100 protein-coding genes and 1 pseudogene (2 of these 101 cut by a window edge) are annotated in these 113232 nt (G+C 64.7%); 52 read left to right on the top strand and 49 right to left on the bottom strand.

Annotated features, from left to right (window positions below; genetic code table 11):
- From ACSHT2_RS11160 to ACSHT2_RS11130, 7 genes are all read right to left on the bottom strand, one after another.
- Positions 1-164 carry the start of a capsular polysaccharide export protein, LipB/KpsS family gene (locus tag ACSHT2_RS11160; protein ID WP_440641609.1) on the bottom strand. It extends 1240 nt beyond the left edge of the window, so the window shows 164 of its 1404 coding nt (coding positions 1-164); it begins with the start codon at positions 162-164; its stop codon lies off the left edge, out of view.
- A gap of 4 nt (positions 165-168) precedes the next feature.
- Positions 169-1557 (bottom strand): surface carbohydrate biosynthesis protein, encoded by a 1389-nt coding sequence (locus tag ACSHT2_RS11155; RefSeq protein WP_440641608.1) that lies wholly within the window; start codon positions 1555-1557, stop codon positions 169-171.
- 69 nt (positions 1558-1626) lie between these two features.
- Positions 1627-3141, bottom strand: coding sequence for a hypothetical protein (locus ACSHT2_RS11150; protein ID WP_440641607.1), 1515 nt, complete (start codon positions 3139-3141; stop codon positions 1627-1629).
- Positions 3142-3151: 10 nt separating this feature from the next.
- Entirely contained in the window at positions 3152-3973 is an 822-nt protein-coding gene (locus ACSHT2_RS11145) for an SDR family oxidoreductase (protein WP_440641606.1), read from the bottom strand.
- Positions 3974-3986: 13 nt separating this feature from the next.
- Complete coding sequence (locus ACSHT2_RS11140) at positions 3987-4688, bottom strand: acylneuraminate cytidylyltransferase family protein (RefSeq protein WP_440641605.1); 702 nt, start codon at positions 4686-4688, stop codon at positions 3987-3989.
- Positions 4685-5593, bottom strand: a complete 909-nt coding sequence (locus tag ACSHT2_RS11135; RefSeq protein ID WP_440641604.1) for a Gfo/Idh/MocA family protein — start codon at positions 5591-5593, stop codon at positions 4685-4687. Before ACSHT2_RS11135 ends, ACSHT2_RS11140 begins: the two co-directional genes overlap by 4 nt.
- Positions 5590-6639: a nucleotidyltransferase family protein gene (locus ACSHT2_RS11130; protein WP_440641603.1), complete on the bottom strand. Its 1050-nt coding sequence runs from the start codon at positions 6637-6639 to the stop codon at positions 5590-5592. The genes ACSHT2_RS11135 and ACSHT2_RS11130 overlap by 4 nt, the downstream gene beginning before the upstream one ends.
- A 197-nt stretch (positions 6640-6836) precedes the next feature.
- On the opposite strand from ACSHT2_RS11130, the gene ACSHT2_RS11125 reads away from it, so the two are divergent.
- A complete protein-coding gene (locus ACSHT2_RS11125; protein ID WP_440641602.1) occupies positions 6837-7448 on the top strand; it encodes an acetyltransferase in 612 nt (203 codons plus the stop codon).
- Here the strand turns inward: ACSHT2_RS11125 and neuB are convergent.
- The 5 genes from neuB to ACSHT2_RS11100 all read right to left on the bottom strand — a co-directional run bounded on the left by neuB (position 7445) and on the right by ACSHT2_RS11100 (position 13240).
- A complete protein-coding gene (gene neuB / locus ACSHT2_RS11120; RefSeq protein ID WP_440641601.1) occupies positions 7445-8515 on the bottom strand; it encodes an N-acetylneuraminate synthase in 1071 nt (356 codons plus the stop codon). The two genes, ACSHT2_RS11125 and neuB, sit on opposite strands and share 4 nt — an antisense overlap.
- Positions 8512-9618: a UDP-N-acetylglucosamine 2-epimerase gene (neuC, locus tag ACSHT2_RS11115; protein WP_440642815.1), complete on the bottom strand. Its 1107-nt coding sequence runs from the start codon at positions 9616-9618 to the stop codon at positions 8512-8514. The genes neuB and neuC overlap by 4 nt, the downstream gene beginning before the upstream one ends.
- A gap of 64 nt (positions 9619-9682) precedes the next feature.
- Complete coding sequence (locus tag ACSHT2_RS11110) at positions 9683-10891, bottom strand: LegC family aminotransferase (RefSeq protein WP_440641600.1); 1209 nt, start codon at positions 10889-10891, stop codon at positions 9683-9685.
- The gene (locus ACSHT2_RS11105) at positions 10884-11903 is read right to left on the bottom strand and encodes an NAD-dependent 4,6-dehydratase LegB (RefSeq protein WP_440641599.1); all 1020 of its coding nucleotides are present in this window, start codon (positions 11901-11903) and stop codon (positions 10884-10886) included. The genes ACSHT2_RS11110 and ACSHT2_RS11105 overlap by 8 nt, the downstream gene beginning before the upstream one ends.
- A 134-nt stretch (positions 11904-12037) precedes the next feature.
- Entirely contained in the window at positions 12038-13240 is a 1203-nt protein-coding gene (locus ACSHT2_RS11100) for an HAD-IIIA family hydrolase (protein ID WP_440641598.1), read from the bottom strand.
- Between the two features lie 543 nt (positions 13241-13783).
- On the opposite strand from ACSHT2_RS11100, the gene ACSHT2_RS11095 reads away from it, so the two are divergent.
- Together ACSHT2_RS11095 and ACSHT2_RS11090 are read left to right on the top strand one after the other, a co-directional pair.
- Positions 13784-14548 carry a hypothetical protein gene (locus ACSHT2_RS11095; RefSeq protein ID WP_440641597.1) on the top strand — a complete coding sequence of 255 codons (765 nt, stop codon included), beginning with the start codon at positions 13784-13786 and terminating at the stop codon, positions 14546-14548.
- A gap of 10 nt (positions 14549-14558) precedes the next feature.
- Positions 14559-15968 carry a DUF6418 domain-containing protein gene (locus tag ACSHT2_RS11090; RefSeq protein ID WP_440641596.1) on the top strand — a complete coding sequence of 470 codons (1410 nt, stop codon included), beginning with the start codon at positions 14559-14561 and terminating at the stop codon, positions 15966-15968.
- Positions 15969-16031: 63 nt separating this feature from the next.
- On the opposite strand, the gene ACSHT2_RS11085 is transcribed toward ACSHT2_RS11090, so the two are convergent.
- Entirely contained in the window at positions 16032-16916 is an 885-nt protein-coding gene (locus ACSHT2_RS11085; protein ID WP_440641595.1) for a class I SAM-dependent methyltransferase, read from the bottom strand.
- 456 nt (positions 16917-17372) lie between these two features.
- On the opposite strand from ACSHT2_RS11085, the gene ACSHT2_RS11080 reads away from it, so the two are divergent.
- Positions 17373-18113 carry a hypothetical protein gene (locus ACSHT2_RS11080; protein WP_440641594.1) on the top strand — a complete coding sequence of 247 codons (741 nt, stop codon included), beginning with the start codon at positions 17373-17375 and terminating at the stop codon, positions 18111-18113.
- A gap of 10 nt (positions 18114-18123) precedes the next feature.
- Positions 18124-19047, top strand: a complete 924-nt coding sequence (locus ACSHT2_RS11075; RefSeq protein ID WP_440641593.1) for a hypothetical protein — start codon at positions 18124-18126, stop codon at positions 19045-19047.
- A 692-nt stretch (positions 19048-19739) separates the two neighbouring features.
- Here ACSHT2_RS11075 and ACSHT2_RS11070 read toward each other — a convergent pair.
- The 8 genes from ACSHT2_RS11070 to ACSHT2_RS11035 all read right to left on the bottom strand — a co-directional run bounded on the left by ACSHT2_RS11070 (position 19740) and on the right by ACSHT2_RS11035 (position 28579).
- Positions 19740-20579: an SDR family oxidoreductase gene (locus tag ACSHT2_RS11070; protein ID WP_440641592.1), complete on the bottom strand. Its 840-nt coding sequence runs from the start codon at positions 20577-20579 to the stop codon at positions 19740-19742.
- Positions 20580-20593: 14 nt separating this feature from the next.
- Entirely contained in the window at positions 20594-21355 is a 762-nt protein-coding gene (locus ACSHT2_RS11065; RefSeq protein ID WP_440641591.1) for an SDR family NAD(P)-dependent oxidoreductase, read from the bottom strand.
- Positions 21352-22200 carry a sugar phosphate isomerase/epimerase family protein gene (locus ACSHT2_RS11060; protein WP_440641590.1) on the bottom strand — a complete coding sequence of 283 codons (849 nt, stop codon included), beginning with the start codon at positions 22198-22200 and terminating at the stop codon, positions 21352-21354. The genes ACSHT2_RS11065 and ACSHT2_RS11060 overlap by 4 nt, the downstream gene beginning before the upstream one ends.
- Entirely contained in the window at positions 22197-22961 is a 765-nt protein-coding gene (locus ACSHT2_RS11055; protein WP_440641589.1) for an SDR family oxidoreductase, read from the bottom strand. The genes ACSHT2_RS11060 and ACSHT2_RS11055 overlap by 4 nt, the downstream gene beginning before the upstream one ends.
- On the bottom strand, positions 22954-23643 hold the full coding sequence (locus tag ACSHT2_RS11050; RefSeq protein WP_440641588.1) for an acylneuraminate cytidylyltransferase family protein: 690 nt from the start codon (positions 23641-23643) through the stop codon (positions 22954-22956). The genes ACSHT2_RS11055 and ACSHT2_RS11050 overlap by 8 nt, the downstream gene beginning before the upstream one ends.
- The gene (locus tag ACSHT2_RS11045) at positions 23643-25562 is read right to left on the bottom strand and encodes an N-acetylneuraminate synthase family protein (RefSeq protein ID WP_440641587.1); all 1920 of its coding nucleotides are present in this window, start codon (positions 25560-25562) and stop codon (positions 23643-23645) included. Before ACSHT2_RS11045 ends, ACSHT2_RS11050 begins: the two co-directional genes overlap by 1 nt.
- Before the next feature lie 22 nt (positions 25563-25584).
- Positions 25585-26961, bottom strand: a complete 1377-nt coding sequence (locus ACSHT2_RS11040; protein WP_440641586.1) for a GHMP family kinase ATP-binding protein — start codon at positions 26959-26961, stop codon at positions 25585-25587.
- 394 nt (positions 26962-27355) lie between these two features.
- Positions 27356-28579: a phenylacetate--CoA ligase family protein gene (locus ACSHT2_RS11035; protein WP_440641585.1), complete on the bottom strand. Its 1224-nt coding sequence runs from the start codon at positions 28577-28579 to the stop codon at positions 27356-27358.
- Positions 28580-28665: 86 nt separating this feature from the next.
- Between ACSHT2_RS11035 and ACSHT2_RS11030 the strand changes: the two genes are divergently transcribed.
- Positions 28666-29820 (top strand): AGE family epimerase/isomerase, encoded by a 1155-nt coding sequence (locus ACSHT2_RS11030; RefSeq protein ID WP_440641584.1) that lies wholly within the window; start codon positions 28666-28668, stop codon positions 29818-29820.
- Between the two features lie 60 nt (positions 29821-29880).
- Here ACSHT2_RS11030 and ACSHT2_RS11025 read toward each other — a convergent pair whose 3' ends face one another.
- The 6 genes from ACSHT2_RS11025 to ACSHT2_RS11000 all read right to left on the bottom strand — a co-directional run bounded on the left by ACSHT2_RS11025 (position 29881) and on the right by ACSHT2_RS11000 (position 37024).
- Positions 29881-30720: an ABC transporter ATP-binding protein gene (locus ACSHT2_RS11025; protein ID WP_440641583.1), complete on the bottom strand. Its 840-nt coding sequence runs from the start codon at positions 30718-30720 to the stop codon at positions 29881-29883.
- Positions 30721-30846: 126 nt separating this feature from the next.
- Positions 30847-32130, bottom strand: coding sequence for an ABC transporter substrate-binding protein (locus ACSHT2_RS11020; protein WP_440641582.1), 1284 nt, complete (start codon positions 32128-32130; stop codon positions 30847-30849).
- 43 nt (positions 32131-32173) lie between these two features.
- Positions 32174-33247, bottom strand: a complete 1074-nt coding sequence (locus ACSHT2_RS11015; protein WP_440641581.1) for a branched-chain amino acid ABC transporter permease — start codon at positions 33245-33247, stop codon at positions 32174-32176.
- A gap of 3 nt (positions 33248-33250) precedes the next feature.
- Positions 33251-34144 carry a branched-chain amino acid ABC transporter permease gene (locus ACSHT2_RS11010; RefSeq protein WP_035674394.1) on the bottom strand — a complete coding sequence of 298 codons (894 nt, stop codon included), beginning with the start codon at positions 34142-34144 and terminating at the stop codon, positions 33251-33253.
- 130 nt (positions 34145-34274) lie between these two features.
- Complete coding sequence (locus ACSHT2_RS11005; protein WP_440641580.1) at positions 34275-36206, bottom strand: long-chain fatty acid--CoA ligase; 1932 nt, start codon at positions 36204-36206, stop codon at positions 34275-34277.
- Positions 36203-37024 carry an ABC transporter ATP-binding protein gene (locus ACSHT2_RS11000; RefSeq protein ID WP_440641579.1) on the bottom strand — a complete coding sequence of 274 codons (822 nt, stop codon included), beginning with the start codon at positions 37022-37024 and terminating at the stop codon, positions 36203-36205. Before ACSHT2_RS11000 ends, ACSHT2_RS11005 begins: the two co-directional genes overlap by 4 nt.
- Before the next feature lie 335 nt (positions 37025-37359).
- Between ACSHT2_RS11000 and ACSHT2_RS10995 the strand changes: the two genes are divergently transcribed.
- Positions 37360-38034 carry a Crp/Fnr family transcriptional regulator gene (locus ACSHT2_RS10995; RefSeq protein ID WP_440641578.1) on the top strand — a complete coding sequence of 225 codons (675 nt, stop codon included), beginning with the start codon at positions 37360-37362 and terminating at the stop codon, positions 38032-38034.
- A 12-nt stretch (positions 38035-38046) separates the two neighbouring features.
- Here the strand turns inward: ACSHT2_RS10995 and ACSHT2_RS10990 are convergent, their stop codons facing one another.
- Positions 38047-39309: an MFS transporter gene (locus ACSHT2_RS10990; protein ID WP_440641577.1), complete on the bottom strand. Its 1263-nt coding sequence runs from the start codon at positions 39307-39309 to the stop codon at positions 38047-38049.
- A 124-nt stretch (positions 39310-39433) separates the two neighbouring features.
- Positions 39434-40276 (bottom strand): uroporphyrinogen-III synthase, encoded by an 843-nt coding sequence (locus ACSHT2_RS10985; protein ID WP_440641576.1) that lies wholly within the window; start codon positions 40274-40276, stop codon positions 39434-39436.
- 136 nt (positions 40277-40412) lie between these two features.
- Between ACSHT2_RS10985 and purU the strand changes: the two genes are divergently transcribed.
- A complete protein-coding gene (gene purU / locus ACSHT2_RS10980; protein WP_440641575.1) occupies positions 40413-41276 on the top strand; it encodes a formyltetrahydrofolate deformylase in 864 nt (287 codons plus the stop codon).
- A 70-nt stretch (positions 41277-41346) separates the two neighbouring features.
- Here purU and ACSHT2_RS10975 read toward each other — a convergent pair whose 3' ends face one another.
- Positions 41347-41631: a hypothetical protein gene (locus ACSHT2_RS10975; RefSeq protein WP_440641574.1), complete on the bottom strand. Its 285-nt coding sequence runs from the start codon at positions 41629-41631 to the stop codon at positions 41347-41349.
- Between the two features lie 516 nt (positions 41632-42147).
- Between ACSHT2_RS10975 and ACSHT2_RS10970 the strand changes: the two genes are divergently transcribed.
- The 6 genes from ACSHT2_RS10970 to ACSHT2_RS10945 all read left to right on the top strand — a co-directional run bounded on the left by ACSHT2_RS10970 (position 42148) and on the right by ACSHT2_RS10945 (position 48032).
- The gene (locus ACSHT2_RS10970; protein ID WP_440641573.1) at positions 42148-43338 is read left to right on the top strand and encodes an ABC transporter substrate-binding protein; all 1191 of its coding nucleotides are present in this window, start codon (positions 42148-42150) and stop codon (positions 43336-43338) included.
- Positions 43339-43472: 134 nt separating this feature from the next.
- Positions 43473-44342 carry a branched-chain amino acid ABC transporter permease gene (locus ACSHT2_RS10965; RefSeq protein ID WP_028180555.1) on the top strand — a complete coding sequence of 290 codons (870 nt, stop codon included), beginning with the start codon at positions 43473-43475 and terminating at the stop codon, positions 44340-44342.
- Between the two features lie 8 nt (positions 44343-44350).
- The gene (locus ACSHT2_RS10960) at positions 44351-45379 is read left to right on the top strand and encodes a branched-chain amino acid ABC transporter permease (protein WP_440641572.1); all 1029 of its coding nucleotides are present in this window, start codon (positions 44351-44353) and stop codon (positions 45377-45379) included.
- Entirely contained in the window at positions 45376-46131 is a 756-nt protein-coding gene (locus ACSHT2_RS10955; protein ID WP_440641571.1) for an ABC transporter ATP-binding protein, read from the top strand. Before ACSHT2_RS10960 ends, ACSHT2_RS10955 begins: the two co-directional genes overlap by 4 nt.
- A complete protein-coding gene (locus tag ACSHT2_RS10950; RefSeq protein ID WP_440641570.1) occupies positions 46124-46840 on the top strand; it encodes an ABC transporter ATP-binding protein in 717 nt (238 codons plus the stop codon). Before ACSHT2_RS10955 ends, ACSHT2_RS10950 begins: the two co-directional genes overlap by 8 nt.
- A 73-nt stretch (positions 46841-46913) precedes the next feature.
- Positions 46914-48032 carry a cobalamin-independent methionine synthase II family protein gene (locus ACSHT2_RS10945; protein WP_440641569.1) on the top strand — a complete coding sequence of 373 codons (1119 nt, stop codon included), beginning with the start codon at positions 46914-46916 and terminating at the stop codon, positions 48030-48032.
- Between the two features lie 202 nt (positions 48033-48234).
- Here ACSHT2_RS10945 and ACSHT2_RS10940 read toward each other — a convergent pair.
- Positions 48235-48450, bottom strand: a pseudogene (locus ACSHT2_RS10940) (caspase family protein); the annotation flags it as partial.
- 117 nt (positions 48451-48567) lie between these two features.
- Between ACSHT2_RS10940 and ACSHT2_RS10935 the strand changes: the two are divergent.
- The 4 genes from ACSHT2_RS10935 to ACSHT2_RS10920 all read left to right on the top strand — a co-directional run bounded on the left by ACSHT2_RS10935 (position 48568) and on the right by ACSHT2_RS10920 (position 54296).
- Complete coding sequence (locus ACSHT2_RS10935; RefSeq protein ID WP_440641568.1) at positions 48568-49923, top strand: hypothetical protein; 1356 nt, start codon at positions 48568-48570, stop codon at positions 49921-49923.
- 60 nt (positions 49924-49983) lie between these two features.
- Positions 49984-51180: a methionine adenosyltransferase gene (gene metK, locus ACSHT2_RS10930; RefSeq protein ID WP_319329902.1), complete on the top strand. Its 1197-nt coding sequence runs from the start codon at positions 49984-49986 to the stop codon at positions 51178-51180.
- Positions 51181-51254: 74 nt separating this feature from the next.
- Positions 51255-52676 (top strand): adenosylhomocysteinase, encoded by a 1422-nt coding sequence (ahcY, locus tag ACSHT2_RS10925; protein WP_061878853.1) that lies wholly within the window; start codon positions 51255-51257, stop codon positions 52674-52676.
- 159 nt (positions 52677-52835) lie between these two features.
- Positions 52836-54296 carry a flavin-containing monooxygenase gene (locus ACSHT2_RS10920; RefSeq protein ID WP_440641567.1) on the top strand — a complete coding sequence of 487 codons (1461 nt, stop codon included), beginning with the start codon at positions 52836-52838 and terminating at the stop codon, positions 54294-54296.
- An 18-nt stretch (positions 54297-54314) separates the two neighbouring features.
- Here the strand turns inward: ACSHT2_RS10920 and ACSHT2_RS10915 are convergent, their stop codons facing one another.
- The 3 genes from ACSHT2_RS10915 to ACSHT2_RS10905 are packed head-to-tail and all read right to left on the bottom strand — an operon-like array spanning position 54315 to position 56536.
- On the bottom strand, positions 54315-55544 hold the full coding sequence (locus ACSHT2_RS10915) for a YbfB/YjiJ family MFS transporter (protein WP_440641566.1): 1230 nt from the start codon (positions 55542-55544) through the stop codon (positions 54315-54317).
- Positions 55545-55572: 28 nt separating this feature from the next.
- On the bottom strand, positions 55573-55809 hold the full coding sequence (locus tag ACSHT2_RS10910) for a tautomerase family protein (RefSeq protein WP_370121785.1): 237 nt from the start codon (positions 55807-55809) through the stop codon (positions 55573-55575).
- Positions 55810-55825: 16 nt separating this feature from the next.
- Positions 55826-56536: an SDR family NAD(P)-dependent oxidoreductase gene (locus tag ACSHT2_RS10905; protein ID WP_440641565.1), complete on the bottom strand. Its 711-nt coding sequence runs from the start codon at positions 56534-56536 to the stop codon at positions 55826-55828.
- A 214-nt stretch (positions 56537-56750) separates the two neighbouring features.
- Between ACSHT2_RS10905 and ACSHT2_RS10900 the strand changes: the two genes are divergently transcribed.
- The 4 genes from ACSHT2_RS10900 (at position 56751) to ACSHT2_RS10885 (ending at position 59521) form a co-directional block, all read left to right on the top strand.
- The gene (locus ACSHT2_RS10900) at positions 56751-57674 is read left to right on the top strand and encodes a LysR family transcriptional regulator (RefSeq protein ID WP_440641564.1); all 924 of its coding nucleotides are present in this window, start codon (positions 56751-56753) and stop codon (positions 57672-57674) included.
- Between the two features lie 146 nt (positions 57675-57820).
- The gene (locus tag ACSHT2_RS10895; protein WP_014493894.1) at positions 57821-57976 is read left to right on the top strand and encodes a hypothetical protein; all 156 of its coding nucleotides are present in this window, start codon (positions 57821-57823) and stop codon (positions 57974-57976) included.
- Positions 57977-58120: 144 nt separating this feature from the next.
- Entirely contained in the window at positions 58121-59050 is a 930-nt protein-coding gene (locus tag ACSHT2_RS10890) for an aspartyl/asparaginyl beta-hydroxylase domain-containing protein (protein ID WP_440641563.1), read from the top strand.
- 12 nt (positions 59051-59062) lie between these two features.
- Positions 59063-59521 carry a YybH family protein gene (locus ACSHT2_RS10885; protein WP_440641562.1) on the top strand — a complete coding sequence of 153 codons (459 nt, stop codon included), beginning with the start codon at positions 59063-59065 and terminating at the stop codon, positions 59519-59521.
- 52 nt (positions 59522-59573) lie between these two features.
- Here the strand turns inward: ACSHT2_RS10885 and ACSHT2_RS10880 are convergent, their stop codons facing one another.
- The 3 genes from ACSHT2_RS10880 to galE form a co-directional block, all read right to left on the bottom strand.
- Entirely contained in the window at positions 59574-60275 is a 702-nt protein-coding gene (locus ACSHT2_RS10880) for a fumarylacetoacetate hydrolase family protein (RefSeq protein WP_440641561.1), read from the bottom strand.
- A 35-nt stretch (positions 60276-60310) separates the two neighbouring features.
- The gene (locus ACSHT2_RS10875) at positions 60311-62119 is read right to left on the bottom strand and encodes an ABC transporter ATP-binding protein (protein ID WP_440641560.1); all 1809 of its coding nucleotides are present in this window, start codon (positions 62117-62119) and stop codon (positions 60311-60313) included.
- Positions 62120-62237: 118 nt separating this feature from the next.
- Complete coding sequence (gene galE / locus ACSHT2_RS10870; protein WP_370140619.1) at positions 62238-63251, bottom strand: UDP-glucose 4-epimerase GalE; 1014 nt, start codon at positions 63249-63251, stop codon at positions 62238-62240.
- Between the two features lie 126 nt (positions 63252-63377).
- Between galE and ACSHT2_RS10865 the strand changes: the two genes are divergently transcribed.
- The gene (locus ACSHT2_RS10865; RefSeq protein WP_440641559.1) at positions 63378-64415 is read left to right on the top strand and encodes a glycosyltransferase family 4 protein; all 1038 of its coding nucleotides are present in this window, start codon (positions 63378-63380) and stop codon (positions 64413-64415) included.
- A gap of 178 nt (positions 64416-64593) precedes the next feature.
- Here ACSHT2_RS10865 and waaF read toward each other — a convergent pair whose 3' ends face one another.
- Positions 64594-65664, bottom strand: coding sequence for a lipopolysaccharide heptosyltransferase II (gene waaF / locus ACSHT2_RS10860; RefSeq protein ID WP_440641558.1), 1071 nt, complete (start codon positions 65662-65664; stop codon positions 64594-64596).
- 160 nt (positions 65665-65824) lie between these two features.
- On the opposite strand from waaF, the gene rfaD reads away from it, so the two are divergent.
- The 5 genes from rfaD to ACSHT2_RS10835 all read left to right on the top strand — a co-directional run bounded on the left by rfaD (position 65825) and on the right by ACSHT2_RS10835 (position 72615).
- Entirely contained in the window at positions 65825-66805 is a 981-nt protein-coding gene (rfaD, locus tag ACSHT2_RS10855; RefSeq protein ID WP_440641557.1) for an ADP-glyceromanno-heptose 6-epimerase, read from the top strand.
- An 11-nt stretch (positions 66806-66816) separates the two neighbouring features.
- Positions 66817-68301 (top strand): D-glycero-beta-D-manno-heptose-7-phosphate kinase, encoded by a 1485-nt coding sequence (gene rfaE1, locus ACSHT2_RS10850; RefSeq protein WP_440641556.1) that lies wholly within the window; start codon positions 66817-66819, stop codon positions 68299-68301.
- Entirely contained in the window at positions 68298-69584 is a 1287-nt protein-coding gene (locus ACSHT2_RS10845) for an O-antigen ligase family protein (protein ID WP_440641555.1), read from the top strand. Before rfaE1 ends, ACSHT2_RS10845 begins: the two co-directional genes overlap by 4 nt.
- Positions 69585-69668: 84 nt before the next feature.
- The gene (locus ACSHT2_RS10840) at positions 69669-71582 is read left to right on the top strand and encodes an SDR family NAD(P)-dependent oxidoreductase (protein WP_440641554.1); all 1914 of its coding nucleotides are present in this window, start codon (positions 69669-69671) and stop codon (positions 71580-71582) included.
- 85 nt (positions 71583-71667) lie between these two features.
- Complete coding sequence (locus ACSHT2_RS10835; RefSeq protein ID WP_440641553.1) at positions 71668-72615, top strand: NAD-dependent epimerase/dehydratase family protein; 948 nt, start codon at positions 71668-71670, stop codon at positions 72613-72615.
- Here ACSHT2_RS10835 and ACSHT2_RS10830 read toward each other — a convergent pair.
- Both ACSHT2_RS10830 and ACSHT2_RS10825 read right to left on the bottom strand, forming a co-directional pair.
- Positions 72603-73622, bottom strand: a complete 1020-nt coding sequence (locus tag ACSHT2_RS10830) for an MraY family glycosyltransferase (RefSeq protein WP_440641552.1) — start codon at positions 73620-73622, stop codon at positions 72603-72605. The two genes, ACSHT2_RS10835 and ACSHT2_RS10830, sit on opposite strands and share 13 nt — an antisense overlap.
- Positions 73619-74578 (bottom strand): lysylphosphatidylglycerol synthase transmembrane domain-containing protein, encoded by a 960-nt coding sequence (locus ACSHT2_RS10825; protein ID WP_319329866.1) that lies wholly within the window; start codon positions 74576-74578, stop codon positions 73619-73621. Before ACSHT2_RS10825 ends, ACSHT2_RS10830 begins: the two co-directional genes overlap by 4 nt.
- Before the next feature lie 196 nt (positions 74579-74774).
- On the opposite strand from ACSHT2_RS10825, the gene ACSHT2_RS10820 reads away from it, so the two are divergent.
- From ACSHT2_RS10820 to ACSHT2_RS10785, 8 genes are all read left to right on the top strand, one after another.
- The gene (locus ACSHT2_RS10820; protein WP_440641551.1) at positions 74775-75764 is read left to right on the top strand and encodes an SDR family NAD(P)-dependent oxidoreductase; all 990 of its coding nucleotides are present in this window, start codon (positions 74775-74777) and stop codon (positions 75762-75764) included.
- Positions 75765-75771: 7 nt separating this feature from the next.
- Complete coding sequence (locus ACSHT2_RS10815; RefSeq protein ID WP_440641550.1) at positions 75772-77184, top strand: mannose-1-phosphate guanylyltransferase/mannose-6-phosphate isomerase; 1413 nt, start codon at positions 75772-75774, stop codon at positions 77182-77184.
- 184 nt (positions 77185-77368) lie between these two features.
- Entirely contained in the window at positions 77369-78373 is a 1005-nt protein-coding gene (locus ACSHT2_RS10810; protein ID WP_440641549.1) for a Gfo/Idh/MocA family oxidoreductase, read from the top strand.
- A gap of 39 nt (positions 78374-78412) precedes the next feature.
- Complete coding sequence (locus ACSHT2_RS10805) at positions 78413-79564, top strand: DegT/DnrJ/EryC1/StrS family aminotransferase (protein ID WP_440641548.1); 1152 nt, start codon at positions 78413-78415, stop codon at positions 79562-79564.
- A gap of 222 nt (positions 79565-79786) precedes the next feature.
- Complete coding sequence (gene murJ, locus ACSHT2_RS10800; RefSeq protein WP_440641547.1) at positions 79787-81316, top strand: murein biosynthesis integral membrane protein MurJ; 1530 nt, start codon at positions 79787-79789, stop codon at positions 81314-81316.
- A gap of 81 nt (positions 81317-81397) precedes the next feature.
- Positions 81398-83707, top strand: a complete 2310-nt coding sequence (locus ACSHT2_RS10795) for a xanthine dehydrogenase family protein molybdopterin-binding subunit (protein ID WP_440641546.1) — start codon at positions 81398-81400, stop codon at positions 83705-83707.
- 160 nt (positions 83708-83867) lie between these two features.
- On the top strand, positions 83868-84314 hold the full coding sequence (locus ACSHT2_RS10790) for a c-type cytochrome (RefSeq protein ID WP_440641545.1): 447 nt from the start codon (positions 83868-83870) through the stop codon (positions 84312-84314).
- A gap of 208 nt (positions 84315-84522) precedes the next feature.
- Positions 84523-85806, top strand: coding sequence for a cystathionine gamma-synthase family protein (locus ACSHT2_RS10785; protein ID WP_440641544.1), 1284 nt, complete (start codon positions 84523-84525; stop codon positions 85804-85806).
- 71 nt (positions 85807-85877) lie between these two features.
- On the opposite strand, the gene ACSHT2_RS10780 is transcribed toward ACSHT2_RS10785, so the two are convergent.
- Positions 85878-86294, bottom strand: coding sequence for a CHRD domain-containing protein (locus ACSHT2_RS10780; protein ID WP_440641543.1), 417 nt, complete (start codon positions 86292-86294; stop codon positions 85878-85880).
- Positions 86295-86449: 155 nt separating this feature from the next.
- Between ACSHT2_RS10780 and ACSHT2_RS10775 the strand changes: the two genes are divergently transcribed.
- On the top strand, positions 86450-87376 hold the full coding sequence (locus ACSHT2_RS10775) for a c-type cytochrome (RefSeq protein ID WP_440641542.1): 927 nt from the start codon (positions 86450-86452) through the stop codon (positions 87374-87376).
- Between the two features lie 98 nt (positions 87377-87474).
- On the opposite strand, the gene ACSHT2_RS10770 is transcribed toward ACSHT2_RS10775, so the two are convergent.
- Complete coding sequence (locus ACSHT2_RS10770) at positions 87475-87720, bottom strand: Lrp/AsnC ligand binding domain-containing protein (RefSeq protein ID WP_018642903.1); 246 nt, start codon at positions 87718-87720, stop codon at positions 87475-87477.
- Positions 87721-87848: 128 nt separating this feature from the next.
- On the opposite strand from ACSHT2_RS10770, the gene thiD reads away from it, so the two are divergent.
- From thiD to ACSHT2_RS10750, 4 genes are all read left to right on the top strand, one after another.
- Complete coding sequence (thiD, locus tag ACSHT2_RS10765) at positions 87849-88649, top strand: bifunctional hydroxymethylpyrimidine kinase/phosphomethylpyrimidine kinase (RefSeq protein ID WP_440641541.1); 801 nt, start codon at positions 87849-87851, stop codon at positions 88647-88649.
- 345 nt (positions 88650-88994) lie between these two features.
- Positions 88995-89807, top strand: a complete 813-nt coding sequence (locus ACSHT2_RS10760; RefSeq protein ID WP_440641540.1) for a UDP-2,3-diacylglucosamine diphosphatase — start codon at positions 88995-88997, stop codon at positions 89805-89807.
- A gap of 13 nt (positions 89808-89820) precedes the next feature.
- Positions 89821-90855 (top strand): glycosyltransferase family 4 protein, encoded by a 1035-nt coding sequence (locus ACSHT2_RS10755; protein ID WP_440642814.1) that lies wholly within the window; start codon positions 89821-89823, stop codon positions 90853-90855.
- Between the two features lie 63 nt (positions 90856-90918).
- The gene (locus ACSHT2_RS10750) at positions 90919-91902 is read left to right on the top strand and encodes a threonine/serine dehydratase (protein WP_319329839.1); all 984 of its coding nucleotides are present in this window, start codon (positions 90919-90921) and stop codon (positions 91900-91902) included.
- A gap of 513 nt (positions 91903-92415) precedes the next feature.
- Here ACSHT2_RS10750 and ACSHT2_RS10745 read toward each other — a convergent pair.
- Entirely contained in the window at positions 92416-94146 is a 1731-nt protein-coding gene (locus tag ACSHT2_RS10745; RefSeq protein WP_440641539.1) for a caspase family protein, read from the bottom strand.
- A 165-nt stretch (positions 94147-94311) separates the two neighbouring features.
- On the opposite strand from ACSHT2_RS10745, the gene ACSHT2_RS10740 reads away from it, so the two are divergent.
- Complete coding sequence (locus ACSHT2_RS10740; protein WP_440641538.1) at positions 94312-94755, top strand: RbsD/FucU family protein; 444 nt, start codon at positions 94312-94314, stop codon at positions 94753-94755.
- A 138-nt stretch (positions 94756-94893) separates the two neighbouring features.
- Positions 94894-95253 carry a hypothetical protein gene (locus ACSHT2_RS10735; protein ID WP_440641537.1) on the top strand — a complete coding sequence of 120 codons (360 nt, stop codon included), beginning with the start codon at positions 94894-94896 and terminating at the stop codon, positions 95251-95253.
- A gap of 18 nt (positions 95254-95271) precedes the next feature.
- Here ACSHT2_RS10735 and ACSHT2_RS10730 read toward each other — a convergent pair whose 3' ends face one another.
- Positions 95272-95625, bottom strand: a complete 354-nt coding sequence (locus ACSHT2_RS10730; RefSeq protein WP_440641536.1) for an ADP-ribosylation/crystallin J1 — start codon at positions 95623-95625, stop codon at positions 95272-95274.
- Between the two features lie 237 nt (positions 95626-95862).
- Entirely contained in the window at positions 95863-97221 is a 1359-nt protein-coding gene (locus ACSHT2_RS10725) for a hypothetical protein (RefSeq protein WP_440641535.1), read from the bottom strand.
- Between the two features lie 75 nt (positions 97222-97296).
- Between ACSHT2_RS10725 and ACSHT2_RS10720 the strand changes: the two genes are divergently transcribed.
- Complete coding sequence (locus ACSHT2_RS10720; protein WP_440641534.1) at positions 97297-98493, top strand: MFS transporter; 1197 nt, start codon at positions 97297-97299, stop codon at positions 98491-98493.
- Here ACSHT2_RS10720 and dgcA read toward each other — a convergent pair.
- Positions 98463-99458, bottom strand: a complete 996-nt coding sequence (dgcA, locus tag ACSHT2_RS10715; RefSeq protein WP_440641533.1) for an N-acetyl-D-Glu racemase DgcA — start codon at positions 99456-99458, stop codon at positions 98463-98465. The genes ACSHT2_RS10720 and dgcA overlap by 31 nt on opposite strands.
- A 134-nt stretch (positions 99459-99592) precedes the next feature.
- On the opposite strand from dgcA, the gene ACSHT2_RS10710 reads away from it, so the two are divergent.
- From ACSHT2_RS10710 to ACSHT2_RS10700, 3 genes are read left to right on the top strand one after another with little or no spacing between them, the layout of a single operon-like run.
- Positions 99593-100726, top strand: a complete 1134-nt coding sequence (locus ACSHT2_RS10710; protein ID WP_440641532.1) for an MlaE family ABC transporter permease — start codon at positions 99593-99595, stop codon at positions 100724-100726.
- A 2-nt stretch (positions 100727-100728) separates the two neighbouring features.
- Positions 100729-101499: an ABC transporter ATP-binding protein gene (locus ACSHT2_RS10705; RefSeq protein WP_028177433.1), complete on the top strand. Its 771-nt coding sequence runs from the start codon at positions 100729-100731 to the stop codon at positions 101497-101499.
- 29 nt (positions 101500-101528) lie between these two features.
- The gene (locus tag ACSHT2_RS10700) at positions 101529-102395 is read left to right on the top strand and encodes an MlaD family protein (RefSeq protein WP_440641531.1); all 867 of its coding nucleotides are present in this window, start codon (positions 101529-101531) and stop codon (positions 102393-102395) included.
- A gap of 303 nt (positions 102396-102698) precedes the next feature.
- Here the strand turns inward: ACSHT2_RS10700 and ACSHT2_RS10695 are convergent, their stop codons facing one another.
- The gene (locus ACSHT2_RS10695; RefSeq protein WP_440641530.1) at positions 102699-108470 is read right to left on the bottom strand and encodes a negative regulator of septation ring formation; all 5772 of its coding nucleotides are present in this window, start codon (positions 108468-108470) and stop codon (positions 102699-102701) included.
- Positions 108471-108895: 425 nt separating this feature from the next.
- Between ACSHT2_RS10695 and ACSHT2_RS10690 the strand changes: the two genes are divergently transcribed.
- Both ACSHT2_RS10690 and ACSHT2_RS10685 read left to right on the top strand, forming a co-directional pair.
- Positions 108896-109240, top strand: coding sequence for an Hpt domain-containing protein (locus ACSHT2_RS10690; RefSeq protein ID WP_440641529.1), 345 nt, complete (start codon positions 108896-108898; stop codon positions 109238-109240).
- Positions 109241-109406: 166 nt separating this feature from the next.
- Complete coding sequence (locus ACSHT2_RS10685) at positions 109407-109727, top strand: 2Fe-2S iron-sulfur cluster-binding protein (protein WP_008143731.1); 321 nt, start codon at positions 109407-109409, stop codon at positions 109725-109727.
- Between the two features lie 15 nt (positions 109728-109742).
- On the opposite strand, the gene ACSHT2_RS10680 is transcribed toward ACSHT2_RS10685, so the two are convergent.
- Positions 109743-110210 carry an acyl-CoA thioesterase gene (locus tag ACSHT2_RS10680; RefSeq protein ID WP_440641528.1) on the bottom strand — a complete coding sequence of 156 codons (468 nt, stop codon included), beginning with the start codon at positions 110208-110210 and terminating at the stop codon, positions 109743-109745.
- A gap of 182 nt (positions 110211-110392) precedes the next feature.
- Between ACSHT2_RS10680 and ACSHT2_RS10675 the strand changes: the two genes are divergently transcribed.
- The 3 genes from ACSHT2_RS10675 (at position 110393) to ACSHT2_RS10665 (ending at position 112819) form a co-directional block, all read left to right on the top strand.
- Positions 110393-111421: an NAD(P)/FAD-dependent oxidoreductase gene (locus ACSHT2_RS10675; RefSeq protein ID WP_028177428.1), complete on the top strand. Its 1029-nt coding sequence runs from the start codon at positions 110393-110395 to the stop codon at positions 111419-111421.
- Positions 111422-111526: 105 nt separating this feature from the next.
- A complete protein-coding gene (locus ACSHT2_RS10670; protein WP_440641527.1) occupies positions 111527-112117 on the top strand; it encodes a DUF2147 domain-containing protein in 591 nt (196 codons plus the stop codon).
- 345 nt (positions 112118-112462) lie between these two features.
- On the top strand, positions 112463-112819 hold the full coding sequence (locus ACSHT2_RS10665) for a hypothetical protein (protein ID WP_440641526.1): 357 nt from the start codon (positions 112463-112465) through the stop codon (positions 112817-112819).
- Between the two features lie 242 nt (positions 112820-113061).
- On the opposite strand, the gene ACSHT2_RS10660 is transcribed toward ACSHT2_RS10665, so the two are convergent.
- Positions 113062-113232, bottom strand: the 3' portion of a protein-coding gene (locus tag ACSHT2_RS10660; protein WP_440641525.1) for a hypothetical protein. Its footprint extends 99 nt past the window's final position; only the last 171 of its 270 coding nucleotides appear in the window; the start codon falls outside the window, past its right edge — the gene reads right to left on this strand; the stop codon is at positions 113062-113064.

The following is a 113232-nucleotide window of genomic DNA, read 5'->3' as shown; positions in this document are numbered from 1 at the left end:
ACCGGCACGCCTTCTGCCGCCGACATCTCGGCGCTGCGATCGTCAAAGGCGAGCAACTCGACATCGTTGCCTGCCGCACGCAGCCGCTGCGCGACCGGAATCCAGAACCGGGTCTGGTATTCGGCGAGCGTGGTGATGAGAATGGTCTTCGCGGATGTGGTCATGAGTCTATCGGGCGGGTTCGATGGCGATGCTCGCGAGCGGCAAGCCTGTCGTCGCGCAGTGCGCGCGTCTTGCGGTGAATTGCGCCGGGCTCGCACGGTCATGAGTTGCGATACGCTGCAGCAGAGCCTTGACGAAGACCGGCCCGATCTGCTTGTCGCGCCGGGCCGGGTTGAACCGGCTGCGCAGTCGTTCCGTCACGGCCGATCCGAGCGCGGCGCTGGCAGCACCTTTGACGATCTGGCCGACGCTCGGCTTGTCGCGCGTGCCCTTCACGGTCGCCAGCAACGACACGTAAGGCCGGCGCGCAGCCGCAGCGCGCGTCAGGACATCAGCGACGCGTTCGGCGGCTTGCCCGTCGTTGAGATGGAAGAAGGCCTCGATATCGGCGGCATGAACCCGGGCGAAATCGAATGTCTCGGTCTCGCGCTCGATGCGGTCGATCGCGCCAAGCAGCTCCTCGAAGGAGGCGACCGGCCGGCTCACGCGCGCGGGCAGCGCTGCATGTCCGGCGGTGATCGGCGTGTTCAGATATTCGAGCTGGAGCGGAAGCTTTCCGAGCAGGACCGATTCGACGGCCGTGCCGCAGTTGAGATGAACGACCGCGGCCGCGTTGCGGATGCGGTCGAGTACGCTGCCGCTGCCCTCGATCAGGACGTTGGCGTGGCGCGCGAGCGCGTTGCGATAGACCTCCTCGCTCTCGAAGGGATGCGGACGCACCAGAATGGTGCGGTCAGGCCGCGCTGCGGCGAGCCGGTCGATCTCGGCGAGATAGTTGGCGAAGACCTGCTTCAGGTCCGCGATGAAGCGATCGACATAGGCTCCATCCCAGCCGGCCCGCACCATCGCTTCGCGCTCGCCGCCCGGCTTGCCGGTGAAGCGTGAATTGACCAACGGGAAGTTGGCGTTGACGAGCAGGTAGTCACGCGGTTCGCCATCGAGCAGCGCTCGCCAGCGCGGCGCCGCAAAGTCGAAGCGCGGGCATCCGGTGAGGTGAAGCTGCTCCGGCTTCATGGTTCCGGCCGCGAGGAAGGCCTCGTGCAGCCGGCTGCCCCAGAAGAAATAGCCCGCCAGGATGTCGGCGTAGCCGCTGTCCTTGATGTGGGCCGCCATTGCCCGCGGCGAGTTGCCTCCCTTTTCCGCGAGCACGCCGCCTTCGGTATCGAGCACGTATAATGCGAGCCCGGCCCGCGCAAAGCTGCGCATCAGATCGAGATTGACGGGACGCGCGTAGTTGACGACGAGCGCGTCGAGCCCGAGCCTCGGAACGTCGACAGCTTGCTCGTACATCGGCACCAGCACGACGGAGACGCCGCGCCGCGCCAATTGATAGCCGAGCATGACTGCCCCCGGCAGGTCACGCTTGGGGTGATCGACCACCAGGCCTATGCGCACCGTTCACGTCTCCTCGTGTCGACCAAGACCGTCATAGATCTCCCGAACATGCTGGTGCAAGATAGCAAGCTAGGTCGACGCCCAGCCGAAGCGATGGCCAAGTTCCCTGAGGATCGCCTGCTGGCGGTCTTCCAGAACGAGAAAATACTGTACCACCCAGCTCACCACGCAAAACGAGGCGATCGCCAGCCCAAGCGCCCCAAGTCCGTTGATTGCCAGGTGGTCGGCAAGCGCGAGAAGCAGCAGGCCCAAGACCAGGAGAATGGCGGCTTGGGCGAGAAGTGCTCTAAGGAGCCGGTAGGAGTCAAGCTGCAACCCGCGACTCACGGCGCCGATCTGCAAGGGTAGAATTACGGCGTTGCCCACCACTTGGCCGAGGATCAGCGCTCGCTCGTCGAACAAGTGTAGCGTCGCGATCGCCACCACCGCCCACACCGCGAGTTGATAGATCATGAGCCGGTTCAGGCGCGACTGCACATCCGTGCGGGTCAGGAACATGACGTTGCCGAAGGCGAGGTATTGAGCGCAGATCGGGACCACGAAGCTCAGGCCCATCCAGAAGGCGTAGGGGGCCATCTGTGGCCCAATCCACACCTGCATGATCTCGCGCGACAGCACGGCGGCCGCCATCAGCGGCGGCACCGTGAACATCGGCAGGATGATCAGGCCGAATTCGCCGAGGCGCTGGAACGCAGCAGCGTTGCCGCGCTCGTCCAGGCGGCTTGCCACAGGCAGCAGGGCCGAGGTCAGGAGACCAACGACGATCTTGGACACCCGCGGCAGCCTGACCACGGTGTCATACACCCCGACACCCTTCGGCCCGAACAGGAGTCCGACTAGGAAAGGCTGAATCGGCAGCGCCAAGCCGCCCGTCAGCTTCCCCTGCGCGAACAAGGCGCAGCGGTGGAACAGCTCGCGTCGGATCGGTACGTCCCACATTGCCAGCCTGACCTTGCGTACGACGGCGACGAAGGCGGCGGCGAACACCAGACATGCGCGCATCAAGGTGCTGGCGAGATAGATATAGGCCACCAGCTCGAACGAGGCCGCGGTGCTGGCGGCCCAGATCGTGCAGGCCACATAGGCGATCGTGGCGCTCACTTCCGCCAGCCGCAGGACATTATAGCGCTCAAAGCCCTTGACAATGCCTTCCCAAACCAGCGCCGGTATCAGCACCAGGTTGGCGAGCGCAGTGTAGCGCAAGATTTGCGAAAACCTGTCGGCGTGAGCAGCATCGACGCGGAGCGCGATGGTCAGGTAGGGCGCGCTGACCCAGATCGCGACCGCGAGCAGTCCTGCGAGCCCGACGGCCATTACGGTGAGAAGCGCAAGCTGCTGGCCAGCAATGCGCCAATTGCGATGCTCCCGCGCCCGCGCGACTGCTTGCGTCGTAACCTCGGAGAGGCCGAGATCGAGCAGTCCCATCATGCCGTTAGGAAGCAGGATGCGGGCCAGAACGATGAGGCCGAACTCGGTCACGCCCCAAGTGCGGATGATGACGGGGATAACGACGAGGCCTAGCACCGCCGCAATCCCGAAGGCCGCGCCGGATATCAACGTGTTGCGGATCAACTGTTTGAGCATGCTCCGCCGCTCACCACGCGCTCAGTCCGCCATCGACGGCGATGTTCTGGCCGGTGACGTAGGAGGCCGCATCGGACACCAGAAACAGCATCGTGCCAACCATCTCGTCGGCGCGGGCCATCCGGCCCAGCGGAACGCGGGCGCCGTAACGCTGCTTGAAGGTCTCATTCTGTCCGCTCTCGACGCCGCCCGGGGTGAGCGTGTTGACGCGAACGCCCTTCGCCGCCCAGTAGGTCGCCAGGTGCTTGGTCAGGCCGATAACGCCTGCTTTGGACGCCGTGTAGACCGCGGGCGTGTTGATGGCGCGGCCGAGATATTCGGAGCCTTCGTAGATGCGCTGGTCGGGGGCCATCAGGCCGTAGATCGATGCGGTTTGCACGATGGCGCCGTAGCCGCGCTCGGCCATTCGTCCGCCAAACACCTGCGCGACGGTGAACATGCCGTCGAGATTGACAGCCATGATCTCGCGCCAGGTCTCCTGCGAGAATTTCTCGACCGGCGCGAAGAAGGCGTCCACGTCGCGGGTCTTGCTGGCCGCGTTGTTGAGCAGAATCGAGACCGGTCCGAGGTCGGCCTCGATCGCATCGGCCGTGTTGCGCACCGCATCAGGGTTGGTGATGTCGCAGCCGTAGCCCCTGGCGCGCACGGCATGGCGTGACGCGACGTCGGCTGCCGCGGCATCGGTTGCGGCCTGATCGAGATCGACGATCGCAACGTTGGCGCCGAACTCGGCAAGGCCATCGGCAAAGCGGCGCCCTAGGATGCCGCACCCGCCGGTGACGACGGCAGTGCGCCCGGTCAGATCGAACAGAGCCTTGAAGCTCGTGGTCATCGCTTGAGCCTCCTCAGGCCGGCAGTCGTTGGCGCAGTAACAGTTCCACCAGCGCAAAATCGAGATCGGAATCGATGTCGATCGAGCGCTCTTCCGGCATTTCGAACAGACGCGTGTCAGGGTAGAACACTGCGGGCTGCTCCAGAAAGGGCGCGACGCGCCAGACATAGATCGACGCGTTCATGTCGAAGCAGCGAGGCGCATCCTGCCGTCGCGTGACCGGAGGATTGGCGGATTTGGAGAGGCCGACGCTGCCGTCAGCGCGCTGTTCGACAAGGTTGAAATAGGGCGAGCGCCGCGCCGGCGCCCCGGTAATGACATTGCGGGCGCCGCTCTCGCGCAGCAGTGCCACTGCACCGGTGATGTCGGAGGGCAGCCTGAGCGGCGACGTGACGTCGAGATCGACGAAGATCTCCGGCGTCGTGCCCATTTGCGCGATCGCCTGCTCGAGACAATGGCGGATCGCCGGCAGCTTTGGCGCGGTATCGGTCGCCATCTCGTCGGGACGCCTGACCGCGATGTCGGCTCCGGCCTTCAGCGCTGCGTCGAGCAGGGCGTCCGAATCGCTGCTGAAGGCGATCGCATCGAACAGGCCGGTCTCGCGCGCCTGCGCGATGCTCCACGCGAGCACGGGCCTGCCCAGGAGGTCTCGCGCGTTCTTGCCGACGACGCCTTTCGAGCCGCCGCGCGCGCAGATGGTGCAGACGAGACTCATGGCGATACCCAGGTCTTGGTGCGCAGCGCGCGCTCGCTGGCGTCGATCAGATGCACGACACCGAGCGCCTCGGGCAGCGAGCAGACCGGGCTCGCGCCACGCATCGCCGCGACATGCATGTCGCGATAGCTCTGGTCGCGCTCGCTGGGAATCTCTGTTGCCTTGCCGTTGACCGTGAGACGGCTGCCGACGAGATCGGCCTCGATGGTGTCGTCGTCGACATTGACGCGAATGCGGCGGATGCCCTGGCGATCGAGATAGTCCATGTGGACGTGCACCGATGGCGCCCGCTGCATATCCAGCAACAGGTCGAGGTGGTCGTCGACGTCGACGTCGCGAACTCCGGAGGCCCCGCCGAGCGCTGCGACGCGATGCCATGGCCCGAACAGCCACAAGAGATAGTCCAGTTCGTGGCTGAGATCCCGCAGCACGCCGCCCCCGGAATCAGCCGTGGCGGATGCGGTCGCACGGTGATCGCGGCCCGGCCGCCAGTCCCTGATGTCCTGGCCGACATAGGCGCCGACCGTGATCACGTCGCGCCCGCGCAGCCTTTCGGCCAGCGCCGTCATCACGGGGTGAAAGCGCAGATTGTATCCGACGCTGACGTGGGCGAAGGGATATTTCGGGGGCGGTGCCGGTCTTGCGAATAGCGGCTTTTCGACGAGGACTTTGCCATGGAATCCGGTCTGCGCGAGCTCTTGCAGATTGTCCGCATGGCGCGCGGTTTCGGTGGCGATCACCACGTAGTCCGGATGCGCCGCCGCGACGGCCTGCGCGATCGATCCGTAGTCGCCGCCTTCGCGCCGGCTGACTGTCGCGACCCGAAGGCCGAGCTCGTGCAGGACCCGCGCATGCCTAGCGCCAATCGAGCCGAGGCCAACCACGACGGCGGTTGTCGAGGTCACGGAAAGACCTCGTGAAACTCTGCATGCGCCTGCTCGAAATCCTCCAGGCGGCCGATATCGAGCCAGTACTCGCGAATGGGAAAGACGGCGACGCGTCCCTTATCGGCGATCACGCGCTCCAACACGGTCGGCATATCGATGCTGACCCCTGGGGCGACATGGCGGAAGACGGAGCTTCCAATCACATATATGCCGGCACTGACGAACCAGCTCTCGGTCGGCTTCTCGCGAATGGTCTGGAGAAAGCCCTCCGACGTGGAAACCACGCCATAGGGGACGTGCACCTTGTGCTCACGAACGGCCATCGTCGCTTCCGCCGGCGTTCCGTTGTGGAAGTCGAGAAGCGCTCCGTAGTTGATCGTGGTGAGGATGTCGCCGTTGGTGACGATCATCGGCAGATCCGGCGGTGTCGAAAAGAGACCGAGCGCACCGGCGGTACCGAGTCGTTCGGTCTCGTGCACGTATTGGATGTTGGCACCGAAGGCGGCGCCATCGGCAAAGTAGTCTTTGATCGTCTCGGCCTTGTAGTTGACCGAAATGAAGATGTTTCCAAAACCCTGCTGCACCACGTTACGGACGATCGTCTCGAGCAGTGGTCGGCCGCCGACATTGAGCATCGGCTTCGGCACGTCGCGCGTCAGCGCGCCCAGACGCTCACCGAGGCCGCCGGCCATGATCAACACAGGGTTCGGATAATGACGCGGTTCGAGCAGCTCATCGAGCGTCTCGACCACGACCAGATGGCCGCCCCCGTCGACAAGCGGGAGCTGCTTGATCGACCTCTGCCGCATCAGCTGCAGGCGATCCTCGCGCGGCAACGTCGCAGGGGCCGACACCGGTGCCCGGTTCATGATCTCGGTCGCAAGTCCGGTGAGGGGGATGCCGCGCAGCAGCCCGCGCCTGACGTCGCCGTCGGTGACCACGCCGAGCAGACGGTTCTGGTCGTCGAGCACCAGCGCAATCTGGATGCTTCCGCTCTCGATCGCGGCGATGGCCTCGCCCACGGTCGCCTGGGTACCGACGACGGCTTTGCGCCAGGATTTCATGGCAATCTGCCTCGTATACGCAAGATATTGGGGGCGGCCCACGGCTGAGCCTGCTATATCGCGGCTGCGAGAGGCGGCGTCAACCCCGCCAGGGGCCTCGGCGCTGACCTTGTTAATCCCCGTGTTTTCTGGTCAGGCCGGGCGGTTTGAAGTGTCGCAGCCCGGTCGCTAAGGTTGGTCGGTGCAGGGGAATCGCGATGGACGATCTGATCATCATCGGCGGCGGCGAGCATGCCTTCATGGTCTATGAGGCCGCTCTCCTGTCGGGCCAGTTCAACGTCATGGGTTTTCTCGATCGGCAGCCGGGAACACTGGGCGATGCGCGCTATCTCGGAACCGACGACGTTGCGTCGAACTATCCGGATGCTGCCTTCGTGGTCGGAATCGGAACGATGCAGGCGGGGCCTGCGCGCCGGCAGATGGTCGGCCGTCTGCAGCTCAAGCGCTGGGCGTCGGTGATTCATCCGCGCGCGTTCGTCTCGCCGTCGGCAACGATCGGCGCGGGCAGCGTCATCATGCCGGGTGCGATCGTCAATGCACGCAGCATGATCGGCAATCACTGCATCATCAATTCCGGCGCGGTCGTCGAGCACGACGTGCGAGTTGGGCACTGCACGCATCTGTCTCCCGGAACCGTAATCGGCGGCGGTGCAGAGATCGGCGACAACAGCTTTGTGGGGCTCGGCAGCCGTGTCCGCGATCACATTTCCCTCGGCAATGATACGCTGGTGGCGATGGGTTCTGTCGTCACGGCTTCATGGCCGCCCGGCTCCGCACTGCGCGGGGTTCCTGCGAAGCCTCGTCGTTAAACCGGATCGTCCGGTTCGAGCGCCCGCGGCGCCGCTGTTCCGATCAAGGACCAATAATCGATCGGCGGCCGTCCGGTGCCCGGCCGCTTGGCCGTGATGTCGGCCGGTCCGATGATCTCGCCGGCCCTCAGCGCGCGCGCCGCCACGATGCTCTTGCGCGCCACCGGGACGTTCCTGATCTCGGATTCCTTCGGCGTCTTCACGCCGTCGCCGAGCGCGGCCTCGACATTGCGGATGGCGCTGACCATGCGCTTGAAATCGTCCGGCTCGAGTGAGGCTGCGTGGTCCGGGCCGGGCGCATCGCGATCCAGCGTCAGGTGCTTCTCGACGATGGCCGCGCCGAGCGCCACCGCGGCGACCGAAATCTCGAACCCATCGGTGTGATCGGAATAGCCGACCGGAAGCTGAAACGCCGATCGCATCGTCGCCATCGCGGCGAGGTTCACATCGGCGATGGGGCAGGGATATTCGGTCGTGCAATGGAGCAGGCTGACGTGCCGCGCCAGCGCGGCGCGTGCCGCCGGATCGCGCCATGCTGCGCGGAATGAGGCGACGCCTGCGGAATCCTTGCGCTGCGCGTAGCCATGGGCCAATACACCCAGCGCTTCCTCAACCTCACCGAGCGTTGCCATGCCGGTCGACAGGATCAGCACGGCGCCGGCCCTCGCCGCTGCATGGAGCAGCGGCGCATTGGTGAGATCGCCCGAACCAATCTTGATGCGCGTCAATTTCAGAGACAAAAGGAAGTCGAGCGAAGCATCATCGAACGGCGTCGACAGGAATTCGATGCCGCGCTCCTTGGCGCGCGCGATCAGCGTATCATGCGCAGCCTGCGGCAGCTCGAGACGCTCCAGCATGGCTAGCTGGCTCTCTCCGGCATCGGTGGTGCGCTGCTGATAATCGGCCTTCTTCGCCGCGCCGCCCGCCAATGCCTTGGCATTGAAGGTCTGGAACTTGACGATGTCGGCACCGGCATCGGCTGCCGCATCCACCAGAGCCAGCGCCTTTTCCAGGCTGCCGTCGTGATTGACGCCGGCTTCCGCGATGATCAGCGTGTGCGTCGTCATGGCCGCGCTCCGCTTGCGGGAAGTTCGTAAAAGCCCTTGGCCAGAAGCCGCCTGAAATCCGGGATACCGGCGACAATGTTGGCAAATCGCCGGCTGGATTCGCCGTTGCCGTAGGGGTTGACGGTGTCTTCGCGGCCGCGCTGGAGTCCTGCCGCGATGGCGGCGGCAATTGCGCCACGTTCGGGCGCGGCGTGAAACACCGAGGCCGCGCGCTCACGCCCCTTCTGACGGTCGCCGATATCCACCGTGGGAACGCCGAAGGAGGGTGCTTCGAGCACGCCACTCGAGGAGTTGCCGATCACCACGTCTACCTGGCTCATCAGGCTGAGGTAGCGGAGCTGTCCGAGCGAGGCGACCGCAATCGTGTTCGGCCGGCCCGCCGCGAAGGCCTTGGTTCTTTCGTTTAGCGCGCGGCCTTCGGCATCGGCATTGGCGAGCGTGAAGATAAGACGGAAAGCGGGATCGAGTGTCGACAACGCAGCAAACAACTCGTCCAGCTCGGCCACCGACCGCCCGGCTTCGACCGTGACTGGGTGAAACGTGATGAGTGCATTGCGTTCGCCGAGCGGCATTCCGACCGCGTCGCCTATGTCGTCGCGGTTCATCAGATCAAGATGCTTGATGGCGTCGATGCCGACCGAGCCGATGGTATGGATACGGGACGGGTGCTCGCCAAGTTGCATCAACCGCCGGGTCGAGCCCTGATTGCTGGTGAAATGGAGGTGTGACATCTTGCTGATGGCGTGGCGCGTGGATTCGTCGACCGCGCCTTCGGTGACGTCTCCGCCGAACAGATGCGCCATCGGCAGTCGCATGAACATTGCGGCCTGCGCGGCGGCGAACATCTCGAACCGGTCGCCGAGCACGACGACGAGATCTGGTTGCAACCGCGTGAATGCGTCGGCAAAGCCGATCACGCCGAGTCCGACCGATTTGGCGACTCCGGCGCCGGTATCGCTGCTCAGCAGCGTCTCGACGCGCTCGTCGACCTCAAAACCTTCCGCGCGGATGGCGTTGAAGGTGTAGCCGAACTCTGGCGCGAGATGCATGCCGGTGGCGATGAGCTGAAGCGTTAGGCTTGGCGTCTGACGGATTGCGCGCATCGGCCAGACCAGCAGCCCGAAATCGGCCCGGCTACCGGTGACGAAGCAGATTTTTCGTGCGCCACTATTCATCGCGGGGCCTGATGCTGGCGCTGCTGGGCAGGTTGATCAACCGGCGTTCGATGGATTCCGCGACGGAAAGATCGCCGCGGGGGCTTTGCGCGAACATCGGCAGCCTGTGCATCAGGGTCCAGGCCGGGCGCGCGCCGAAGCCCGCTTCGTTCAGCGCCGTGAGAACGTCGTCGCGTCGCTCGGCATGCGCCTCGTCGAGCAGGATCGCATTCAGCCAGTAGTTGCTCGTGGTGTCCTTCGGCTCCCGCGAGAAGCGTACCCCCGGGACATGCGCGAACGCACGTTCATAGGTGGCCGCCAGCCGGCGCTTGCTCGCCAGGAAGCCGTCGAGCTGCTCGAGCTGCGCGCAGCCGAGCGCGGCGTTCAGATTGGGCAGGCGGTAGTTGAAGCCGATCTCGTCGTGCACGAAGGCCCATTTGTGCGGCAGCTTCGCGGTCGTGGTGAGATGTTTGGCGCGGCGTCCCAGTTCCTCGTCATTGGTGAGGATGGCGCCGCCGCCGCCGGTGGTGACGATCTTGTTGCCGTTGAAGCTCAGCGCCGCGAGCCGCGCCTGCGATCCGACGGCGTGACCCTTGTAAGTCGAGCCGAGCGATTCCGCGGCATCCTCCACCAGCGCAATGCCCCAGTCGTGCGCGATGGCTGCGATCTCGTCGAGTGCAACGGGATGCCCGAACGTGTGCATCGGCGAGATCGCCGCGATGCGGCGTCCGGTCTCGCGATTGATCGTGCCTCTTGCAGTCCGCTCCGCAATCGCCCCGAGGCGCACCGCGAGGGCGTCGGGATCCATGCCGAGCGTGGCAAGCGAGCTGTCGACGAAATGCGGCGTTGCGCCGCAATAAGCGATCGCGTTCGTCGTCGCGATGAAGGTCAGCGCTGGCGAGATGACCTCGTCACCGGGCTCGACGCCAGCGAGCCTGAAGCAGGCATGCAACGCGGCCGTGCCGTTGACGACAGCGACCGCGCGTTTGGCGCCGGTGAGCTCCTCCAGCATGCGCTCGAACCGATCGACAAAGGGGCCGACCGAGGAAACGAAGGTGCTCTTGATGCACTCTTCGAGGTAGGCAATCTCGTTTCCGGCGAACACCGGTTCGTGCAGGCCGAGGACGCCGTTCGGCGTTCCTACTGCGTGCCGCACGGCGTCGACGATCGTCTCTGGCTTGAAGCCTGAGCTGGTCACGATACTGTCCATCGCCTCAGACATTGTAGACGTCGGCCTTGTAGCGGTTGAGGTTTGCGGGATTGGTGAACCAGTTGACGGTCCTCACCATGCCGCGGCGCATGCCCTCGACACCGCCGAATTCAGGGCTCCAACCGAGCTGCTGGCGTGCCTTGGAATTGTCGGCCCAGAGCCGCTCTACTTCGCTGTTGGCGGGACGCAGGCGCGCCTCGTCGGTCTCGATTTCGATCGTGGTCCCCATGACATCGGCGATCATCTCGACGGTCGCACCGACCGAGATCTCGAAGCCGCTGCCAAGATTGATGGTCTGGCCGACGCATTGCTCGGCCGGCGCGGTGAGGCCTGCGATGAGGCCGCGCGCAGTGTCGGTGACGAAGGAGAAGTCCCGCGTCGGACTGACGGCGCCGAGACGGATCTTGCGCTTGCCGGTCGCGATCTGGCTGATGATGGTAGGGATCACCGCGCGCGCCGACTGCCGGGGGCCGAAGGTGTTGAACGGGCGGATCACAACGACCGGCATGTCGAACGAGGCGTGGAACGACAGCGCCATCTGATCGGACGCGATCTTCGAGGCCGAGTAGGGCGATTGGCCCGCCAGCGGATGGCTCTCCTTGATCGGGACGATCTGCGCCGTGCCGTAGACCTCGCTGGTCGAGGTCTGCACGAAGCGCCGCACGCCAGCCATGCGCGCCGCCTGGAGCACGTTCACGGTGCCCTTCACGTTGGTGTCGACATAGGAGTCGGGCGCGACGTAGGAGAAGGGGATCGCGATCAGCGCCGCCAAGTGTAGCACGTCGGTGCAGCCGCTGGCGGTTGCGATCATGAAATGCGGATCGCGGATATCGCCGGCGACCACCTCCACCGATTTCATGATGTCGGCGGGAACCGTGTCCAGCCAGCCCCAGGAATTGAAGGAGTTGTAGTAGACGATCGCCTTGACGCGGGCCCCGGCCTTCACCAGCTCCTCGACGACATGCGAACCGATGAAGCCGTCGCTGCCGGTAACGAGGACGCGGGCGCCACTTAGATCTGCCATGCCGGACCCCAGAAGGCGATTAAGCCTGTGTTCACAAGAAGATGGCGCTATAGCACACTGGCGGTTGCGCGCAACAGAGCAGCACCGGAAAGCTGCCAAATGCCCGGGGATGCAGCAGTTTTCGTGACGCGCGCCTAGGCTTGGCCGGCCGGGATGAGGCGCTGTCTCACGAAGGTCTCCAGATTGCCGCCCTCGAACAAGTGGCCGGCGAGGCCGGCCGCACGAGCGGCTTCGATGTCGCTCGGCTTGTCGCCGATCACCATGCTGCGCGTCATGTCGATCCGAAAGCGCTGCGCGAGATCGGTGATCATGCCCGGCGCCGGCTTGCGCCGGTCGCTCGTGCGGCAATAGCGCGCGACGGTTCCTTCGGGGTGATCGGGGCAATACTCGAACGCATCGACATGCGCGCCGATCAGCGCCATCTGGTCCGCCATCCAGCGATGCAGCGCGACCACGTGATGCTCCTCGTAATAGCCGCGTGCGACTCCGGATTGATTGGTGATGACGAAGGCAAAATAGCCGGCGTCGTTGACGGCCTTCACGGCCTCGCGTGCGCCCTCGATCCATTCGAGCTTGTGCGCCTCGAAAGTGTATCCTGAATCATGGTTGAGCACGCCGTCGCGATCGAAAAAAACGGCCGGCCGCCGCAGCTTGTCCCGCAATTCGCGGTCGGCGCGCGCAAAATCGTCGGGAATGCCGATGTCGATAAAGTAACCGCGATAGGCGGTGCCGCGCAGCGCGCCGGAATTGGCTAGGCCAGGGAATACGTCCTGCTCGAGCGAGGCGGGAAGCTTTGTGATGTCGGCAAGAACGGACTTGTCGATGATGTAGATGCCGGCATTGACCGGTCCCGTGGCACCCACACCCGGGGCGATGAAGTCACGCACTACGTCACCGTCGAGGACGACGCGCCCATAGCGGTCGCCGACGACGCCGTCGCGCAACGCCATGTGAACGTGCCCCCCTTGGGCGCGCACGATCAGGTCGAGCAGGTTGAAATCGAACAGCGAATCGCCGTTGAGCAGCAGGAAGCGGTCATGCAGCAGATCTCGCGCGTGCACGAGCGCGCCGCCGGTGCCGAGCGGCTCGGTCTCGCGCGACACGATGATTCGCGTCGATCCCCTGGCGGCCGCGGCGTAGTGCGTCTCGACGATCTCCGCCTTGTGGCCCGCAAGCAGGAGAATTTCATCGAACACGCCATAGCGTACGAGTTCGTCGATCAGCGTGTCGAGAAACGGCCGCCCGCCAATGTCGAGCATCGGCTTCGGCACGGTTTTGGTGCGTTCGCCGAGGCGGGTGCCGAGTCCCCCGACGAGGACGACGGCCTGTCTCAGCATGACGGCTCTCCCCCTCGGCACCTCCGTCGAAGGTGAGCAACAAATGTCTGTCTCAAGGTTCTGGCTCTCGTTGGATTGAGCTGTGGTGGCCGGATCTTCTCACAACGTCGGTCGATCGTTGATAAATAGCCTGGTGGACGCGACACTGAGTGACAAAGACCCCGCACCAACGCTTGTCAATGGCGCGCTGCTCGCTGCGACAGGAACTGTTGTGTTCTCTGTTTACGCGTAGCGACGCCCGGAGGCAACGAGCAAGGGAGAAGTCGTGGACTCTCTTGTTGAACGAACCGGCGGCGCGGAGCGCAGGCGGGCGATCATACCAGGATCGTTCATCGAGAGCCCTTTGCCATGGGCCGATTGATCAACCAGAGATAGCTCAGTATGATAGTGATTGGGTTCCCCATCCGTGTTGTGGGGGTTGCCGGGGACAAGAGTCACATGCCTATGGCCGAGCGTACGCCGCGAGCTCCAGCGTTTCAGCAGCTCGCGAGATGGTTCCATGGTGCTGTCCGAGTAGTGCGGATACATTGGGTCCTTTCGCTCATGATCGGGGCAATCCTGTTGGCTGCTCTTGGCTCCCTTGCCGTCGGGCGGAAGGTGGAATCCTGGACCGCGACCTCGACGATCGCGATTGGTACAATGCCCACTCTCGAAAGTATTCTCGGGCTCGCTGGGGCCGCGGTTGAACCCGTGGAGAGTGCTCGCGATCTGGTGACACGAATCGGAGCGGTCCAATTTCAACGCACTGTTCTGGCCGATGCTCGCAAGGCGCTTCCCGACTCGCGGGGGGCGTTCGGTGGAGCCTCATTGCGCGGGATCGTTATTGGCGATTCGTCGATCCGCCTGGAGGCGAGTTCCGCCTCGAAAGAGGGGGCGGCGACCATGCTTCAACAAGCTGTTCTTGCGATCCAGGCCGCACATCAGAGATTGTTCGAGCCGAGGATCGAGTTGTTGCGTTCGGTGCGCGCGCGCCTGCAAGATGCGAGGGCGCTGCTCAACGATGCATTGAGGAAGGGCAGGATGGACTTCACGCCGGCTCGGCCGGACGGGATTTCCACCGGGGCTGTTTTCGTGGAGAGTCCAGGGGCTTCGGTCGACCGGATGCTCAACATCGATACGCGCATTGCTCTACTGGCTTATATCGAACGCACCGTGAGGATGACGGGGCCGCAGGATGGCTTGTCTCCCGCGACGGAAGGGCCGAGGGAAGTCAATCTCGTACAAAGAGCCATCCTGGCGGGCTTGGGCATTCTGCTTTTCGTCGGTCTTTTGAGCTTCTTTCTGAGGCGGCCGGCGCGTCTCGGCTAGGACTTCGGCAATGACCCTTCTGGCTGGAGCCTCCATACTACTCTTCATCGTCTGGTTGGGACTGTTCAGGTCGGCGATCCTCATTTGCCTTGCCTTCCTTTTGTTTACCTTCGCATGGCGGACGATCTCGTCGCTCTATATCGATCTCACGGGGCCCGTGTTCTCGTCCCAGCTTCAGATGTTCATTGGACCCGGCGTCATGACGGTGTTCCAGTCGATCGCGTATTTTCTGACGCTTCTTCCCTTCCTCTGGGTCTTCAATTCGAGGGCGCTCGATGAATGGGCACGGGCGGCTCCAACTCCCGGGCTGCCTGCGTCCCAATCCCGGCTGACCCTTTCGGACGTCACGTTCTACGCGTCCATCCTCTTCTTGATCTTGCTTTTCGGTGCCCTGATTCAGGGAGGTGTCATTCCGCTGTTTGCCAAGATCGAGCGTTGGACCTTCAACGAACAGGCCAATTTTCTCCATCGCCTGGTGATCGAGCGAGGCGACATGCTCTGCTTCTGGTGGGGGACCATGTTTGCGGCCGAGCGACTGCGACGCCAGCGATACGATTACCGCTTCGTGGGTTTGCTGGCCGTCCTCACCTTCTACATGTTTCTCGCAGGCGGGCGCTTCTCGCCGTTCTACCGATATTGTGCGTTCTTTGTCATACCGTTTTCCGCGGTGCTGATCGTTCAGGCGCGAGATCTCGGGAGCGCAAGTTTGTTCAGCTTGCTGCCCCGGATTACCGACCGCCGCATCGTGCTGGCCGGTACCGGCGTCATTGTGCTGACGGCCATGATGATTGCATTCGCGCTCTATTGGAATCTGACCAGGGTCCGAGGGTTCGAAGGTCAGGCGGCGCTGGATGCTTTTGTCGAGCGCGTTCTGGTGCAGCCCTCGGAGATCGGATGGGCGTCCTATCAACGCGTTCTGGTCAACGGAGATTGGGACGCGCGCCACGTCTTCGATTTTCTGTTCGACCGCCCCATCGTTGCGGGACGGAACACGACCCCGCAGCTTCTGATGTCCGAAACCATTGGTGAGCCGCGGACGACGGAACACATCACAGGCGGTTTTCAGTTCGCGGGCGGGTTTCCCGAAATTTTCTTCGAGCTGTTTGGTCCTTATTTCGGCTGGATCTTCCTGCTGGGGGCCGGTTGGCTCACTGCGCTCCTCTCAGCTGTCATGATCCGGTCAATCATCGTCGAACGATATCTGACGGCGACTCTATCTTTCTACGTGCTGTACGGCATCTACGTGATGTATATCGGCGGCATGCTGAATTTTGTCGCGACGCCGACATATTGGGTGAAGATTGCTGCGCTGTTTGCGGCAATCATTATCGAGGAGCGGGCGCCCATTCTTCCGTGGGTGCTGGCCGATAGGACTCGATTGTTTCGCCGCCTTGTGGTGCGACGTCCGCAATCGCTCTGACACAGCCCGCAATTCTGCCAAGCAACGAGCAAACGGCGATCTTCAATTTCGGTTCGATGGTCTTCAATTTCGGTTCGATGGATCGGCCGGACGGCCGATGATCAGGGAGCCAAGCGTGAACAGATCCTCTTCGGAGAAGCCTCTGAAGCATGGGGCCAATCGTTCCAGAATATGCCGCTCCGGCGGCCGGCGATCGGGCTGATCGCTGAGTAGCTCAAACCCGGTCTCTCTAAATAGTTTCAGATACTCGCTGTGGCGCAAACGATTGACGTACTGGAAACGCGACTGGAAGGGCGCCCAATCCTCCCCGGAATAGGTCAGAAAGTTGAACGAGCTGATGGACGGATCGAAGCCTTTGAAGTGGTCGCCATAGTCGATCTGCATGAGGACCAGTCCGTCAGGACGCATGATGCGTCGCAACTCCTTCAAGATCGCCGCGATGTCATCCTTGGGAATGTGTTCGAGCGTTTCGACGGAGACCGCGCAGTCGATCGAACCGGCCGGCAGGCCTGTCGTCCGGGCATCGGCTGGCGCGCGATAGTAGATCCTCCACGAACGTTCGAGGTCGTCTAGGGAATTGATATCGGGGTGGCTGGTGCCGCTGAGTCTGGAAATGGCGGCGGCATTGGAGCGGATCAGCTCCAGCTTGGCCAAGCGCGCGATGTCGACTGTGATGAAGCGCTGCGCTCCGTGCGCGCTGAAGGCGAGCGGAATGATCGGATCGCGCCCGGCGCCGAACTCGAAGCAAGTCGAATCCCGTAGCGGCTGCAGACTGTACGCTTCGTGAACGCCCAGCAGCCGCCGCGCGAGCGTGTAGACGGATCTGACCTGCTTCTCGGGCCGCGGCAGCCGTCGAGTGACGTAACGCTGCAGAGCGTAGTGAATGTCTTCGCCAAAAGGGATGTTCGACAGCACCGAGAACGCTCGCGCCTTTGTCTGCCAGCGCACGTCAGTGATTCCTCGGCCGAATTGACGTCGTGATTGAGTGGTGCTGACGAAAGATCGTGGAAGCACGGTGGAGGTCCTGGAAAAGCCGGTGATGCGGCTGTGCAGGCAGGTACCAAGTCACATAGCCAGCTTCGGTCATACAGGAGCCGCAATGCTAGGTTTTCTGGCGTGGGCGGAATCGCACTCGACCGAGGTCGAGTGTCATCTTTTCCGGCAGCCTCGCGGCCAGAGACAGGTTGCCATCTGGGCTGCTGGCGTGCTCGTGGCAAGCCGTGTTTTCCGAACCGCTCGGTGCGGCTCCATTTCCGATTGATTCCACTGTCGGCTGAGCGTAAACAGACGCTCAAATTGCGTCGGTGTTTTAGCATACGGGCCGGAACATCGCGTATGATTTGTACAAAGCCGCCGGTCGGTTTGGTCTGTGCCGGTCCATTGCTCTCCCGTTGAGGCTTGTCGATGTCCGGTGAACTGCAGATCGGAGAGGCTGTCGCGAGCGGCTATCCGCCCGCCGTTCTTTATCTGCGCAACGACGAGACCGTCACGACGGAAGTCTGCGCATTCAACTACTTCTCGGTCTTCCTCAAGGATCATCCGGAAGTGGATGCTCATGTCTGGCTCTTCGACGGAGCAGGCAAGCCGGCCGGGTACTTCCATAGGGAGCTTGGCGTCAACGGACAATTGCAGTTGCAGACTTCGGAGCTGTGTCCGCGGGTTTCCGGAACGGTGGCGATGGCGCTGGTCCCGAAACACGAGACCAAGCTTCGCCCCGGACGGAAGGTGACCACCGGCTACTACGCACAATATTTCTCGCAGCACGGCGCGGTGACGTTGTCGCATGAGCGCGAACCCGTCGCGGCAGTGCCGTTTCCAACCTCAGCCTGGATGCAGTCCTATCTCACGCGATTCTTGAAGGAGTCCGGCGTGGTGCTCGTGAATTCCTGCATGGCGTCCGAAGGCGTCTCGGTTGGGACCGCCAGGCTTATGGCCCTGGACGGCACTGCATTGGGCCAATGCGCGCTGCCGGAGATCGCGCCGATGGGAGCCGTCCGCATCAGCACGCTTGATCTTTTCCCAGAGGCTGAATCGCTGATCGGCGTGGCCGAAGGTTTCGCCCTGGAGTTCAAGGGCACCAACATCGCCAGTCCGTTCAGCTATTATGAATTTGCCAACGGCAAGTTCAGCTTGCATCATTTTTAGGGGCACGTCCGTGACCCGTTTCTCGTCCAGTCCCTGGAAGCCCTACGAGCCCAGATTCATGTTCCCGACTTTTGCGGGCGTCGAGTCGCGTATGGGTTTCTCGATTCCTGCCTGGTATCGTCCGGTTGACATCAGGTATCTCCGCAGTCTAGTTGCCGGCAGCCTGCGCAAGAATTTTCGCGAAGCGGTCAAGGATCTCGTTCCCGAGCTCGCCAGCCTAGTCGCCTCGGGCTTCAGCAAGAAGCTGAGATTCAAGCTGCACATTCTATCCCGCGACGGCGAGTACCGGGCGACCTACGAGTTTCCGGACAAATATACGCCGGGTGCCTCCGTCGAGATCGAACTGTCGCATCTTTTCGACTCGCTTGAGCTGCCACAGGATGATTATTTGGTCATCGCCGTCATGTCGCGCGGGCGCATGGACGGCTTCCGGTCCTCGCCTGCGAGCTATTCGATGACCTATGTCGATCAGGATAACGTCGCGATCTATCGCACTGGGGCCTTTGCCCGGCCCTTGAACGAGGGCAGACTCAAGGCGCATGTCGGGTTCACCGGGATCAATCCGAAGATCATTGCGACCAGCGATATCGTCAGCAGTCTGATGTTGATCAATCACTCCTCCGATCCCGAATATGCTCATGCGGCGCGGCCGACATCGAAGCTGATCCGCGAGGATGGCGCGCAGATCGACGCCGAGTTCGGCGAGATTCCGCCGCTCGGGGCGCGCGAGATGTCGGTCGTCGACATGTTCGGCAGTCGGGTGTTCGATTTCCTAAAGCCGTTCGGCGGCCGCGGGACCACGGTTACCACTTGCGCCGGGATGACGCTCGCGAGCCTGCACCTGCAACGCACGAACGACAATCGGCGGACGTTGCTGGGCATCGAGCACTCGCGGCCTGCGCACATGAACCTCGCGGGCATTCTGCAGCATTGATCTAGCGGTCTTCATCGCCTGCTGAAGTTTGACGAGCACATGAAGACTCCACCCTCGGCCTGGTGCTCGGCTTCTGGGTCGTCTCGAACGTTCTGGTCGTCGCCTGGTGGTGGATAGAAGTATCCGATAGATATCTCCCGGGCGTGCTGCGATACGGTTGGAATAGGCTTTTGCGTCATCGTCAGCCTCCGTTCCGGCAGCGTTGTTCTTCAGGGGCAGAAAGATCTTCTTGTATCCAGTCGCACTTGTATTGCCCGTGAGCGGCTGCTTCACCTTTCATCAAGGCGCACGAAGCCAACCTGATGCAGGACCAAACGCGATTTAGCCCGGACCGTGAATCGGAGGCCGCATCCGGCCGCCGATCACTAAGATCACTTACGCGCGGCTCATCATGCTTGCGCTCGCCGGGCTTGCCTTCGCGGCCAGACTAGCCCAAGCAGACCCTCAAACGACGTCGATGTGTTAGCAGGAGCGGAGCCGGCTCTCGCGCCTCCAAGCGGAGGGCAGTCAGAGATTGATGTCCTCTTCGGCAATAGTGAGAGCGTCCGGCCTGAATCCGACAAACCCGTCAGAGGTCGGCCGTGATCAATGTCCGGCGGACGTGTATCTCAGAAATGGTGATCGTGGATCGAGAATTCGCATGAGAGGACGCCCTCGGGCTGGGGAGCCGTCGCGCGTAGGCGCTTGCGCCGCTACCACACGCTTCTCCCGCCGTCGATCACCAGGTTCTGCCCGGTCATGTAGCTCGAGGCGTCGGAGCAGAGGAACTGCACCGCGGCGCGGTACTCGTCGACCTCGGCCATGCGCCCCATGGGGATCAGGCGCGTCAGTCGTTCGACGAAGGCGGGATCCTGGTTGTTGAAGACGCCGCCGGGAGAGATCGCGTTGACGCGGACGCCGCGGTCGGCCCAATAGGTCGCCAGATATTTCGTCAGCCCGATCAGGCCGTGCTTGATCACCGAGTAAGTCACCGGCTTCACCGGCTGCTCCTCCTCTCGTGTCACCTGTGGCTGGCGGTAGATTCGCTGGTCCGGCGCGATCACGCCGAGATCGGAGGCGATGTTGAGGATCACGCCGCGACCACGTTGGGCCATCGCGCCGCCGAACACCTGCGCGCACAGCATCGCGCCGGTCAGGCCCACGGCGATCTCGGTCTGCCATTGCGGCACCGGAAACGCCTCGAAGCGGGAAGAATGCATCACGCCGGGTGAAGAAGTCACCTTGGGGTCGATGGCCGCGTTGTTGACGAGGATGTCGATGGAGACGCCGCGGCCGGAAAGTTGCTCGTTTGCAGCCCGCACCGAATCAAGTGAGGTCACGTCGATCGCAAGCGCGATCAGGTCGGCGGAGGGCGCTTTCTGCATGAGCGCGGCGACGGCCGCTTCGGCTTGCGCAAGCCCGACGTCGGTGACGACGACGCGAGCACCCGCTTCCGAAAGCGCGGCGACATGCTGCCGGCCCAGCAGGCCGCCTGCGCCGGTCACGAGAGCGGTGCGGCCGGTCAGGTCATAGCGTGAGGACGGGCTTGCCATCGGGAGGCTCCTGTTCAGCTACGCAACTGGCCGCCGTCGGCGACCATCACGCTGCCGGTGATGAATGCCGCGCGGGGCGAGACGAGAAAGGCGACGAGGTCGGCGACCTCCTCTGGCTTCCCCAAGCGGCGCAGCGCGACCTCGCGCACAAGCATCTCCTCGACCGCAGCACGATTTTCCGCAAGCTTATGTGCCCAGGTGCCGTCGGCGGCCAGGATGTTGCCCGGTGCAACCGCGTTGATGCGTATGCCTTCGAGCGCCAGGGGGCGGGCCAAGCCACGCACGGTCGCATTCAGCGCGGCTTTCGCGGCATAGTAGGTAACGGGCGCGCCAAGCGCCGCCATGCCTGCGATCGAAGAGATGCAGGCGATGGCCCGGTCGCCGCTGCCGCGCGCCATCAGCGGCCGGGCGGCCTCGATGACGTTGGTCGTGGCGAAGAGATTGAGGTCCATCACCCGCGACCACTCCGCGGCGGTTTCCTTCCCAGGAGGTACGGAAGCGCCGCTGCCGACGTTACAGACGAGAATGTCGAGGCGGCCCCACTGCCGTTCGATCTCCTGCACCAACGTCGCAGCGGCAGCCGGATCGGTGACATCGGCCACGTGTCCCGACGTGCTGCCGCGGACCGCGGCCCGTGCGGCATCGAGCGCATCGGCACGGCGTGCGGCGAGCGCGACCTTGGCACCTTCCGCGGCGAGCGTCGTCGCGATCGCAAGCCCGATGCCGCGGCTGGCGCCTGTGACGAGCGCGACGCGATCATTCAGCTCGAGTTTCATCGCGCGGCATCCTCGATCCAGCGAACCGTCATGTCGCGATATTTCGCCAGCGCGCCGGCGTGATCGCCGTCGCTGGCTCGCGCGGTTTGCAGGATGTACTGCCCCTTGTAGCCGGAGCGTTCGATCAGACGGATCGTCTTCGCCAAGTCGGCATTGCCCGTGCCAAGCGGCACGGTGGTGCCGCCCCGAATGCGGTCCTTCACATGGACATTGAGAATGCGCGGCGCGTAGGCGTCTATCTCCTCGCCGCTGTCATAGCCGAGCGAAGCGCTGTTGCCGCTGTCGTAGTTGATGCCGAAGACGTCCGCCGGAAACGCCTCCATGAACCGGGCGAGCTCATGCGGTGGCAGATCGGATTCGAAGACGATCCTGACGTTCCGTCTTGCGAGCTGCTCGGAGCGCGCGAGAAGCACGCGCTTCAACGTATCGGTCTCGCTCTGGCGCTCGATCTTGCCGTTGTCGACCAGCGGGATCACCACGAATTCGATGCCGATGCGGCTACAGGCGGCGATGAGGAGGTCGAGTTCGGCGACGAGCGCGTCGCGTACCACGGCGTCGACCTTCCAGAACGGTGCCTGCATGAAGCAATCGCCGGTCAGGCTCGGGATGCGCACGCCGTTCTCGCGCGACAGCGCCAGAATCTCCTGTTGTCCCGGCTCGGTCGTCAGCGGGTTCTCGCGCAGCCGCTCCTGATCGATGGTCCATTCCATTCGCGTCAGGCCGAGCGCCTTGGCGCGGGGAAATTCCTCGCGCCATTCATTCCACGGGAACGCCTGGATCTTGCCGTCGACCAGTGCCGACAGGCGTCCCTGCATGAAGCCGATGCGTTGCAGTGTTGCGGTCACGATGTGCTATCCGAGCTGATGGCGAGACCCTTGGTGGTCCAGCCGCCATCGACGAAGATTTCCTGGCCGGTCATATAGGCGGAGGCGTCCGAGGCCAGGAAGATAGCGGCGCCGATCATATCGGCGGGCTGCCCCCAGCGGCCGAGCATGGTGTGGCGGCGCCTCGCCTCGTGCATGACCGGATCGGCAAAGCTCTTCGCAGTCATCTCGGTTGCGACATAGCCCGGTGCAAGCGCGTTGACGCGGATGCCGTCGGATGCGTAGTCGGCGGCGAGTGCCCGCGTCAGCCCGGCAAGGCCCGCCTTCGCCGCCACGTAGCCGGGATTGCCGGGAAAGCCTCGGATCGAGTTGATGCTGGTGACGTTGACGATTGTGGCCGAGCCGGCGTTCTTCAGGAGCGGATAGGCGGCGAGGATGGTGGCGTAGACGCCGGTGAGGTCGGTTGCGACCGTGGCGCGGAAGCGCGCGAGCTCGCTTTCGGCGCTCTGGGCCGGAAGACTGATGCCGGCGGCATTCACGAGCGCGTCGATGCGTTCGGTTTTTGCCGCAATGGCGCGGAACGCGCTGTCGATCGCTCGGTCGTCGGAGAGATCGCAGGCAATGGCAGTGACGCCCTGCGGCGCGGTCCCGGACCGGCTGAGGCCGAACACCGTGGCATCCGCACCCTGCAGGCCGCTTGCAATCGCTGCGCCAATACCCCGCGAGGCGCCGGTGACCACCGCGATCTTGCCTGCGAGAGAGAAGGCGCTGAGATCAGGCATAGCCGTAACTGCGCATGATGGCGGCGCAAAGCTTGACGTCCTCGGGACGATCGATCTGGAACATCTTGTGACGCTCCATCACGTGGAAGCCGATCTTGCCGCCGAGACGGTTGCTCTGCTCGCGCAGGAGGGATGGGATCAGGACGTAGAACGAGCCGTTCTCGAGGTAGCGCTTCTCGATCTGCTGCCGCATGCGGCGGTTGCGATAGTCGTAATTGATCGGCTCTGGTCCGCTCGTGCCGATCCGCCAGTTGAAGTAATCCTCGACCTCGCAGACCGAGAGCAGGCTGTCGAGACGGTCGCGATCGAAGGTTGCAAGCGCGTTCTCGATGTCGCCGGGCTCGCGGATCGGCGATGTGGCCTGAAGTGCGACGATGCGCTCGAACCGTCCCATCCCCGCCTCGGCTGCATCGAGGGCATGCAGCCAGGCGGATTCGGAGGAGGCGAGGTCACCCGAAATGTCATCCGGACGCCGCACGCCGACGGCGCCCGCGGCCTCGGCCGCGGCCAGGATATTGTCGCTGTCCGACGAGACCGCCACCACGTCGACGCCGCGTGCGGCGCGCGCCTGCTCGACCGTCCAGGCGATCAGCGGCTTGCCGCAGAGATCGAGCAGGTTCTTGTGCGGGATGCCCTTGGAGCCGCCGCGCGCGGCGATCACGGCCAGCGTCTTGCGCGCCATCAGATGTGTCCCTCGAGACGCTCGAGCGCGGTCCAGAAGCCTTCGCCCATGTTCTTGTGGCCCTGCCATATCTCGGGAATGAACGACGCCGTCGGCGCATGCTTGCGCAGCACCTGTCCGATCTCGTCGAAATCGATCTCACCTTCGCCGATCTGGAGTCCTTCGCCGTCGAGCCCCTTGGCGTCGCCGAAATGCAGATGTGCAGTGTGCGGCCCGAGCTGGGCGAGGCCTTGGGCAAAGTCGAAGCCGAAATGATTGGCGGCGAGCTTGGTGTGGGAGATGTCGACGCACATGCGCAGATCATGCCTGGCGCAGAATGCGGCCGACTCCTCCGGGAAGATGAAGATGTTTTGATGACGCTGGCCGCCGAAATGCCAGGGGAACGGTGCCATGGTCTGCGGCGTCAGCTCGACGCCGTCCATGTCGAGCTCGGTCAAGCTCTGCGCAAAGATGCGGTAGCGCTCGGCCTTCTCCTCCGGCGGCAGCGGCTCGTCCATGGTGAAGCCGCCGATGTTGGCGACGATGGGCGGGCGCTTGGTCTTGGGGAAGAACTTCTTCAGGCCGCGGGTGATGTCGATCACCGCTTGCGTCTGCTCCAGCGAATATCGCCGCAGCGCCTCGTCGGGGGTTGCTAGGTCCATCAGCTTGGATCCGGCAAACAGCTCCGGCGCATGCACGACGAAGCCGAGATCATAGGTGCCGGAGAGATAGGCCGCGGGATCGCGCTCCATGTCGCTGTAGCTGAGATGGAATTCGATGATGTCGGGCTCGCAGATCTCCAGGAAGCGCGCGGTATCGTGATAACGCACCGGCACCCCCCAAGGCCGGTCAAAACGGTAGCGCCGTGCCTTTGCGACGCCTTCGTCGAGGTCGCTCTGGAAGAAATAGTCGTCCGCTGCCATCGTCCGCCTCAGCCTGCGGCCGAGCAGCGCCGGCATCTTCAGCGGCGACAGGCCCTGTCCCGGGCTTTTCACGGCAATGTCGCTCTCGGAGATCATCGTACCGGCCGGAAGGTCGCGCGCGGCGACCAGGCTCTTGGCGAGATTTTCGCGGTTGATCAGCTCGCCCTGGCTCAGCGCACGTTCCGCGAGCTTCTCGCCGCGCGCCGCCTCGACCTCGCGGATGCCGGAGACGAGTGCCTTGAATTCCTCCGGCTCCAGGCTCGCGGCATGGTCCGGACCTTCCATCTCGCGGTCGAGCGTGATGTGGCGTTCGATGATCACCGCGCCGAGCGCGACAGCGGCCGTCGAAACGGCGATGCCGCGCTCATGTCCGGAATAGCCGACGACCGGATGAATTTCGCGCAGCGTCTCCATGAAACGCAGATGGATGTTGTGGAGCGCTGCCGGATAGGTGCTCTGGCAATGCAGGAGCGCATAGCTAGCGTTGCGGTCGTCGAGGAACTTCGCCGCGGCCTTGATCTCGTCCGTCGTGCTCATGCCGGTCGAGACGATCAGCGTCTTGCCGGTGGCGGTGAGGCGACCGAGCAGCGGCAGGTTGGTGAGGTCGGCCGAGGCGACCTTGTAGGCCTGCACGCCGAAGCCTTCGAGCACGGCGACGCTCTTCGCGTCCCAGGGCGTGCAGAGGTATTCGATACCTTTGGCTACGCAATACTCGGCGATCTTCTTTTGCTGCGCGGTCGGCAGCTCGAAGCGGCGCAGGAGATCGAGCGTATATTCGACCGCGAGGTCGTCGTCCTTCCCGGACAGGCTTGAGGCGCGATAGACCTCGTCGAGTTTGCGCATCTGGAATTTGGCGCAATCGGCGCCGGCCGCGACCGCGGCATCGACCAGCGCAATGGCGCGGTCGAAGTCGCCATTGTGGTTGTTGCCGATTTCGGCGATGACGTAGCAGGGTTCGCCATCGCCCAGAAGACGGTTGCCGATGCGGACCGGAGCAGACTGTTTGGGCGATGTCATCAACATTCTCGTCTCATATGCGTCAGGCGAGCCGCGCGGGAACGCGCGACTTCCACGTCCGCAGCCCGTTCTCTTCGAACATGATGCGCGAACAGCGATGCCCCTGCTGTTCCAGCGCCGCGATGAGCTGGTAACGCTCGAACGGACGTACGAAGAACAGGAAGTAACCGCCGCCGCCGGCGCCCAGGAGCTTTCCGCCGACCGCACCGTGCTGCTTGGCGAAATCGTAGATCGCGTCGATCGCCTCCGACGAGATCTTCGAGCTCAGCTTCCGTTTGGCGTGCCAGGCCTCGTCGATCAGCCGGCCGCATTCCAGGAGCTGGCCGCGCAGCAGGTGCCGCCTTATGTCGCGCGTCACTTCCTTCTGCTTGGCAGCCGCGGCGACGGCGTCGCTGGTCTCGTGCTGAGCCTTCTGGTCGCGGTGAATGGCGCCGGAATCGCGGCCGGAGCCGGCGTAGCAGAGCACCAGGCTCTCCTCGAGCTCGGCGATGATGTTGGGATCGAGACGAAGCGGCACGATGGTGTTCTGGTCGGAGAAGAACTCCATGTGATTGAAGCCGCCGAACACGGTGGCGTACTGATCCTGCCAGCCGCCGGGAATGTTGAGCATCAGCCGCTCGGCCTGGAACGCCATTTCCGCGATCTCGTGGCGGTCCCACTGATCCCCGCGGAATTCGTTGAAGCAACCGATGATCGCGGACGAGACCACCGCGGAGCCGCCGAGGCCGGAACCAACCGGGAAATCGGCGGATACCTCGAGCTCGAATCCATAAGTCGGCTTGATCAGGCGCACGACCGACTTGATCAGCGCGAGATCTCCGCCCGTTCCGAGTTCTGCGAGATTGTCGGCCTCGACCGTGCGGCGGAAATCGTGCGAGTAGATCCGGATGCTGGGATCGCTCCGGCGCCGCAGCGTCGCGTGAGCGTACATCTTGATCGTGGCACTGATAACCGCGCCGCCGTCATTCGCCACGAAGTAATGCGTCAGGTCGGTGCCGCCGCCGGAGAAGCTGATCCGCACCGGCGAGCGGGCACGCGCGAACACCTCGCTCTCTTCCGACAGGTTGAACAGCTCGCGGCTGAATACGTCGACCAGCCGTCCCTCACCGTCGAGGATCGGCACCACATGCACGCGCTGGTCGAGCAGCTTGAGGATCTGCTCGCGCGGGCCGCCGGTCGGCGCCCAGACGAAGTTGCGATTGATGCAGGACGCAACCCGGTCCTGGATCGTGATGCCGGTCAGCATGCGCCTGCGGATGTCACCGTCCGTCACGGCGCCGACGATTCGTCCGCTCGCATCCTGCGCGAACAGGATGCCGAGCATGTTCGCATTCAGGCGCCGGAAGGCTTCCTCAATGGTCTCTGTCTCGGCGATGGTGACGAGGGTCGGTTCAAGCACGTTTTGGATCCGGGAGGGGCCAATTCCAGGCCATATTGCAGCAGGGTTGGTAATACGGGAGCCGCAGGGACGATGCAAGGTTCCTGCGCCCCCGGGGCATTGCACGCAAACGGCACTGTCAAGCGCTTCGGCCACGCAATGCCCGTTTACAGCGGCCGCGGCTCTTAAAGAAGGCGCACGTAACGGTCCACACGAAATGAATCTTGGAATCAGCTCTGGATCAAATGCGGAAAATACGACGCCGCGCGATGCCGCTGCGCGCCGGCGAGTTGATCGCAGTCGCGGAATGAATGCGCTTCGCATATCCGGGGTGTCCACGCGGACACCAATCCGCTTAACTCTTGCCTGTTCGTTGCATTGGCGATAGCGATCTTGCCGTCGACGTCAGTCGACGTTACCGCTCGTCCGCGATCACCTTGCCGTCATTCGGCAGCGTGCCGGGACTGACCAACTCGACGCTTCCGCCGAGTTTCGTCACCGCGCGCAAGCTGGCGGCGATCTCTTCACGCAGGGCGTCGTTCGCGGCCGCCGTTTCCGCTCTCAGCGTCATCGCGTCGGCTTCGCCCTGGCGCGTGACGACGAGGCGCAGTCTTCCGATTGCGGAATGGCGCTTGCCGATCTCGGCGATCTGCTCGGGCCGGACGAACATGCCCTTGACCTTGGTGGTCTGGTCGGCGCGGCCCATCCAGCCTTTGATTCGCATATTCGTGCGCCCGCAAGGACTCGTGCCGGGCAAGGCCGCGGTGAGGTCGCCGAGTGCGAGCCGGATCCAGGGGTGGTGCGGATCGAGCGAGGTCACGACGATCTCGCCGACGTCGCCCGGCGCTACCGGATCTCCGGTGCCGGGATTGACGATCTCCAGGATCAGGTCTTCGTTCACGACCATGCCCTCGCGCGCCTCGGTCTCGAACGCGATGAGGCCGAGATCGGCGGTGCCGAAAGCCTGGTAGGCGTCGATGCCGCGCGCCTTGATCTCAGCCTGAAGCGAGGGCGGGAACGCGGCGCCGGAAACCAGCGCGCGCTTGATCGAGGAGATATCGCGGCCCGAACTGGCAGCGGCATCGAGCAGAATCTTCAGAAAGTCCGGCGTGCCGCTGTAGCCGACTGGGCTGTATGCCTCGATCAACTCGAATTGCTGTTCGGTATTGCCGGGACCGGCCGGGATGACGGCGCAGCCGAGGGCGCGCGCCGACGCGTCGAAGATGAAGCCGCCGGGGGTAAGATGATAACTGAAGGTGTTGAGGACGATGTCATCGGGGCGGAACCCGGCCGCGAACAGCGCCCTTGCACCGCGCCAGGGATCGGCCTGCCGCCCCTCCGGTTCGAAGATCGGCCCAGGCGACGTGAACAGGCGGGCGAACGAGCCCGGGGCCGCCGCCACGAAGCCGCCGAAAGGCGTAGAGGCCTTGTGCAGGGCGGGCAGTTCCGACTTGCGCAGCACCGGCAGGCCCGCCAGCGCCGCCCTGGTGGTCACAGTGGCGGAATCAAGGCCTTTGAGTCGCTCGGCATAGGCCGGGGCGGCCATCGCGGCTCGCAGCACGTCAGGCAGGCGGGAGAACAGATCTGCCTCACGGGCGGCTTGCTCGCGCGTCTCGCGGGCGTCGTAATGGGCGGTCATGGCTGTTGTTTCCGTGTTGGCATCCGTTGCGCGCCGCCACCGGCATGGGTATCAGACCGCCATTGGCGAGGCTTGAAGGGGATCCGATGGCGGACATAGGACTCATTGCGGCGGACGAGGCGACGGATGTCGTCGCGCGCCTGAAGCGCCGCATGATCGAGGACGCATTGCCGCTGTGGTCGACGACCGGCTGGGACGATGCCGCGGGCGGCTTCATCGACCGGCTGCACCACGACGGCACGGCGGACCCGGCCGCGCCGCGGCGTGTGTTCGTGCAAGCGCGGCAGATCTATTGCTACGCCAAGGCTGCGCAGATGGGCTGGTATCCTGAGGGGCGCAACATCGCGCTGAAGGGGCTGGAGCATCTGCTGGCCAGAGCGAAGGCGCCCGACGGCCGGCCCGGCTATGTGCACCGGCTGACGCCGGAAGGATCGGTGCTGGATGCCCGGCGCGATGCCTATGACCACGCCTTCATCCTCTTTGCGCTCGCAGCCGTCTACGCCCTTGACCAGGATGCGCAGGTCCGCGCCGAGATCGATGCGCTGCTCGCCTTCCTCGACGGCGATCTGCGCTCGCCGCATGGTGGCGTTCACGAAGGTCTTCCGGTCTCGCTGCCGCGCCGGCAGAATCCGCACATGCATCTGTTCGAGGCGATGATCGCGTGCTTCGAGGCGACCCACGATCTGTCGTTCCAGAACCGTGCCGGAGAATTCTTCGCACTGTTCCTGGCCAATCTCTACGACAAGCAGAAGCGCATCCTGACGGAGTACTTCGAGGAGGACTGGTCGAAGATCGAGCCGGTCAGCGTCGAGCCGGGTCACCAGGCAGAATGGGTTTGGCTGCTGAAGGGTTTCGAGCGCATCACGGGCTGCCCGACAGGGCAGCGGCGTGCCGAACTGCTGTCGACCGCGCTGCGCTATCGCGACAAGGCCACGGGCTGCCTGATCGACGAGGGGGACGACGTCGGCAACATCCGTCGCAGCACGCGCCGGCTGTGGCCGCAGACCGAGATCGCGAAGGCGTGGATCGCGCAAGCCGAGTCCGGCGAGGCGGGCGCGGCGGATGAGGCGCGCGCGGCGCTGGTGCGGCTCGAACGGCACTATCTCAGCCATCCCGTGAAGGGTGGCTGGTACGACCAGTTCGATCGCGACGGCAAATCGCTGATCGACACCATTCCTGCGTCGTCGTTCTATCATGTTCTCTGCGCAGTCACGGAAGCGGAGCAGGTGCTTGAAAATTGAAGCTCTCTTGTATTGACGCGTTTTCTTCACGCGAACCGGTTCCCACTTCGCTTGAAAACGCTACAGCCAGCGCTTGCGCCGCTTGAAGCTCTTGAGGTTCTTGAAGCTCTTGCGCTGGTCGCCGGCGCCGCCGAGATAGAATTCCTTGACGTCCTCGTTGTCGCGCAATTCGTCCGCGCTGCCGTCGAGCACGACCTTGCCCTGTTCCATGATGTAGCCGTGGCCCGCGACCGAGAGCGCAGCGCGCGCGTTCTGCTCGACCAGCAGGATGGTGACGCCGAGGTCGCGGTTGATCTTCTGGATGATCGAGAACACTTCCTTCACCAGCAGCGGCGATAGGCCCATCGAAGGCTCGTCCATCAAGATCATCTTCGGGCGCGCCATCAGAGCCCGGCCGATCGCGAGCATCTGCTGCTCACCGCCGGATAGATAGCCGGCAAGGCCAGTGCGCTCCTTCAGGCGCGGAAAGTAGTTGAAGACCATGTCGAGGTCGGAATCGACCTCGCGGTCCCTGCGGGTGAAGGCGCCGAGCTTGAGGTTCTCCAGCGACGTCATGTCGGCGACGATGCGCCGGCCCTCCATCACCTGGAAGATGCCGCGGCGCACGATCTTATCGGGGTCGATGCCGTTGATCCGCTCACCTTCGAACAGGATCTCGCCGCGCGTAACCTCGCCGTCTTCGGTCTTGAGCAACCCGGAGATCGCCTTCAGTGTCGTCGACTTGCCGGCCCCGTTGGCGCCCAGGAGCGCCACGATCGCACCTTTCGGCACGTCGAGGCTGAGGCCGCGCAGCACCAGGATGACGTCGTCGTAGACGACCTCGATGTTGCGCACGGCGAGGAGCGGCGGGGCGGGGACGATGCTGGGGGAGGACCGTGTCGCTTCTATGATTTCGGTCATTGATTATGCCGCCAATCTGCTGCTCTCGTCATGCCCGGGCTTGTCCCGGGCATCCACGTTCTTCATGCTGGTCGTTCAGACGTGGATGGCCGGGACACGCCCGGCCATGACGTCGGAGATTGGCGCTCACCACCCCAGCAGTTCCGGCTTGCGCGGCAGCTCGACGGTCTTGACCTTCTCGAGCTTGATCGTGCCCTTGGCCATGACGTCGTTGAGGTCGCCGTCGGTCGCGCCTGAGACCTTGGTGCGATAGAGGTCGACCTTGAGCGTGCCGCGATGGTCCTTCTCGGTCCAGGTCGAGGCATTGCAGACGCCTTCCATCCCGGCCGGCACCCAGTCTTTCTTCTGGTGGAAGCCCTTGGCGACGTTCTCGCCGGTGGCGCCGCCGTTCTTGGCGGCCCAGTCGATCGCCTCCTTCATGTACATCGCCGAGCAGACGGCCGCGACGTAGTGCACGGGACGATAGACCTTGCCGGTGGGGTCGGACATCTTCGAGATCTCCATCAACGTCTTCATGCCGGGCGCATCGCCGCCCCAACTCACCGCGGTGCGCAGCGGGAAGATCACGCCGTTGGCCGCATCGCCCGCGGTCTTGGCCGCATTCTCGTCCATGCCCCAGACGTTGCCGAGGAACTGGATCTCGACGCCGGCGGTCTTGCAGGCCTTCATCACCGAGATGTTGGAGGCGGCGGTGTTGCCGAGATAGGCGTAGTTGGCGCCCGAGGATTTCAGGCTCAGGCACTGTGCGCTGTAGTCACCCGGCGTGAGGGCGAACACCAGCGGCGGCAGAACCTCGAAGCCGAGCTCCTGCGCCATGGCTTCACCGGCGGCCTTCGGCGCGTTCGGATAAGGATGGTTGGCGCCCATGTGCACGAATTTCGGCTTGCCGGGCTTGCCCTTGGCCTTCCAGTCCTCGGCCGCCCACATCAGCATCGCGCGCAGTGCGTCCGAATAGCTCGGGCCATAGAAGAAATTGTAAGGAGCGGGCTTCGCCTTGCCGCTGACGCCTTCGGGATCGGTGAGGGCGGCGGCATAGGAGCCGGACATGTCGGGGATCTTGTCCTGGGCAAGGAAGCCGGTCAGCGCTTCGGTGTCGGCGGTGCCCCAGCCCATGATCGCGGCGACCTTGGAGTCGGGCGCCGACCACTTCTTGTAGAGCGCGATCGCGCGCGGCACCTGGTAGCCATAGTCGTTGGTATCGACATTGAGCTGCTTGCCGCCGACGCCGCCGTTCTTGTTGACCCAGGCGAAGGTGTCGGCGACGGCCTGGCCATAGGGCGTGCCGACGTCCGAGGTGCCGCCGGAATAATCGGCGAGATGTCCGATCGCGATCTGCGCCTGCGCGCTCGCCGAGAATGCGGCGATCGCAAGCACGAGCGATGCGGTGCTCAAAAGGGACTTTGTCGTCATGGGTCGGTTCCTCCTGTTTATTGTTTAAGTGAAGTTGCCCGCCTCAATGCGAGAACGGGTAGAGTTTCCAATACGCCTTGATCTGCCGCCAGCGATGCGCGAGCCCGTCAGGCTCGAACATCAGGAATGCGATGATGATCACCCCGATCGCGATCTCGCGCAGGAAGGTGATGTTGTTGTTGAGCGAGAGCGCCTGGTCGATCGCGCCGCCCTTCAGTTGATGGCTCAGCCACTCCATCGATTCCGGCAGCAGCACCACGAAGGCGGTACCCATCAGCGTGCCCATGATCGAGCCGGTGCCGCCGATGATGATCATAGCGAGGAACAGGATCGAACGCTCGATACCGAAGCCCTCCTGCGACACCACGAGCTGGTAATGCGCATAGAGCGCGCCGGCGATGCCGGCGAAGAAGGCGGCTAGCCCGAACGACAGCGTCCGGTACTTGGTGAGGTTGATGCCCATGATCTCGGCGGAGAGATAATGGTCGCGGATCGCCACCAGCGCGCGGCCGTCACGGGTGCGCATCAGATTGGTGACGAGGACGTAGCTCACGAGCACATAGGCCAGCACGACGTAGAAGTACTGCCGGTCGCCGCGCAGCGTATAGCCGAAGATCGAGAAGGGCGCGGCGCTCGCCGGCACCGAGCCGCCGGAGAACCATTCGGCGCGCGAGAAGAAGTCGAGCAGGATGTATTGCGCGGCCAGCGTCGCAATGACGAGGTAGAGACCTTTCAGCCGCGCCGCCGGAATGCCGAAGATCAGCCCGACCAGCGCAGTGACGATGCCAGCGAGCGGAATTGCGAAGAACACCGGGATCGGCGCGTTGTTGGAAATGTAGGCGGAGGTAAATGCGCCGAGCAGGAAGAAGGCGGCGTGCCCGATCGAGATCTGGCCGGTGAAGCCGACCAGGATGTTGAGGCCGAGCGCCGCGATCGAGAAGATGCCGATCTGGATCAGGACGCTGAGCCAGTAGCCGCTGAAGAATTGCGGCGCGAGGCACAGCAGCGCAACGCCTGCGATTGCGAAGTTGCGGCTGGTGGTCGTCGGGAAGATCGTGGTGTCGGCCGCGTAGGAGGTGCGGTAATCACCAGCGGGGATGAGGGCAGGGCCGGCCATAGGTCAGATCCGCTCGATGTCGTGGGTGCCGAACAGGCCGTAGGGCTTGATCATCAGCACGATGATGAGGACGTAGAACGGTGCGATCTCGTAGAGATTGCCCCAGTGCAGATACTCGCTGTCGACATATTGCGCGACGTTCTCGAGCAGGCCGATGATGATGCCGCCGAGCACCGCGCCGCCGACGGAATCGAGGCCGCCGAGGATCGCCGCCGGGAACACCTTGATGCCGTAGGCGGCAAGGCCCGAGGACACGCCATTCACGACGGCAACGACGACGCCGGCGACGGCCGATACCGTCGCCGAGATCGCCCAGGCCATCGCGAACACGCTCTTGACGGAGATGCCGAGCGACTGCGCGACCTGCTGGTTGAACGCGGTGGCGCGCATCGCAAGGCCGTATTTGGAGGCGCGGAAGAACCAGGCCATGCCGATCATCATGGCGACCGAGACGACGAGGCTCATGACATAGACGGTCTGGATCTGGAGCCCGAACAGGCTGACCGACTGGCTCTCGAAAATGCGCGGGAACGGCTGTGGATTGACGCCGAACATCCACTTCAGCGTCGCCTGCAGCACGGTGGAGAGGCCGATCGTCACCATGATCACCGAGATGATGGGCTCGCCGATCATCGGACGCAGGATCAGCACCTGGATCGCGATGCCGAACGCGAACATGAACACCAGCGTGATCGGCATGCCGATCCAGAACGGCACCTGGTATTTTGCCAGCAGTGCCCAGCACACCCAGGCGCCGACCAGCAGCAATTCTCCTTGCGCGAAATTGACGACCTGCGTCGCCTTGTAGATCAGCACGAACGACATCGCGACCACGCCGTAGAGCGTGCCGACCACGAGGCCATTGACCAGGAGCTGAATGAGGAAGGCCGTGTTCATGTGATCTGCTGTCCTTCGCCTCTCCCCGCCTGCGGGGAGAGTCCGGCGCGCGGAACGCGCGGCGGGTGAGGGGGAGTCTCCGCATGCGAGGTGCTGAGGCGAAGAGCTGGGGCGTGCCGTTCTGCCTGGCTCATTCCGCCGCCTCCGCCATGTGCCCATGGCCGCCGAGGTCCACCACACGCAACGTGGTGCGCACCCGCTGCGTGGTGCCGTCCTGGAAGCGGATCACGGTGTCGACGGGAATATCCGCGACGCCGCGGTAGATGGCGTCGATAATCCCTTCATACTTCTCGTTGATGACGCTGCGGCGGACCTTTCTGGTCCGCGTAAGCTCGCCATCGTCGGCATCCAGCTCCTTGTAGAGCAGCAGAAAGCGCGAGATGCGCTGGGCCGGCGGCAGCGTGGCGTTGACGGTCTCGACCTCCTTCTGCAGCAGGGCGTAAACCTCGGGCCGCGAGGCGAGGTCGCTGTAGGTGGTGAAGGAGAGCCGGTTCTTTTCCGCCCATTTCGAGATGATGGAGTAGCGGATACAGATCATCGCCGCGAGCGCGTCGCGGCCGGCGCCCAGCACCACGGCCTCCGCAATATAGGGCGAGAATTTCAGCTTGTTCTCGATGAATTGCGGCGAGAAGCGCTCGCCGCGCGAAGTCTCGGCGAGATCCTTGATGCGGTCGATGACGACGAGCTGCTGGTCGGCGTTGAAATAGCCGGCGTCGCCGGAGCACATCCAGCCGTCCTTGATGTCGGCGACGCTGGCCTCGGGATTCTTGTAATAGCCGAGGAACATGTTGGGGTGCCGCACCACGATCTCACCGACGCCGTGGACGTCGGCATTGTCGATGCGGATCTCGATGCTGTCGGCCATCGGCACGCCGGTTGTGTCCGGGTCGACCTTGCTCTCGGGATGCAGCGTATAGGCCCCCAACAGCTCGGTCTGGCCGTAGAGCGTGCGCAGCGGGACGCCCATGGCCTGAAAGAATTTGAATGTTTCGGGGCCGAGCGCTGCGCCGCCGGTGGCGGCCGACCGCAGGCGGGTGAAGCCGAGGCGGTCGCGTAGCGCACGGAACAGGATGGCGTCGGCAAAGCCCGAGCGCTTGCCCTGTTCGAGCGCGGCAAGACCCGACTTCATGCCGATGTCGAACAGGCGCTGCTTGAAGGGCGTTGCGTCCATCACCTTGGCGCGGACGTCGGCCGCGATTGATTCCCAAACCCGTGGGGCAAAGAGCACGAAGGTCGGCGCGATCTCGCGCAGATCGTTCATCATCGTGTCGGGCTCTTCGACGAAGTTGATCTTCATCCGGCACAACAGGCCTTTGCCGAGCACGTAGACCTGCTCCATGATCCAGGGCAGCGGCAGCACCGAAACGTATTCGTCATCGGGTCCCTTCGGATCGAAGGCGAGATACGTCGCGCAATGGCCGAGCACGCGCCCGGCCGCGAGCATCGCGAGTTTCGGATGCGAGGTGGTGCCTGACGTCGTGCAGAGGATCGCGACGTCCTCTCCCTTGGTCGCATCGACCAGCCTGTCGTAGAGCTCCGGCTCCCGCGCAGCACGTTCCCGGCCGAGCTCGGCAAACTTCTCGGCCGACATCAGCCGGGGGTCGTCATATTTCCGCATCCCGCGCGGATCGGAATAGATGATGTGCTTGAGCTTGGGCACACGCTCGGCAAGGGTGAGCAGCTTGTCGACCTGCTCCTCGTCCTCGGCGAAGACCAGCTGCGCCTCGCCATAGTTGAGGAGATAGGAGGCCTCCTCGTCCAGCACGTCTCGATAAAGTCCGAGGCTGAGACCGCCGATGGCGTGGGTGGCGACTTCCGCCGCGACCCAGTCCGGCCGGTTGTCGCCGATGATGCCGACGACATCACCGCGGCCAAGGCCGAGCTCGACCAGGCCGAGCGCGAAATCGCGCACCCGTGTCTGGTAGTCGTTCCAGGTGAAAATGCGCCAGAGCCCGAGATCCTTCTCGCGCAATGCGATCTCGTTGCCGTGCTCCTTCGCGTTGAGCCGGAGTATTTTCGGATAGGTGTCGGCCTGCGCGACGCGGCCTGCGTAATCCATCATGCCGCGCTCTCCTGCGCCGGCGGAGCATCGTCGGGATCGACCAGCACCTCGTCCTCCTCGCCGAGATAGGCGCGCCTGACGTGGGGATCGGCGAGCACGGTGGCCGGATCGCCTTCGGCGATCTTCTTGCCGAAATCCAGCACCATGACGCGATGGGAGATGTCCATCACCACGCCCATGTCGTGCTCGATCATCACCACCGTCATCCCGAACTCCTCGTTGAGATCGACGATGTAGCGGGCCATGTCCTCCTTCTCCTCGAAGTTCATGCCGGCCATGGGCTCGTCGAGGAGAATGAGACGCGGCTCCAGCGCCATGGCGCGGGCGAGCTCGACGCGCTTGCGCAGGCCGTAGGAGAGAGTGCCCGCGGTCGCCTTGCGCACCGACTGCAGGTCGAGGAAGTCGATGATCTCCTCGACCTTGCGGCGGTGCTCGAGCTCTTCCTTGCGCGCGCCGGTGAGCCAGTACAGCGAGCCCGTCAGGAAATTGTTCTTCAGGAGGTGATGGCGGCCGACCATGATGTTGTCGAGCACGCTCATATGGTGGAATAGCGCCAGGTTCTGGAAGGTGCGGCCGATGCCAAGCGAGGCGCGGGCGTTCGGCGTCAAACCGGTGATGTCGCGGCCACGGTAGAAGAGCTGGCCTTCGGTCGGCTTGTAGCGACCGGAAATACAGTTCACGATCGAGGTCTTGCCGGCGCCGTTGGGGCCGATGATCGAGAACAGCTCGCCCTCCCTAATGGCGAAGCCGACGTCGGTCAGCGCTCGAACACCGCCGAATCGCAAGGACACGCCGCGCACTTCAAGACTGGTAGCCACCAAACGTATCCCTCCCGGTCATGGCGCATTTTAGCGGCGCTCTTCGTCCGTTCTGTCGAGCGATCCTAGTACGGCGGTGACGGTGAGGCCATGCATCAGATGGTCTCGACCGGAGCCGCGCACTCTCGTTCCCGTTTGGGATCGAAAGCCGTATCGCCCGAGGTGGTTCTCAATAGGGGAAAGCGCTATTTTGAAATGTCTCCCGGCTGACAATTCTGCGACAAAGTTTGCAGGGCGGCAGCGGCGTTCATCTTTGGTCGAATGGCGGTCGAAACCATCATGTTGCAATGCAGCAGAAGGCGGAGTGTCGAAACGGTGCGGCTGGCCGCGAGATCATGATTTCAGAAGATCATCTTAAGCGCGTCGCCGCCTGGTCGCGCGAGCTCACGCAAGCGGAGATCGAGGTCGCGCGTGCCGGAATCACGGAGCGGTCCTTCGGCACCGGCGAGACCGTGTTCATGCGCGGTGACGTTTTTGGCTATTGGGCCGGCATGGTGAGCGGCCTGGCCCGCATGGGCGGGGTCTCGCGCGACGGCAAGGAGACCAGCCTTGCCGGGCTGACGGCGGGGGCCTGGTTTGGCGAGGGCAGCGTGCTCAAGAACGAGCCGCGCCGCTATGACGTGGTCGCACTGCGCGACAGCCGCGTCGCGCTGATGGAGCGCAGTGCCTTCATGTGGCTGTTCGAGAACAGCGTCGGCTTCAACCGCTTTCTGGTGCGCCAGCTCAATGAGCGGCTCGGCCAGTTCATCGGCATGCTCGAGGTCAACCGCACGCTGGATGCCACCGCTCGCCTCGCCCGCAGCATTGCTTCGCTGTTCAACCCGATCCTCTATCCCGAATCGACCACCCATCTGGAGATCACCCAGGAGGAGATCGGGGCGCTCTCCGGCATGTCCAGGCAGAACGCCAACCGCGCGCTGAACCGACTGGAGAAAGAGGGGCTGCTGCGGCTGGAGTATGGCGGCGTCACCATCCTCGATATCGAGCGGCTGCGCGGGTACGGGGACTAGGGCGGATATTCGTCACCGCGCATTGGCGGGGGCATGGACCGGCCAGAGGTCGGCGCGCCAACGCACCGCGATCGCCAGCATCGCGAAGAAGCCCGCGGCGGCATAGAGCGAGCCCGTCGCGGAATAGCCGATGATGTCGATAAGGCTGCCGGCCGCGAGCAGTCCGATCGGCAAGCCATAGATCACCATCATGCGCACGCCCATGACGCGGCCTCGCAGATGTGCGCTCGCGGTGCGCATCAGAATGACGGCGGCCGAGATCATCGACATGCTCTGGGCGATGCCGGCGAGAACGAGGCAGGCCATCGCCACCGGCATGGTCCTGACCTCGACGAATACCAGCAGCATGGCGTACCAGACCAGCGTCGCGCCGATCAGAAGCCGGGCAATGCGCACTCCACTGACCAGGCTGAGCGTGATGGAGCCGATCAGCGAGCCGACGGCGAAGCTCGCCGAGAGATAGCCGAGGCCGGTCTGGTCGGTATGAAAGATCTCCCGCGCGATGTAGGGCAACAATCCGCCCGTGAAGGGAAATGCGGTGAGATTGGCCAGGAAGGCGACGCACAGCGCCGCGCGCATTCCCGGGCCATTCCAAGCGTAGACGATGCCTTCCTTGAGGTCGCCCAGCAATCTCGAAATGGCGTGGCTGTTCGCCGGGAGATTGCTCGTGGTGACGGACTTTTCCGGGCGGGTCAGACAGAGCATCAGAAGAGCGGCCATGAGGTAGAGTCCGGCAATCGCTACATACACGAGGCCAATTCCAAGGACGGCGAACAGCCCGGCGCCCGTCAATGCTCCCGCGATGCGCGCACTGTCCTGGGTCGTGCGCGCAACGCTGATGGCGCCGACCAGTTGCTCGGCCGGCATGATCTCGGCAAGCAGTGCGCCCCGGACGCCGAGATCCGAAGGGCGGATCAGCCCCATGATCGCGACGATGATCATGACGCTCAGCGGCGACAGGTGACCGGTCAGCGCCAGGACCATGATGGTCGACGACAGCGCCGTATAGGCAAGACGCATCACGACCAGGAGATCGCGATGGCCCATGCGGTCGCCGATCATGCCGAACACGGGCGCGACCAATGTTCCGACGAACTGGAGTGAAGCAAGCACGGTGAGCAGCAGCACCGAGCCGGTCTCGACCAGGATGTACCAGCCGAGCACCAGCGTCTCGACCTCGAAGGCCCAGGAGGTGAGCAGGTCGGACGGCCACTGGAAGCGATAGTTGCGGATGCGGAATGGCGCGAGCGCCGAAGGTCGTGCGGTGGCGCTCACGACGCGATGACGCGTGTCATGGCGATTCCCTTGCCCTTGTTGTTTCTTCTTGCGGTCGCGCAACCTAGCGCCGGCGATGCTTGTGTCAATCGCAGCCGCCGCAGGCCGCCCCCACGCTTGGCTCTTAGCTCGCCGCGGCTCTCGGCTTCCGCTCCGCCAGCGCCGCGGCCATCGCCGAGATCAACGGACGCATGAAATACGCTTCATCCGCCGGCGAGACGTCCGTGCGCAGACCGTGCGCGGCGAGTTCACCGGAGACCGCCGGCCCCACCGAGGCGATCAACGTACGTTCGAGGCCTGCACGCAGTTTCGCTTCTGCGCCATGCGCTTTCGCGGCCTCGATCAGGCGGCGGACTTGGCCGAGATTGGTCAGCGCGACGGAATCGATCCGCCCCTCGGCCATGGCGTCGATGGCGGCGACGATGTTGGCATCCGCCGCCTTGGAATCGTAGACATAGGGCAGCACGGTATCGACGGCGGCGCCCTGCGCGGCCAGCGCGCCGGTCAGCGCGCCGTGGTCCTTGTCTGGATAGAGCTGGAGACCGAGGCGTCGTCCTTTCAGGTCGAGCCTGGCCAGCATCTCGATCACGCCCTCGGTGGTCGGCTTCTCTGTGGTCTGCTGTGCTTCGAGACCGATCTCGCGCAGCGCCTTGCCGGGCTTCGGGCCGCGGGTGAATTTTCGCGCTTTGGCGAGTGCCGCGACAAGGGCGGTGTCGAGCCCGCGGGCACCGGCGAGCTTCATGATCCGGCGCAGGCCTTCGCCCGTCATCAGCACGAGATCGTCGAAGGGCTTGTCGATGGCGCGGCGAATCCAGGCCTCCACTGGAGCCGGGTCCGGCGCATCATGGATGGTAAACATCGGGCATTGCACGACATCGGCGCCTTGCTCGACCAGAAGCTTCGAAAACTGCGCCTCCTCCCGCGTTTCCAGAATTAGTATGCGGTAGCCGTTCAAGCGGTCGGCCATGGGTATGCTCCGGTCATGAATTGCAATCGTCCGTTCATCCTGACTCTGCGCCCGGGATTGGCGCAAGGGCGGGGTCGGTGCTAGAGCAGGGCGCAAATCGCGGATAGTTCCGCTGCACAAACCTTCATCAAGAGCCATGCCCGACCATCAATATGTCCTGACCCTGTCCTGTCCGGATCGCCCCGGCATCGTCTCGGCGGTGTCGACGTTCCTTGCCCACAACGGACAGAACATCCTCGACGCCCAGCAGTTCGACGACGTCGAGACCGAGAAGTTCTTCATGCGGGTGGTGTTCACAGCGGCCGATCTTGCCGTGGAACTGTCGGCGCTCCAGACCGGCTTTGCCGCGATCGCCGAGCGTTTCGGCATGGAGTGGCAGATGCGCGACCGCGCTGCGCATCGCAAGGTGATGCTGCTGGTGTCGAAATCCGACCATTGCTTGGTCGACATCCTCTATCGCTGGCGCACCGGCGAATTGCCGATGATCCCGACCGCGATCGTCTCCAACCATCCGCGCGAAGTCTATGCCGGGCTCGATTTCGGCGGCATCCCGTTCCACCATCTGCCCGTGACCAAGGAGACCAAGCGCGAGCAGGAGGGCCAGATCATGGACCTCGTCGGCAAGACGAAGACCGATCTGGTGGTGCTCGCCCGCTACATGCAGATCCTGTCGGACGATCTCTCGGCAAAGCTGTCGGGGCGCTGCATCAACATCCACCACTCGTTCCTGCCGGGCTTCAAGGGCGCAAAGCCCTATCACCAGGCGCATGAGCGCGGTGTCAAGCTGATCGGTGCTACCGCGCACTACGTCACGCGCGATCTCGACGAGGGCCCGATCATCGATCAGGACGTCGAGCGCATCAGCCATCGCGACACGCCGGAAGATCTGGTCCGGAAGGGCCGGGACATCGAGCGCCGCGTGCTGGCACGGGCCATCCGTTACCATCTCGACGATCGCGTCATCCCCAACGGCCGCAAGACGGTGGTGTTCGTGGATTAGCGAATGGGGAGTGGCGAGTAGCGAATGGAAGAGGGGTATATTCGCCACTCCCTATTCGCCATTCGCTCCGTTAGCGCACCGGGCTCCCCGATGTCGTCCCCGCTGTACCCTTCTGGGCCTGCTCTTCCTTCTCGCGATCCGCGGCCGGCAGCAGGCGCTTGCGCTCGCGTTCCTTCATGTAGGCCTCGTATTGCGGCGTGCCCGGTCGCGGCGGTGCATCGGCGGGCAGGCCGCCGGCCCATTGCGGGACGTAGTCGCCCATGCCGGCGGATAGTTTTTCGTTGACCGTCCCGCAGCCGGACAGCCCCGCGGCAAGTGCAACGAGGACGAGGGCGGAACGAAGAGTCTTGGGCATGGTGTACGCGTTCGGTCATTGGACGCCAGCTCGGGCCGGCGCGAATAGGAGTAGCCTTCAACAAGGTAAAATAGACTTATTCGAGGTAGGTAATTTGTTACCGAGTTGCGGCTCGCTGAGGCGTGTGGATGTACAGATTCTGCAAAAGAAAGGCGAAATCCTCCATGCACGCGATCCATCGCATTTCTAGACTTGGTGCGAGGCTCGCGACAACATGGCTTGTCCGCGGCAGGGGTTTTCGTTGACAAGTCCATTTTGTTTGTACATTCGTACAAATGAAGGCGGTTAGGAGCGGGTTGCTCAAGCTGCTCCGACGCAACCGTAGCACCGCGTCCGGTCGATCGGTCTTCGGAACACTCGGGTTGCGCCGAAGGGCCGCCGAACGTCCGATTGACAAGCAGGGCGCGAAAGACGCCCATGTGGCGCCCCGCACTCGCGCGCGGTCTAAAGGTCAAGGCAAGGGCCGGGCACTCGGTCCAGGGCACAAGAGTCAGGAATGAAGGGGAGGGACATCTGATGTTCGAACGCAAACAACTGTCGCATAGGGCGACTTGGGCCGCTGCCGTTGCCGCCATTGCAGGCCTTGCCGGCCTCGCGTCCGCCAAGGCCGCGGACAGCGTCAAGGTCGGCCTGATCCTGCCGATGACGGGCGGCCAGGCCTCGACCGGCAAGCAGATCGAGAACGCGATCAAGCTCTACATGCAGCAGAAGGGCGACACCGTCGCCGGCAAGAAGATCGAGATCATCGTCAAGGACGATGCTGCGATCCCGGACAAGACCAAGACCGCCGCGCAGGAGTTGATCGTCAACGACAAGGTCAATTTCATCGCCGGCTTCGGCGTGACGCCGGCCGCGCTTGCTGCCGCGCCGCTCGCCACGCAGGCCAAGATTCCGGAAATCGTGATGGCAGCCGGCACTTCCATCATCACCGAGCGCTCGCCCTATATCGTGCGCACCAGCTTCACGCTGGCGCAGTCCTCGACAATCATCGGCGATTGGGCGGCGAAGAATGGCATCAAGAAGGTCGCGACCCTGACTTCGGACTACGCGCCGGGCAATGACGCGCTCAATTTCTTCAAGCAGCATTTCACGGCTGGCGGCGGCGAGGTGGTCGAAGAGGTCAAGGTGCCGCTGCAAAACCCGGACTTCGCGCCGTTCCTCCAGCGCATGAAGGACGCCAAGCCCGACGCCATTTTCGTGTTCGTGCCGGCGGGCCAGGGCGGCAACTTCATGAAGCAGTATGCCGAGCGGGGCCTCGACAAGGCCGGCATCAAGGTGATCGGGCCCGGCGACGTCACCGATGACGACCTTCTCAACAACATGGGCGACGCCGTGCTCGGCACCGTCACCGCGCACCTTTATTCCGCGGCGCATCCCTCGCAGATGAACAAGGACTTCGTCGCAGCCTACAAGAAGGCCTTCGGCAACCGTCCGGGCTTCATGGCCGTGGGCGGCTATGACGGCATTCATCTGATCTACGAGGCGCTGAAGAAGACGGGCGGCGACACGGACGGCACCAAGCTTGTCGAGGCCATGAAGGGGATGAAGTGGGAAAGCCCGCGCGGCCCGATCTCGATCGATCCGGAGACGCGCGACATCGTGCAGAACATCTACATCCGCAAGGTCGAGAAGGTCGACGGCGAACTCTACAACGTCGAGTTCGCGACCTTCGAAGCCGTCAAGGACCTCGGCAAGACCAAGAAGTGACGCGCGAAAGCGCGTCATCCCGGAGCGCGCTTGGCGCGCATCCGGGATCTCGAGATTGTTGAAACGAGATTCCGGGTTCAGCGCTCCGCGCTGCCCCGGAATGACGAGCGATTACCAAGGTTCAGCCGCCCCCGATGACCGCAATCCTCACCAACCTGTTCGATGGCGTTGCCTACGGCATGCTGCTGTTCGTGCTCGCCTGCGGGCTCGCGGTCACGCTCGGCCTGATGAACTTCGTCAATCTCGCCCACGGCGCCTTCGCCATGGCCGGCGGTTATGTCTGCATGGTGCTGGTCAACCGGATGGGCTGGCCGTTCTTCGCCGCGCTGCCACTCGCTTTCGTCTCCGCAGCCGCAATCGGCATCGTGCTCGAGCGCACGCTGTACCGCCACCTCTATGCGCGCAGCCATCTCGACCAGGTGCTGTTCACGATCGGCCTGACCTTCATGTCGGTGGCAGCCGTGGACTACATCCAGGGCTCTTCGCGCGTCTTCATCAATTTGCCGGCCGCGCTCCAGGGCCAGTTCGACCTGTTCGGCGTCGGCATCGGCCGTTACCGGCTGATGATCATCGTGATCTGCGGCCTGCTCACCATCGCGCTTCAGATGGTGCTGGCCAAAACGCGTTTCGGCAGCCGCCTGCGCGCCGCGGTCGACGATCCGCGCGCTGCGAGCGGCCTCGGCATCAATGTGCCGCAGGTGTTCGCCTTCACGTTCGCCTTCGGATGCGGGCTCGCCGGCCTCGGCGGCGCGCTCAGCGCCGAGATCCTCGGCCTCGACCCATATTTTCCGCTGAAATTCATGATCTACTTCCTGATCGTGGTCACCGTGGGCGGCTCCTCTTCGATCACCGGCCCGTTCCTGGCATCGCTCCTGCTCGGCATCGGCGACGTCGCCGGCAAGTATTACGTGCCGAAGATGGGACCGTTCGTGATCTACACCATGATGATCGTGATCCTGATCTGGCGCCCGAACGGCTTGTTCGGCCGCACGGCCGCGCGTTGAGTTCGCCGATGAGCGCTTCTTCCGACGTCGGTTATCACGCCCAGCGCCAGGCGCGGTGGCACTATGGCGAAATCGCCTTCTGGCTGATCGTGCTGGCTTGCGGTTTCGCATTTCCGACGCGCTATCTGATCATGACCGATATCCTGCGGCTGGCGCTTTTCGCGATGTCGCTCGATCTCATCCTCGGCTACGCCGGCATCGTCTCGCTCGGTCACGCCGCCTTCTTCGGGGTCGGCGCCTATGCCGCGGGACTGCTTGCCTTGCACGGCATCGTCAACGAGCCCGTGCTGGCGCTGATCGTCGCCGGTCTTGCCGCGATGGTGCTCGGCTTTGCCACCAGCTTCCTGGTGATCCGCGGCGTCGACCTGACGCGCCTGATGGTCACGCTCGGTATCGCGCTGCTGCTGGAAGCGCTCGCCGAGCGCTTCTCCAACATCACGGGCGGCACCGACGGCCTGCAGGGCATCGAGATGCAGCCGATCTTCGGCGAAATCCCGTTCGACATGTTCGGCAAGACCGGCTTCTTCTATTCGCTGGCCGTTCTGTTCCTGCTGTTCCTGTTCGCCCGCCGCGTCGTGAATTCGCCGTTCGGCCTGTCGCTGCGCGCGATCAAGAACAATCCGCTCCGGGCCGCCGCCATCGGCATTCCGGTCAACCGCCGCCTGATCGCGATCTACACGCTTGCTGCGTTCTATGCCGGCATCGCGGGCGCGCTGTTCACCCAGACCACCGCGATCGCCTCGCTCGATGTGTTCGCCTTCGAGCGATCCGCCGACTTGATGCTGGTGCTCGTCATCGGTGGCACCGGCTATCTCTATGGCGGGCTGATCGGCGCGGTGGTGTTCCGCCTGCTCCAGGAGTTGTTCTCGACCATCACCCCGCAATACTGGCAGTTCTGGATCGGCCTCGTGCTGGTCGTGATCGTGCTGGTCGGTCGCCAGCGGCTGCATCGCTGGGTGCTGTATGTGCCGAATCTGGTGATCAAGCAGGTCGCCGGGCGCAAGGCCGTGGTCGCCGTGCCGGAGAGCGACGCATGACCATCGCGCTCGAAACGAAGAACCTCGAAAAGCAGTTCGGCGGCCTTCGCGTCACCCGCGATCTGTCCTTGAGGATCGAGCAGGGCGCCCGCCACGCGTTGATCGGCCCGAACGGCGCCGGCAAGACCACCGTCATCAACCAGCTCACCGGGGTGCTCAAGCCGAATTCAGGCCGCATCCTGCTCGAAGGCCAGGACATCACCGACCTGCCCGTGCACAAGCGCGTGCTGCGCGGCCTGTCGCGCACCTTCCAGATCAATCAGCTCTATCCCGACCTGACCCCGCTCGAGACCATCGGCCTTGCCGTTTCCGAGCGTCTCGGCCATGGCGGCGACTGGTGGCGGCGGATGGGCACGCGCAGCGACGTCAATGACGAGATCGCCGAACTCCTGACACGCTTCCACCTGCTCGACGTCATGAACGAGCAGACCGTGACGCTGCCCTACGGCAAGCAGCGCCTGCTCGAGATTGCGGTCGCCATTGCGGCCAAGCCGCGCGTGCTGCTGCTCGACGAGCCCGCCGCCGGCGTGCCCGAAAGCGAGCGCCATGACATTCTCGCCGTCGTCGGTGCGCTGCCGCGCGACGTCACCGTGCTCTTGATCGAGCACGACATGGACCTCGTATTCTCCTTTGCCGACCGCATCTCCGTGCTGGTCTCCGGTGCGCTGCTGACGGAGGGGGCACCCGAGCAGGTCGCGCACGATCCGCAGGTGAAGGCCGTCTATCTCGGCGAGGAGGCGGTCAATGTCTGACCTGCTCGCGATCGATTCCCTGCGCGCCGGCTACGGCGAGGCCGTGGTGCTGCCGAAGATGAGCTTGCGCCTCGCCGAGGGCCAGGTGTTGGCGCTGCTCGGGCGCAACGGCACCGGCAAGACCACGCTGATCAATTCCATTGTTGGCGTCACGCGCCGCTTCGCAGGCAGCATCGCGCTCGCCGGCACCGATATCACCTTGCTTCGACCCGACCAGCGGGCGCGCGCCGGCATCGGCTGGGTGCCGCAGGAGCGCAATATCTTTCGCTCGCTCACGGTGGAAGAGAACATGACCGCGGTGGCGCAGCCCGGTCCCTGGACGGTCGAGAAGGTCTACGAGATGTTCCCGCGACTGAAGGAGCGGCGCAGCAACTTTGGCAACCAGCTCTCCGGTGGCGAGCAGCAGATGCTGGCGATCGGCCGCGCACTCACCCTCAACCCGAAAGTCCTGCTGCTGGACGAGCCGACCGAGGGTCTTGCCCCCATCATCGTCGAGGAACTGCTGAAGGCGATCGGGACCATCACCCGGGCGGGCGGCATCTGCTCGATCATCGTCGAGCAGAATGCTCAAAAGATTCTGGGGCTGGCCGACCGCGTTGTGATATTGGAGCGCGGAACGATCGTCCACGACGCCCCGAGTGCCGCGCTGAAGGCCGACCCTTCGGTCCTGGAACGCCACCTCGGCGTCGCAGGGGCGGCGGCCCACTAATTCTTCGCTTCTCCCCGCTTGCGGGGAGAAGGAGTACAACGAGCGCCGACTGAAAATTCGGGAGAAACAAGAAATGCAGCGAACCAGAGCCCCCTTCCGCGCCGACGAGGTCGGCAGTCTCTTGCGTCCGGCCAAGATCAAGGAGGCGCGCGCCAGGCTCGAGAAGGGCGAGATCTCGGCCGACGATCTGCGCAAGATCGAAGATTTGGAGATCGAGAAGGTCGTGCACAAGCAGGCCTCGATTGGCCTGAAGCTCGCGACCGACGGCGAATTCCGCCGCTCCTGGTGGCATTTCGACTTCCTGGCCAAGCTCACCGGCTGCGAGCTGTTCCACCCCGAGAGCGGCATCCAGTTCGCGGGCGTGCAGACCCGTCACGATGCGGTCCGCGTCATCGGCAAGCTCGACTTCCCCGACAACCATCCGATGCTGGATCACTTTCGCTTTCTGAAGAAGTACGCCGACCAGGCCCACGTCACCGCCAAGATGACGATCCCGTCGCCGGCGGTGCTGCACTTCCGCGGCGGCCGCAAGTCGATCTCCAAGGACGTCTATCCCGATCTCGACGCCTTCTACGAGGACCTGGGCAAGACGTACCGCAAGGCGGTGAAGGCGTTCTACGATGCCGGCTGCCGCTATCTCCAGTTCGACGATACCGTCTGGGCCTATCTCTGTTCGCAGGACGAATTGCAGAAGGCGCGTGAGCGCGGCGACAATCCCGACGGTCTCCAGCAGATCTATGCGCGCATCATCAACTACGCGCTGGCCGAGAAGCCCGCCGACATGGTGGTGACGACGCATGTCTGCCGCGGCAATTTCCGCTCCACCTGGATCTCCTCTGGCGGCTACGAGCCGGTCGCCGAGACCATGCTCGCCGGCACCAATTACGACGGCTACTTCCTCGAATACGACAGCGACCGCGCCGGCGGCTTCGAGCCGCTGCGCTTCCTGCCCAAGGGCAACAAGGTCGTCGTGGTCGGCGTCATCACCTCGAAGTTCGGTGAGCTCGAGAAGAAGGACGACATCAAGCGCCGCCTGGAAGAAGCCGCCAAGTTTGCCCCGCTGGAGCAACTCGCACTCTCGCCGCAATGCGGCTTTGCCTCGACGGAAGAGGGCAACGTCCTCTCCGAGGAGGAGCAGTGGGCCAAGCTCAGCCTTGCGGTCGAGATCGCGAAGGAAGTGTGGGGCAATTGACGCGCACGCGCTCCGGCGCACGAGTATGGCGAAACCTCACCACATACTGTCGTTCCCCGCGAAAGCGGGGAATCCAGTAGGCCGCGGCTTCCCGGCTCAATCAATGACGCCACAGATTACTGGATCGCCCGGTCCAAACGTCAGGCCGGACGATGACAACTGAGGGTGGGGCGAGAGCTGCGAGTCGTAGCAAACCCCTCCGTCACTTCTCGGCCAGATCGATCTCCCCCTGCAGCGGCGAGTTCGACCACGGCACCTGATTGCTCCTCGTGGCCGACACCAACCTCAGCCCGCACCCGCGTCAGCATTCTCCTGTACCTCCACGCCCGGCGTGCCGACATGGCGCGAGAGCGGCGGAGCACCGCGAGCTCGCGCCTTCGCCGTCGGCTGGGACCTCGCCCGGCGCGGTCGCGTATCCCATCAGCGGCGGCTTGCCGCAGACGGATCGGGGCGCCGGACGTATGCGCTATTCCCCGAGTGGGCAGAATTTGCTAAGATACGGAACCCAACCCACCTGCCCACTGTGTCCCACCCCATGAAGAACGACGAAATCCTGAGCCAGATCACGGAGTTCTGCCGCAAGGCGGACATGGCGGAATCGACGTTCGGCCGACGCGCGGTGAATGATGGGAAGCTGGTGCATCGCCTGCGCGAGGGAAAGCGCATCACCATCGACACGCTGGAGCGGATCCAGGCCTATATGGCCGCATCGATGGCCGGCGGCATGCCGCCGCCGCGGGGACTTCAGGTCCCGCCCGAAAAGCGCGATCCACGCGGCAATTTCCGGTTCTTCGAGAACCGCCAGAAATACCTGCTGTTCGTCCACACCTGCAGCGAAAAGCGAGTGGTCGCAGACAGGGTCGCGCTGGAACTGGCCTCCATCCATCCGCGCCCGCCGGCCTTGCGCCTGTTCGACGCCGGCGTCGGCGACGGCACGGTGCTGGCGCGGGTGCTGCGCGCAACGCACCAGCGCTTTCCACACATGCCGTTTTATGTCGCCGGCAAGGAGCTCAGTCTGGAGGACCTGCGCCTGACGCTGGAGAAGGTGCCGGATCGCATTTTCGAGCATCCGGCGTCGGTATTCGTCTTCACCAACATGTTTTACGCGGAAGCGCCCTGGCTCACGCCGGCATCGCCTGCTGCGGCGGCCGCCACCGTCTGGCACGAGGTGCCGCTCCGCGGTGCTTCGTCGGGCGAGTTCGAGCAGCAGATCGCGGAGCTGAGGCCGTTCCTGGAGCAGAACTGGCGCGCCGCGATCAGCCCCCGCACCGCCATGCCGCTCTACGAGCGGCCTGTCGTCCTCGTGCTCTATCGCGAGGACCACAGATTCCTTTTGGATTCGACCATTCCGCGGCCGGGCCAGGCCGAGGCCAATTTCGACCTCGTCATCGCTTCCCAGCCTTACCGGGCCCTCTCCTCGGTCAATTTCCGGGCCAAACGCATCATTGCACCCCTGGCGCGAGCGCTTCGGCCAGGGGGGCGGCTGATCGGAATCCACTCCCATGGGCAGGATCCCGGCATGGAAATGATCCAGGCGATCTGGCCGGGAGAAAATCCTTTCTCAGTGAGCCGTCATGAGCTATTGCGCGCAGTTAAATATGAACTTGGATCGGTGGGCCGCGACTTAAACTTTAATGCATACGCGGACAACCGTTCGATCTTCAGGTATGATATGGAAGCGCTGCCCAACGAGGTCACCGGGACTATCGGAACCTCGACGGCCTTTGCAGCGTGGAATGCGGCGGTGTATGTCGCTCAGATTGAGGACGACCGGTTGACGGAAATGACTCAAAACGGCCGCACCCTGGATGCCGCCAGGGACGTGCTGCGAAAGTATAATGGGCTCTGGTTTCTCGACGAATCCTACGTCATCTCGCGCCGGCGTGATTGACATCATCAAAGGTAAACATCGCAAACGCCCGCCAGCTAGCGGCGGAACAAGGGGTTACTGATGCGCGCGTCCTATCTCTTCACCAGCGAGTCCGTGTCCGAGGGCCACCCGGACAAGGTCTGTGACCGGATCTCCGATGAGATCGTCGACCTGTTCTATCGTGAAGGGCCGAAGGCGGGCATCGATCCGTGGGCCATCCGCGCCGCCTGCGAGACGCTCGCGACCACCAACAAGGTGGTGATCGCCGGCGAGACCCGCGGTCCGAAGTCGGTGACCAACGAGCAGATCGAGGGTGTCGTCCGCGGCGCGATCAAGGACATCGGCTACGAGCAGGAAGGCTTTCACTGGAAGACCTGCGACATCGAAATCCTCCTGCATCCGCAGTCGGCCGACATCGCCCAGGGCGTGGACGCGCTTCAGCCGGGCGAGGTCAAGGAAGAAGGCGCGGGCGACCAGGGCATCATGTTCGGTTACGCCACCAACGAGACGCCCGATCTGATGCCGGCGCCGATCTTCTACGCCCACAAGATCCTGCGCCTGATCTCCGAAGCCCGTCACTCCGGCAAGGAGAAGGTGCTGGGCCCGGATTCCAAGAGCCAGGTCACCGTGCAGTACGAGAACGGCAAGCCGGTCGGCGTGCGCGAGATTGTGGTGTCGCACCAGCATCTGGTCGAGGATATCTCGTCCAAGCAGATCCGCGACATCGTCGAGCCCTATGTGCGCGAGGCGCTGCCGAACGACTGGATCACGCCAAAGACGATCTGGCACATCAACCCGACCGGCAAGTTCTTCATCGGCGGTCCTGATGGTGACACCGGTCTCACCGGCCGCAAGATCATCGTCGACACCTATGGTGGCGCGGCCCCGCATGGCGGCGGCGCGTTCTCCGGCAAGGATCCGACCAAGGTCGACCGTTCGGCTGCGTATGCGGCGCGCTACGTCGCCAAGAACATCGTCGCCGCCGGTCTCGCCGACCGGTGCACGCTCCAGCTCGCCTACGCCATCGGCGTGGCGCGTCCGCTGTCGATCTACATCGACACCCACGGCACCGGTAAGGTGTCGGAGGACCAGCTCGAGAAGGCGGCGGCGCAGGCGATGGATCTCACGCCGCGCGGCATCCGCAGCCATCTCGACCTCAACCGTCCGATTTACGCGCGCACCTCGGCCTACGGTCATTTCGGCCGCACGCCCGACAACGAGGGCGGCTTCTCCTGGGAGAAGACCGACCTCGTCGAGCAGCTCAAGCGCGCCCTCTAGTTCTCTTGCGTCATTCCGGGTTCGCTCGTTTCGCGAGCGCCCCGGAATGACCAGCCAACAAACAGGAACCCCCTATGAACGCGAAGCCCGGCTTCACCGATTACATCGTCAAGGACATTTCGCTCGCCGATTTCGGCCGCAAGGAGATCTCGCTCGCCGAGACCGAGATGCCCGGCCTGATGGCCACCCGCGAGGAGTACGGGCCGAAGCAGCCGCTGAAGGGCGCGCGCATCGCCGGCTCGCTGCACATGACGATCCAGACCGCGGTGCTGATCGAAACGCTGGCAGCGCTCGGCGCAGACATCCGCTGGGTCTCCTGCAACATCTATTCGACGCAGGACCACGCCGCGGCCGCGATCGCCGCCGCCGGCATTCCCGTGTTCGCCGTCAAGGGCGAGACGCTGACCGAATACTGGGACTACACCGCAAAGCTGTTCGACTGGCATGGTGGCGGCACGCCGAACATGATCCTCGATGATGGCGGCGATGCCACCATGCTGGTGCATGCCGGCGTCCGCGCCGAGAAGGGCGACACCGCTTTCCTCGACAAGCCGGGTTCGGAGGAAGAGGAGATCTTCTACGCGCTGGTCAAGCGCCTGCTGAAAGAGAAGCCGAAGGGCTATTTCGGCGAGATCGCCAAGAACATCAAGGGCGTCTCCGAAGAGACCACCACGGGCGTGCATCGCCTCTACGAGATGGCCAACAAGGGTACGCTCCTGTTCCCCGCCATCAACGTCAACGACAGCGTCACCAAGTCCAAGTTCGACAACCTCTATGGCTGCCGTGAGTCGCTGGTCGACGGCATCCGCCGCGGCACCGACGTCATGCTGTCGGGCAAGGTGGCGATGGTCGCCGGCTTCGGCGACGTTGGCAAGGGTTCGGCGGCCTCGCTGCGCCAGGCCGGCTGCCGCGTCATGGTCTCGGAAGTCGATCCAATCTGCGCGCTGCAGGCCGCGATGGAGGGCTATGAGGTCGTGACGATGGAAGACGCCGCGCCCCGCGCCGACATCTTCGTCACCGCCACGGGCAACAAGGACATCATCACCATCGAGCACATGCGCGCGATGAAGGATCGCGCCATCGTCTGCAACATCGGTCACTTCGACAACGAGATCCAGATCGCGGCGCTCCGCAATCTGAAGTGGACCAACATCAAGCCGCAGGTCGACGAGATCGAGTTCCCCGACAAGCACCGCATCATCATGCTGTCGGAAGGCCGCCTCGTGAACCTCGGCAATGCCATGGGCCATCCGTCCTTCGTGATGTCGGCGTCCTTCACCAACCAGACGCTGGCTCAGATCGAGCTGTTCGCCAACAACAAGGACGGCAAGTACGAGAAGAAGGTCTACGTTCTGCCGAAGACGCTCGACGAGAAGGTCGCGCGCCTGCATCTCGCCAAGATCGGCGTCAAGCTCACCGAGCTGCGCAAGGACCAGGCCGACTACATCGGCGTCAAGCAGGAAGGCCCGTACAAGTCGGACCACTACCGGTACTGATCTGCTGGTTCGATCGATCTCGACGCGAAGCCCCGGAGCGATCCGGGGCTTCGTTGTTTCGGCGCATGGAATTCGGCTCGCTTTTGAGTTGCTGCACGGCTGATTGCCGATTGACGGCCAGCAGCGGCGGGCGGACACTCGCCGGCGGCGGAGGAAACCATGCAACCAGAACATGTCGACGTGCTGATCGTCGGTGCCGGGCTGTCCGGCATCGGCGCGGGCTATCATTTGCAGACCAAGTGTCCGACCAAGAGCTACGTCATCCTCGAGGGGCGCGACTGCATCGGCGGCACCTGGGACCTGTTCCGCTATCCCGGCATCCGCTCCGACAGCGACATGTTCACGCTCGGCTACTCCTTCAAGCCGTGGACCGATGCAAAGGCGATCGCCGACGGGCCGCAGATCCTGAACTATGTGCGCGAGACCGCAGCCGAGAACGGCATCGACAAGCACATCCGCTATCATCATCGCGTCAAGCGCGCGGAGTGGTCGACACCGGACGCACGCTGGACCGTGGAAGCCGAGCGCATCTCGGGCGAGGGCGCGACCGAGCTCATGCGGTTCACCTGCAGTTTCCTGTTGATGTGCTCGGGTTATTACAAATACGAGGCGGGCTACACGCCGGAGTTCAAGGGCACCGCGGAATTCGCCGGCCGCATCGTGCATCCGCAGAAATGGACCGAGGACATCGACTACGCGGGCAAGCGCGTCGTCGTGATCGGCTCGGGCGCCACGGCGGTGACGCTGGTGCCGGAGCTCGCCAAGAAAGCGGCGCAGGTCACCATGCTCCAGCGTTCGCCGACCTATGTGGTGTCGCGCCCTGCGCAGGATCCCCTCGCCAACAAACTGCGCCGCAATTTGCCGGCGCAGCTCGCCTATCACCTGATCCGCTGGCGCAACGTGATGTGGGGGATGTTCTTCTTCCAGCTCAGCCGGCGCCGTCCGGCCAAGGTGAAGGACCTCATCCTCAAAGGCGTGCAGATGGCGCTCGGCCCCGGCTATGACGTCGCCACGCATTTCACGCCCCGCTACAATCCCTGGGACCAGCGGCTATGCCTCGTTCCCGACGGCGATCTGTTCAAGGCGATCCGCGAACAGCGCGCCGCCGTCGTCACCAGCGAGATCGAGACGTTCACGCGCGACGGCATCCGCCTGAAGGACGGCCGCGAGCTTGCGGCCGACATCATCGTGACGGCGACCGGGCTGGTGCTCCAGGTCGTCGGCGGTCTCGAGGTCAGTGTCGACGGCCGCATCGTCGATTTCGCCAATACGCTGACCTACAAGGGCATGATGTATGCCGACGTGCCCAACATGGCTTCGGCGTTCGGCTATACCAATGCATCCTGGACGCTGAAATGCGATCTCACCTGCGAATATGTCTGCCGGCTCATCAACTACATGGACCGGCACAATTTCCGCCAGTGCATGCCTCACAATGACGACCGCGAGATTGCCGCGCAGCCCTCGCTCGATTTCACCTCGGGCTACGTGCAGCGCTCGGTCGCAAATCTGCCGAAGCAGGGTTCCAAGCGGCCGTGGCGGCTGCACCAGAACTACGCGCTCGATATCGTCTCCCTGCGCTTCGGCCGGATCGACGACGGCGTGATGCAATATTCCTGATCGCGCCGCCGCTCGCCTCTATGCCTTGCGTGTGGTGAGCGCGAACCCAAGATCGATCGCGAGCGCCAGCACCGCGGCGCCGCCGCCGAGGCCGAACAGCACCAGATAGTCGCCGCCCGTTTGGGCGTAGATCCAGGAGAAGCCGTAAGCGGCGGCCGCCTGGAACAGCGCAAAGCTGGTGGTGGCATGGCTCCATATCGCGCGTTGCTGCTGGCTGGAGTGAGGCACGAGCTCATGGATGCGACCCAGCACCAGCGGTACGATGCCTGGCGTGAAGCCGCCGACCACGACGCTCGACACGATCAATGAAACCGGCGCGGTGCTGACGGTTGGCAGCAGCACGGCTGCCGCCTCGATCAGGAATGCCGCGCGCAGGGCCGGGCCGAAACCCGAGCGGTCACCGAGATGACCAGTGATCAGCGGGCCGACGATCGCGGCGAGGCCGTACAGCACCCAATAGCGCGATCCCGCGGCAATGCCCTGGCCAAGGCCGCGCGCCACGAAGTCGACGATGAAGACCATGTGCGGCACCAGCGCCACCGCAGTGAGGCCGTACTGAACCAGCAGCGCGCGGGCGGCCGGCGAGACGCGATGAGGTTTGGCTGGATGCGAAGGCGCAGCATCGGCCTTGGTCTCAGCAGGCCAGTTCCACCAACTCGCGAGCGTGAGCAGGGCGGACAGCATGCCGAGGCCATACCAGCTCTGCTGCAAACCCTGTTGCAGCAACAATGGCACCAGCGTGCCCGATGCCGCGACGCCGAGGCCGACGCCGGCGAAGATCACACCGCTGACGATGCCGCGCCGCGCCGCCGAGGTATGCGGCAGAATGACGGACGCCGCCAGCACCATGATGATGCCGCCGGTGAGGCCGGCGAGGAAGCGCCACGCGAAGAACCAACTGAACGACACCGGGGCCGAGCTGGCGAAAAAGGAGAGGGTGGCGAGCAGCATCATCGCTCGCAACGCGCGGACCGCGCCGATGCGAGTGGCAAGCGCTCGTGCTGCGAGCGCACCGGCGAGATAGCCGGCGAGGTTCGCAGCGCCGAGATAGACGACATCGGATGCGCTGAACCATTTTGCGGCGATCAAAGCCGGGATCAGGGGCGTGTAGGAAAAGCGGGCGAGGCCAAGCCCGACCAGCGATGCGGACAAACCCGCCACGGCGTATCGCCAGGTTGTTTGTGAGGCCGAGCCCGGCCGCGGTTGCGAACGGGTCTCGACGTGTCGGTTCGTTTCTGCGTCGGTCATGTCATCCTCCTGCGCAGGGGTGCGTGGATCATCCTGTCTGGGCGGCGCGGCGGCGCCTGAATTCCTGCACGGGTAGGCCGCCCCAGCCCCAATTGTCGGTGTCCACTTCCTCGATCACCACAAAGGTGGAATCGAGCGGCTTGCCGAGCACGTCGAGCAGGAGCTGGCTCGACCCCTTGATCAGCGCGGCCTTCTCCTCCGCCGTGAGCGACGCCGCTCCCGGCGTCGTTCCCTCGCGGGTCACTTGAATGGTGACGATGGGCATCATCGTTCTCCTTGTCTCAATGGCCGGCGCTCTGGCCGCCGTCGACATGCAGGATCTCGCCGGTGACGAAGGAGGCCCCCTCGAGATAGAGGACCGCATCGACGATGTCGGACATCTCGCCCATGTGACCGACCGGGTGCAGCGCACCGAGCTGCGCATGTGTCGCGACCGGATGCATTGGCGACTTGATGATGCCGGGTGAGACCGCGTTCACGCGGATGCCGCGCTTGGCGTATTCGATCGCGAGCGATTTGGTCGCAGCGTTCAACCCGCCCTTGCTCAGCGAGGCCAGCACAGACGGCACGTTGGAGTTGGCCTGATCCGCCAGCGTGGTCGTGATCTGCACCACGTGGCCGGACCCCTGCTTCTCCATCTCGGCGATGGCGAGCTGCGTGATGTTGAAGAAGCCCGCGACGTTCGTTTCCATCACCGCCGCATAGTCCTCGGCCGTGTATTGCGTGAACGGCTTTGCGACGAAGATGCCGGCGTTGTTGACCAGCGTGTCGACCCGGCCGAAGCGGGCGATCGCCTCCGAGACTACGCGCTCGGCAGTGGAACGGTCGGCGATGTCGCCGGGAACGGCGAGGACATCATCGTCGCCAGACGGCTTGATGGAGCGCGCCGTGGCGACGACGCGATAGTTGCGATCGCGAAAACCCTGGACCAGGGCGGCGCCGATACCCTGCGATGCACCAGTGACGATGGCGACCTTCTGCTCGATACCCATGATGGGCTCCTGTTGTTGGCTTTGAGAACCTGCGCCAGCAGGTGCTGGCTTGCGTGCTGAGGTACGCCGCGGCGCCCTGGGTGCGAATATCCGCTGTCCGGCAGACACTCTTTCGCCGCGCGAACGGATGCGGGGTCGGCGCCCGGCGGTAGTTGTCGCGGTTGCGGCGAACGCCTAGCCTGCGAGCGGAGGCTCAGGGAGCGACGGGACGGGAATGGATCGTCTGGATGCGATGAAAGTTTTTGTCCTTGCGGTGGACGAGGGTAGCTTGGCTGCCGCAGGGCGCAAGCTCGGCCGCTCGCCGGCGGCGGTGAGCCGGGCCATCGCTTTTCTGGAAGAACGCGTCGGCGCCGAGCTGCTGCACCGGACGACGCGCTCGATCAGGATGAGCGAGGAGGGGGAGCGCTATGCCGCGATCTGCCGCCGTGTGCTCGCCGAGCTCGAGGAAGCCGACGATATAGCGGCCGGACCGCGCACGGCGCCGCGCGGCCTGCTCACGATCACGGCTCCCGTGGTCTCGGGGGAGATGGTCTTGCGGCCGATCCTCGATGCGTTTCTCGATGCCTATCCCACCGTGTCGGCAAAGCTCCTGCTGTTCGATCGCGCGGTCAATCTGATCGAGGAGGGCGTCGACGTCGCGCTTCGCATCGGTCCCTTGGCGGATTCGGCGATGATCGCCATGCGGGTCGGCGAGATCAGCCGTGTCGTGGTGGCAGCGCCGCGCTATCTGAAGCAGCATCCGCGCATCGCCGAGCCCGGCGATCTCGCTAAGCACCAGATCGTCGCCATGGCGCATCTGCCCAATTCCTGGACCTTCGCCCCGCAGGCTGGTTCATCGGTGCCGCGTCCGGTGCAGTTCACCCCGCGACTCGTCGTCAACAGCACCTATGCGGCAGTGGCCTCTGCCGTCGCCGGGCGCGGCGTGGCGCGGATGTATTCGTACCAGGTCGCCGAGCAGGTCGCGCGCGGCGAGCTCGAGATCGTGCTGTCCGGCGACGAGGACCCGGAGATGCCCGCGCATTTGATCTGCCCGCAGGGCCGGCTCTCGGTGCCGAAGGTGCGGGCCTTCACCGACTTCGCGGTGCCCCGGCTGAAGAAGCAGTTTGCGCTGCTGAAGAAGAGCATCAAGGCGCGCTGAGCTGCTTCGCGCTCCTGCAATGCGTTGTTTTGCGTATACGGCAGCCCGGCTGAATCGGCGACGGTTCCAGAACGGTTAACGCCGATTTAACGGATGAGTCCTAGCCTGTTTCGGCCGGGGTTACTCGCAAAGCCGAGGTGAGCCCAATGGAAGCCCAGAAGATCGCGGTCGACGCCGTCGTCGCGCTGACCGATTGCGACCGCGACGCCGTGATCGCCTTCATCCGCCGGCTCTACCTGGCCGGTGTCACCGATCCCAAGCGCCTGACTTTCAAGGGCTTGCAAGCGCTGTCGCGGGCTTGATTCGGGCGGTTTCGGCCCTTTTGGCCCCGAGTTCCGTCCGAGCGTTCTCCCCAGCATGATTGCAACCCAGCGGTGAATATCTTGTCGCCCGGGCCCGGCCGGAGTAGATGACGTCCCCGGCTGGGTCACTCGGGAATTGGGGAAATGCTGAAACAGCTTTTTGCGCCGCAACTTGTCATCCTTTATGTGCTGGCGGCCTCGACGATTTACGTTCACTTTCGCGGCAAGCAGCGGCTGCGCTTCGCGCGCCAGCTCGGCGATCACTCGACCTATCTCGCACCCTACAACGTGCTGATGTACGCCGGCTCGGCCGTGCCGAACAAGCCGGTGATCCCGGTCGATCAGTTTCCCGAGTTGAAGGCCCTGAGCGAGAACTGGGAGACAATCCGCGACGAGGCGGTGCGCCTGTTCGATGAAGGTTTCATCCGGGCCGCCGCGAAGAACAACGATTGGGGCTTCTACTCGTTCTTCAAGAGCGGCTGGAAGCGGTTTTACCTGAAATGGTATGACGACTTCCTGCCCTCGGCGCGCACGCTGTGTCCGAAGACGGTGGAGCTCTTGAACTCGATCCCGAGCGTACACGGTGCGATGTTCGCGATGCTGCCCCCTGGCGGCAAGCTCGGTGCCCATCGCGATCCCTTCGCCGGCTCGCTGCGCTATCATCTCGGCTTGGTCACCCCCAACTCGAACAAGTGTCGGATTCTCGTCGACGGCGTCGAATGCGTCTGGCGCGACGGCGAGGCCTTCATGTTCGACGAAACCTTCATCCACAGCGCGGAGAATGCGACCGACGTCAATCGCATCATCCTGTTCTGCGACGTCGAGCGCCCGATGAAGTTCGGCTTCATGACCGCGATCAACCGCTGGGTCAGCCACCACATCGTGAAAGCGTCGGCAACCCAGAACGTCGACGGCGAGAATGTCGGCGTGCTCAACAAGGTGTTCGGCAAGCTCTACGAGATCCATCTGGCCGGCCGCAAGGTCAAGGAGTGGAACCGCAACGTCTACTACACGCTAAAATACTCGCTGACGGCGCTGATCCTCGGGCTCATCGTGATGTCGGCGTTACGGTGAATGATCCGGCCAATGGCCTCCTTGCCGATTGCTGACGCGGAGATCACGCAGTTCTTCCGCAACTGGCTGGAGACCTTCGCGGGCTATGTCCGCGAGGTCGACTACGCTTCGGCGCGGCCGCTTTTCCATCCGGACGTGCTCGCCTTCGGCACGCACAACGATGTCATTCCCGGCCTTGATCAGTGGGTCTCGACGCAGTGGGACAACGTCTGGCCGAAGACGACCGATTTCCGCTTCGCCCTCGAACAGACTTCCATTCTGGCGTCCGCCGATGGCGCGATGGCGACTGTGATCGCGCCGTGGACGAGCACGGGCTATCATCCCGATGGCAGCGCGTTTGCGCGGCCCGGCCGCGCCACGATGGTGTTTTCCAGGAATGGCGCTGACTGGCTGTGCGTGCATTCGCACATGTCGCTCAATCGCGGTGTGCCGCAGACGAGCCATGCCAACCGGCCGGTGAAGGCCTGGTGAAAACAGAAAAGCCCCGGATGGGTCCGGGGCTTTTTGATTCCAGATGTGCAGCCTATTCCGGCTGGCCGATACTCACCTTCAGCGTGCCGACGCCGTCGACGCCGCATTCGAGCTTGTCGCCGGGTTGGAGCTGCGACACGCCGGCGGGCGTGCCGGTCATGATGATGTCGCCGGCGGCGAGCTTCACCTGCTGCGAGAGTTGCCAGATGATCTCCGGCACGTTCCAGATCAACTCGGTGAGGTCGCCCTTCTGCGCTTCCTTGCCGTTGACCGTCAGCCAGATCTTGCCCTTGGAAGGATGACCGATTTTCGAGGCCGGCTGTACCGCGGAGCATGGCGCCGAATAGTCGAACGACTTGCCGATCTCCCAGGGACGCTCCTTCTTGCGTGAGGCGATCTGGAGATCGCGGCGGGTGAGATCGATGCCGACGGCGTAGCCGTAGACGTGGTCCAGCGCCTTGTCCGCGGGGATGTTGAGGCCGCCGCTCTTCATCGCGACGATCAGCTCGACCTCGTGATGCAGGTCCTTGGTCAGCGGTGGATACGGGATGGTGGTGCCATCGGGCACCAGCATGTCGGCGTGCTTGGCGAAGAAGAACGGCGGGGCGCGCTCGTCATTACCCATCTCGCGGATGTGCTCGAGATAATTGCGGCCGACGCACCAGATGCGGCGCACCGGATAACGGCCGCTCTCCCCGACGACGGGAAGCGAAGCCTGCGGCGGAAGCGGGATGACGTAGGAGGCGGCGTTCATGAAGCGGTCTCGCTGGTCTTGAGGTGATGAAAATTCTAGGCGGTTGCACTGATCGGCGCCAGCCCCAGGGGGCTGCTGTCGTGATGCTGCAACCGGAAGAACGAGGCATAGCGCCCGCCGCGGCGGAGCAGATCGTCATGGCGACCCTGCTCGACGATCTCGCCGCCCTCGACCACCAGGATGGCGTCGGCGTGCATGATGGTGTGCAGGCGATGCGCGATCACGATGGTGGTGCGGTTCCGGCAGAGATGCTCGATCGCCTCCTGCACCTGCCGCTCGGATTCGGAATCGAGCGCGGCGGTGGCTTCGTCCAAGAGGATGATCGGCGCGTTCTTGATCAGCGCGCGTGCCACCGCGATGCGCTGGCGCTGGCCGCCGGACAGCTGCGTGCCGTGCTCGCCGACGGGTGTGTCGTAGCCGAGCGGGAAGCTCATGATGAAATCATGCGCGCAGGCCGCCTTTGCCGCCTCGATGATCTCGTTCTCGCTCGCGCCCGGCTTACCGAAGGCGATGTTGTTGCGGATGGTGTCGCGGAACAAATAGACGTCCTGGCCGACATAGGCGGTCTGCGCCCGCAGCGATTTCCGAGAGATCGCGCCGATCGACTGGCCGTCGATCACGATGTCGCCTTGCGTCACCTCGTAGAAGCGCAAGAGCAGCGCCAGCACGGTCGACTTGCCGCCGCCGGAGGGGCCGACCAGCGCGGTGACCTTGCCGGGCTCGGCCGTGAAGCTCATGCGGTTGAGCACGGTCTCGCCGTTGCGATAGGAGAAGCTGACGTCACGCAACTCGATCCTGGCATCGGAGAGCTTCAGCGACGGCTTGTCGTCGTCGGACCGCTCGCTCGCCGGGCTGTCGACGACTTCGAGCAGCATGCGCGCGCCGACCAGCTGGCTGTTGAGGTCGATGTTGAGCCGCGCCAGCCGCTTGGCCGGCTCGGTCGCCATCAGGAACGCGGTCATGAAAGAGAAGAACGCGCCGGGCGTGGCGTTCAGCGCGACCACGGCATAGCCGCCGTACATCAGGCAGCCGGCGACCGCGAAGCCGCCGAGCATTTCCATCAGCGGGTTGGAGCGGTTGGCGACGCGGGCCATCTTGTTGGCGTTGCGCTCGACGACCGCGATGTTCTCGTCGATGCGCTTCTGCATGGTCTCTTCGAGCGTGAACGCCTTGACGGTGCGGATGCCTTGCAGCGATTCCTGCATCGTCTCCATGATGTCGGCGGTGCCGGTGAACTGGTTGAAGGCGAGGCCCTTGATGCGCTTGACCAGCTTGCGCAGCACCAGCATTGCCGGCGGCACCGCAACGAGGCCGATGAACGACATCAGCGGATCCTGCCACACCATCACGCCGATCATGGCGAGCAGCATCATGAGATCGCGCCCGATGGCGTTGACCAGCATGTTGAGCACGTCGGTGATGGATTTGGCGCCCGCCGTCAGCCGGGCCAGGAACTCGGACGAATGCCGCTCGGAGAAGAAGCCGACGCTCTCGCGCATCAGCTTGGCGAACAGCTGGCGCTGGTTGGTGGCAAGAATCGCGTTGCTGATCTTGGTCAGGATCACCATGTGGCCGTAGGTCGCCACGCCCTTGATGAACAGCAACGCGACCGTGATGCCCGAGAACATCGCGATCCCCGGGATGTTCTTGTCGACATAGGCCTGGTTGATGACCTGGCCGAGCACATAGGTCGCGCCTGCGGTCGCGCCAGCGGCGAGCGCCATCAGCGCGAAGGCGACAAGATAGCGCCGCCAGTAGACCATGCCCTGTTCCGTGACCAGGCGGCGAATCAGGACCGCTGCCGCGTAGGGATCGTCGGTGATTTTCTTCGGAAACTGGGCCATCCGGTGTCCATTGACGGCGCGGGACAAAACCTGCCTGCGCGTCAGGGATCGATGGGCCTCTGTGCCCGCTCAAGCCGGGTTTTTCAAGCCCAATTAAGGGCTTGCGCTTGGGATGATTCTAGGCCGAGACGGCGTGGCGGAGGTCGCCATCGCGCTCGCGGAACAGCTTGTCCTCCCAGGCCAGCGCGTGCGCCGCAATGGTCTCGAGGTCGTCGTATTGCGGGCGCCAGTCGAGCAGGCTGCGGATGCGGCTGGTGTCGGCGACCATTGTCATGATGTCGCCGGGCCGGCGCGGTGCGTACTGCACGGCGAAGCTGCGGCCGGAAACCCGTCGCACCGCGTCGATGGTCTCCAGTACGGAATAGCCGCGGCCGTAGCCGCAATTCAGCGTCGTCGAGGCGCCGCCGTTGCGCAGGTAGGCGAGCGCCGAGCGATGCGCCTGCGAAAGGTCCGTGACGTGGATGAAGTCGCGGATGCAGCTGCCGTCCGGGGTCGGATAGTCGGTGCCGAACACGTCGATCTTGGCGCGCTGGCCGGTCGCGGCCTCCACCGCGATCTTGAGCAGATGCGTGGCGCCGACGGTGGCGAGCCCGATGCGCGCCTGCGGATCGGCGCCGGCGACGTTGAAGTAGCGCAGCGTCACGTATTGCATGCCGTAGGCGGCGGCGACGTCGTGCAGCATGATCTCGGTCATCAGCTTCGACGAGCCGTAGGGCGACAGCGGCCGCGTCGGCGCGTGCTCGGGCACCGGCACCTGGTCCGGATTGCCGTAGACGGCCGCGGTCGAGGAGAAGATGAAGCGGCCGATGCCGCGCTTGACCGCCACGTTGAGCAGGTTGCGCGCTGTCGTGAAGTTGTTGCGGTAGTAGCCGAGCGGATCGCGCATCGAATCCGGCACGACGACCGAGCCCGCGAAATGGATGATGCTCTCGACGTCGTGCTGGGCGATCACGCCTTCGAGCAGGTTTTCATCGCCGGCATCGCCGATGAACAGCGGCACGCCTTCGGGCAAGTAAGCGGAGAAACCGGTGGAGAGATCGTCGATCACGACGACGTCCTCGCCGGCTTCCGCCAGCGCCAGGACCGTGTGACTTCCGATATAGCCGGCGCCGCCGGTGACTAGCACAGTCATGATCTCACCCGTCTTCGATCAACGCGCGAAGCTAGCGCTTGCGTGGTGAAGAGGGGGTATCGGCGCGGCTGAACTGGTCACTATGCTTAATGTTGCGTATAGGGACTTTGCGAAATGGAGTGTGACGTGGCGAGTTTCCCCGGCGATCTCGACGTGATCGTGCCAAATCTGCACAGGCGCTATTCCGGGGTCACCGCGACCAACCGGATGGTGGCGCCGCGGCTGGCGAAACTGTACCGCGCGGCCTGGTTCGGCTCGGACGCGCCGGACGGGATCGCGCGGCTGAGCGTGGCCGATTTCCTGAAACTGTGGCGCCGCAAGCGGCCCGTGATCTGGCATGCGCGCCGCAACAACGAGATGATGGCAGGCGTCGCGTTGCGCGCGCTCGGCTGGCCGCTGAAACTCGTGTTCACCTCGGCGGCGCAGCGGCATCACAGCTGGATCACGCGCTGGCTGATCCGGCGCATGGACGCGATCATCGCAACGAGCGACGTCTCGGCCTCGTTCCTGAAGGTGAAGGCGACGGTGATTCCGCACGGTGTCGACACCGACGTTTATGCGCCGCCGATCGATCGCACGGCTGCCTTCGCCGAAGCCGCGCTGCCCGGCCGCTACGCCATCGGCTGCTTCGGCCGCGTCCGCGCGCAGAAGGGCACCGATGTGTTCGTCGATGCGATGTGCCGGCTGCTGCCGCGCTATCCGGATTTCACCGCCGTCATCGTCGGTCAGGTCACGCCCGAGCAGACGCCCTTTGCCAATGACCTGAAGAAGCGGATCGAGGCGGCCAACCTGCAATCGCGCGTCGTCATCACGGGCGAGCTGCCGATCGAAGCGGTGCAGCGCTGGTATCAGCGGCTGACGATCTACGCCTTCACCTCGCGCAACGAGGGTTTTGGCCTCACGCTGATCGAGGCGATGGCGGCGGGCAGCGCGCTCGTCGCGTCACGCGCCGGCGCGGCCGAGCTCGTGGTGGAGGATGGCATCACCGGCGTGCTGATCCCGACGGGTGATGCCGACGCGCTCGCTGCGGCGCTGGAGCCGCTGATGCGCGATGTGGCCGCTGCGACGGCGATGGGCGAGCGCGGACGGGCGCGGGTGCTCGAACGCTTCAGCCTCGATGCCGAGGCGGCCCGGATCGGCGAGGTCTATCGGCCGCTGCTCTGACGCGGTTTTCGCCGCTCCCAAACAAAACCGCGAAAACAACCCCATGCACAGTAGCCGAGGTCAGCAAAATCAAGGGTTTGGCGGAGCGGTTGATCTACTGCGGATTTTTCGAATCGAATTTTGACTTGTCGGGCAAAACACTGGCATGATGCCACCATCGGCGCGAGCCTCGATCGCCTCAGGTCATCGCCCTAGCTCCCGCCTCGCTCAGCACCCGCTGCGCGATCCCCGCCACCTCCGATGCCGCGATATCCCGCATGCAGCGGTGGTCGTTCATCTTGCAGATCGTGCTCTGGCAGGGCTGGCACGACAGCACGCTCTTGTCCTGGACCACGGTCGCGGCGAGGCTGTTGAGGGGGGCCCAGAGGTAGGGGCTGGTGGGGCCGAAGATGCCCATGGTGGGCGTGCCCAAGGCGGCTGCGATGTGCATCAGGCCGGAATCGTTGGAGATGGCGACGCCGGCCGCGGCCATGGCCAGCACACCGTTGCGCAAATCGGTGCCGGTGAGGTCACGCACCGCCGGGCCGCCCGCGGCGACGATCTCCTGGGCCAGGCCCTTTTCGGCGGGGCCACCGACCACCCAGACCTCCAGGCCGCGCTCGACCAGCAGCCGGGCGGCCTCCGGATAATAGGTCCAGCGCTTTGAGACCCCGACCGAGCCGGGGGCGAGCGCCACGGCGGCTCCGGCGCCGAGGCCATTGGCCTGGCGCCAGCGGACGATTTCCTCGGCCGGGACGCGCAGTTGCGGCACCGGCCATTCCGGAGGCAGGGGCGCGCCGTCGGGCTGGGCCAAAGCGGCGTTCTTGTCGATGAAGCGGGGCAGTTTCTTCTCGCCCCAGCGCCAGCGGTTGATCAGGCCGAACCGAAACTCGCCGACGAAGCCGACCCGTTCAGGAATACCGGCCAGCGCCGGCGCGATCGCCGCCTTCCAGGTTCGGGGCAGCACCAGGGCGGTGCCGTAGTTCCGCTCGCGAAGGAGCTTTGCCAGGCCGAACTGGCGGGCCACGGCGAGCCGGCCGCGCGGCAGGTCCCAGATGATCCCGGCGCGCACGCCGGGCATGTAGTCGACCAGCGGGGCGCACAGGGACGTCGTGAGCAGATCGACCGGCCGGTTCGGCCAGCGCTCCTTCAGGACCCGCACCACGGTGTGATTCCGGACGAAATCGCCGATCCACATGTAGGGAATGATCAGAATCGGGCGGGTGTCGCTCCGATCTGCATCTCCAACAAATTGCGAATCAATATTCATTCGTTATTAGGACCGAAGACGTGCCGATGTTGGCGGTTCGGTAGCCGCTCCGGGCCGGCAGGTAAAGCCGGCAGACCGCCAATCCCAAAACCGCTTACACTTTGGCGGATCATGCGCTACGGCAGGACCGGGCATTAAGAAAATCGGGCAGGTAGTTGGAATGTTGCTGGTGACCGGCGGGGCCGGTTTTATCGGATCGAATGTCGTGGCCGCGCTGAACGCGGCCGGCCGCAGCGACGTCGTGGTCTGCGACCTGCTCGGCACCGAGGGCAAGTGGCGCAACCTCGCCAAGCGGCAGCTTGTGGATATCGTTCCCCCGGCCGAGCTGTCCGACTGGCTGAAGGGCCGCAAGCTCGACGCCATGATCCATCTCGGGGCCATCTCCGCAACCACCGCGACCGACGGCGACCTCGTGTTCGAGACCAATTTCCGCCTGTCGATGCGCCTTCTGGACTGGTGCACGATGAACGCGGTGCCGTTCATCTATGCATCCTCGGCGGCGACCTATGGCGACGGCGAGGTAGGCTTTGGCGACGACGCTTCGCTACCGGCACTGAAGAAATTGCGGCCGATGAATCTCTACGGCTGGAGCAAGCACATGTTCGATCTCGCGGTCGCCGGGCGCGTGGCGAACGGCGATCCGCTGCCGCCGCAATGGGCCGGGCTGAAGTTCTTCAACGTGTTCGGGCCCAACGAATACCACAAGGGCTCGATGATGAGCGTGCTGGCGCGGCGCTTCGACGACGTCAAAGCGGGCCGCGTCGTGCAGCTATTCAAGTCGCATCGCGCGGGCATCGAAGACGGCGACCAGCGCCGCGATTTCATCTATGTCGACGACGTCGTGCGCGTCGTCATGTGGCTGCTGGCGACGCCGTCGGTGTCCGGCATCTTCAATGTCGGCACCGGCAAGGCGCGCAGCTTCAGGGATCTGATGCTGGCTGCCTACGCCGCGCTCGGCACCAGGCCCAACATCGAATACATCGACATGCCCGAGAGCATCCGCAACAGCTACCAGTACTTCACCCAGAGCGAGGTCGATCGCCTCTGCCGCGCCGGCTATAACGGCGGCTTCGCGACGCTCGAGGACGCGGTGAAAGCCTATGTCGGGGATTATCTCGACCGGCCCGACCGCTTCCGCTGAGGCCTTTGATCATGGCGACGCCCATTCTCGATTTCGACGCACTCGCACAAACGATCTCAGGCCGCACGGTGCTCTGCATCGGCGACATCATGCTGGACGAGTTCGTCTATGGCGAGGTGTCGCGGATCTCGCCGGAAGCGCCGACGCCGGTCATCGCCGCCCAGCGCAGCGAGATTCACATCGGCGGCGCCGGCAACGTCGCGCGCAATGTCGTTTCGCTCGGCGCGCGCTGCATCTTCATCGGCCTCGTCGGCGAGGACGATGCGGGCAAGCGGCTGGCGTCGGCGCTGGGTGAGCAGGCCGGCATCGAAAGCGTGCTGGTGTGCGATCCGTCGCGGCCGACCACACGAAAAGCCCGCTTCGTCTCCGAGCATTTTTCCACGCACATGCTGCGCGCGGATTGGGAGCAGGCGGCGCCTGCTTCCGATGACATCGAAGCGAAATTGATCGACGCGATCCTGCCGCAGATCGCTCGTGCCGACATCGTGCTGCTGTCCGACTACGCCAAGGGCGTGCTGACCGCGCGCGTGATCCGCCACACCATCGATGCCGCGCGCAAGCTCGGCAAGCCCGTGGTCGTCGATCCCAAGAGCCTGAACTGGGCGATCTATCGCGGCGCCACGCTGCTCACGCCCAACCGCAAGGAATTCTCGGAAGCGACCCGCAGCCGTGCCGAGACGGTGCAGAACATCGTCGAGGCCAGCGAGGACGTGATGCGGCTCGCCGATTGCGAGGCGATCCTGGTCACGCAGGGCGAGCACGGCATGACGCTGGTGCCGCGCAATGGCGGGGCCGTTCACGTTCCGGCCTTCCCGGTGAAGGTGCGCGACGTCTCCGGCGCCGGCGACACCGTCGCCGCCGCGCTCGCGGTATCGCTTGCGGCCGGCGCGGACTGGGATACGGCGCTGCGCGTGGCCAATGCCGCCGCCGCCGTCGCCGTCGGCAAGCAGGGCACCGCCAGTGTGAGCGCGGCCGAGCTGCGGCGAAAGATCCTGCCGCATGCCACGCTCGCGGCCGAGGAGAAGATCGTGCTCGATCCGGCCGCACTCGATGCCCAGCTCGCCGAATGGAAGAGGCAAGGCCAGCGCGTCGGCTTCACCAATGGCTGTTTCGACATCCTCCATCCCGGTCACGTCAAGGTGCTGACCGCGGCGCGCGCCGCCTGCGATCGCCTGATCGTGGGGCTCAACAGCGACGCCTCGGTGCGGCGGCTGAAGGGTGCCGATCGTCCGGTGCAGGACGAGCGCGCGCGCGCCGAGGTGCTCGCCGCGTTGGAGGCCGTCGATCTCGTCGTCGTCTTCGCGGAGGACACGCCGATCGACCTGATCACCAGGATCAAGCCCGGCGTGCTGGTGAAGGGCGGCGACTACACCCGCGAGCAGGTCGTCGGCCACGAGGTCGTCGAGGCCGCGGGCGGAACGGTCGTGCTGGTCGACATCCTCCAGGGCTTCAGCACGACGGCGCTGGTTCATCGCGCCCGGGGAGGGAGCAAGTGACGGCGCTTGTCCGGGAGACTCCCGGCGAGGTGTTGCGGCGGCGCGTGCGCAGTCCGGCAGCCTGGCGCGAGACGGTCGACCTGTTTGCGATCCTGACGGCGGCCTCGCTGCCCTGGTCGACCTCGCTTGCGGGGATATTCAACGCGCTGATGCTGCTCTGCATGGTGCCGTTCCTCGACGTCCGTGCCTTCCTGCAATCGCTGAAGCGTCCGATCTGTGTGGCGCCGATCGCGCTGGTGCTGCTCGCGCTGGTCGGGACGCTATGGTCGGACGCGGCCTGGGGGGCGCGCTTCTATGCGGTCAACCCAACCGTCAAGCTGCTCGTGCTGCCGGTCCTGCTCTATCATTTCGAGCGCTCGCCGCGGGGCCCGTGGGTCTTCGTCGCCTTCCTGGTGTCCTGCGCCCTGTTGTCGGTGATGTCCTGGCTGGTTGCCTTCTATCCGAACCTCACGCTCAAGACCGACGCCATCGAGCGCGGCATCTTCGTCAAGAACTACATCGACCAGAGCCAGGAATTCACGCTCTGCGCCGTCGCGCTCGCCTATCCGATCGTGATGCTGTTGCGCGAGAAGCGATACTGGTTCGCCGGGCTGCTCACGACGCTTGCGCTGAGCTTTTTCGTCAACATGGCCTTCGTGGTGGTGTCGCGCACCGCGCTCGTCACCATTCCGATCATGTTCGGCGTGTTCGCGTTGCTTCACCTCAGGTGGCGCAGCATTGCGATCGTCGCCGCCGCGCTGCTCGCCGGCGCCTTTCTCGCCTGGCAGGTCTCGCCGCATTTGCGCCATACTGCCGAGAGGTTTACGAACGACTACACGCGCTATGTGGAAAGGGGCGAGGCGACCTCGCTGGGCCTGCGGCTCGAATTCTGGCGGAAGTCGCTCGGCTTCTTCGCGGAGGCGCCGATCGCAGGACACGGCACGGGCTCGACGCGTGGATTGTTCGAGCGCGTCGCGACGCCCGGCAGTCAGCACAAGGCGTCAGCCGAAGTGATCGGCAACCCCCACAATCAGACGTTGAATGTTGCCGTGCAATGGGGTTTGATCGGCGTCGCCGTTCTCTACACGATCTGGATCCTGCATCTGCTGTTGTTTCGCGGCGACGGGCTTGCCAATTGGATCGGGCTCCTGGTCGTGGTGCAGAACGTCTTCACCTCGCTGTTCAACTCGCATCTGTTCGACTTCCACGAGGGCTGGATGTACGTCATCGGCGTCGGCGTTGCCGGCGGCATGGTGGTCCGGGCACAACAGGTCGAGGCGAAGATGAGGGAAGCCGGTTCCTGAGCGGTCGCGCGGCTGGCAAGTCTTGTCCAGATGGAGTATCAGCGCGGTCAGGTTGCAACTAATTGGGTTTTCATCGGTCGGCGGATGACGCGTCTTTCGCATCTTACCTTGCGCAATTTCCTGATCGCGCTCCACGACCTGTTGGCGACCACGGCCGCGCTTTTTGCCGCCTTCTATCTGCGATTCGAGGGTGGCGAAGACTTCTTCGAGCGCCTGCCGCTGCTGTTCCAGATCCTGCCCTATTTTCTGGCCTTCAGCGTGGTCGTGTTCTTCGTCTTGAACCTGACCACGACGAAGTGGCGCTTCATCTCGCTGCCGGATGCGCTGAACATCATCCGCGCGGCGACCGTGCTCACTGTCGCCCTGCTCGTGCTCGACTACATCTTCGTCGCTCCCAACGTCCGCGGCGCCTTTTTCCTCGGCAAGGTGACGATCGTTCTCTACTGGTTCCTGGAGATCACCTTCCTCAGCGCGCTGCGCATGGCCTATCGCTACTTCCGCTATACGCGGGTACGGCGTCACGCGAAGGGCAACGATGCCGCCCCGACGCTGCTGATCGGCCGAGCCGCGGATGCGGAGGTGCTGCTGCGCGGCATCGAGAGCGGGGCCATCAAGCACATCTGGCCCGTTGGCGTATTATCGCCCTCGATGGCGGATCGCGGACAGTTCATCCGTAACCTGCCGGTGCTGGGCGGCATCGACGACGTCGAGGACGTCATCGCGGACTTCGCCAAGCGCAACAAGGCGATCGCGCGCCTCATCATGACGCCGTCGGCATTCGAGCCGGAAGCGCACCCGGAATCGATCCTGATGCGGGCACGCAAGCTAGGTGTGATCGTCAACCGCATGCCCTCGCTGGAGAGCGGCGACACGCCGCGGCTCACCGCGGTCGCGGTCGAGGACCTCCTGCTGCGGCCGAGCGAGACGATCGACTACGCGCGCCTGGAGGCGCTGATCAACGGCAGGGCCGTGATCGTCACCGGCGGCGGCGGCTCGATCGGCTCGGAGATCTGCGAGCGCGTCGTCGCCTTCGGCGCCGCGCGGCTCCTGATCGTGGAGAACTCCGAGCCGGCGCTCTACGCGATCACGGAAGCGCTCGCCGCGCGGGGGGCGGCAGCCGCGATCGAAGGGCGGATCGCCGACATTCGCGACCGCGAGCGCATCATGCGCCTGATGGCGGAGTTCAAGCCGGACATCGTGTTCCATGCCGCGGCGCTCAAGCACGTTCCGATCCTCGAACGCGACTGGAGCGAAGGCGTCAAGACCAACATCTTCGGCTCGATCAACGTTGCGGATGCCGCCGTGGCGTCCGGCGCCGGGGCGATGGTGATGATCTCGACCGACAAGGCGATCGAGCCGGTATCGATGCTCGGCCTGACCAAGCGCTTTGCGGAGATGTACTGCCAGGCGCTCGATCACGAGCTTGCCGCAGGCAGCGGCGGCGCCAATCCGCCGATGCGGCTGATCTCGGTCCGGTTCGGCAACGTGCTGGCCTCGAACGGCTCGGTGGTGCCGAAGTTCAAGGCGCAGATCGAGGCCGGTGGCCCGGTGACGGTGACGCATCCCGACATGGTCCGCTACTTCATGACCATCCGCGAGGCCTGCGATCTCGTCATCACCGCGGCCACGCATGCGCTCGGAACGCAGCGTCCCGACGTTTCGGTCTACGTGCTCAACATGGGCCAGCCGGTCAAGATCGTCGATCTCGCCGAGCGCATGATCCGCCTTTCCGGACTGCAGCCGGGCTACGACATCGAGATCGTGTTCACCGGCATGCGGCCGGGCGAGCGGCTGCACGAGATCCTGTTCGCCTCCGAGGAGCCGACCCGCGAGATCGGCGTTGCCGGCATCATGGCCGCGCAGCCGAAGGAGCCGCCGATGCAGACGCTGCGCAAATGGATTGCTGCGCTGGAGCAGGCGATCGCCCGCGACGATCGCGCCACCATCAGGACGATCCTGAAGGATGCGGTGCCCGAATTCGGGTCGACCGCGGCCTGACCATGCAGCCCCGAGGCAAGATCGTCGTCGCCTGTGCCGCTCCGGTCGGCGGATTGTCGCACAACGCGGCTCTGGCGGAGCAACGATGAGCGAGACAAAGCCGGTCGCGCTGGTGACGGGGGCGAGCGGGTTCCTCGGCCGCCATATCGTGCCCGCGCTGACGCGGGCGGGGTGGTCGGTTCGCCGCGCGGTGCGCAGCGCGGATGGGACCGACGGCGAGGTCCTGGTCGAATCGATCGGCCCCGAAACCGATTGGCAGGCCGCGCTTGAAGGCGTTGACGCCGTCGTCCATCTCGCCGCGCGCGTGCACTACAAGAACGAGGAGCACGCGGTCCAGCTCTATCGCGACGTCAATGTCGATGGCACACTGCATTTGGCGCGCTGTGCGGCGACGGCCGGCGTGCGCCAGTTCATCTTCATCAGCACCGTTCTCGTTCACGGCCGCAGCAATGAAGACCGTGCGCCGTTCCGCGAGAACGATGTTCCGACGCCGAGTGGCCTCTACGGCACATCCAAGGCGGAGGCCGAGGCGGGCTTGCGGACGCTGGCGCGCGACAGCGACATGAAAATCTCGGTGATCAGGCCGCCTCTGATCTATGGCAGGGGCGCCAAGGGCAACTTCGCGCTGCTGACGCGCGCGGTGAGGCTGGGACTGCCGCTGCCCCTCGCGGCGATCCGCAATCGCCGCAACTTTCTCTCCGTGCAGAACCTGTCGTCGTTCATCCTGCATCGGCTCGGCCATTCCGAACCGGGAAGCAATTTCGAGATCTTCCTGCTGGCCGACCGGGAGCGGATCTCGACGCCTGAATTCATCGAACGCCTGGCGCGAGCCGCCGGCAAGCGCGCCCGGCTGTTCGGCATACCGCCAAAGCTGCTCAGCGCGGTCCTCCGCGCGATGGGCCGGCAGGATATTCATGACGGCCTGATCGGCTCGCTCGAGCTCGACATCTCCAAGGCGCTCGCGACCGGCTGGCGGCCGCCGGTCTCACTGGACGAGGGGTTGCGGCTAGCGCTGTCGACTCAGGACGCCTGAGCGCGGGAGAAACGCCGCAGCACGAGTGTGACCGCGCCCGCGCCAGCGAACATGGCGACGATCGTGATCGCCATCGAACCGGCGCGAACGGTGGCGATGGCGAGCAATGCCAGCACGAGATTGAGCGCGAATGCCTCGCCGACCACCCGCTTGGCCGTGAACCCGTTGTCGGTTGCGCGCTGATAGAAGTGCGTGCGGTGTGCCGACCAGAACGGTTCGCGCCTGATGATGCGTCGGAACAGCGTGATGGTGGAATCCGCAAGATAGTAGGCGGGCAACAGCAGCGCCGCGGCCGTCTGCCCCCGAAAGGCGAGCTCCAGCAGGCACCAGCCGAGCAAGAGGCCGATCGGCAGGCTGCCGACATCGCCCAGGAAGACTTTTGCGACCGGACGGTTGAACGGCGCAAAGCCGAGCATGGCGCCGCACAGCGCGGTGGCGATCAGCACGGCCGGCCACGAGAGATCCCCGAGCATTCCCAGCAGCAGCAGCGCAGCGGTGACCGGCACGACTTCCGCCACCGTCATCAGGTCGAGCCCGTCCATGAAGTTGACGAGGTTCACGAACCAGACGCCGGCAAGGACGATGAGGCCGCGCTCGAGCGGAAGCGGCAGCGCCGGCACGATCCGCGCGGTCTCGGGCGCGGTGAATACCACAGCGCCGACGCAGGCCGCCTGCAGCGCCAGCCGCACGATCACCGGCAGCGACTTTATGTCGTCGGCAAACCCGACCAGCGCGATCAGCACCGTCGCGCCGATCAGTACCGGCGGGATAGCGACGTTCGCCCAGGCGGCCCAGAGCGAGGCGACGATCAGAGTCGCGGCGATCACCGCGATGCCCGCGCCCTGCGGGGTCGGGATGCGATGTGAGGACCGCGCGTTCGGCCGCGCCAGTGCGTAGCGCTGGAGCAGGGGACGGCTGGTCCAGGTGACGAGCGCCGAGATCAGCGCGGCGATCGCAACGGCAAGCAGCAAGGATGCGCCGGCGAACGCTTCGGCGGCCGAGCTCACTCCGGCACTCCAATCGGGGCCGCCCCTTGCGCGGCCTTCTCCGCGCTGAGGATCCAGACCAGGCCGCCGACTGCGCCGACGATGAAGTACACGGCGCCGAACAGCAGCGAGACGTTGACGCCCTCATTGGCGGCAAGTCCCGCGAAGCCGAACGCAAGGCTCATCGTGGCTTCACGCACGCCCCAGCCGGCGATCGAGATCGGCATCATCGTGATCAGCATCACCGGCGGCACCAGCAGAAAGACGTCGCTGAAGCGAACCGGGGCCGCGATCGACTGCACGACGCACCAGGCGATGACGACGGCCAGCACGTGAACGAGGACCGACAGGATCGCGACGATCGGCCCGCGGGTGCGGCTGAAGATCACGCGATTGGCGATCGCGGCGCAGGCGTGGATGTGATGCGTGGCCCACCAGGTCTTCAGCCAGGGCCATTTCAGCATGCCGAAAATCAGAAAGCCGAGGCCGCCGGCGAGCGCCAGGAGGTCGATGAGCAGCAGGGCCGACCGCCCGTGCGGATCGGTGATGAGGGTGTAGCTCCAGGGCAGGCTGGCAACGATCACGATCGCGAGCGCGATCAGGCCGATCGCGCGGTCGACGAAGATCGAGTAGGTCGCCGCACGCCAGCCGGCTCCGGCTCGCGCGACCAGCCACAGCCGGACCGCATCGCCGCCGATCGCGGACGGCAGGGTCTGGTTGAAGAACGAGCCGATCACGTTGTAGCGCATGGCGCGGCCGAGCTCGAGCGGCGCGCCGCAGACGGCGCTGATCTGGCGCCAGCGCAGCACGCCGACGAAGATCTGCAGGAACGCGACCGCGATCGCGACGCCGATCCAGAACAGGCTGGTCGCGGTGAAGCGCGAAAACAATTCGGACAGGTCGACCTTGCGCAGCGCCAGATAGAGCAGCGCCGCGGAAATCATGACCTTGGCCGTCGACAACAGGATTCGGCGCATCTCGTCCGCATGAACAGGGTTTGCGAAGATTTGAGGCAACCCGACGCGAGGCGCCGAATTCGGCCGCTTTGGTATGGTCTTGGCGCCGATCTTGCAATAGCCGTCGTTGGGGCGTTGTGAGGAGGGCGGCGAGCCTATTGCGACCCGATCGAGCTGGCGGCTAAACAGGACCGGGCCAGGGACCCCGGGGAACAGGATGACGGATCAGGCGATTTTGGTCACGGGTGCCGCCGGCTTCATCGGCTTTCACGTCGCCCGGCAGCTCCTGGGCGAAGGCCGTCCCGTCGTCGGGCTCGACAATCTCAACAGCTATTACGATCCGGCGCTGAAGAAAGCGCGCCTGGCGCTGCTCAGGGGCTGCTCCGGCTTCTCCTTCGTCGAGGCCGACCTCGCCCACCGCGAGGCGATGGCGGCGCTGTTTGCGCAACATCGTTTTGCCAAAGTCGTGCATCTCGCGGCGCAGGCCGGCGTGCGCTACTCGATCGAGCAGCCGCACGCCTATGCCGATTCCAATCTCCAGGGCTTTCTCAACGTGCTGGAGGGCTGTCGCAACAACGGCTGTCGTCATCTCGTCTACGCCTCGTCATCCTCCGTTTATGGCGCCAACACAAAACTGCCATTTGCGGTTGCGGATCGCACCGATCATCCCGTGAGCTTCTATGCCGCGACCAAGAAGGCGAACGAGGTGATGGCGCAGTCCTACAGCCATCTCTACCGCCTGCCGGTCACGGGGCTGCGCTTCTTCACCATTTATGGCCCGTGGGGCCGGCCCGACATGGCCATGTTTCTGTTCGCGAACGCCATCATGGCGGGCAAGCCGATCCGGCTCTTTAACCATGGCAAGATGCGTCGCGACTTCACCTATATCGATGACGTGACCCGCGTCGTATCCAAGCTGATCGATCTTGTGCCTGCGGACGATCCGGCTGCCGCAAATGCGCCGTTTAAGCTCTACAATGTCGGCAACCACCATCCGGAGGAACTGATGCACGTCGTCGGTCTTCTGGAGCGGGAGCTGGGCCGGACGGCGATCAAAGAATTGCTGCCGATGCAGCCGGGAGATGTGCGGGAAACGTTCGCGGATGTCGAGGATTTGATGCGAGACACCGGCTTTGCACCGTCAACGCCGATCGAGCATGGGGTCCATAATTTCGTCACCTGGTATCGGGACTACTTCAAGGTTTGAGATCACGATGGACAAACGCATAATCCCCCTGATCATGTGCGGCGGTGCCGGCACGCGGCTGTGGCCCGCTTCGCGCGAGGTTCGCCCCAAGCAATTCCTGCCGCTGTTCGGCACGCGCTCGACCTTCCAGGACACGCTGCTGCGCGTGTCGGATCCCTCGCTGTTCGATCGTCCGATCGTCATCACCAATGCGTCCTATCGCTTCATGGTGCTGGAGCAGCTCGCCGAGATCGGCATCGAGGCCGACGTGATCCTCGAGCCGATGCGGCGCGATTCCGGCCCCGCGATCGCGGCGGGCGCGGTGTTCGCGCAGAACCGCGACAGTGAAGCGATCGTGCTCGCGCTCGCCGCCGACCACGTGGTGCAGGACAATGCCGCCTTCGTCGCGGCCTGCCGCGAGGGCCTCACCGCCGCGAGCGCCGGGCGCATCGTCACCTTCGGCGTCAAGCCGGAGCGGCCGGCGACCGAATACGGCTACATCAATCCGGGTGAGGTGATCTCCGGCGAAGTGCATGCGGTCACGCGCTTCGTCGAGAAGCCGGACGCGGTGAAGGCATCCGACTACGTCAATTCGGGCTATCTCTGGAACAGCGGCAACTTCATGTTCCCGGCCGCTGTGCTGCTCGACGAATATCGCAAGGTCGATGCCGCGAGCGTCGAGGCCGTCACGAGCGCGGTCAGCAATGCCGGCCGCGATCTCGGCTTCGTCACGCTGGAGCCCGAGGCGTTCGGCGCGGCGAAGGCGATCTCGATCGACTATGCGGTGATGGAGAAGACCTCGCGCGCCGCCGTGGTGCCGGTGTCGTGCGGCTGGTCCGACGTCGGCTCCTGGCTCGCGGTGTGGGAGTTGTCGGAGAAGGATGCGCAAGGCAATGCGGCGCACGGCACCGCCGTGTTCGAGGATTCCCGCAACTGCAACGTCACCACCGATTCCGCGCTGGTCGCGCTCGAAGGCGTCGACGATCTCGTCGTGGTCGCCACCGCGGACGCGATCCTGGTCTCGCGCCAGAAGGATGCCAACGGCCTGAAGCGCCTGGTGACGAAGCTGAAGGCGGTCGCACCGAAGGTCACCGAGGAGCATCTGAAGGTGCACCGGCCCTGGGGCAGCTATCAGTCCGTCGACAATGGCGAGCGCCACCAGGTCAAGCGCATCGTGGTGAAGCCGGGCGGGCGCCTGTCGCTGCAGAAGCACCATCATCGTGCCGAGCACTGGATCGTGGTGCGGGGCACGGCCCAGGTCACCGTCAACGAGGCCGTGAAAACGGTGCACGAGAACGAGTCGATCTACATCCCGATGGGCGCCGTCCACCGGATGGAGAACCCCGGCAAGATCCAGCTGGAGCTGATCGAGGTCCAGACCGGCTCTTATCTCGGGGAAGACGACATCATCCGGATTGAAGACGACTATCAAAGGTCGTAACCAGCAAGCTCCGAATCACGCGACCCGGGCCGCGAAGGCGGTATCTTTTGCGGCTTAAGGCCCGGGGAACGTGTAACTTTTTGAATCAAATCGTGTCCGGGTTGCCAGCTCCACATTCGCCACAAATGTGGCGGTCGTGCTAGGAGAGGCGCCGGGGATTTGGGTTGAATCGGGGTTTGCTCAGATGAGTTCCAAAGGATCTGCACCGGCGAAGGCCGGCTTGCGCGTCGGCGTCATTGGTGCCGGCGTGATGGGCAGCAACCACGCGCGCGTGCTTGCGGGACTTCCCGGCGTCAGCCTCGTCGGCGTCGTCGATCCCTCGCCGGCACATCGTGCGCGGGCAACGGAACTGACCAATTGCGAAAGCTTCGAGACGCTCGATCAGCTCTTCGCCGAAGGCGTCGACGCCGTGACCATCGCGGCGCCCACCCATCTGCATCACGAGGTCGCGCTCGCCTGCATCGCCAAGAACATCCACGTGCTGGTCGAGAAGCCGATCGCGTCCACGGTGGCAGAGGGCCGCGAGATCGTCACCGCCGCGCAGAAGGCCGGCGTGACGCTGATGGTCGGCCATGTCGAGCGCTTCAATCCGGCTGTCGCCGCGGTCAAGCAGGCCATCGCGGGTGAGGACATTCTCTCCATCGCGATCACGCGCGTCGGCCCGTTCCCGCCGCGCATGTCCAATGTCGGCGTCGTCATCGACCTCGCCGTGCACGACATCGATCTGATCCGCTGGTTCACCGAATCCGACATCGTCGAAGTGCAGCCGCAGCTGTCGAGCGCCGTCGCCGAGCGCGAGGACATCGCGCTCCTGCAGTTCCGCACCGCCAACGGCGTGCTCGCCCACATCAACACCAACTGGCTGACGCCGTTCAAGGCACGCAGCGTCACAGTCGCGACCCGCGGCAAATACGTGATGGGCGATCTGCTCACGCGCCAGGTCACCGAATGCTTCGGCTTCAAGCCGGACGGCAGCTACTCGATGCGGCATCTGCCTGTCGGCCACGATGAGCCGCTGCGCGCCGAGCTGATCGCGTTCCTGAAGGCCGTGCGTAACGGCGAGACGCCGGCGGTGACCGGCGACGAGGGCGTCGCCAGCCTCGAGATCGCCACGCAATGCCTGGAGACACCGTCGCGGCCTGCGGCCACCGCGCCCGCCCGGAAGGCTCCGCGCCGCGTCGCCGTCTGATCCCTCTCCATGTCGACGACTCCAAAAGTGCAAGGCGCCATGAACCAGCATCTGCGTTCCGACCCCATTCCCTTCATCGACGTCGGCGCGCAGCGGCGCCGGCTCGGGGCCTCGCTCGATGCGGCCGTCAAGCGCGTGCTCGACCATTGCCAGTTCGTCAACGGACCCGAGGTCTTCGAGCTCGAGAAGCAGCTCGCGGCCTATTGCGGCGCCAAGCACGTGATCGGCTGCGCCAGCGGCACCGACGCGATCCTGATGGTGATGATGGCGAAGAATGTCGGGCCCGGCGATGCCGTGCTGTGCCCATCCTTCACCTTCATCGCGACCGCCTCGCCGGTGGCGCGGACCGGCGCGACGCCCGTTTATGTCGACGTGGACGAGGCGACCTTCAACATGAGCCCGGAGTCGCTGAAGCGCGGCATTGCGACTGCCCGCAAGGCCGGCCTCAAGCCCGTCGCGGTGATTCCGGTCGACCTGTTCGGCCAGCCGGCCGATCATGATTCCATCGCCGAGATCGCCAAGGCCGAAGGCCTGTTCGTGCTCGACGACGCCGCGCAAGCGTTTGGCGCGAGCTACAAGGGCCGCAAGCTCGGCACGCTCGCGCATGCCACGGCGACCAGCTTCTTCCCGGCAAAACCGCTCGGCTGCTTCGGCGACGGCGGGGCGATCTTCACCGATGACGACGAGCTTGCCGCTACGCTGCGCAGCATCCGCGTGCACGGGCAGGGCGTGGACAAATACGACAATGTCCGTCTCGGCCTGACCGGCCGGATCGACACCATGCAGGCCGCGGTGCTGATCGAGAAGCTGAAGATTTTTGACGACGAGATCGCCGCACGCAACAAGGTCGCGGAGCGCTACGCCCGTGGTCTGTCCAATGTGGTCACCGTGCCGCGCCTCAGCCCCGGCAGTACCTCGGTCTGGGCGCAGTACACCATCCGTCTGCCTGAGGGGACCGACCGCGACGGCTTTGCTGCCGCGCTGAAGGCCCAGGGTGTGCCGACGGCGATCTATTACGGCAAGTCGATGCATCAGCAGACCGCCTACAAGCATCATCCGGTCGCAGAAGGCGGGCTGCCGGGTTGCGAGAGCCTGTCGCAGGACGTCATCAGCCTGCCGATGCACGCCTATGTGACCGAAGCCGACCAGGAGCGAATCATCGCCGCCGTCCGCGGCGCGCTCGCGGGCTGATTTGCCTCTCACCTCTCCCGAAGGGAGAGGTCGGATCGCATCGAAGATGCGATCCGGGTGAGGGGTTACAATCTCACTGAATGCTGCAGCCCCTCACCCGGATTGCTGCGCAATCCGACCTCTCCCCGTCGAGGAGAGGTGGACACCGAGCGAGCCTCTTTTTTGATCTCATGGTCGTTCAAAGCCTTATCGGCGGCCCGATAAGCCTCTAGAAGAGTCCGCATGCTCGGACGCATCTTCACGGTTGGTGGCTATACGCTGCTCTCGCGAGTGACGGGATTTGCCCGCGACATCATGCTCGCGGCGATCCTCGGCGCCGGCCCTGTCGCCGATGCCTTTTTCGTGGCGCTGCGGCTGCCCAACCATTTCCGCGCGATCTTCGCCGAGGGCGCCTTCAACGCGGCCTGGGTGCCCGCTTATGCCCATGTCCATGGCGAGAAGGGCGAGGCGGCGGCAAGCCTGTTCGCAGACCGCATCTTCACGCTGCTCCTGGCCTCGCAGGTGGTGCTGCTGATCGTCGCCTGGCTGTTCATGCCGCAGGCCATGAGCATCCTCGCACCGGGCTTCAGTGACGACGCCGAGCAACGCAAGCTCGCGATCGAGCTGACCCGGATCACCTTTCCCTATCTGCTCTTGATCACGCTGGTGACGCTCTACGGCGGCATGCTCAACGTGATGCAGCGCTTTGCCAGCGCGGCGGCGGCCTCGATCTTTCTCAATGTCGCGATGATGATGACGCTGGCGCTCGCCGCCTGGTTCCCGACCGCAGGCCACGCCGCGGCCTGGGGCGTACTCATTTCCGGCTTCCTGCAATATTTCCTGCTCGCGGGCGATCTCGCCCGCCATGGTGGCCTGCCGCGCTTTGCACCGCTGAAGCTCGACGAAGACGTCCGCGGCTTCTTCAAGGCGCTCGGACCCGCGACGCTGGGTTCGATGGGCACGCAAGTGGCGCTGTTCGCCGACACAATCATTGCGACGTTCCTGCCCGCGGGCGCGCTGTCGGCGCTCTACTATGCCGACCGTCTCAACCAGCTGCCGATCGGCGTCATCGGCATCGCCATAGGCACGGTGCTGTTGCCGGAGATGTCGCGGCGGATTACCGCCAACGACCATGACGGCGCGATGAAGGCGCAGCGTCGCGCCTTCGATTTCACGCTGCTGTTCTCGATACCGTTCGTGGCGGCCTTCCTCACCGTGCCCGACGAGATCATGCGTGCGCTGTTCGCCCGCGGCGCATTCTCGAAGGCCGATGCCGTCGCCGCCGGCGGCACACTCGCGGCCTATGCCATCGGGCTGATCCCGTTTGTGCTGATCCGCAGCGCGGTCGCGACCTTCTATGCGCGCAAGGACACGGCAACGCCGGTTCGGGCGTCGCTGACCGGCATCGCCGTCAACGTCGCGCTGAAAATCGCATTGATGGGATCGCTCGCCCAGATCGGCCTCGCGCTCGCAACCGCCGTCGGCGTCTGGACCAATCTCCTGCTGGTGCTGTTCTTCGCAGTGCGGCGGGGCTTCCTCGTTCCGGACCGGGCCTGGCTGATGTCGCTCGCGAAATTCCTGCTGACCGGCCTCATCCTGGCCGCCGCCTTCTGGTTGATCGCGCGCTTCAGCCCGGCCGCTCTTGCCTCCGTGCACGCCTTCCGGGACGAAGCGACGCTGGTCCTGCTCGCCGTCGGGGGTACCATCGTTTACGCGCTCGCAATCCTCGCGCTGTTCGGCCGCAACTGGCTGGTCTCGCTGGTGCGCGGCTAGTTTTTATTGCCAACCCGTTTGCCTTGCCAGTTTTTCCACGGCAATATGCCGGCAAAACAACCATGAGAACGGGAAGACAAAATGGCTGCTCCCATCAAGTTCGGCGTTGGCCAAAGCGTGCTGCGCAAGGAGGATGACGCGCTCATCCGCGGCAAGGGCCGCTATACCGACGATTACGCGCCGCAGGCTGCGCTCCGCTGCTTGATGCTGCGCTCGCCGCATGCGCATGCCAAATACACCATCGATGCGAGCCGGGCCCGCGGGCTCCCCGGCGTCGCGCTGATCCTGACCGCCGAGGATGTTGCGGATCTCGGCAATCTGCCTTGCCTGTTCAACCTCGAGACCGATCCCTTCACCGGACCGCCTTACCCGATCCTCGCCAAGGACGAGGTGCGCCATGTCGGCGATGCCATCGCCTTCGTGGTCGCCGAGACCATCGACCAGGCCCGCGACGCCATCGAGGCGATCGAGGTCAAATGGAGCCCGCTGCCGGCGGTGACCGGCGTCGTCAACGCCGTGAAGAAGGGCGCAGCCTTGGTCTGGCCGGACAAGCCCGGCAACGTGCTGTTCGACGTCTCGATCGGCGACAAGGCTGCGACGGAAGCCGCCTTCGCCAAGGCACATGCGGTGGCCGAAATCTCGATCGTCAATCCGCGCGTGGTCGCGAGCTTCATGGAGACGCGCGCGGCGGTGTGCGAATATGACGCCAAGCGCGACCATCTGACGCTGACCGTCGGCAGCCAGGGCAGCCACCGCCTGCGCGACATCCTGTGCCAGAACGTGCTCAACATCCCCACCGACAAGATGCGGGTGATCTGCCCCGACGTCGGCGGCGGGTTCGGTACGAAGCTGTTTCCGTACCGCGAATACGCCCTGATGGCGGTCGCGGCCAAGAAACTGAAGAAGACGGTGAAATGGGCGGCCGACCGCACCGAGCATTTCATGGGCGACGCGCAGGGTCGCGACAACGTCACCACCGCGAAGATGGCGCTCGCCGAGGACGGCAAGTTCCTGGCGATGGATTGCGACCTGATGGGCGACATGGGCGCGTATCTGTCCACCTTCGGGCCCTACATCCCGCATGGCGGCGCCGGCATGCTGCCGGGCCTCTATGACATCCAGGCGTTCCACTGCCGGGTGCGCACCATCTTCACCAACAGCGTTCCGGTCGACGCCTATCGCGGTGCGGGCCGTCCTGAGGCCGCCTACGTCATCGAGCGTCTGGTCGATGCTTGCGCGCGAAAACTCGACATGACGCCGGACGCGGTCCGCCGCAAGAACTTCATCCAGCCGAAGGCGCTGCCGTACAAGACCGCGACCGGCAAGGTCTACGATTCCGGCGACTTCGCCGCGCATCTGAAGCGCGCGATGGAGGTCGCCGAGTGGAAGGAGTTTCCCAAGCGCGCGAAGCTCGCCAAGAAGCACGGCCTGATCCGCGGCATTGGCCTTGCGAGCTATGTCGAGGTGTGCGGCACCATGGGCGAGGAGACCGCCAATGTGCGGCTCGATCCCAATGGCGACGTCACCGTCCTGATCGGCACGCAATCGAGCGGGCAGGGGCACCAGACCGCCTATGCGCAGATCGTCGCCGAGCAGTTCGGCGTCGCGCCCGAGCGCGTCCACATCCACCAGGGCGACACCGACGAGATCGCAACGGGCCTCGGCACCGGCGGCTCGGCCTCGATTCCCTCGGGCGGCGTCAGCGTCGAACGTGCCACGCGCGAGCTCGGCCAGAAGCTGAAGGAGATCGCGGCGCAGGCGCTGGAAGCCAGCGCCGGCGACCTCGAGATCTCCGAGGGCGTGGTCCGCATCGCCGGCACCGACCGCTCGATCTCGTTCGCTGATGTCGCCAAGCGGCCGGGCGTGGATCCATCGAAGCTGAACGGCAGCGCGACCTTTGCCAGCGCCGACGGCACCTATCCGAACGGCACCCATGTCGCTGAGGTCGAGATCGATCCGGCCACCGGCATCATCAAGATCGTCAACTACGTGATCGTCGACGATTTCGGCAAGACGCTCAATCCGCTGCTGCTGGCGGGACAGGTGCATGGCGGCGCCATGCAGGGCATCGGCCAGGCGCTGATGGAGCAGGTGGTGTATGGCGCGACCGACGGGCAGCTGATCACCGCAACCTTCATGGACTACGCGCTGCCGCGCGCGGCGGACGGGCCGGCGTTCGTGTTCGAGACCCACAACGTTCCCTGCAAGACCAATCCGATGGGGGTGAAGGGGGCGGGCGAGGCCGGCGCGATCGGCTCCTGCCCGGCGATCGTCAACGCCATCGTCGACGCGCTCTGGCGGGAATACAAGATCGACCACATCGACATGCCGGCAACGCCGGAGCGGGTGTGGATCGCAATCAACGAGCACCATCGCCGCCACAGCCTATGATACCAAGCAAACGCGGAACGCGTTTGCGGGGAGATCGTCCTCAACAATCATCCGGAGCGCGACGATCTGTCGTCTCGTTCTGGATGGAATGAAATCTGCCAAACGGTGTTGGCCCATTGAGGGGTCGGCACGATCCTGCATCAGGAGAAGGATTTTGCGAATGAAGCGAATGTTGGTTGTTGGGGGCGCGCTGCTGCTCGGCATGGGTGCGGTTTGGGCGCAGCAGGATTCCCTCAAGGAGGTCCAGTCCCTGATGAAAGGCAACGGCAAGAACGCGGGCGCGATGTCGGCGATGGTCAAGGGCGAGAAGCCCTACGACCAGGCCACGGTGAACAGCGCGCTGGCGCAGTTCGAGGATACCGCCAAGAAGCTGCCGAACCTGTTTCCGGCCAGCGCCAAGGGCGTGAAGCTCGACGGCGACTACAGCGCTTCGCCGAAGATCTGGGAGGACAAGGCCGGCTTCGATGCGAAGGTCGCGAGCTTCGCCAAGGTCGTCGGCGAAGCCAAGAGCAAGATCAAGGACCTCGATTCGCTCAAGGCGACGTTGCCTGCCATCGGCAAGGAATGCGGCGGTTGCCACGAGACTTATCGCGTGAAGAACGGCTGAGGCGGGCCCTTTATCCCATCTACTGGAATCGAAGGGCGGTTGCGAAGGCAACCGCCCTTTTTCTGTCCGCAAGGTCTGACGGATCGCTGTCGGAGTGGCTATCTTTGCGCCAACGGCCGCGGCGTTGGTGCGAGTTGGCGCATCTCTTTCCCGACTGCTTCATGACATCAGGAGTTCCGCGGCACCTGAATCAACAGCGAGACAGGCCATGGCAAAACCGTTCCCGTCGAAGACCCATATCGGCAACCATATGCTGCATCCGGAAACGCTGATGCTGACCTATGGCTATGATCCGCAATTGTCGGAAGGCGCCATCAAGCCGCCGGTGTTCCTGACCTCCACCTTCGTGTTCAAGACCGCCGAGGACGGGCAGGATTTCTTCGATTACGTCGCCGGCCGGCGCGAGCCGCCGGAAGGCATGGGCGCAGGCCTCGTCTATTCGCGCTTCAATCATCCCAACAGCGAAATCGTCGAGGACAGGCTCGCGATCTACGAGCGCACCGAGAGTTGTGCGCTGTTCTCATCCGGCATGGCGGCCATCGCGACCACGATCCTGGCCTTCGTTCGCCCCGGCGACGTCATCCTGCACTCGCAGCCGCTCTATGGCGGGACGGAAACCCTGCTGACGAACACGCTTTCGCGCCTGTCGATCGGCGCCGTCGGCTTTGCCGACGGGATCGACGAGGCCGCAGTCAAGCAGGCGTCGGAGGAAGCGATGGGCAAGGGGCGGGTGTCGATGATTTTGATCGAGACACCCGCCAATCCGACCAACGGCCTGGTCGACATCGCGATGATCCGCCGTGTTGCCGACGCGATCGGAAAGGCGCAGGGACACACACCGATCATCGCCTGCGACAATACGCTGCTCGGACCGGTGTTTCAGCGGCCGATCGAGCATGGTGCGGACCTCTCGCTGTATTCGCTGACCAAATATGTCGGCGGTCATTCCGATCTGATCGCGGGCGCCGCGCTCGGCTCGAAGGCGATCATGAAAGGGATCAAGGCATTGCGCGGTGCCATCGGGACCCAGCTCGATCCGCATTCCTGCTGGATGATCAACCGCTCGCTCGAGACGCTGAGCCTGCGGATGGAGAAGGCCAACGACAATGCGCGCATTGTGGCCGACTTCTTGCGCGACCATCCGAAGGTCGCCAAGGTCCACTACCTCGGCCATCACGGGGAGGCCTCGCCGGCCGGGCGCGCGTTTGCGAGGCAGTGTCTCGGTGCCGGATCCACCTTCTCCTTCGACATCGAAGGCGGCAAGGAGGCGGCGGTCAAGTTCCTCAACGCGCTGCAGATCCTCAAGCTGGCGGTGAGCCTCGGCGGAACGGAATCGCTTGCGAGCCTGCCCGCAACCATGACGCATTCCGGCGTCCCCGCCGACATCCGCCGCAAGATCGGCGTTCTCGATTCCACCATCCGGCTGTCGATCGGCATCGAGAATCCGTCGGACCTGATCGCCGACCTCGCGCAGGCGCTGAACGCGGCTTGACGCCCCCCGGAATCGAAAGGCCGGACGCCCCCTCCAGCGCCCGGCCTTCGCCGACGAAGCAGCCTCGAGGCTTACTTCGTCACCTGTCCCCGGATCTCGCCGCCCGGGTTCGCCGCCGTGTGGATGTTGATGTAGTACTTGCCGCCGAGCAGATCGGCGGCCTGCGCGTCCGTGAGCGTCGCTTCGCCCTTGACCGGGCTCGAACTCGCATTGGGGATCGCGACCGCGACGCCTGCGTTCTTGCCGGTCTCGGCAGGCCCGTGGAAATGCGCGGCGGTGGCTGGCCCGGAGAGGCCGGAATAAGTGACGGTCCAGGACAGTTTCTTGCTGGCGGCATCGTAGTTCAGATCGGCCGTTCCCGTGCCGCTGCTGGTCGTTGCGGGCACCTCGGCCTTGCCGTCGAGCGTTGCCTTCAGTTTTTCGGCGCAGGCCGGTCCTGCGACAACAACGGCACCGAGCGCAAGCACGGCGATGACGGATTTGTTCATGACATTCTCCCTGTTGAACCCGACGGGGCTGCCAAACTTCCAACAGCCGGCATTTCAGTTTATTCCCGTCTCCGGCCAGGGCGGGCTAAATTCTTCGTGGTTGGAGCCGCGACGACATCGGTCATAAGTTCGCCGCAACGAGTGAATGGGTCCGCATGTTGCAACGAACAATTCTGGTGGTGCTGCTCGCTGCGGTCTCTGCTGCCGGCGTCTATTGGTGGATCAGCGCGCCGGTGGTGGCGTCCGCGGGCAAGGCGCCGGCCCATGTGCCCGATCTCGCCAATGGCGAGGTGATGTTCAACGCCGGCGGCTGCGCGTCCTGCCATGCCGTTCCCAATCAGCCCGATCGTCTCAGGCTTGGTGGCGGTGTCGCGATCAAGTCGCCGTTCGGAACGTTCTACGCACCGAACATCTCGCCGGATCCGAATGACGGCATCGGCAAATGGACCGAGGCCGATTTCGTCAACGCGATGATGCACGGGGTCTCGCCGGCCGGGCAGCATTACTTTCCGGCGTTTCCCTACACCTCGTATCAGCACGCCAGGCGCGAGGACGTGCTCGATCTCTTTGCGTATCTGAAGACGCTGCCGGCCGTTGCGGGCAAGGTGCGCGACCACGACGTCGGCTTTCCCTTCAACATTCGCCGCAACGTCGGGATCTGGAAGTTCCTGTTCATGGACGGCAAGCCCTTCGTTGCCGACGGCAGCAAGTCGCCGCAATGGAATCGCGGCGCCTATCTCGTCAACAGCTTTGGCCATTGCGCCGAATGCCACAGCCCGCGCAATGCGCTGGGCGGCATCATCGCCAGCCAGCGATTTGCCGGCGGTCCCAATCCGGAAGGCGAGGGATGGGTTCCGAACATCACCCAGAAGCGCCTTGGCGAGTGGAGCGCGAAGGATCTCGCCTATTTCCTCAAGACGGGTGAATTGCCGGATGGCGACAGTGTCGGCGGCGCGATGACGCGCGTGATCAGGAACACCTCGCAATTGCCGGACGAGGATCTGGCGGCGATGGCGGAGTACCTCAAATCGCTGCCGCCGGTGGAGGGGCCGACGCCGCCGAAGCGCAAGCAGGGGAGCTAGTACAACTCAATCGGATGGCGGAGGTTCACCTCTCCTTCGGGAGAGGTGACATCCTCGGCTTGCATCGATGCAACCAACCCAACGTTGGTGTTGCAGGTCTAGCCGGTGCCGAATGCCTTGAAGGTGATGATGGTGAGGGTGTCCTGGATGCCCGGCAGCACCTGCACCTTCTCGTTCACGAAGTGGCCGATGTCGGTGTCCTTGTCGACGTAGAACTTCACCAGGAGGTCGTATTGGCCGGCCGTGGAGTAGATCTCGGAGGCGATCTCGGCTTCGGCAAGCGCATTGGCCACCGTATAGGACTGGCCGAGCTTGCATTTGATCTGAACGAAGAAAGGAACCATCGCGGGCACTCCGAAAGCGTATTCTTCCGGCTAATAGGCCAAAACCGGCCGGATTTAGCAAGCGAACTTGCTGGATTCGGCGCGAGCTTGCTAAGACGGGTCATGGCTCGAAAACGCGGAAAATCGTCATGACGACCCCGGTCGCACTCACCATCGCCGGCTCCGATTCGAGCGGCGGCGCTGGCATCCAGGCGGACCTGAAGACCTTTGCCGCGCTCGGCGTCTACGGCGCCTCCGTGATCACGGCGCTGACGGCTCAGAACACGCGCGGCGTCACCGGCATTCATGCGGTGCCCGCCGAGTTCGTCGCCGCGCAGATCGACGCGGTGTTCTCCGATCTCGAAATTGGCGCGGTGAAGATCGGCATGGTGGCCCAGGTCGCCAGCATCGATGCCATCGCGGCCGCGCTGTCGCGCTGGGCGCCCCGGCACGTCGTGCTCGATCCCGTCATGGTCGCGACCTCCGGCGACCGCCTGCTGGCCGCCGAAGCCGTCGACGCCCTGCGCACCAGGCTGATACCGCTGGCCGCCGTGATCACGCCCAACCTGCCGGAGGCCGCCGCTCTGCTCGACGAGCCGGTCGCGGCAAGCGAGGCCGAGATCGAAAGCCAGGGACGCCGCCTGCTGGCGCTCGGCTGCCGCGCCGTCCTGGTCAAGGGCGGGCATGGCGAGGGCGCGGAGAGCATCGACTATCTGGTCGATGCGGACAGCACGATCACGCTCGCCGCGCCGCGCATCGCCACCCGCAACACCCATGGCACCGGCTGCTCGCTGTCCTCGGCGATCGCGGCGGGGCTGGCCAGGGGCGAGAGCCTGGAAAACGCCGTGCGCAACGCCAAGGCCTGGATCAGCGCCGCGATCGCCGCCGCCGACCGCTTCAGCGTCGGCCACGGCCATGGGCCGATCCATCATTTCCACAGGTTCTACTGACGCGGGGCTCGTTCACCTCTCCCGCAAGCGCTTGCGGGAGAGGTCGGCGCGTCCGGGCGATGCGAAGCATCGTCCCGCGCGACGGGTGAGGGCTTTCTCCTCTTGGGGAATCCCACCTGTGAAACACCCTCTCCCCAACCCTCCCCCGCACGCGGGGGAGGGAGCGCACAACTCCCGGAGGGACAAGGCGATCCGCCTTTGCGCCTCCTGCGGCGCCATGTCGCCTGATTGTCGCATGCGACTGATATTCGCGGGGAGGGCGAGGCGAAGTTTGATTCGTATCTGAGGTGCCTCAAGGTTCAATCGGTCATCCCCCTGTCACGGGACATTGTTACAGGCTGGCGCATGGGAAGTTACGCTGTGAGTGACGAGAGCCCGGAGCGGCGCTTTCGCACCTTGTTCATCTCCGACGTTCATCTCGGAGCTCGCGGTTCTCAAGCCGATCTCCTGCTCGACTTCCTGCGCTATCACGATGCCGACACGATCTATCTCGTCGGTGACATCGTCGACGGCTGGGCGCTGAAATCGAGCTGGCATTGGCCGCAATCGCATAACGACCTCGTCCAGAAGCTTTTGCGCAAGGCGCGCAAGGGCGCCAAGATTATCTACATCCCCGGCAATCACGACGAGTTCCTGCGCAACTATTACGGCACGCATTTCGGCGGCATCGACGTCGTCGAGAACATGGTTCACACCGGCACCGACGGCAAGCGCTATCTCGTCATCCACGGCGACATCTTCGATCTCGTGGTGCAGAACGCGCGCTGGCTCGCCCATCTCGGCGACAAGGCCTACGACTTCGCGATCCAGATGAATCGCCTCGTCAACTTCTTCCGCCGCCTGTTCGGCGTGCCCTATTGGTCGCTGTCGCAATGGGCCAAGCAGAAGGTCAAGAACGCCGTCAACTATATCGGCGCGTTCGAGCAGGCGCTCGCCGCCGAGGCGCGGCGCTACGATGCCGACGGCGTGATCTGCGGCCACATCCACTACGCCGTGATCCGCGACGAGGCCGGCATCCGCTACATGAATTGCGGCGACTGGGTCGAGAGCTGCACGGCCCTGGTCGAGCATGACGACGGCCATTTCGAGATCATCACCTGGGCGGATCATTTGCAAAAGCCGGCAGCCGTCCCGCAGGTCGCGGCAAGAGCTGCATGACAAGAGCCGCATGATGCGCATCCTGGTCGCGACCGACGCCTGGCACCCGCAAGTCAACGGTGTGGTTCGGACGCTGACCAAGCTTGCCGACGCCGCCAAAGGGCTCGACGTCGAATTCGCGTTCCTGACGCCGCAATCGTTCCGCACCTTCGCGATGCCGAGCTATCGCGACGTGCGGCTGGCCATGCCGCGTCCGGGCCGGATCGCAAGGCTGATCGAGGAAGCGCGCCCGGACAGCATCCACATCGCGACGGAAGGGCCGATCGGACTGATGGTCCGCCGCTATTGCCGCCAGCGCAAGCTGCCGTTCACGACCAGCTTCCACACCCGTTTCCCCGAATATGTCCGCGCCCGCGTGCCGGTGCCGGGCTCGCTGATCTGGCACGCGCTGCGCCGTTTCCATGCGCCCAGCCGTGCCGTGATGGCGGCAACCCCGGCGCTGGCCGGCGAGCTGACCGACCGCGGTTTCGACAATGTCATGCTGTGGCCGCGCGGGGTCGATACCAGCCTGTTCCATCCCCGTGCCATCGATCTCTGCCTGCCGGCACCGGTGTTCCTGTCGGTGGGCCGGATCGCGGTGGAGAAGAATCTCGAGGCTTTCCTCGACCTCGATCTGCCCGGCACCAAGGTCATCGTCGGTGACGGCCCGGCACGTGCCTCGCTGGAAGAGGCATATCCCGATGCGATCTTCCTCGGCGAGAAGCACGGCGAGGCGCTGGCGGACATCTACGCAGCCGCCGACGTGTTCGTGTTCCCCAGCAAGACCGACACTTTCGGCCTCGTCCTGCTGGAGGCGCTCGCCAGCGGGCTGCCGGTAGCGGCCTTCCCGGTGAAGGGGCCCCGCGACGTGATCGGCGATGCGCCGGTCGGCGCGCTCGATCACGATCTGGGCAGTGCCTGCTTCGCCGCGCTCGACGTCTGTCGGCAGGACTGCGTCGTGTTCGCCGCCAACTACACCTGGGAAGCCTCGGCCCGGGTCTTTATCGACAGCATCAGGGCGGTTGGCGCGGTGCTGCCCGGGGCGGAACAGCCGCGCTTCGTGGCCTGATCGGGAGAAGCCTCGCGCGGAGGTGTCTTGCAGGGGCCTCATCGGCCGCGATAACATCCCGCCATGACCGAACAGCTCCTCCCGGTCGGCCCTGCCGACATCGATGCCGCCGCGCGCGTGATCGCACCCTTCGCCATCCGCACCCCGCTGTTGTCCTTCCCTGTGCTCAACGAGCGCGTCGGCGCGAAAGTGTTCTTGAAGCCGGAGATGCTCCAGCGCACCGGCTCGTTCAAGTTCCGCGGCGCCTTCAACAAGGTGTTCTCGATCCCGCAGGACAAGCGCGCCGGCGGCGTGGTTGCGTTCTCCTCGGGCAACCACGCCCAGGGCGTGGCGGCCGCGGCAAAAATCCTCGACATGCAGGCAACCATCGTGATGCCGGCGGATGCGCCGCTGTCGAAGCGCGAGCGCACCAAATCCTACGGCGCCGAGGTCGTGCTGTACGACCGCGACCGCGACGACCGCGAGGCGATCTCACGCGGCATCGCCGAGAAGCGCGGCGCGACGCTGGTCAAGCCCTATGACGATCCCTTCGTGATCGCGGGGCAGGGCACCGCCGGCCGCGAGATCGCGGAGGACATGGCGGCGCTCGGTCTCGCCCCCGATATCGTGGTGGCGCCGGCCTCGGGCGGCGGCCTGATCGCGGGCGTCGCGACGGCGGTCAAGGCGCGCTATCCGCTCGCCGAGATCGTGGTGGCCGAGCCGGAGGCATTCGACGATCACGGCATTTCGCTCACCGCCGGCCACCGCGAGCCGCATGCACCCGCGGGCCGCACCATCTGCGATGCGCTGATGGCCTTGATGCCCGGGGAGATGACCTTTGCGATCAACAGCAAGCTGCTCGCGCGCGGCGTCACTGCGTCGGACAAGGAAGTCGGCGCGGCCGTTGCGTTCGCCTATCGCGAGCTCAAGCTCGTGGTGGAGCCCGGAGGCGCCGTCGGCCTCGCCGCGCTTCTCGCGGGCCGTCTCGACGTTGCCGGGAAGAACGTCGTCATCGTGCTCTCCGGCGGCAATGTCGACGCCGACTTGTTTGCCGAGCTGGTGGCTTAGCCGTCATTCCGGGGCTCGCGAAGCGAGAGCCCGGAATCCATTTCTCCACCGACTCTGCCGCACAATGGTTCCGGGCCTGCGCCATTCGGCGCATCCTGGAATGACGAAGCTCAAGAGCTGACATGAAGAAGGGGCAGAGCGTTGCGGCTCTGCCCCTTCTGGTTTGTCGATCTTGTGGTTCGAACTATCTGCTTGCTCGGTGCAACCTCTCCCGCTTGCTTGCGGGAGAGGTCGGCACGCAGTGGCGGGTGAGGGCTTTTTCCTCTTGGGGATTGTCCCGTTGTGGAAAGACCCTCTCCGCATCCCGCGCAAGCGCAGGGCAATCGCATTTGAATTTTGCAGAGGTCGTCATTCCCGGGCATCCACGTTCTTTGTGCTGTGTGGAAAGGCGTAGATGGCCGGGACAAGCCCGGCCATGACGCTGTGGAGACAGTCGGTGCCCATAGCCACATCTCATATGCGATAGCCCTCCCCCGCAGGCGGGGGAGGGAGCGCACCTTCTTTCTTGCGTGATCAGCGCATCAAGCCGCCGCGACGGCTGCCGCCGCCGTTCATGTTCGGCGCCTGGTTCATCGACTGCCGGAAGTTGTCGTTGCTGTTGACCATGCGGTTCGGCATCGCATTGAACTGCGGACGATTGTTCAGGACCTGCATCTTGTTGACCGGGTTTCTGTTGGGCTTCACGATACCGGTATTGCCGTTGGTGATGCGGACCGGCTGGTTCTGCGTCTGAACATTGACCGGCTTCGCATCGATCTTCGATCCGCCCTTGCCGATATTCACCGGCATGCTCACGATCTTGCCCGAGGTGCGGTTGCCGGCGCCCGGCTTGTTGTTGATCGCGGGCAGCGTCACGATCTTGCCGATGCCGCCATTGCTCTTGCTCGTGTTGCTCGGCACGGGCAAGGTGACGATCTTGCCGCCATGGCCGAGCTTGCCGAAGACGTTGCCATCGACCGGCTTCTGCACGACCGGCAGGTTGCCGCCCATCTGCGAGCCACCATGACCCTGCTGCATCAGCGGCATGTATTTGGGCTGGCCGAGATTGCCGATCTTGAGGGTCGGCGCGATGTTCTGCGGCGCCAGGAACTTGGTCGCCTGCATCAGGGGGATCTGCTTGGGCTGCGCCTGCAGCTTCAGCGCGACCTGCGCATAGGGGCTGTAGCCGTAGCTGTCATGGAAGCTCTTGTAGGCAAGCGGCGAGTTCGCGAGCACTGCCTTGTGCCAGGCCTGCGAGATCAGGAGGTTCTTGAGCAGCCAGCGGACGTGGTCGCACAGCGGATCGTGCGGATACATCCGGATGAACTCCTGATAGTATTCCGGACGGCCCTCGGACACGACGTAGTCATAGGCCTGGCGCGTCGAGCGGCTCGGCAGGTTGGAGGCCATCTGCACGACAGGCGCATTCACCGGCGCGCGGTTGGCGGCGACCGCGGTGTCGCCGAAGAAGGTGAAGTCACTCGTCAACGAGGAGCTCTCCCACGGGATCTGCGCGCCGCTCGTGGTCTGGTTGACCTGCAGGCGCACGCGCTTGAACAGCTGCTCGATCGGCACGTTGGGCTCGCGCGCGACGTTCAGGAACGCCTGCGTATAGGGGCTGTGACCGCCCGTGCCGTCGAGCGCCTCGGCGCCCGGTGCGGTCGAGTAGCCGACGATCGATCCGTTTGGCGCATCGACGATGGCAAGACCACGGCCGGCATCGTTGACCTCAGGGAACGGATTGTTGCGGCAGGCATCGAGAATGACGATGCGCATGCGGCTCGGGATCGTCTCCAGCGTGGACATCACGTCGACGAGGCGCACCGAATTGTTGACGAGCTCGTCGGGGCTGGAGACCTTGGCGTCGACGGGAACGAGATAGTTCTCGCCGGCGAGCTGCACGCCGTGACCGGCGTAATAGACCATCGCCACCGTGTTGGGACCGCGCGAGGCGACCTTGGCGGAGAAGTCCTGGACGACGCGGAGCATGTCGTTCTGGGTCAAATCGGTCGCTGCGACCACTTCGAAGCCGGCGGAGTTCAAGAACTGCGCCATCGATTGCGCGTCATCGTCGGGGTTCGCAAGCTGCGGCGCGTTCCGGTAGTTCGCGTTACCGATCACCAGCGCCACCCGCTGCTCCGGGCCTTGCAGGGCGGTGGGGGCCGTCGCGACCGGGGCGACTTGCGCGGAAACGGGCCCGCAGGCGAATCCGAACAGGCTTCCCAACAGGCTCGCCGTCATCAGGAAAGGCTTTAGGCGGAACATGGCGTGCTCCTCTGGCACTCATCTCGATGCGAGATTGGTTGCGAGGAAGCTTGGCCGCGTTCGAGCTTTTGGTCCGTGATCCCCGTCACCATGGCCGCGTACGTGATCTGAATCACGCTTGGAACCTGCTATGGTTAGCGATTGATTGGGAGGATAGTCCGTCACATGCTCAAATCGGTCGATCCGATCCTGACGCCCGACCTTCTCTGGCTGCTCGCCTCGATGGGCCATGGCGACGACCTCGTTTTCGTCGATGCCAATCACCCGGCCACCCGCATCGCGCAGAGCACCTCATCGCAGCGCCTGATCCAGCTGCCGGGCATGAGCATGGAGGTCGCCATCCGCGCCATCATGTCGGTCTATCCGCTCGACGATTTCGATCCCGAACCGGTGCGCGTGATGATGCCGGTGGACGATCCCGACCGCGTGCCCGAGGTGCAGCATGCAGTGCTGGCGGAGATCGCGCGCGCCGCCGGTCGTCCCGTCACTCCCGGCAAGCTGTCACGGGCGGATTTCTATCGCGCGGCGGCGGCAGGCTTTGGCGTCGTGCAGGTCGGCGACAGCCGAGGCTATGGCTGCTTCCTGCTCCGCAAGGCCGTGATCAGCTAGTGGGGCTGCGTTCGATCGACGCACGGCTTGATGCAAAGCGGATGCGATCATCGTGTGCGATGATCCCGCGCATGGCTACATTCATCCAGCGCTCGAATTTGAATGGCGTTCTCGCGGCCGATTGTCTAGAGTCAACGCATGTCGCGCCTTGTGTGTCTATCTGTTGCTATCATCCTGTCGCTGCTGCCGGCCGTCGCGCCTGCTGAGGCCGCGCAAAAGCGTCCCAAGCCGGTCTGGAAGGGCTACGGCTTCCTTCCGGGCTATCGGCAGCCGCTGAGCAACGCCATTCCGCTCTACAAGCAGAAGGACGCGATGCGGCGCCTTGCGCGCAACGACCGGCGCCATTGGTACATCGACCCGGTTCCTCAATATTACCGCTGGGATGGCGAGTGGCATTATTTCGGCCGCCCCGGCTTCAACGGCGGCCGCTACAATGGCGGCAGTTTCGGTCCGTGCTGGACGCGGACACCGATCGGGCCGATCTGGAATTGCGGGTGACCGCCTGATTGCGCGGCGTTAGGGAAAGCTGCGGACGACCTCGATCAAGCCGACGATTGCGGCATTGAACGCATCGAGGTCTTCGGCCGGAATCCAGTACTCCAGATGCGATCGTCCGCCGGCTTCCTGCACGTCGTATTTCTCGATGAAGCTGCGCTCGACTGCGAAACGGGTCACGAAGCCCGATCCGCTCGCCGGGACATTCCAGTCCCGCGCGATCTTGATGGCGTAGTCCTCGGTTAGCACCGGATAGAAGATCGGCTGGTCAGGCAGGCGTGGCGGAAATGCGCACATGCCGGATTGCTGGATCAGCTCCAGCTCCTTTGGACCGACGGGCCGCCAGAGGGTGAGGGTGTCTTCGGTGGGGGACATGGCTGTGGTGAGCGGGTTCTAGTGGGTCCCTACATACACCGATCTGTTCCTTCGCTCTATCACCGTCACCCTGAGGGGCGCGCTCTGCGGCGCATCGCGCCGCTGAGCGAGCCTCGAAGGGCGACGGTCCGGCTGCATCTCGGCCGTTCATCCTTCGAGGCTCCGCTTACGATGCGTACGCATCGCAAGCTTCGCGCCTCAGGATGACGGAATTGATAGGTGGGGAGCGCGCGCCCCTTACGAGAAGAACGCGATCTTCTCGGCCTGGGTCATGCGGCGGATCGGCGCGAGCGGGTCGTTGGCCGGCGCGCGGGACTTCTGCAAGATGCCGCTGGCGAGGATGGTGGCGCCGAGCGAGGACTCGGGCAAGGACGTGGACAGGGGCGAGGGTATCGGCAGCGTCGCGGTCGACGCTGCGCCGAATGTTGCCGTGGCCGCCATGGCCGGGGCCTGCTGCTCCATCACCTCGGCTGCGGCTTCGGCAATGGCGTCGGTGAGGCGCGCAAGCGAGTCCATCGCGATCGGTACGTCCGCGGCGGATTCTTCGGCGACGGCCGGCTCAGATGCGATCGGCTCCGGAAGCTCGGCGGCAACGGGCGCTGCGACGTCCGAGGCCATCGGTTCCGGCGTCGGCGCGCCCAGCTCGACCGGCTCGATGATCTCGTCGAACTCCGGATCGGGTGCGGCCATCTCCAGCGCGATGGCCTCGAGGATGGCTTCGTCCTCGGCTTCCGCAGCGGCGTCGGGCGAGAACGCGTCGGCGGCCTCAGCGAAGGCGGCAGGTTCGGCGATCGGCTCCTCAAGAGCGACGTGTTCAACTGCGGCTTTCTCGGGCGCGATTTCGCGTTCGGCAGCCGTCTCCGGCGCGGCGGCAGCCTGCTCGGTCATGGCGAGCGGCTCGGCGGTGCCAGCGTTCTCAGCGGCTGCTTCGGGCTCGGGAGTTGCTGCGATGTCTTGCGGCGTCTCCGTAAAAGCCACGGGGGCTTCGCTGACCATTTCAGCGGGCGCGGCGGCCTGCGCAGGCGCAGCGTCGGCGGATGGCGCCGCCTGCGGCGTTGCGCCGCCGTCAAGCTGCTCGACCCGATCCCTCAGCAGATCGAACGCGGCCTTGAGCTCGACGCGGGGGTCGATGGTCGAAATCTGCCCGCAGGCGGCCTCGATCGAGGCGAGCTGCGAATCAATGAGGTCGCAGATTCGCCCGTCGGCGCCGATCTCGCGCCAGCGCCAGGAGATCTCCTTGATGATGCGCACCCCGCGCGGGATCGGCGCGAGGCTCGCCTCGATCGCCGCGGGATCGAACGCCGCGATCGCGATCGTCTCGGCCTCGCGGATGGCGCGGCGGATCTCGACCAGCGCTTCGGGCAGGCGGTCCTCGACGACGGGTTGTCGCTGCGCCGCAAGGGTTTCTTCGATTCTGGCGACCGCATCCAGGACCATGCTTGTGTCGGCATTGCGGTTGCGCTTGGCGTATTCGCCGAGGAACCAGCGGCCGCGCGCGGTCTCCATGAAGGCTTCGCGGATCGCGTCGTAATCCTGCTCGTTCGGCTCGGCCGCGCGGGCAGACATGGGCGAGAGGGCGAATGCTTCGTTGGCCATGACAATCTCGTCGCGCAAATCAGTGCGCGCTACTGTAACGATCACCACGATATCGACCGAATCGCAATTGGTTTGATGCAGTCCGAATCACAAATCCCCATCGCGGCAGCGAAGAAGCGGCGATTCGCCGTGAGCCTCGCCCTGTTCTATTCGGCCGTGTTCGCGGTCTCGGGCACGCATCTGCCGTTCTTCCCGGTCTGGCTCAAGGCGATCGGCATCGACGCAGCCTGGATCGGGCTCATCAACGCGCTGCCGGCGATCACGCGCTTCACCACGCTGCCGCAGGTCACGGCGTTCGCCGAAAAGCGGCATGCCATTCGCGCCGCCATGATGGTGTCGGTGCTGGCGACGGCGATCGGCTTTACGGCGGTCGGCTTGCAGCAGCAGCCGCTGGCACTGTTCCTGATCTATGCGCTGACCTGCATGATGTGGACGCCGACGATGCCGCTGACCGATGCCTATGCGCTGCGCGGCGTCGCCCGCTACGGGCTCGACTACGGACCCCTGCGGCTCTGGGGCTCGGCGGCGTTCGCCGCCGGCTCGCTCGCCTGCGGCTATCTCGTCGACGTCATCGCGGCGCGCGATCTGATCTGGGTCATCGTGGCCTGGGCGGTCGTTGCGGTTCTCGCCAGCTTGCTGCTTCAGCCGCTCGACGATGTCAGGCAGAGGACGACGGAGAGGCATGCCGGCTCGGCGCTGCTGCGCGATGCCGGCTTCTGGGCGGTCATCGCCTCGGCGGCGCTGATCCAGGGCAGCCACGTCGCCTATTACACCTTCTCGGCCATCAACTGGCAGCTCCATGGGATCAGTGGGCTGACGATTGCGGGGCTGTGGACGCTGGGCGTGATCGCCGAGATCGTCGTGTTCGCGCTGTCGCCGCGCTTCTCGCTGCATCCTTCCACGATGATTGCGATCGGGGGGCTCAGCGCGGTGGTGCGCTGGATTGTCACCGCGCATGAACCGCCGCTCGCGCTGCTCGCGATCGTGCAGCTCGGGCATGGCCTCTCCTTCGGCATGACCATCGTGGGCACGATGAATCTCCTGGTGCAGCGCGTCCCGGCGCATCAGCCCGCGCGCGGGCAGGGCTATTATGCCGCTTGCAACGGACTGCTCGGCGCGGCGACCTCGATCGCGTCAGGCGCGATCTATGCCCGCATCGGCGACGGCCTGTACTACGTGATGGCCGCGATGGCCGGCCTGGGCGCGCTCGTCATCTGGTCGGCGCGGCACCGTCTCGCGGCTCATCCCCACAGCGAGGCATCCGGCGGATAGACCAGGCTGCCGTCATAACGCAGTCCGTGATCGCGGTCGCGCGCCAGCAGCAAGGGGCCGTCGAGATCGACGAAGCGCGCCTGCGGCGTCACCAGCATCGCCGGGGCCATCGACAGAGAGGTTGCGACCATGCAGCCGATCATGATCTCGAAGCCGAGCGCCTGCGCGGCATCGGCCATGGCCAGCGCCTCGGTGAGGCCGCCGGTCTTGTCGAGCTTGATGTTCACGGCGTCGTAGCGGTCCCGAAGCGGCGCGAGCGAGGAACGGTCATGCACGCTCTCGTCGGCGCAGACCGCGAGCGGCCGCTTGATCCGTGCCAGCGCCTCGTCCTTGCCTGATGGCAGCGGCTGCTCCACAAGGGTGACGCCGGCTGCGGCGCAGGCGGCGAGATTGTGCTGCAGATTGGCCTCGGTCCAGGCCTCGTTGGCGTCGACGATCAACTCCGATTTGGGGGCGGCCTTGCGCACCGCTGCGATTCGCTCCGGATCGCCGTCGCCGCCGAGCTTGATCTTGAGCAGCGGCCGGTGCGCCGCCTTGGCGGTCGCCGCGGCCATGGCCTCGGGCGTACCCAGCGAGATCGTGTAGGCGGTGGTGCGCTCGCCGGGCTCCGGGCGGCCGAGCAGGTTCCAGGCCCGCAGGCCGGCCGACTTGGCCTCGAGGTCAATCAGGGCGCAATCCAGGGCGTTGCGGGCCGCACCCGGCGGCATGGCCGCCTGGAGGGCCTGCCGCGTCAGTCCGCCCGCGACGGCCTGCTGCATGGCCTGGATGGCGCCAAGGGTGGCCTCCGGTGTCTCGCCGTAGCGGGGATAGGGCACGCACTCGCCGTGGCCGGTCAGGCGGTCGTGGCTTACCTCCGCCACGACGGTCACGGCCTCGGTCTTGGCGCCCCGGCTGATGGTAAAGCTGCCGGCGATCGGGAAGCGCTCGATTCGCGCCGCCAAAGTCACAAATTTCATGGAAGTCATTTTGAACTCTGGCGAAATCTGAACCTGCTAGTTACCTGTATCAACTAACATTAACCACTTGGGGATACCTTCTCTGGGTAAGGGCGCGTGCGCAACCATCTGATTTTCTCCGCCCCGGTACGGGAGCGGACATTTTGAGCAGCGATCCGAAGCTCGAACGGATTGCCAAGGGCAACGCGCTGGCACTTTGCGCTACCGGGACCTGGACCGCGAGCTTCGCGCCGGTCCTGGAGCGGATGGTGGCTGACGCCGAGAAGCTCGCCGGCGGTCCGCAAAGAATCTTCATCGACGTCTCCGAGGTCGCCAAGCTCGACACTTTCGGGGCCTGGCTGATCGAGCGGCTGCGCCGCAGCCTGACCCAAGGCGCTGTCGAGGCGCAGATCGCGGGCCTCTCGGAGAATTATTCCAGCCTCGTGGACGAGGTGCGGCGGGTCAGGGCGACCCAAGTGGTCGACGGCAGCACGATCACCATCTCCGGCATGCTGGAGCAGATCGGCCGGACCGTGGCCGGTGTGGCCGGGACCGTGGCGGGCCTCGTCGACATGCTCGGCGCGGTGCTCGCTGCGGGTTTTCGCGTCTTGATCCACCCGCGCTCGTTCCGCCTGACCTCGACCGTGCACCACATGGAGCAGGTCTGCTGGCGCGCGGTGCCGATCATCGTGCTGATCACCTTCCTGATCGGCTGCATCATCGCGCAACAAGGCATCTTCCATTTCCGCCGCTTCGGCGCCGACATCTTCGTCGTCGACATGCTGGGCGTGCTGGTGCTGCGCGAGATCGGCGTGCTCCTGGTCGCGATCATGGTCGCGGGCCGCTCGGGCAGCGCCTATACCGCCGAGCTCGGCTCGATGAAGATGCGCGAGGAGATCGACGCGCTGCGCACCATGGGCTTCGATCCGATCGAGGTTTTGGTGCTGCCGCGCATGCTGGCGCTGGTGCTGGCGCTGCCGATCCTTGCTTTCCTCGGCGCGATGGCTGCGCTTTACGGCGGCGGTCTGGTTGCCTGGCTCTATGGCGGGGTCGAACCCGAAGCCTTCCTGCTGCGCCTGCGCGACGCCATCTCGATCGATCATTTCATCGTCGGCATGGTGAAGGCGCCCGTCATGGCCGCCGTGATCGGCATCGTCGCCTGCGTCGAAGGGCTCGCCGTGCAGGGCAGCGCGGAATCGCTCGGCCAGCACACCACGGCATCGGTGGTGAAGGGCATCTTCTTCGTCATCGTCATGGACGGCGTGTTCGCCATCTTCTTCGCCTCGATCGGGATGTGACGATGGCAGGCGAGATTCAGGATCCCATCATCCGCGTTCGCGACATCACCGTGCAGTTCGGCACGACCCGCGTGCTCGACGGGCTCAATCTCGACGTCAAGCGCGGCGAGATCCTGGGCTTCGTCGGCCCATCCGGCGCGGGCAAGTCGGTGCTGACGCGCACCATCATCGGCCTCGTGCCGAAGGTCGCGGGCTCCATCGAGGTGTTCGGCGTCGACCTCGATTCCTCCAGTACGTCGCAGCGGCGCAACGTCGAGCGGCGCTGGGGCGTGCTGTTCCAGCAGGGCGCGCTGTTCTCCTCGCTCACCGTCGGGCAGAACATCCAGTTTCCGATGCGCGAATATTTGCGCGTCTCGCAGCGGCTGATGGACGAGATCACCATGGCCAAGCTCACCATGGTCGGGCTCAAGCCGGAAGTCGCCGAGCGTTTCCCGTCCGAGCTCTCCGGCGGCATGATCAAGCGCGTGGCGCTGGCGCGGGCGCTGTCGCTCGATCCGGACCTCGTCTTCTTGGACGAGCCGACCTCCGGCCTCGACCCGATCGGCGCCGGCGACTTCGACGAGCTGGTCCGGACCCTCCAGCGCACTTTGGGGCTGACCGTTTTCATGGTAACTCACGACCTCGACAGCCTATACACAGCATGTGATCGCATCGCCGTTTTAGGGAACGGTAAGATCATTGCGGCAGGGTCGATCGCCGACATGCAGGCCTCGCAGCATCCCTGGCTGAGGCAGTATTTTCATGGCAAGCGCGCCCGCGCGGTCATGGGTTGAATAGCTGGGTTGAGTAGCCGGAGCACCTGATGGAAACGCGGGCGAATTACGTATTGATCGGCTCGTTCACGCTGGCGGTGATCGCCGCGGCGATCGGCTTCGTGCTGTGGTTCCAGTCGCTGCACACGACCAAGCAGCGCAGCCCCCTGCGCGTCGTGTTCGAGGGGCCTGCCGCGGGCCTGCGCAACGGCGGCAGCGTCAACTTCAACGGTATCAGGGTAGGCGAGGTGGTCTCGGTGAAGCTGGACAACCCGCGGCGGGTTGTCGCACTCGCCATGATCGAGAACAACGCACCGATCCGCAAGGACACCCTGGTCGGCCTCGAATTCCAGGGCCTCACCGGGGTCGCCGCCATCTCGCTCAAGGGCGGCGACGAGGCCGCGGCCCCGCCGCCGCTCGACCAGGACGGCATCCCCACGCTCACCGCCGATCCCAACAAGCTTCAGGACGTCACCGAGGCAATCCGCGGCACGCTGCAGAACATCAATAAGATCGTCGCCGACAATCAGGAGTCGGTGAAGAACTCGCTCAAGAACCTCGAGACCTTCACCAACTCGCTGGCGCGCAATTCGGAGAAGATCGACGCCGTGATGGCCAAGGTCGACGGCGTGATGCTCAAGGCCGACAGTCTCATGCTCGGCCTCAACACGCTGGCCGGCGGCAAGGACGGCGGCGAGCTGTTCCAGGCGGTGAAGTCGATCCGCGAGCTGGCCGACGATTTCGACAAGCGCTCCGGCGCGCTGATGGCCGACGGCCGCCGCACCCTCGGCGACATCAGCCGCGCCGTGAACAATTTCGACCGCAACCCGACCCGCGTGCTGTTCGGCGCCAGCAACTCATCGCAGCCGGCCCCGCCGCCCGAGCCGCCGAGGCCGGCGGCGGCGCCGAGGCGGTAGCAGGCGGAGAGTCTCCCCTCGTCATTGCGAGCGAAGCGAAGCAATCCAGACTGTTTCCGAGGAGGCAGTCTGGATTGCTTCGTCGCTGCGCTTCTCGCAATGACGGTGTGGAGAGAGTGTGTGCTGCCTTCGTGGCCCCGGATGGAGTGTAAGAGCAATCCGGGACTCCTTCATTGCCCCCGCATTCCGCTTCGCTCCATGCAGGCTACGATCCTCGCAGCGGCGCGCTCAAACAAAAACGGAGCCCGTGAGGGCTCCGTCTTTCATTCGCTATTCGCCACTCGCCATTCGCGAGCCTCAAGCTCACCCCAGCCGGCCCGCCGCGTGCGCGAGCAGCGTGTACACCAACCCCGTCTCCGAGGTCAGGTGGCTGCGCAGCTCCTGCGGGCCGCGGCCGTCGCGGGCGACTTCGTCGAGCAGGCGCTCGAACTCGGCGACATAGCGGTCGACCGTGCCCTTGAAGTTGCGGTCGGCGCGGTACTTGCGGGCGACCTCGTCGAAGGCCTTCTGGCCGGCGGGCGTGTAGAGGCGCTTGTTGAAGGCCTTGTTCTCGCCGCGCTGGTAGCGGTCCCACATCTCGGCGGCGAGGTTGCGATCCATCAGCCGGCCGATGTCGAGCGACAGCGATTCCAGCGGATTGGCGCCAGCCTGCGGCGCCGGTGGCTGCGGAGCGGGGGCAGGGCGGCCGCGCGGCGCCTCACGTCCGGTCGGAGCGCCCTGGTTGGCGTCCGTGCGGCTCAACAGGTCCGACAACCAGCCGTCACGGCCCTGGTCGCTCCCTGCGGGCGCAACCGGCGGCGCTTCGGTACGGCGCGAGGGGGCCGGCATGCCGAGGTCCGGCGGCGGCAGCGTCGAGGCGCTGCCGGTGTCGCGCATGCGGGTCTCGGGAGTCCGGCCGCCGACGGCTGCCAGCACCGGCTCTTCCTGGCGCTGCACGCTGGCGCGGCCTGCCGTGGTGACGTCGAGGCCGCGGCCATGCTGGGCCACGATGCGGTTGAGCTCGGCGAGGGCCTCGATCTGGTCGACGATCACCTTGCGCATCTGCGCCGTGCTCTCGGCAGCCTCCTGCGGCATCTCGAGCACGCCGCGGCGCAGCTCGTTGCGAGTGGCCTCGAGCTCGTTGTGCATCTCGAAGGCCATCTGCTTCATGCTGGAGACGAGGTTGGTGAACTTCTCCGTCGACTGCTTGAACATCGCATCCGCCTCGTCGGTGGTCTGGCGGTAGATGTCATGCATGGCCTCGATCGTCTGCCGGTGCTCCTCCTCGGACGCCGAGCGCACCGCCTCGAACTGGCGGGTGATCGCGGCCGAGCCTGCGCCGGCGGTCTCGGCGACGACGCGGGCGATGTCGCGGGCACGCTCTTCGGCTGCGGCCAGCGATTCATCGAGCAGTCCGGTGAAGCGCGACAGCCGCTGGTCGAGATCGGCCGTGCGCAGGTCGATCGTGGTGACGAGCGATTCCAGCGCCTGCTTGCGTTCGGCGAGCGAGGCGGTGGTGTTCTTGTTGCTCTGCTCGACGACCTGGGCGGCCTCGACGAGTGCCTTGCCGTGCGCGTCGAACTGGGTCGACAGCTCGCCGAGATCCTGCAGCGCCTTGGTGGTCTTGCTGTTGAAGACGTTGAGCTGCTCTTCCAGGTTCTGCGTGGCCTCACCATTGCGCGAGGTGACGTCGTTCATCGCCGAGACGAAGTCGGCGACGCGCGTCACCAGCGCCCGCTCGAGCGAGTTGAGGTTGTCGTGCGCACCGGTCAGCACCTCCTGGAGCAGGATGTTGCCTTCGCGCAGACGCTCGAACAGGGCCACCGTGTCGGTGCGCAGGATCTTGCTGGTCTCCTGCATCTCGGTGACGGCCGCGATCGAGACCTGGCGCGACTGGTCGATCGCGGAGCGCGAGGCCTGCTCGAGGTCCTTGAGCGACTTGCCGACCGCGCTGGTGGCGATCTCGCTCGCCGCGTTGATGGTGCGGGCGACTTCCGAGCCGTTGCCCATCATGGTCTGCGAGAAGGCCTGTCCGCGCGTCTCGATCGACTTCAGCGCATCGGAGGTGACGCGGTCGATGTCGAGCGTGAGCTGGCTGGTCTTCGAGCCGATCGCGTCGACCAGCGAACCGCGCTTGGCGTCGATCATGTTCGACAGGCGGTCGGCCTGCTGCTGCACATAGGTGACGATCTCGTCGGTCTTGCCGGTCATGGCCTGGCCGAAGCTGCTGCTGGCGGCGAGCACCGAGCGCTCGACGTCGGCCGAGCTCGACTTGACCCGCGAGCTCGCCTCGTTGGAGGCCGAGATCAGCGCGTTCTGGGCGTTGAGCGCGCTGGTCTGGATGTCGTTGGTCGCGTTGGCGGCCGCCGCGCTCAGCGTCCGCTCGATCTCGGTCGAGATCGTGCGGATCTGGCTCGCGGCGTCGGCCGAGGTCGAGGTCAGCGAGATCTGCGCCTCACGCGCGCTGCTGAGGATGGTCGAGGCGGTGTCGGCGCCGACCGAGGTCAGCGTGCGCTCGATGTCCGTCGTCAGCGACTTGATCTGGCTCGCCGCATCGCTCGAGGCGGAGATCAGCGAGCCCTGGGCCTCGCGAACGCCGCTGGTGAGCGCCTCGATGGTGGCTCCGCCGGCGGTCGCCAGCGCGCGCTGCATCTCGGCCGCGAGCGAACGGACCTGGCTGGTCTGCTCGGCCGAGACCGCGAGCAGGGTGCTCTGGGCGTCGCGGGCGCTGCTGGTGATCGTCTCGGCGGTCGACTGGCCGACTTGCGAGAGCGAACGATGCACTTCGGCCGCGAGCGACTTGACCTGGCTCGCAGCATCCGAGGACGCTGTGACCAGCATGTTCTGCGCCTCGCGAGCGCCGGAGGTGATGGTCTCGGCGGTCGAGGTGCCGGCCATGGCGAGCGAACGCTGCACATCGGCCGTGAGCGACTTGACCTGCGCGGCCGCATCCGAGGATCCGGCAACGAGCGCGTTCTGGGCCTCGCGAGCGCCGGTGGTGAGGATCTCGGCGGTCGAGGTGCCCGCCATCGTGAGCGAGCGCTGTACGTCGGAGGACAGCGCCTTGATCTGGTTGGCGGTCTCGGTCGAAGCCGCGATCAGCGCGCCCTGCGCATCGCGGGCGCCGGCGGTGATCGATTCCGCCGTGGTGGTGCCGGCCAGCGACAGCGAACGCTGCACGTCGGCAGTGAGCGTCTTGACATGGTTGGCCGCGTCCGAGGAGGCGGTGACGAGGGTGGTCTGCACCTCGCGGGCGCCGGCCAGGATCGAGGCTGCGGTGGCAGCGCCTGCCGCCGACAGCGTGCGTTCGACGTCGGCCGCGAGCCCCTTGATCTGGTTGGAGGCATCGCCCGATGCCGCAACCAGCGTCGACTGCGCTTCGCGGGCGCTGGTCAGGATCGAGTTCGCCGCACCGGTGCCGACCGCGGTCAGCGCCTGCTCGACCTCGGCTGAGGTCATCTTGAGCTGGGCGTTGACGTCGGAGGAGACCGTCAGCAGCGACTGCTGAGCGGTGCGAGCGCCGGTCTGGATCGTCTCGCTGGTGTTGACGACGAGGTTGGTGAGCGAGCGCTCGGCGTCCTCGACATGCGAGCGGATCGCGGTCGAGATCATCTCGGCGCGGGACATCATGTCCTCGCTGGCCTGGCGTCCGCTGCTCTCGATGCGGCCGGCGACGGCCTCGACGCGCGAGCCGAGCAGGTCCTCGAACTGCGCCACGCGCACGTCGATGTCGCTGGCGACCGAGCCGACCCTGGTCTCGATGACCTGATGGATCTCCTGGAAGCGCGCCGTGACCGTGTCGGTCAGGTGCGTGCTGCGGCCGTCGATGATCTCGGTGACGCCGGTGATGCGGCGGTCGACCGCCTCGATCGCCTGCGCGGTGCCGTCCGTGAGCGTCGAGCTCAGCAGCGTGAGGCGCGTGTCGATCGACTGCACGGCCTGCGAGGCGCCGTTCGTCACGGCGGTGGTCAGGTAGGTGAGGCGGGAGTCGATGGATTCGAGCGCCTGCGTCGCGCCGCCGGTGAGCGTCGTCGTGAGGTGCGTCAGGCGGGTATCGATCGACTGGATCGCCTGGGATGCGCCATCGGTCAGCGACGTCGTGAGGTAGGTGAGGCGGGAGTCGATCGAGTGGATCGCCTGCGCGGCACCATCGGTCAGCGACATCGCCAGCGTGCTGATGCGTCCGTCGATGGTTTCGGTCATGGACTTCGCGCGGCTGTCGAACGACTGTTCGAGTGCGGCGACCCGGCCGACGAGCTGCTCGTCGAAGGTCCTGATGTGGCCTTCGATCGTGCCGTCGAGGCTGGTGATCTTGCCGTTCAGCGAGGCGTCGAGATTGCTGACGCGCTCGCCGACCGTGGTCTCGAATTGCACGAGGCGCTGGTCGAGCACCGCCGTGATCTCGCCGCCGTTCGCCGTGAAGCGGGTATCGAAATTGTCGACATAGGTCTTCAGCGTCTCGGCGATGTCCTGCGTGCGCTGGCCCATGCGCTCGACGATCTCGCCGCCGAAGGTCTTCACGGTGCGGTCGAACTCGGAAATGTGGCGCGTGATCAGCGCGCCCAGCGTGCCGGAGTCGCGGGCGAACTTCTCGACCAGCTCAGTGCCCTGGTTCTTCACCAGCTCGTCGAAGGCGCTCATCTGCAGCGACAGCGAATCGTGCGCGGTCTCGGTCTGGCTGACGACCTTGGCGACCAGCGTGTTGACGGTGGCGTCGAGCGCCTCGCTCGCCTTGTCGCCGCTCGTCATGATGTGGTTGGCGAGCCGGTTGCCGGCGTCGTCGATCTTGGCCGAGAGGTCGTTGGAGCGCAGCTCGAGCTCGAGCAGCAGCGAGTCCGACGAATTCTTCAGGGAATCGTGCACCTGCTCGGTGCGCTCGGAGATGCCGTCGACGATCGCGGCGGAGCGCTGCTCGAATTCGCCGGTGATGCGGTCGATGCGTTCGTTCAGCATCTCATGGACGCGGTCGGCGAGGTCGACGAACTCGTCATGGACGTGGCCGGTCTTGAAGTTGAGGCTGGTGGTCAGCCGCTCGCTGGCGTCGAGCACCGCGCGCGTGGTCTCGTTGCTGGCTTCCTCGAGGCGGTCGAGCAGGTCGCCGCCGCGCTCGCCGAGCGCCAGGATCATGTTGTCGCCGGCATTGCTCAGCGCCTGGGTGATGTGGGCACCGCGCTCTTCGAGCGCGCCGGTGATCGACTTCGCAACCTCGTCGACACGGGAGGCGATCGCGTCCGAGATCAGCGCGATGTCGTGGCGCAGATCGATCTGCACGCCGGAGATGGCGCTGCGGACCTGCTCGGCCTGACCGACCAGATTGTCGCGCTGATGCGCGATGTCCTGGAGCAGGGCGCGGATGCGCACCTCGTTGTCGCTATAGGCGCGCTCCAGCGCGGCGACCTCGTTGGCGACCAGCGTCTCGAGCTCGCCGGCGCGCGCAATCGCGCGCTCGATGCCGTCGCCCATCGCCGCGACCTCGCGGCGTATGGCCTGGCCGACGGTGACCATGGAATCGGAGGCCGAGCCTTCGGGCTCGGAGAAGCGGATCGCGACCTGCGCCATCGCCTGCGCGATCATGCGCATTTCCTGGCCGCGCCAGACGAGGCTGGCGAGGAAGTAGAACAGCATGATCGGCGCGAACAACATCGCGACGAGACCGGCGATGACGAGCACGCCGCCGCTCTGGCCCATGGCGGCCTGGATCGAAGGCAGGAAGCCGACGGTCAGTGCGGCGCAGGCGGCGAGCCAGACGCCGGCGAAGATCGTGGCGAAGGTGTAGACGCTGCGGGCAGGGCGGCCCTTCTGAAGCGCCTGGAGCAGCTGGCCGATGGTCTCGCGGTCGTCGTTGGCGGCGCGGCGCGAGGTGCGCGGCTCCTCGATCGTATCGAACACGGTCGCCCGCTCATTGGCGGCCGGTCCCGGCTCGAAGCTCGGCTCGTCGAAGATCGGGGGCGCGGGCGGCACCGGGGGCGCCGCTTCGTTGCGCATGGTGGCGTTGCGGCTGGTATCGGCAGCCGTGTCACTGATGTTCAGGGCTTCCTGGATCGCAGAAAGCGCAACTTCTGTGGGGTCTTTGACCTTTTTCGGAGTGTTCGCCATGTTCAGTCCGAGCCCTCGTTACTTGTACGCGTCCCCCCGCGAGCCCTGCGCTCGGCGCAAGCCCACAGACCGGATCATGCCGCTTGCGCGGATCTCCGGCCGTCCCCACCCGGACGGCTTGTCCGCTAATTTCCGCAACATCCTATTGGCAGAGCGTCGCGAATGAAATGCCTGCGATTAAGACAATCTTAATCATCGTTAACAGGATCGCGCCGTAACGCCTTAGCAATCAATGCAATTCTCCACCAGACTCGGCCGATTGCGGCAACTTTCCGTCAACAAATGGGCGGATCTGCGTCAAACAGCCCAAACATTTCGTTAACTATTTTCATGCTTGGTTGAGGGGAACCTGACCGCCGGACCGGCGGCCGCCACGCGACGCCGGGGCCTGCGCCATGACGCCTGAACTGCAACGGATGGAATGGATGCCTTCGCCCCCGCTTGCACCTATCGACAGCCCGCTCGATCTCGATCACCTCTCCCGGATGACGCTCGGCGACGCCGAACTGGAACAGGAAGTGCTGACGATGTTTGGCGAGCAGGCGGGCCGCCTGCTCGCGGCGATGGCTGCGAGGCCGGCCGAGGCCGGCGCGCTCGCGCACAAGCTCAAGGGTTCGGCGCACGGAATTGGCGCCTTTGCGGTTGCCGATGCCGCAGCCAGCCTGGAGAGTGCGATCCGGACCGGCCATGGCCGGTCCCATGCCTTCGCCGCTCTGAAAGAGGCCGTGACCGAGGCCCGCGCCGCCATAGCGGCGATCCTGAAGCCGTAAGCCGATACGGTCGGAGCCGGGCCCCTAGTCGTTTGTTTTGACGGGTTTTCTTCCCGCAAAGCGGGATTCATTTCGCATCAAAACGCTATGGCGCCGGGCTAACCGACCCGTTATAGGACAGCCCGGACCCTCCTTCATTCCCAGCACCTCGGCAGCACGAGCACACATGGCCAAGATTCACTTTGTCGACCACAAGGGCGAAACCCGCACGGTAGAAATCGAGAACGGCGCAACCGTGATGGAAGCCGCGATCCGCAACAGCATTCCCGGTATCGAGGCCGAATGCGGCGGTGCCTGCGCCTGCGCGACCTGCCATGTCTATGTCGACGAAGCCTGGCGCGAGAAGGTCGGCAGCCCGACGCCGATGGAAGAGGACATGCTCGACTTCGGCTTCGACGTGCGCCCGAATTCGCGCCTGTCCTGCCAGATCAAGGTTTCCGACGAGCTCGACGGTCTCGTGGTGGCGACGCCGGAACGCCAGGCCTGATCCTCCCTCGATATATCAAGTGCGCGGCGGCGCGACCTCGATGCCGCGCTTCTGCCAGGATCTGAGCTTCTCGATCACCTCTGCGGTCAGCGGCGCGGGTCGCCGCGTGGCCTCGTCGAGCAGGACGCCGACCGACGTCGCTGACGCAATGCACTTCCCGTTCGAGAACACGACCTGTTCGAAGGTCACGGACGTTCGTCCAAGCTTCACCACGCCAAGGCCGAGCTCGAGCGCATTGGGCCAGTGCAGCTCGGCGCGAAAATGCATGTCGAGCCGGACCATGATCCAGGCGAGGCCCGGCGGGGTCAGCCCGTATTCGGGAAGCTTCATCAGCGTGACACGGCCGGTCTCGAAATAGGTGGCGTAGACCGCGTTGTTGACGTGCTGGTTGGGATCGAGATCGCCGAAGCGAACGTTATCGCTGAGGCGGAAGGGATAGTCCTCCAGGCGTGGCGTCGTATCGAGGCGACTTGGTGCGTTCACCGATTGATCTCCGTCATATCCTTGGTCGTTACAACCCAGTTATTCTGCGGCGGCAAGTGGGCGCGGCTGCGGGGCGCTCCCGCTTTTATGCCTTCCCTGATCCATCCCCGTTGGCTAGACAGGCAGGGTCACCTCTGCCCGCCGGGCGCCGTCCAACCGATAACGATAGATAAAGAGACGACATGAGCGACGCGATCAAAACCGATGTGCTGATCATTGGCGCAGGCCCCTGCGGTCTGTTCGCCGCCTTCGAGCTCGGCCTTCTCGACATGAAGACGCACTTCGTCGACATCCTCGACAAGGTCGGCGGACAGTGCGCCGAGCTCTATCCGGAAAAGCCGATCTACGACATTCCCGGCATTCCGCAGGTCTCCGGGCAGGGCCTCACCGACGCGCTGATGGAGCAGATCAAGCCGTTTCACCCGACCTTCCATCTCGGCGAGATGGTCGAGACCGTGGAGAAGATCGGCGATCCCGCCTTCCGCTGCACCACCGATACCGGCAAGGTGTTCGAATGCAAGGTGGTGGTGATCGCGGCCGGCGGCGGCTCGTTCCAGCCCAAGCGTCCGCCGGTGCCGGGCATCGAGGCCTATGAAGGCACGTCAGTCCACTACGCCGTGCGCAAGATGGAGACGTTCCGCGACAAGAACGTGCTGATCGTCGGCGGCGGCGACTCCGCGCTCGACTGGACGCTCAACCTGCATCCCTTGGCCAAGCGCATCACGCTGTTGCACCGACGGGACGAGTTTCGCGCCGCACCCCACAGCGTCGAGCAGATGCGCGCGCTGGTTGCTGGCGGCAAGATGGATCTGCGGCTCGGCCAGGTCACCGCGCTCTCCGGCGCTGACGGCAGGCTCGCCGGCGCGACCATCAAGGGCAATGACAACAGCGTGAGCGAAATCGCCTGCGATACCATGCTGCCGTTCTTCGGGCTGACCATGAAGCTCGGCCCGGTCGCGAACTGGGGCATTGCGCTGGAGAACAATCTGGTGCCGGTCGAGACCTCCGCGTTCGAGACCAACGTATCAGGCATCTTCGCCATCGGCGACATCAACACCTATCCGGGCAAGCTCAAGTTGATCCTGTGCGGCTTCCACGAGGGCGCGCTGATGTCGCAAAAAGCCCATCGCTACGTCTATCCGGAGAAGCGGCTCGTGTTCCAGTACACGACTTCGTCCTCCAGCCTGCAAAAGAAGCTCGGTGTCAACTGAGGGAACGCAGTGGGCAGGCGGTGCCCCATGTTTCTGGTGCTGGAACCGTTCGCGAAATCGCCGTAGTCTGCGGCCATTCCGGTTGTGGAATAGCAAGGTGATCTCATGCGGATTTTTTCCAGCTTTCGGCCGCTCTCCTTCCTCGTGCTGGCATTGTCGCTCGCGACGGTGAGCCCGTGTGCGGCGCAGACCACCGAGCCCACGGCGGCGGGCCTCTGGCAGAAGGTCGAAGACGGCAAGACAGTCGGATGGTTCCTCTTCATCGACCGCAACGGCGTCTTCGAAGGTGTGATCGCAAAGACCTTCCCGCGGCCAACCGACAATCCGAACGAGGTTTGCAGCAAGTGCACCGACGATCGCAAGAACGCGCCGGTGCTCGGCATTTCATTCGTCCGCAACATGAAGCGCGAAGGATTGAAGTACGAAGGCGGCAACGTGCTTAACCCGCGCGACGGTCAGATCTGGAAGGCCAACATGCGGATCAGCCCCGACGGCCAGACCCTGACGCTGCGCGGCTATCTCGGCATCGCGCTGCTCGGCAAGGACGAGACCTGGACGCGCCTGCCGGATGCCAACATCGCGCAGATCGATCCCGCCATCGTGGCAAAATATCTCCCTGCGCAGGCCGCCGCCGCAAAGCCAACGGCACCGGCGGCGAAGAAGGGCGGTGCGATGATGGCGCCGCCGAAGCAGTAGAGGCGTACTTCGCACACTGTGCCGCCTCGACAGCCGTAGCTTCGGCGCAAGCTCGTTCCCCGCCGCCGGCTCTCGCCTTCGGCGAGCCCGGTGACAGGCTCCAGTGGCGAAGCCAGTGCGGTATCGCTCCCTCCTCATCCCTGAACGGCCCGTGCGGCCACGTTCGCCCAAAGGGGAACGTGTGCCAGCTTCGCTCCAGTAGTTCCCTGGAATGCGCGCTGGCGCCGGATTTGCATAGCTGTCGGCAAAGCTGCTGGGGGAGCGAGTCGCCGTCTCCACGCGCACCGCGCGGAGGGCGGACGGCAGCGTTTGCCTCGCGGCGATCACTTCGACCGCGGAGACGACATGAGACCTGCCATATCAGGTGCGGCCACGCTGCTGGGGTTGACGACGCTACTCGCGGCTTCGGCGCTGGCGCGCGACGACGGCCGCTACGCCAACTCGCCACTAAAACCCTGGTTCGAGAGTCTGCACAGCGAATACGGGCAGTGCTGCTCGGATGCCGACGGCTACGTCATTGCCGACGTCGATTGGGAGTCCGATCGCGGCCGCTACCGCGTGCGGATCGACGACGAATGGGTGGTGGTGCCCGACGGTGCCGTCATTACCGAGCCGAACAAGATCGGCCGGACGATGGTCTGGAAGCACTATGTCGACGGCCATCCGCGCGTGCGCTGCTTCATGCCGGGCAGCATGACCTAAAGCGCGATGCGATGAGGATGAATCGTCATCGCGCTTTAGGTTGTTGTTTAAGCATGATCTTTTCGGAAAACCGCTGCGCACTTTTCCGGATCATGCTTTAGACGCCATAAAGCTTCGATGTCATTCCGGGACGACGCGGCAGCGTCGAACCCGGAATCCGGAGGTTGTTGCGCGAGATTCTCAGGTGCGCAATGGCGCACCTGAGTTCGCACCTCGCGCGCCCCGGAATGAGGATGAGCAGCTCAGCGCGCATCGCTCTGCGTATTGGCACTCGCAAGCCGCTTGACGCGCGGGGTCAGCACCGAGACCTGCGCGGGCGAGGCGGGCATGCCGTCGACGGTCATCGCGGGCGCGGCCGACTGTTCCTCGACGCCGGCGCCGCCGAGCACTTGCACCTGCGTCGCCGAGATCGG

Source organism: Bradyrhizobium sp. PUT101 (assembly GCF_052043945.1).
Classification (GTDB): Bacteria; Pseudomonadota; Alphaproteobacteria; order Rhizobiales; family Xanthobacteraceae; genus Bradyrhizobium.
Note: the sequence above shows the minus strand (reverse complement) of the source record. Positions and strands in the feature narration are given on the sequence as shown.

What these genes read in the sequence shown, in the direction of transcription:
- ACSHT2_RS10720 (WP_440641534.1), top strand. Translation starts at nt 97,297, where the DNA reads ATGCAGTCCGAATCACAAATCCCCATCGCGGCAGCGAAGAAGCGGCGA.
- ACSHT2_RS10795 (WP_440641546.1), top strand. Translation starts at nt 81,398, where the DNA reads ATGGCTGCTCCCATCAAGTTCGGCGTTGGCCAAAGCGTGCTGCGCAAG.
- ACSHT2_RS10875 (WP_440641560.1), bottom strand. Translation starts at nt 62,119, where the DNA reads ATGGCCCAGTTTCCGAAGAAAATCACCGACGATCCCTACGCGGCAGCG.
- ACSHT2_RS10950 (WP_440641570.1), top strand. Translation starts at nt 46,124, where the DNA reads ATGTCTGACCTGCTCGCGATCGATTCCCTGCGCGCCGGCTACGGCGAG.
- ACSHT2_RS10775 (WP_440641542.1), top strand. Translation starts at nt 86,450, where the DNA reads ATGTTGCAACGAACAATTCTGGTGGTGCTGCTCGCTGCGGTCTCTGCT.
- ACSHT2_RS10730 (WP_440641536.1), bottom strand. Translation starts at nt 95,625, where the DNA reads ATGTCCCCCACCGAAGACACCCTCACCCTCTGGCGGCCCGTCGGTCCA.
- ACSHT2_RS11055 (WP_440641589.1), bottom strand. Translation starts at nt 22,961, where the DNA reads ATGCCTGATCTCAGCGCCTTCTCTCTCGCAGGCAAGATCGCGGTGGTC.
- ACSHT2_RS10815 (WP_440641550.1), top strand. Translation starts at nt 75,772, where the DNA reads ATGGACAAACGCATAATCCCCCTGATCATGTGCGGCGGTGCCGGCACG.
- ACSHT2_RS11035 (WP_440641585.1), bottom strand. Translation starts at nt 28,579, where the DNA reads ATGACCGCCCATTACGACGCCCGCGAGACGCGCGAGCAAGCCGCCCGT.
- ACSHT2_RS11100 (WP_440641598.1), bottom strand. Translation starts at nt 13,240, where the DNA reads ATGCTGAGACAGGCCGTCGTCCTCGTCGGGGGACTCGGCACCCGCCTC.
- ACSHT2_RS10955 (WP_440641571.1), top strand. Translation starts at nt 45,376, where the DNA reads ATGACCATCGCGCTCGAAACGAAGAACCTCGAAAAGCAGTTCGGCGGC.
- ACSHT2_RS10755 (WP_440642814.1), top strand. Translation starts at nt 89,821, where the DNA reads ATGCGCATCCTGGTCGCGACCGACGCCTGGCACCCGCAAGTCAACGGT.
- ACSHT2_RS11140 (WP_440641605.1), bottom strand. Translation starts at nt 4,688, where the DNA reads ATGAGTCTCGTCTGCACCATCTGCGCGCGCGGCGGCTCGAAAGGCGTC.
- ACSHT2_RS11090 (WP_440641596.1), top strand. Translation starts at nt 14,559, where the DNA reads ATGACCCTTCTGGCTGGAGCCTCCATACTACTCTTCATCGTCTGGTTG.
- ACSHT2_RS11105 (WP_440641599.1), bottom strand. Translation starts at nt 11,903, where the DNA reads ATGGCAGATCTAAGTGGCGCCCGCGTCCTCGTTACCGGCAGCGACGGC.
- ACSHT2_RS11030 (WP_440641584.1), top strand. Translation starts at nt 28,666, where the DNA reads ATGGCGGACATAGGACTCATTGCGGCGGACGAGGCGACGGATGTCGTC.
- ACSHT2_RS11045 (WP_440641587.1), bottom strand. Translation starts at nt 25,562, where the DNA reads ATGACATCGCCCAAACAGTCTGCTCCGGTCCGCATCGGCAACCGTCTT.
- ACSHT2_RS11145 (WP_440641606.1), bottom strand. Translation starts at nt 3,973, where the DNA reads ATGACCACGAGCTTCAAGGCTCTGTTCGATCTGACCGGGCGCACTGCC.
- purU (WP_440641575.1), top strand. Translation starts at nt 40,413, where the DNA reads ATGCCCGACCATCAATATGTCCTGACCCTGTCCTGTCCGGATCGCCCC.
- ACSHT2_RS11110 (WP_440641600.1), bottom strand. Translation starts at nt 10,891, where the DNA reads ATGTCTGAGGCGATGGACAGTATCGTGACCAGCTCAGGCTTCAAGCCA.
- ACSHT2_RS11020 (WP_440641582.1), bottom strand. Translation starts at nt 32,130, where the DNA reads ATGACGACAAAGTCCCTTTTGAGCACCGCATCGCTCGTGCTTGCGATC.
- ACSHT2_RS11015 (WP_440641581.1), bottom strand. Translation starts at nt 33,247, where the DNA reads ATGGCCGGCCCTGCCCTCATCCCCGCTGGTGATTACCGCACCTCCTAC.
- ACSHT2_RS10735 (WP_440641537.1), top strand. Translation starts at nt 94,894, where the DNA reads ATGTCGCGCCTTGTGTGTCTATCTGTTGCTATCATCCTGTCGCTGCTG.
- ACSHT2_RS10695 (WP_440641530.1), bottom strand. Translation starts at nt 108,470, where the DNA reads ATGGCGAACACTCCGAAAAAGGTCAAAGACCCCACAGAAGTTGCGCTT.
- ACSHT2_RS11125 (WP_440641602.1), top strand. Translation starts at nt 6,837, where the DNA reads ATGGACGATCTGATCATCATCGGCGGCGGCGAGCATGCCTTCATGGTC.
- ACSHT2_RS10700 (WP_440641531.1), top strand. Translation starts at nt 101,529, where the DNA reads ATGGAAACGCGGGCGAATTACGTATTGATCGGCTCGTTCACGCTGGCG.
- dgcA (WP_440641533.1), bottom strand. Translation starts at nt 99,458, where the DNA reads ATGACTTCCATGAAATTTGTGACTTTGGCGGCGCGAATCGAGCGCTTC.
- neuB (WP_440641601.1), bottom strand. Translation starts at nt 8,515, where the DNA reads ATGACGACGCACACGCTGATCATCGCGGAAGCCGGCGTCAATCACGAC.
- ACSHT2_RS10935 (WP_440641568.1), top strand. Translation starts at nt 48,568, where the DNA reads ATGAAGAACGACGAAATCCTGAGCCAGATCACGGAGTTCTGCCGCAAG.
- ACSHT2_RS10915 (WP_440641566.1), bottom strand. Translation starts at nt 55,544, where the DNA reads ATGACCGACGCAGAAACGAACCGACACGTCGAGACCCGTTCGCAACCG.
- ACSHT2_RS10995 (WP_440641578.1), top strand. Translation starts at nt 37,360, where the DNA reads ATGATTTCAGAAGATCATCTTAAGCGCGTCGCCGCCTGGTCGCGCGAG.
- ACSHT2_RS10965 (WP_028180555.1), top strand. Translation starts at nt 43,473, where the DNA reads ATGACCGCAATCCTCACCAACCTGTTCGATGGCGTTGCCTACGGCATG.
- ACSHT2_RS10970 (WP_440641573.1), top strand. Translation starts at nt 42,148, where the DNA reads ATGTTCGAACGCAAACAACTGTCGCATAGGGCGACTTGGGCCGCTGCC.
- ACSHT2_RS10760 (WP_440641540.1), top strand. Translation starts at nt 88,995, where the DNA reads ATGGGAAGTTACGCTGTGAGTGACGAGAGCCCGGAGCGGCGCTTTCGC.
- ACSHT2_RS10975 (WP_440641574.1), bottom strand. Translation starts at nt 41,631, where the DNA reads ATGCCCAAGACTCTTCGTTCCGCCCTCGTCCTCGTTGCACTTGCCGCG.
- ACSHT2_RS10960 (WP_440641572.1), top strand. Translation starts at nt 44,351, where the DNA reads ATGAGCGCTTCTTCCGACGTCGGTTATCACGCCCAGCGCCAGGCGCGG.
- ACSHT2_RS11150 (WP_440641607.1), bottom strand. Translation starts at nt 3,141, where the DNA reads ATGCTCAAACAGTTGATCCGCAACACGTTGATATCCGGCGCGGCCTTC.
- ACSHT2_RS10900 (WP_440641564.1), top strand. Translation starts at nt 56,751, where the DNA reads ATGGATCGTCTGGATGCGATGAAAGTTTTTGTCCTTGCGGTGGACGAG.
- neuC (WP_440642815.1), bottom strand. Translation starts at nt 9,618, where the DNA reads ATGCGCGCAATCCGTCAGACGCCAAGCCTAACGCTTCAGCTCATCGCC.
- ACSHT2_RS10675 (WP_028177428.1), top strand. Translation starts at nt 110,393, where the DNA reads ATGAGCGACGCGATCAAAACCGATGTGCTGATCATTGGCGCAGGCCCC.
- ACSHT2_RS11070 (WP_440641592.1), bottom strand. Translation starts at nt 20,579, where the DNA reads ATGGCAAGCCCGTCCTCACGCTATGACCTGACCGGCCGCACCGCTCTC.
- ACSHT2_RS10725 (WP_440641535.1), bottom strand. Translation starts at nt 97,221, where the DNA reads ATGGCCAACGAAGCATTCGCCCTCTCGCCCATGTCTGCCCGCGCGGCC.
- ACSHT2_RS10885 (WP_440641562.1), top strand. Translation starts at nt 59,063, where the DNA reads ATGGCCTCCTTGCCGATTGCTGACGCGGAGATCACGCAGTTCTTCCGC.
- ACSHT2_RS10820 (WP_440641551.1), top strand. Translation starts at nt 74,775, where the DNA reads ATGACGGATCAGGCGATTTTGGTCACGGGTGCCGCCGGCTTCATCGGC.
- rfaD (WP_440641557.1), top strand. Translation starts at nt 65,825, where the DNA reads ATGTTGCTGGTGACCGGCGGGGCCGGTTTTATCGGATCGAATGTCGTG.
- ACSHT2_RS10905 (WP_440641565.1), bottom strand. Translation starts at nt 56,536, where the DNA reads ATGGGTATCGAGCAGAAGGTCGCCATCGTCACTGGTGCATCGCAGGGT.
- ACSHT2_RS10740 (WP_440641538.1), top strand. Translation starts at nt 94,312, where the DNA reads ATGCTCAAATCGGTCGATCCGATCCTGACGCCCGACCTTCTCTGGCTG.
- ACSHT2_RS10920 (WP_440641567.1), top strand. Translation starts at nt 52,836, where the DNA reads ATGCAACCAGAACATGTCGACGTGCTGATCGTCGGTGCCGGGCTGTCC.
- ACSHT2_RS10745 (WP_440641539.1), bottom strand. Translation starts at nt 94,146, where the DNA reads ATGTTCCGCCTAAAGCCTTTCCTGATGACGGCGAGCCTGTTGGGAAGC.
- ACSHT2_RS11050 (WP_440641588.1), bottom strand. Translation starts at nt 23,643, where the DNA reads ATGGCGCGCAAGACGCTGGCCGTGATCGCCGCGCGCGGCGGCTCCAAG.
- ACSHT2_RS10890 (WP_440641563.1), top strand. Translation starts at nt 58,121, where the DNA reads ATGCTGAAACAGCTTTTTGCGCCGCAACTTGTCATCCTTTATGTGCTG.
- ACSHT2_RS10690 (WP_440641529.1), top strand. Translation starts at nt 108,896, where the DNA reads ATGCCTTCGCCCCCGCTTGCACCTATCGACAGCCCGCTCGATCTCGAT.
- ACSHT2_RS10770 (WP_018642903.1), bottom strand. Translation starts at nt 87,720, where the DNA reads ATGGTTCCTTTCTTCGTTCAGATCAAATGCAAGCTCGGCCAGTCCTAT.
- ACSHT2_RS11005 (WP_440641580.1), bottom strand. Translation starts at nt 36,206, where the DNA reads ATGATGGATTACGCAGGCCGCGTCGCGCAGGCCGACACCTATCCGAAA.
- ACSHT2_RS10785 (WP_440641544.1), top strand. Translation starts at nt 84,523, where the DNA reads ATGGCAAAACCGTTCCCGTCGAAGACCCATATCGGCAACCATATGCTG.
- ACSHT2_RS10705 (WP_028177433.1), top strand. Translation starts at nt 100,729, where the DNA reads ATGGCAGGCGAGATTCAGGATCCCATCATCCGCGTTCGCGACATCACC.
- ACSHT2_RS10810 (WP_440641549.1), top strand. Translation starts at nt 77,369, where the DNA reads ATGAGTTCCAAAGGATCTGCACCGGCGAAGGCCGGCTTGCGCGTCGGC.
- ACSHT2_RS11065 (WP_440641591.1), bottom strand. Translation starts at nt 21,355, where the DNA reads ATGAAACTCGAGCTGAATGATCGCGTCGCGCTCGTCACAGGCGCCAGC.
- ACSHT2_RS10685 (WP_008143731.1), top strand. Translation starts at nt 109,407, where the DNA reads ATGGCCAAGATTCACTTTGTCGACCACAAGGGCGAAACCCGCACGGTA.
- ACSHT2_RS11025 (WP_440641583.1), bottom strand. Translation starts at nt 30,720, where the DNA reads ATGACCGAAATCATAGAAGCGACACGGTCCTCCCCCAGCATCGTCCCC.
- murJ (WP_440641547.1), top strand. Translation starts at nt 79,787, where the DNA reads ATGCTCGGACGCATCTTCACGGTTGGTGGCTATACGCTGCTCTCGCGA.
- ACSHT2_RS10790 (WP_440641545.1), top strand. Translation starts at nt 83,868, where the DNA reads ATGAAGCGAATGTTGGTTGTTGGGGGCGCGCTGCTGCTCGGCATGGGT.
- ACSHT2_RS10840 (WP_440641554.1), top strand. Translation starts at nt 69,669, where the DNA reads ATGACGCGTCTTTCGCATCTTACCTTGCGCAATTTCCTGATCGCGCTC.
- ACSHT2_RS10665 (WP_440641526.1), top strand. Translation starts at nt 112,463, where the DNA reads ATGAGACCTGCCATATCAGGTGCGGCCACGCTGCTGGGGTTGACGACG.
- thiD (WP_440641541.1), top strand. Translation starts at nt 87,849, where the DNA reads ATGACGACCCCGGTCGCACTCACCATCGCCGGCTCCGATTCGAGCGGC.
- ahcY (WP_061878853.1), top strand. Translation starts at nt 51,255, where the DNA reads ATGAACGCGAAGCCCGGCTTCACCGATTACATCGTCAAGGACATTTCG.
- ACSHT2_RS10895 (WP_014493894.1), top strand. Translation starts at nt 57,821, where the DNA reads ATGGAAGCCCAGAAGATCGCGGTCGACGCCGTCGTCGCGCTGACCGAT.
- galE (WP_370140619.1), bottom strand. Translation starts at nt 63,251, where the DNA reads ATGACTGTGCTAGTCACCGGCGGCGCCGGCTATATCGGAAGTCACACG.
- ACSHT2_RS10945 (WP_440641569.1), top strand. Translation starts at nt 46,914, where the DNA reads ATGCAGCGAACCAGAGCCCCCTTCCGCGCCGACGAGGTCGGCAGTCTC.
- ACSHT2_RS11010 (WP_035674394.1), bottom strand. Translation starts at nt 34,144, where the DNA reads ATGAACACGGCCTTCCTCATTCAGCTCCTGGTCAATGGCCTCGTGGTC.
- ACSHT2_RS11095 (WP_440641597.1), top strand. Translation starts at nt 13,784, where the DNA reads ATGATCGGGGCAATCCTGTTGGCTGCTCTTGGCTCCCTTGCCGTCGGG.
- ACSHT2_RS11130 (WP_440641603.1), bottom strand. Translation starts at nt 6,639, where the DNA reads ATGAAATCCTGGCGCAAAGCCGTCGTCGGTACCCAGGCGACCGTGGGC.
- ACSHT2_RS10910 (WP_370121785.1), bottom strand. Translation starts at nt 55,809, where the DNA reads ATGCCCATCGTCACCATTCAAGTGACCCGCGAGGGAACGACGCCGGGA.
- ACSHT2_RS10805 (WP_440641548.1), top strand. Translation starts at nt 78,413, where the DNA reads ATGAACCAGCATCTGCGTTCCGACCCCATTCCCTTCATCGACGTCGGC.
- rfaE1 (WP_440641556.1), top strand. Translation starts at nt 66,817, where the DNA reads ATGGCGACGCCCATTCTCGATTTCGACGCACTCGCACAAACGATCTCA.
- ACSHT2_RS10750 (WP_319329839.1), top strand. Translation starts at nt 90,919, where the DNA reads ATGACCGAACAGCTCCTCCCGGTCGGCCCTGCCGACATCGATGCCGCC.
- ACSHT2_RS10825 (WP_319329866.1), bottom strand. Translation starts at nt 74,578, where the DNA reads ATGCGCCGAATCCTGTTGTCGACGGCCAAGGTCATGATTTCCGCGGCG.
- ACSHT2_RS11080 (WP_440641594.1), top strand. Translation starts at nt 17,373, where the DNA reads ATGTCCGGTGAACTGCAGATCGGAGAGGCTGTCGCGAGCGGCTATCCG.
- metK (WP_319329902.1), top strand. Translation starts at nt 49,984, where the DNA reads ATGCGCGCGTCCTATCTCTTCACCAGCGAGTCCGTGTCCGAGGGCCAC.
- ACSHT2_RS10880 (WP_440641561.1), bottom strand. Translation starts at nt 60,275, where the DNA reads ATGAACGCCGCCTCCTACGTCATCCCGCTTCCGCCGCAGGCTTCGCTT.
- ACSHT2_RS10780 (WP_440641543.1), bottom strand. Translation starts at nt 86,294, where the DNA reads ATGAACAAATCCGTCATCGCCGTGCTTGCGCTCGGTGCCGTTGTTGTC.
- ACSHT2_RS10670 (WP_440641527.1), top strand. Translation starts at nt 111,527, where the DNA reads ATGCGGATTTTTTCCAGCTTTCGGCCGCTCTCCTTCCTCGTGCTGGCA.
- ACSHT2_RS10835 (WP_440641553.1), top strand. Translation starts at nt 71,668, where the DNA reads ATGAGCGAGACAAAGCCGGTCGCGCTGGTGACGGGGGCGAGCGGGTTC.
- ACSHT2_RS10985 (WP_440641576.1), bottom strand. Translation starts at nt 40,276, where the DNA reads ATGGCCGACCGCTTGAACGGCTACCGCATACTAATTCTGGAAACGCGG.
- waaF (WP_440641558.1), bottom strand. Translation starts at nt 65,664, where the DNA reads ATGAATATTGATTCGCAATTTGTTGGAGATGCAGATCGGAGCGACACC.